Origin of the sequence: Xenorhabdus budapestensis, from assembly GCF_017743015.1 — a bacterium.
GTDB lineage: Bacteria > Pseudomonadota > Gammaproteobacteria > Enterobacterales > Enterobacteriaceae > Xenorhabdus > Xenorhabdus budapestensis.
Window position 1 is genome coordinate 412501 of the sequence record NZ_CP072455.1, and the last position, 115343, is coordinate 527843.

Consider the following 115343-nt stretch of genomic DNA (forward strand, 5'->3'; position numbering starts at 1 on the left):
GCGGGTAGGTGGGATAACCCGGCAAATCCGGTTATCCGCAACACTGAGGCGTGATGACGAGGCACTACGGTGCTGAAGTGACAGATGCCCTGCTTCCAGGAAAAGCCTCTAAGCACCAGGTAACACGGAATCGTACCCCAAACCGACACAGGTGGTCAGGTAGAGAATACTCAGGCGCTTGAGAGAACTCGGGTGAAGGAACTAGGCAAAATGGTGCCGTAACTTCGGGAGAAGGCACGCTGGCGCCAGGTGAAAAGACATGCTCTTGGAGCCGAGGCCAGCCGCAGATACCAGCTGGCTGCAACTGTTTAATAAAAACACAGCACTGTGCAAACACGAAAGTGGACGTATACGGTGTGACGCCTGCCCGGTGCTGGAAGGTTAATTGATGGGGTCATCCTCAGGGAGAAGCTCTTGATCGAAGCCCCAGTAAACGGCGGCCGTAACTATAACGGTCCTAAGGTAGCGAAATTCCTTGTCGGGTAAGTTCCGACCTGCACGAATGGCGTAATGATGGCCAGGCTGTCTCCACCCGAGACTCAGTGAAATTGAACTCGCTGTGAAGATGCAGTGTACCCGCGGCAAGACGGAAAGACCCCGTGAACCTTTACTATAGCTTGACACTGAACCTTGAGCCTTGATGTGTAGGATAGGTGGGAGGCTGTGAAGTGCGGACGCCAGTCTGCACGGAGCCATCCTTGAAATACCACCCTTGAATGTTTGATGTTCTAACGTAGGCCCGTTATCCGGGTTGCGGACAGTGTCTGGCGGGTAGTTTGACTGGGGCGGTCTCCTCCCAAAGCGTAACGGAGGAGCACGAAGGTCAGCTAATCACGGTCGGACATCGTGAGGTTAGTGCAAAGGCATAAGCTGGCTTGACTGCGAGCGTGACGGCGCGAGCAGGTACGAAAGTAGGTCTTAGTGATCCGGTGGTTCTGCATGGAAGGGCCATCGCTCAACGGATAAAAGGTACTCCGGGGATAACAGGCTGATACCGCCCAAGAGTTCATATCGACGGCGGTGTTTGGCACCTCGATGTCGGCTCATCACATCCTGGGGCTGAAGTAGGTCCCAAGGGTATGGCTGTTCGCCATTTAAAGTGGTACGCGAGCTGGGTTTAGAACGTCGTGAGACAGTTCGGTCCCTATCTGCCGTGGGCGCTGGAAGATTGAAAGGGGCTGCTCCTAGTACGAGAGGACCGGAGTGGACGCACCACTGGTGTACGGGTTGTCATGCCAATGGCACTGCCCGGTAGCTAAGTGCGGCAGAGATAACCGCTGAAAGCATCTAAGCGGGAAACTTGCCTTGAGATGAGTCTTCCCTGACTCCTGGAGAGTCCTGAAGGGCCGTCCGAGACGAGGACGTGGATAGGCTGGGTGTGTAAGCGTTGCGAGACGTTGAGCTGACCAGTACTAATGCCCCGTGCGGCTTAACCTGACAACACCGAAGGGGTTTTGTGGGTTTGAGAGACGAGAGAAAGACAGGGTTTCAGGTATATTTTCGATAGGCGCGGAAGCGGTGACGGACGAAAATAACAAGCAGCTTGTTCGGGATTGAATACAGGATTTGTCTGGCGGCAACAGCGCGGTGGTCCCACCTGACCCCATGCCGAACTCAGCAGTGAAACGCCGTAGCGCCGATGGTAGTGTGGGGTCTCCCCATGTGAGAGTAGGGCACTGCCAGACATCAATTCAGTCAGAGAAGCCATCCGTCCCCGGATGGCTTTTTTGCGTTTGGGGTAATAGTTTATTTTTTCAGTTGTTATCCGTTATTTTTGCGAGAATAAGCAGCCAGTACGGTTCTTTCTGATAAATCCAGATAATCTTCCATTTTCTGCGCCGCTAATTCTGTCTGATTAGAATCCAGAAGCTCTAGAATATAGGTATTCTTATCGACATAAGGGGCGTATAACAATTCAGGTTCATTCAAGAGGCCAAAAGCTAAACGGAGTTCTGCCGAAATATTGCGGTAGAATGTCATTAATCTTTCACTGTCAGTTAGTTCTACGATAGCAGCATGGAAACACATATTGGCTGTACCAACTCTGACCCAATCTTGCTGGTTCTGACATTGCTGGGCATTTGTTACTGCTTCACGCATTTTGGTAACAGCAGGGTGCATAGGGTATGCCTGCATAAGTGCTTGGCATTCAATCAGCTTTCTGACTCGATAGATATCAATAATTGACGCAATATCAGGTATTGCTACAAACACACCACGATTGGGTTGGTGTTTTAATAACCCTTCTTGAGTAAGAGTACGGAATACTTCCCGTAAAGTATTGCGGGAAATTTTAAGTTGCTCACTTAGGATTGCTTCTGATAAGCGTTGTCCGGGTAATAATTCCCCGATAACCAGTTTATTTCTTATGATTTCTGTAATTTTCTTACTCAAAATTTGAGGAGAACTCTCTCTTTTCATAGTTATCCATTGGGTGTAGCTGAGAAAAGTGCTTTTGGTGTTCAAAAGTTAATCTTCACATATTCTTGAATAACCAGCAAGTTACGATTATTTGCCTAACATAAAATGACATGATTCTTTTCATCCTAATCCTAACATTGTGTATTTCAATATTGTCTACCTCAATATTACGTGCTTGAGAATTTGGTTGGGAATATGAATAAAGTGATCTCTGTTGGATTTTTACACTATATATACTAATTTTATTTGATTATTTTCTCGTCAGAAATTATCTATTGTTCAACAATATGACAATGATGATTTAACAATATGATGAATGTAATTGATTTAAACAGCGATCTTGGTGAGAGTTTTGGACAGTGGAGGATGGGAAATGATGAGGAAATGCTGGGGATTGTTAGCAGTGCAAATGTTGCCTGTGGCTTTCACGCAGGTGATCCGGCAGGAATTTTGCAGACCCTGAAATTAGCGGAGGAAAATCAGATCGTTATTGGGGCTCATGTTTCTTATCCTGATTTAGTTGGTTTTGGCCGTCGTAATATGGATCTCGCCAGCCATGAACTTACTGCAGATGTGATTTATCAGATTGGTGCTTTGCAAGGACTAGCTACATCAATAGGAACAACAATCAGTTATGTAAAACCACACGGTGCGCTTTATAACACGATAGCTAATGATAAACAGCAGGCTTTGGCGGTTATTGAGGGCATATTGGCAATTAACTCAAATCTTGCATTGATGGGATTGGCTGGCTCAAATATCCTCCGGCTGGCGCAAGAAAAAGGTCTGAAAACTATCTCTGAGGCCTTTGCAGATCGTGCCTACACATCGAAAGGAGAATTGGTTTCCCGTCGTGAAGAAGGTGCTGTATTGCATGATGCTAACTATGTTGCACAGCGTATGTTGCAGTTAGTAACAGAGGGAGGAGTGGAATCTATTGATGGAAAATTCACCCCTATTGAAGCAGATTCTATTTGTGTACATGGTGATAGCTTAGGGGCGCTGGATATGGCCAGACAAATAAAAATTGTCCTGCAACAGGCAGGGATCACCATTCGATCATTTATCCATTCATAACCACATAGATTAATGATTTCAGGAGATAGCCTTGCGTTTTTTACCTGTTAATTTTAATTCCATTATGATTGAACTCAGTGGATTGACAGAAACACTGATGTTGTTTGATTCGCTGAATATGACACCGATCCCTGGGATTGAAGAGATTATTCCGGCGGCGAGAACTTTAATGATCCGTTTTCACCCGATGACAATTTCAGTTTATCAATTGGTAGATGAGATTCAGAATCGAAGTCTGCAAACATGCCGCTATGTGAGTGGAAAACAGATTGAGATCCCTGTGTGCTATAAGGGTGAAGACTTAGCTGCTGTTGCTGAAATACTGGGAACCTCAATACAGGACGTTATACGCCAACACACCGAAAATGAATATATGGTGGCTTTTACTGGATTTGCGCCTGGTTTTGCTTACATGATTTCGGATATTGCACAATGGAATATTCCTCGTCGCAAAACACCAAGAACACGTATTCCCGCGGGCACAGTTGCCTTGGCGGGGGAGTTCAGTGGTATTTATCCTCAGGCAAGTCCCGGAGGTTGGCAACTGATTGGTATTACGAATGAACGCATGTGGGATCTTTCGCGCCCTGAACCTGCTTTATTACAACCGGGTAATCGTGTCAGTTTCCGAAATGTTGAACGAGGTATTGTAACGGTAAGTTTGCCTGAAAAATCGTCTATTCCTGATGAAACTTTTGCTGAAATGTCTCCGGGGAAAAATTTTTGTTCTTTGGAAATATTATCTGTTGGGCTACAAACATTATTCCAAGATTTAGGGCGTTTTGGAAAATCAGGGCTGGGAATATCGGCATCTGGTGCAATGGATAAAAGTGCCTTACGTAGTGCAAACCGTATCGTTGGTAACCCTTCTGATCAAGCATGTTTAGAAATAGTGCAAGGAGGATTTAAAGCTGTCGCCCGAGGGAAAATAATTATTGGGGTTACCGGGGCTTTATGCCCAATTCGAATCAAAACCCCGCAAGGGGAAATTTTGCATGTAAACTCTTATCAACCTATTGATTTAAATGATGGAGATGAAATCACATTGGGAATGCCCAATGCGGGAATGCGTTCTTATCTGGCTGTCAGAGGTGGTTTTATTATTCCTGAAGTGCTGGCCAGTCGTTCATTTGACACGCTGTCTAATATTGGCCCTGTACCAATAAAACCTGACGATAGATTAGTCGTAGGGGAAACATCTCACTGTGCCGCGGTATCTGTTTCTGAAGCACCTGCATTCGTAATGCCAAATAAAGATGATGTTGTGGTATTGGATATATTCCTCGGCCCTCGTACTGACTGGTTTGAGCAGACATCAATTGATTTGTTACGAAACCAAATCTGGCAGGTAACTCCACAATCCAACAGGATTGGTTTGAGGTTAAATGGTGAGTACACACTATCACGTATTAAGCACGAAGAATTACCGAGTGAAGGAACTTGCAGTGGTGCGATACAAATTCCGGCCAGTGGGCAGCCAGTATTGTTTCTGGCAGATCATCCTGTGACTGGTGGATATCCTGTTATTGCTTCTGTGGCACATTACCACCTTGATCTTGCTGGTCAGATCCCGATCAATGGCAAAATTCAATTTAATCCCATCAATCAATTTTACGAAATCCAGGGGAGTAAATAGCGGCAATGAACACTACTGTTAACAATATAAAAAAGACTACAAATAAGGTATTGATTGCCAATCGTGGTGAAATTGCTGTTCGCATCATTCGTGCTTGTCGTGACTATGACATACAAACGATAGCTGTTTATGCAGATTCTGATATCGATGCACAACACGTGCAATTAGCAGATGAAGCGTATGCTTTAGTAGGAAGCAGTCCCGCAGAAACCTATCTTAATATTCCACGTTTACTGGAAATTGCAAAGCAAGCGCAGGCAACGATGATCCATCCCGGATACGGTTTTTTGTCTGAGCGAGCTGAATTTGCCCGTGCTGTTATTGATGCGGGGTTGATTTGGATTGGCCCTAACCCTGACACAATTGACGAATTGGGAAATAAAGTTAAGGCACGTAAAATTGCCCGGCAAGTTGGTGCTCCCTTGGTGGCAGGAACTGCAGAGCCTGTCAAAGATGTGCAGGAAGTTATTGCTTTTGCGGAGGAACATGGTTTACCGATTGCCATTAAAGCCGCATTTGGTGGTGGAGGTCGTGGTTTGAAAGTGGCCTGGCGACGGGATGAAGTTGAAGAACTTTACTATTCCGCAATACGTGAGGCGACAGCCGCTTTTGGGCGGGGGGAATGTTTTATTGAACAGTTCCTGAATAAACCGCGTCATATTGAAGCGCAGGTAATTGCAGATAAATACGGCAATATCGTTGTGCTTGGCACCCGAGACTGTTCCTTGCAGCGCCGGAATCAGAAACTGGTGGAAGAAGCTCCGGCTCCCTTTTTAACTCAGCAGCAACGGGAACGCATTCATCAAGCGGCAAAAGCGATTTGTGCGGCAGCCAATTATGTTGGAGCGGGGACGGTCGAGTTTTTACTCAGTGCTGATGGTTCGCTCTCTTTCTTAGAAGTGAATACTCGCTTACAAGTAGAGCATCCTGTTACGGAAGAAACAACAGGTATTGATTTGGTCATTGAACAGTTGAGGATTGCAGAAGGTTATCCGTTAAGCATCCAAGAGACACCTGAACCAAGAGGGCACTCATTTGAATTTCGCATCAATGCAGAAGATGCCGGAAAAGGTTTTTTGCCCACTTCCGGCGCTATTACAGAGTTTCTCCCGCCTTCTGGTCCCGGTATTCGTCTGGACTCCGGTGTAATGAGTGGTTCTACAATCCCCGCTGCTTTTGATTCATTGATGGCAAAACTGATTGTCACAGGAACAACGCGTGAGCAAGCTCTTGCCCGTGCACGTCGGGCATTACAAGAATTTAAAATCAGTGGAGTAGCCTCAGTTTTACCTTTCCACCGAGCTGTAATCGAACATCCTGATTTTGTCTCAGGAGATAATTTCAACGTTCATACCCGCTGGATTGAAACAGACTTTGCCGATGAACTGGAGGCTTCGCTTCGTCAGATCCCGGCTGAGGACAAGCATATCACCCGCACATATATTGAAATTGATGGTCGCAGGCATCAATTGGGCTTGTCATCAGATTTATTGGCAGGTTTAGCGAAATTAGCGTCTGCCAGTGAGAAGCAATTTTCTCAGCCAATAACAAAGCAAAAAAAGTCGCAAGATCCCCGTCAGGTAAAGGCACCTATTTCCGGCATTCTGCATTCTTGGTTAGTTCAGGAAGGGGAGCAAGTTAATGAAGGTGATGTGATTGCTGTGATGGAAGCCATGAAAATGGAGGTACAGATCCGTGCACATCGTTCAGGGAGAATCACATTCTGTGCTCAGGCAGGGAATTATCAGGATGCAGACCGAGTTTTGGCCAGAATAGAGTATTAATATTTTATCTAAAAAACCAACGGGTATAAATTTATACCCGTTTGAGCTTTGAGGTGAAGATCTCACTCAGGCTTTTTATCGTCATCAACTTCTTCATTCTATTCAATAAATAAACCTGCCTTTGTGGACTCAGATCGTCAACAAATCTTCGCTAAGAGCTAAGAGCTAAGAGCTAAGAGCTAAGAGCTAAGAGCTAAGAGCTAAGAATAGTGGGATTTGTTGGGACCTGATTTCGAATCTAAATAGTTAAAATAAACGATAGTCACTTAAGGTTATTTACATTTCCTATAGAAATGTAAATAATAATAATTCTCAATCATGTTTTAACTAAAAAATGTATGTCTAAAATTACCAAAATTTACGCAAGCTTGGCTAAAAGTGGTCTGTGTGTTCCTTTGATGTCTGCATCTATGCTGACAGTCGCTATCTCTACTAACGCATTAGCAAACACCGAAGGGTCAATCAAAAAATCAACGGCAACTGGCGATACACTCGTTGTTATTGCAGGTAACAATGCAGAACAAGAGAGTGGAAAAGTCAACCGTAACGAAATTAAAGTCAGACAGGCACAAAGTGTCGGTGAGATTTTAAAGAATGTACCGGGCGTTCAAGCGGGTCACCCTAGCGCTTTAGGGCAGCGCTTTAAAATCCGTGGCATGGATGATCAGTTCATCAACGTAACGGTTGATGGTGCACGGCAAGAGGGATATCACTTCCATCATGCGGGGAATTACGGTATAGACCCTGAAATGCTGAAGCAAATTGATATCAGCGTTGGTACTAATAGTATTACCTATGATACCGGAGCCCTTGGCGGTGCATTAAAATTTGAAACCGTTGATGCTGGTGATTTATTAGAGCCGGGCCAATTATTTGGTACAAAAGGCAAATTAAGTTATGTTAGTAATGGTTCTGAGTTCCAGCAATCTTTAGCAACTTATGGCAGAATGGGAGCAGTTGATTTATTAGGCTACTTTAACCATCGTAATATGAATGATGCTGAATCGGGCAGAGATAGCCGCGGAAGAGATTCAATTCCTACCGATGGGAAACTGGTCAATTATTTATTAAAAGCGAAATTCAATCTGACTGATGATCAGTACATCAGTGTATCAAGAGAACGTTATCAGAATGATGCGGATACTAATTTCAGATTGAATTTTGGTTCGGACATCAATAAAGGGAAAAAAGGAAAGTACGTTGTAGAGCGTGATGCTTATAATCTTACTTACAGATATGTACCAGTCGATAATGACTTCATTGATTTAAAAATTTCTGCCTATCACACAGAACAAAATTTCAATCATATGAGGGAAGTCGGTGGGCCTGGAAAGGGATTTGACAGTATTGTTGAAACTCAAGGCATTAGGGCGCGTAATGTCTCTAATTTTGATACCCAGAAATTATCCCATGTTTTAACTTATGGGTATGAATATTTTGATACCAGAATGGCATACACTGATGTATCAGAAAATGTACACAAAAAAGCAGTAGAAACAGGAAAGTCATCATCTGTTTATTTGGAAGATGATATTCAAATTGCTGATTTCCATTTCATACCAGGTGTCAGATGGGATCATTACAAATACAACACTATTAATAAAAACCATGAACCTTTTGAGAGAACTTATGCTCGTTTCTCAAAAGCACTTGGTTTGAAATACGAACTTGGAGCGTCAACCACATTATTTGCCAATTATACCGAACTTTTCAGAGGGCCATTGGGCAAAGAGATTGGTCTGGGGCCAAGCAATCACAATGCTAACTTGAAAACTACAACAGGGTACAACTTAGAAACTGGCGTAGCGGGAACATATCCTAGTATTTTTGCTGAAAACGACTCATTTACTGTAATTGGTAAAGTATTCCAGACCAATTTTAAAAACCTGTCTACGACTTTAGCTAAAAGAGAGCTACACAACATCCCAAAATCCAGATTGGAAGGGTTTGAATTAGCGACTAAATATAAACTGGATAACTGGTCCTTAAGAGCGACTTACGCCAAAGCGAATAATAAAATTATGCAAGGTAATGAGTTGTTTGACAGAAGATTAGAGTTCACACCAACTATTGGTGATTCTTTTACCATTGGGGGAAGTTACTTGTTTGATAAAACTGACATTGAACTCGGTTGGAATTCCCGATTTGTCAGGTCAGCAGACGCGAAAGGGACAGATAGTGGTCGGGTTGTAAATGTACATAAATCAGGCTATAGCGTCAGTGATATGTATATTTCCTGGGCTCCGAAAACGGGCTCATTTAAAAACACAGAAATCCAGCTTGGTATCGATAATATCTTCGATAAACGTTACAACGAACAGTCTTACTATCTGAATATTTATAAAGGGCAAGAAGAAAAAGGCCGCACATATAAAGCGACAATTTCTTATAAGTTCTAATGAACAGGTCTTAAAGGTTGCAAAAATACCTTTCGTAAAAAGTCTGCGGTTTATCCGCAGACTTTTTACAGGATAGCTTGCTAAAATTAGCGCTATTACAGCGTAAAAATCCCAATCAAGGCAACCACAGTCAGAATCGCGGCTGCACCATAAAACCCCCATTGACTGGCGGGAATATGAATTTTCAGATCGTGCATACCGTGATGAATACGGTGCAAACCACACCATAAAGGCAGGCTAATCATCAGCAGCAAAAAGATGCGGCCAATAAAACTCTGACAAAATGTCAGAATGCGTTCATAAGAAAGCGCTTCCGGTGCTAGTCCCAGTGGCAGCAAAATACCTAGTAGCAGGATAATTGCAGGCCCAACAATGGCACTCCACATACCACCTGCACCAAACAGGCTCCAGAAAATCGGTTCATTGGAACGTTTTGGTACTTGATTCATCAGATCCTCCTTGGGGTTAGAGCAGTGCTACACCGAGAATAACGGCACTAGCAATGATAGTGGTTGCCCACAGTAGTTTGACAACCGGTCCCGGTGGAATTTTTTCACTTTTGATAATGATATTGAGAGCCTTGGGAGCCAGCTCAAACCACGTTTTGGTATGCAATAATGAAGCCAGCAGGGTGATAACATTAATCAGCAATACCAGCGGATTTTGCAGGAAAGAGACAAACCCTGCCCAATTTTCGGGGCCGCCTTTCAAAGCGAACAGGCCATAGAGCACTAAAATACTGAACCAAACGGTAGGAATAGCTGTCCCTTCACGCAGCATATAGAATCGATAGAATCCCAATTTATGCCACCAATTAGGCTCCATGCCACGTACATAAGGTTTACGTTTTGTTGCCATTATTCTTTCCTCCCTTATTATGGTTTCAGCATAGAGATAATGAAATCTTTGGCACTTTCTGCTTTGCTTTGTTGAATTGCACCCGCTGGATCAACATGCTTCGGGCAAACCTCAGAGCAATAACCGACAAACGTACAAGACCAGACGCCATTATCGCTGTTGATCTGTGGCATCCGCTCTTTTTGGCCGTGATCTCGATTATCAAGATTATAGCGGTGCGCCAGTGTGACTGCGGCAGGGCCGATAAACTCAGGATTCAGGCCAAACTGAGGGCAAGCTGCGTAGCATAGGCCACAGTTGATACAGCCGGAGAATTGATGATACTTCGCCATCTGTGCCGGAGTTTGCACATTCGGGCCATCAGAGGGTTTGCGCTCATTGCCGATGATATAAGGCTTGATGGCTTCCAGGCTCTCAATAAAATGAGTCATATCCACCACTAAATCCCGTTCAATCGGGAAATTCCCTAATGCTTCAACCTTCAGACTTTGCGAATAATCACGCAGGAAAGTCTTACAGGCCAGTTTTGGTACGCGGTTCACCATCATGCCGCAGGAACCACAGATTGCCATACGGCAAGACCAGCGGTAAGACAGGTCAGGGGCCAGATTATCTTTAATATAGCCTAAGGCATCCAACAGAGAAGTCTGCTCATCGTAGGGCACTTCGTAAGTTGCAAAATATGGCTCATTATCGATTTCCGGGTTATAGCGCATGACTTCCATTTTCAGTTTTTTCATCTCAGTCATTCGCTTGCTCCTTCTGTTTTTTCTCTTGGGCTGTAGCTTCACCGCCATAGACCCGTTTTGCTGGTTGGGATTTAGTGATCTTCACATCACTGTATTCCAAATGTGGGGCACCTTCCGGGTTATAGAAGGCCAGTGTATGTTTCAGGAAGTTTTCATCATCACGTTCTGTGCAGCCTGTATCAAGGCGCTGGTGAGCGCCGCGGGACTCTTTACGGTTCATGGCCGAGTGAGCCATACATTCAGCGACATCCAGACTAAATCCCAGTTCAATGGTATAGAGCAGATCAGTATTGAATACACTGGAGCGGTCACTGATTTGGATGTGTTTAAAACGCTCTTTCAGTTCAGCAATCTTATCAATCGTCTTCTGCATTAACTCAGGAGTACGATAAATACCGCAACCTTCTTCCATTGAGGTTCCTAACTCATCGCGTATTTTCGCCCAGTTTTCATTACCTTGCTGATTCAGCAGCTTATTGAGTTTAGCTTCGATATCGCGGGCTTGCGCAGCCAGTGCATTTTCATTGGCAGATATAGCTTCCTGAGCGTGTTTAACAGCCTTTTCACCCGCCAGACGACCGAAGACCACCAGTTCTGCCAGTGAGTTAGAGCCAAGACGGTTTGCACCATGCAGGCCAACCGAAGAACACTCTCCAATGGCAAACAGCCCTTTGATACGGGTTTCACATTGTTGATTGGTTTCGATTCCACCCATCGTGTAATGCGCTGTAGGGCGAACGGGGATCGGTTCTTTGACCGGATCAACACCTACATAGGCTTTGGCTAATTCACAAATAAATGGTAAGCGCTCAAGTAATTTCTTCTCACCCAGATGGCGTAGATCCAGATGCACAACATCACCACGTGGTGTTGCAATGGTCCGGCCTGCTCGCCATTCATGCCAGAATGCCTGCGAAACTTTGTCGCGTGGCCCCAGTTCCATATATTTATTTTCCGGATGACCGAGTGGAGTTTCTGGCCCCAACCCGTAATCCTGTAGATAGCGGTAGCCATCTTTGTTAACCAGGATCCCACCCTCACCCCGGCAACCTTCGGTCATTAGGATCCCTGATCCCGGTAAACCGGTTGGGTGATACTGCACAAACTCCATATCACGCAATGGAATACCGTGGCGGTAAGCCATACCCATACCATCGCCTGTCACAATGCCACCATTGGTGTTGTAGCGATATACACGTCCGGCGCCGCCGGTAGCCATAATGACCGCATTTGCGCGAATTTGAACTTTGCTTCCTTCCATCATATTCAAGGCGACCAAACCGCGTGCTTGACCTTCATCAACCAGAATATCAAGGACAAAATGCTCATCAAAACGCTGGATTTGAGGATATTTGAGCGAGGTTTGAAATAGTGTATGCAGCATGTGAAAGCCGGTTTTATCGGCAGCAAACCATGTGCGTTCAATTTTCATGCCGCCAAAACGACGAACATTGATAGAACCATCTTCCTTACGGCTCCATGGGCAGCCCCATTGCTCCAATTGGATCATTTCCGTTGGACAATGTTTGACAAAATATTCAACCACATCCTGTTCACATAGCCAATCGCCACCAGACACCGTGTCATTGAAATGAAAATCATAGGAGTCATGAGATTGAGTGACAGCGGCTGATCCACCTTCTGCGGCGACGGTGTGGCTGCGCATAGGATACACTTTGGAAATCAGGGCAATTTTGAGTTGGGGATTAGCTTCAGCCGCAGCGATAGCTGCCCGTAGACCTGCGCCACCGGCTCCGATAATTACTAGATCAGCATTGAAGGTTTGCACTGTACTTCTCCGTTGTTTAAGTGTGGGTTCAAACTAAATAAATCAAAAATCAGTTAAAGGAACCGTTGTGTTATTACTCATTTGTTTCTTTATTTTTGCTATGCTGAAGTAATATTTATTATTATTTATCAATGCATTATTTGTAGTGATGTTATACTCTTCGTCTTTCAAGTCGCCTCTTTGTTGGCTGAGCTCACTCACTCCGGTCACCGTTTTTATAAACATCCGGTTATCTATGCTTCCGGTAATTAATGAGAGGCTCCTGCCTCTCATCGGAGGCCAGCCTTTGGCTGGGTAAATTCGTTTCCGACGAATTTGTCATTCCCTTGCCGCCGCGATACATCTTGAAATCCATTGGGTATATGAGTGATTTTCTATATTTTAACGAGAGAGGTTCACTATCTGTTATTTTTTGTATGGTTTAATTATAGCGAATAGTGTCGGGAGTAAATTTGATATAAATGCGTATTTTGTATGATTTTCCCTGCAAAACGTGATCTGAGACAGGTTTTTTACTTATTGGTATGATGCATGCGATGATGAAAAATAATTTATCAAATTTTTTGATAAAAGTAAGAGATAAACACATTTCTGTAATTAATGACGATTTCATTTTAAAAAAAATTATCAGTCAGAATATTAACTGAATAAAAAATACTTATTAAATAAGTCATTTAACAATAAGGTATGTCCGTATTATATTTTTAGAGTAATTTTTACATATGAGTTTTTTTAATGGAAATATGGAATTAAATATAAATGTTGTTTTATTTTGATAATGGGAATTGTGTGATTTTTTCATTAATCAGTAATTTAAAATATTTTCTTTGACATATCAATAATCATCATCTAACTTTTATATATAGTTTTTGATTAGAATTTATCTTCTTTGGGTCACATTTAATAAGTTTCCAGTTTTATATTTATTCGAAATTTAGATTGGTAAAAAGGAAATGTAATATATTTTCCTGAATAGGGGTGAGAAAACTCTTGCATAATCATAAATCAATATCTTATCCCTATTCTATATAGGGATTTAGCACCAATTAAAAATAGGGGGATTTTCTTCCACTTAATTGATGGTTATATTCTGATGATATTGTGGTTTTCAATTCAGAGTTAGATCTCTACTGAATTTTGTTTGTGTTTTTTATATAAATAATTATCTAAAGGAATAATCATATGAATATTAAAGATAAATCAATATCAGCCAATACATTAACAGCCAATACATTAACAGCTGGTGAGGTATATTACGACGTAAAAATTCTTAGGTTGCAGATTTTCGGTCTGGAAGACAGAAGCAGTGGTGTTAGGATCACAGTCCATCATGATCAGTATGGTGTTCTTTTTTATGCACTTGCAGCTCCTAATCAGGAAATAGGCGGAATTGCAATATATATGGGGTTATTGGAGTCTTTACTCAAAAGATCTATAGTAAGAATAAAAGCTACTGGATATCATGGTGAACCAGAAGTTGGTTTAATTTCAGGTGCTACATTTAGTACAGTGTAAAAATAATCTTGACTAATTCACTTTTAAGAAATTTATTAAAAATTAGTGAAAGGAGTAATCACATGAACAGCAATGATAAATCAGTATCAAATGAGATACGAGAAGATGATGAAACAACTATTTACAATGTAAAAATTGTTGGGGTAGAGGCTGATGTTTTATTTAGTAATATTGAAATAAAGTTTGTGGATTCACACGGATTTCATTTTGAAAAATTTTATTTAGCATACCCTGAACATCGTATAAGTGGAGAAGGAATATATATCACATTACTGTTAGCTTTAAACGATTCATTTCTTGTATCATTAAAACTCACCAAGATTACTTATCCAGAAAAACTTAGTTATATCTCAGGTGTTAGGGTTGAAATTCCGGGTGTAATACCTGATCCTCATGCTCCTTGGAATTAAGATGAGATACATTTTCCTACTTTCTACTTTCTTTGACTCCAATAGAATCTTCTGGCATTTGGACACGGATGTTCATATTATTCAATGGAATCACAATGAAAGTTTAAAATTTATGTTTTATTATCTTCCGTACAGAGATGAGAGAGATTCTGGTCACTTATATTGCCGAGAATAATTGCTTGCCAATTTCATATTGAAAATTTGTCTGGTGGCCCTGATATGAGTAAACTATGCCTTTTGTTTTATTTGGAGTCATAGCAACATGAATGAAGTCGCGGATTGGCAGCCAACTGCCTCTATCGCCAACCTATTGAAAAGAGCAGAGATTCTGACAGAAATACGGCGCTTTTTCGCAGATCGTGGGGTGTTGGAGGTTGAAACACCTGCCATGACTCAAGCGACCGTCACTGACGTCCATTTTGTTCCTTTCCAGACACGATTTGTCGGGCCTGGCGCGGCGGATGGCTTGCCTCTGTACCTGATAACCAGCCCTGAATATCACATGAAACGTTTGTTGGCAGCAGGTAGCGGTTCTATTTACCAGATGGGAAAAAGTTTCCGTAATGAAGAAGCGGGGCGTCACCATAATCCTGAATTCACCATGCTAGAATGGTATCGTCCGCATTACGATATGTATCGTTTGATGAATGAAGTGGATGATCTATTGCAGCAAATTCTGGATTGTGAAAGTGGCGAATCTCTTTCTTACCAGCAGGCATTTATTCGTTATTTGGATATTGACCCTCTGACTGCAAGCAAGGAAAAACTGCGTGAAGTAGCGGCAAAACTTGATCTCAGCAATATCGCTGATTGTGAAGAGGATCGGGATATCTTGCTGCAATTGCTTTTTACCATGGGGGTTGAAACGCACATTGGGATTGAAAAGCCGACGTTTATCTACCATTTCCCTGCATCCCAGGCGGCATTGGCAGAAATCAGTAATGAAGATCATTGTGTTGCCCAGCGCTTTGAAGTTTATTTCAAAGGCATGGAACTAGCGAACGGTTTCCGTGAACTGACAGACAGCAAAGAGCAGCGCCTGCGTTTCGAACAGGATAACCGGAAACGTGAAGCAATGGGGTTGCCTGTACAGCCGATTGATGAGTACCTGCTTGAAGCATTGGCTCATGGTATGCCGGAATGTGCCGGAGTTGCATTGGGGGTTGATCGCCTGATTATGCTGGCACTAGGTGCAGAGAGGATCAGCGAAGTGATCGCATTTCCAGTGGGAATCTCTTAACCTGAACTTCATTGAGTATAAAGGGGACATTAAAGTTGCCCCCTTTTTTCATGGTGATATTGATTACTTATGTTCGTGATGTTTTTCCAGGAATTTCACGGCTAAATCAGGGAAATCGGTGAATGCACCATCGACATTTGCTTTGTCAAAAACGATATTAAACAATTGATTTCCGCTGGTGGCGTATTTTGGCAGTTGGTCAATACGGATAGTGTATGGATGTACCACCAGATGACTGGCGTGAGCTTCTTTCACCATACCAGTCAATTTAATGTTGTTTGGTGTAGAATCACTGGCGATCAGCATATGGTAATCAGGGCCAATACCGTCAGCATATTTTGCCACTTCTTTCATTGCGCCCGGCTTAAACATCCAGTCGTAACTGTAGTTTCGCCACGTGCCATCTGTTTTTTGCTCGTAGGTTTCATTCCAGTCAGTGTAAGCAATAAGCTGAACAAGTTTCAGATCCATTCCCAATTTTGGTTCCAGCTCATTTTTGATGCGTTTCAGCTCATTGGCATCAAAACATTGCAGATAGACTTTATCGTTCTTTTTGGTATAGCCATATTGTTTTAGTATTTCCAATACTTTAGTTGTGATGTCTTTTCCTTCCTGACGATGGAACCATGGAGCTTTGATCTCAGGATAAATACCGATATCTTTTCCGGTAGATTTGTTCAGACCTTGAATAAATTCTAGTTCTTCCTGAAAAGTGTGAATACGAAAATCCGATTTTCCCATTGGAAAACGGCCAGGATAGTTTTGTACTTTTTTGCCATCCTTAATATCAAAACCTTCAGTAAATTTCAGTGATTTAATTTCTGGCAAAGTAAAGTCGATGGCATAATAGCGCCCGTCAGTACGAGCACGGTTCGGGAAACGTTCTGCGACATCGGTTACGCGATCAAGATAATGGTCGTGCAGTACAATAAGTTGATCATCCTTAGTCATAACCAAATCTTGCTCAAGGTAATCCGCTCCTTGCGCATAGGCCATTGCTTTGGCGGGTAATGTGTGTTCAGGTAAATAACCGCTGGCACCACGATGGGCGATAACAATTTTATCTGTTGCAGCATGTGTAATACCTGACATTGATGATGTTAACAGAAGACCGGTCATAATAGCTTTAATAGGGATCTGCATAGGAACTCTCCATTTATTCTAATAAAAATCTTGAATAAAGAATGATATTACTTACTACTGTACTGATTTTTCTTCAGATTATGTTTATATCTAATCCTGTCCTATCTGTTATTAAATGAACAGAAATAAAAAATGGAATTGGTCTTTTGTATTCAAATAATAATTTTAAATTATGAAAACAGACATTGTTTAGGTTGAAGGTTTAGGGCGTTTATCTCAGAAAATGAAAGATTCAGTATAGCTAATGAAATCGCAGTACAACTTTATTGTACTGCGAATGATATGGTTATTAATCAACGTATTTCAGTTATATTTTTAACCTTGGCGAGCCATTTCTTGCTTGTGTTTGTTTTCACTTATCATAACAAACAGCAATAGAATAACGGACAGGATGCTACCACCGACCATGATCATAAAGCCGCCATCCCAGCCTGCGAAGTCAACGGTGTAACCGACAATGGCGCTGGCTGCTACCGAGCCACCCAAATAGCCAAACAGGCCAGTAAAGCCAGCCGCAGTACCTGCTGCTTTTTTTGGTGCTAATTCAAGGGCATGTAGTCCTATCAGCATAACAGGGCCGTAAATCAGGAAGCCAATCACCAGCATACAGATCATATCAACAGTCGGATTACCTGCCGGGTTCATCCAGAAGACAATAGTGGCGATGGTAACAAGTGTCATAAAGAAGACACCAGTAGCACCACGGTTGCCTTTGAACACCTTGTCAGACATCCAGCCGCACAGCAACGTACCAGGGATACCTGCGTATTCATACAGGAAGTAAGCCCAGGAAGATTTATCCAGTGCGAAGTGCTTAACTTCTCTCAGGTAAGTTGGTGACCAGTCAAGAATACCGTAACGCAGCAAGTAAACGAATACGTTGGCAACCGCAATCATCCACAGTAGTTTGTTAGGCAGAACGTACTGCATGAAAATTTCTTTTGCAGTCAGTTCACTTTCATCTTTTTCTGTGTAATCAGGTGGATAGTCGTTTTTGTACTCTTCGATTGGTGGTAAACCACAGGATTGTGGGGTATCACGCATCAGAGCGAAGGTGATCATGGCAACTAGGATAGCCGCAAATGCAGGCATATAGAGAGCCGCTTTCCAGTCATTGAACCATGCCATACCTAGGAGGAATAGCAATGGTGGCAAACCACCGCCAACGTTATGGGCGCAGTTCCAGATAGAAACAATCCTGCCACGCTCTTTTTGTGACCACCAATGAACCATAGTACGGCCACAAGGAGGCCATCCCATACCCTGGAACCAGCCGCACAGGAACAGCAGAACAAACATGATAGCAATGCTTGAAGTTGCCCACGGCACAAAGCCCATAAATAACATTACGGCTGCTGCAAGTATCAAACCCGCTGGCAGAAAGATACGTGGGTTGGAACGGTCGGACACGGAACCCATAATGAACTTTGAGAATCCGTATGCGATTGAAATACCCGATAGAGCGAAACCAAGGTCACCTCTGGAAAAGCCTTGTTCTACCAAATACGGCATTGCCAGAGCAAAATTTTTCCTCACCAAATAATAGGCAGCATATCCAAAGAAAATCCCTATAAAAATTTGCCAGCGCAAGCGACGATAGAATGGATCTATTTCTTGCGCAGGCAACCGGGTTTTGTGGGACGCCGGCTTAAAAATACTTAACATGTTTGTCTCCACATGACTATTAATATGGATAGTATGGACTAGTATGAGCGAATCACCACAGCTTACTAGTGATAAGCAGTAAACGAAAATTCGAATTGATTTTTTCTATATCGAAGAAAATAATAGCTAAAACAGACTCATACATCTGTAAGGTATCGATAACATATAGATATAATTTCGTATTGTTCGTAATTTTGAGCGATTTATGGATTTTTTGAAATATATTTTATTTTTATTATCGTGATTTACGTCACAATTAAAGATGTTTGTTTGTTATTTTTGAGCGTTTTTAGTTCGTTTATGTTCTTTCGCACATAAAGGACTACTATTGTTGAGGGAATTCGGAAGGTGCTTTAATCATATATGTCATTTACACAAGTATAAAAATTCTTAAACATATAGAAATAAATTGGCAGTGATATTTTCGCTTGTATTATTTTTAGTTGATAACTATTTCTGTATCGTGTTTTTTTATTTAGCTATGGGAGCTATTTTTATTTACATGCTTGACGTTTTTTATAACACAGTTACAAATAAAATGTTTGAATTTCTATTCGGAAATAATGGATATTACCACAAATAGTTATTCATATTCATGAGATGGGTTTTCATGAAGACATGAATAGTTATTTATAAAATAAAACACAATAATATCAAAGCGATGAAGTGGTGTATAAGGCGTAATACACTCTATTCGTTAATAAGGATCCTATCCATTTATGGGTTGATTGTTTAATTAATAAAAAATTGTAAAAAATATTAATTAATTAGTTGTTAAGTTTTTATGATACTTTTTGAAGTTTATTTTTTTAATTCAGTTAAAGTCAACATAAGGTATTTGGAGTAGCCCGATGTGGACAATAGCTGAAATTTATTGACTAACAGCAAAAATATCTCCATTCGTCATAAAAAATGATGAAATAAAATGGAGAACAGAATGAGAACATCATTATGAATACTTACACACACAAGGCAATATTACACACAGCATTTACTGGGCAAAAATCTTCATTCTCCAATAATCCTGATATTAATGGCAATAATATCAGTTACATGGAAAAGAAACTTCAACCATGGTTTGATAATGTACCATCTCGATTAGCAAAACTGGCAAAAACCATGCCGAATGACACTGCTGTCTCGGATCAACATGGAACGTTGGCATTTGGTGAATTACAGAAACGGGTCATGAATGCAGCAAATGTTTTGCGTTGCAATGGTGTCACAATGGGAAGTAATGTTGCTATTGCAGCCGAGAGAGGTATTCCATGGTTTATCACTATGCTGGCGGCCTGGCAACTTGGAGCAGTGTACATTCCCCTCAATACCATGATGCCAGAAAAGCGTTTGAACGATATTCTCGCCAGTTTACCGGAAAGTATTTTGGTATCTGATGATACAGTATCAATGGGATTGAAAGCATCAACACATATTCCTTTGGAACTCCTTTCAAATACTGGCGGGAAAGTAACAGAACGTATTGATATTCCTGAGTTGGGTGATCATCCAGCCTACGTGATGTTCACCTCCGGCTCTACCGGGCTACCAAAAGCTGTACAGGTACAGCATGACAATCTAGCGGCCTGCTTGTGTGCATTTGGGAAATTACTGTCAGTCAATCAAAACGATCGCATGCTTGCACTGACAACTTTCTCTTTTGACATTTCATTGGTCGAGTTGCTGTTGACTGTTGTTCATGGCGGCAGTATCTACATTACATCAATCGATACCCAACGTGACGCGATGGCGTTGTCTCAGACACTGTCTGATCCTCAATTTACACTTGCTCAGGCAACACCAGTCACCTGGTCAATGGCTTTGAATGCAGGCTGGGAACCTCGCTCAGATATGAGTATGATTTGTGGAGGAGAGGCTCTGTCACAAGATCTGGCGGATCAACTGACCGCATCTGGTGGAACTTTATGGAATGCTTATGGCCCGACGGAAACTACAATCTGGTCGACAGCATTCTGTATGAGAAAAGGGGATAAGGTGCAATTAGGTGGGCCAATTCCCGGCACCAGTATCACAATTGTGGATAAGTATTTATGCCCTGTACCTAAAGGAACTGTAGGAGAAATCCTGATTGGTGGGTTGGGTGTGACAGCAGGATACCGCAACAATCCCACTGAAACCGCTAAACGATATGTTCCTGATGTAAAACAAAAAGGTAGAAGGGCGTATCTGACCGGTGATATGGCACGTATGCTTGAAGATGGTTCTCTCATTTATATGGGAAGACAGGATGATCAGGTAAAAGTACGTGGTTACCGTATTGAATTGGGTGAAGTAGAAATTGCGTTGAGAAAACAAAGTGGTGTCCAGGATGCCATCATCCGTGTGGCAGGAAGCGGTGATCTTGCCAGGATACAGGCATTCGTCTTATTTGACCCTAATATGGTTGTACCTGATGAGTGGGTTCGGGAGACTCAGGTAGCATTAAGGGAACGCCTGCATGAAGCCTGGATACCTACTGAATATTATCGTATCCCTTATATCCCTTTGACGAGCAGTGGCAAGCGAGATAGAAAGCGTCTGGAAGAAGTGGCAGAACGTCTGAATGCCAGCTACGACATTGTGCAGCCTCAGACAGAAACCGAAAAACGGGTTTATGCTATCTGGCGCGATCTGTTGGCAGTCGACACCTTTGGTATTACGGATGATTTCTTCCAGATTGGCGGGCATTCCATCTTGGTTGCCCGTATGGTGGAGCATCTTGAAAAAGCATTCTCACTCAGGATCCCTATTTCTGGTATCTATGTTGAACCCACTATCGCCAGAATTTCGGCCATTCTGGATGAAATGATCGAGGTACAGAAAAGTAATCCGGCTCAGCTTGCAGGAAATTATCACAGTGAAGCGCTTATCCAGCAACATGCAGAAACACTGAGAAAAGACGTTTACCTGAAAGAGAGTGTACGCCCGGATGGTTTACCTCATGCAAACTGGTATAAACCTGATACCGTATTGCTGACGGGAGCTACCGGATATCTTGGCCTGCATTTACTGGAACAATTGCTGAAACAGACTTCGGCTCAAGTTATCTGTTTGTGCCGTGCTGCTGATGAAAGACATGCGCGTGACAGGATCAAGGCTGGTTTTGTGAATTACCAGATTGATGTGGGTAATGAGCTTGATCGCGTAGATTTTGTGATAGGAGATTTAGGGCAGCCTCGTTTCGGTCTGTTGCCGGAAACCTGGGAGAAACTTGCGCAAGATGTTGACGTAATTTATCACAATGGTGCGTTGGTTAACTTCATTTATCCTTATAGTGCACTGAAAAGTATTAACGTTGATGGCACCAGAACCGCACTGGAATTTGCCTGTACTTCACGCTTGAAACACTTCCATTATGTTTCTTCCGTGAATGCCTTGTTTGCGACTGAATCACCTCGTCCATTTATGGAAGATGATCGTGCTATGAGTGAAACCGTACGTGATCCTTCCGGTTATTCCGGCAGCAAGTGGGTATCAGAAGGGATCATCAACATTGCCCGTAATCGGGGTGTGCCAGTGAGTATTTATCGTCCCGGTTTGATCCTTGGGCATACTCGTACAGGTGCTGCACAGGGGAATGATTATCTTATCGCATCCCTGAAAGGTTATCTGGCAATGGGATTCTACCCTGACCATGCGTTGCTGCTTGATATTATACCGGTTGATTATGTTGCTGAGTCATTGGTGCATATCTCTAAACAGCCTGAATCTGCCGGGAAATTTTTCAACTTGTTTAACCCTGTACAAGTCTCTATCCGGCAGTTCTTCGATTGGGTGCAGGAATTTGGTTATATCCTCAATCCAGTGCCATTCAACGAAGGGAAAGAGAAAATTCTTGCTTTGGATGACTCTCATCCGCTGTATCCACTGATTCCGTTGATTCGGGATATGGCAGAGAAACCTTATCGTGCATTGGATCCTGCTTATATTCATGAAATCCAGCCAGAGTTAGAGTTGAAACAGACAATGGCAGCATTGGAAGGAACAAATATTCAGTGTCCGGTAATTACATCTGAATATGTCCACCAGGTATTGCGTTATTTGATAGGTATTGGATTCCTGCCACGGGTACTGTCAGAAAGCTACAAACAGGAGGCTTTATCATGCAGCAACTAACAGGAAATGAAACTGAGGTTTGGATGGTTGTTATCAACATTAAAAAGCAGTACTCGATTTGGCCTGATGAATCTCTGATCCCAATTGGTTGGATGGCAACGGGTAAGAAAGGTTCTAAGGAAGAGTGTCTTAACCATATTGCGAGTATATGGCCAGAACCAACAAAACAAGTCGTTGATGTCCATTAAGAATGATGGATGAACGTGAATAGATAATATTATTTTATGGAGGGCATGGTCTTGAGAGGCCATGCCCATTTATTTTCCCGTCATTTTCTTTTACTTCCTTTCGGCTATGAAAAGACGTTCAAGAAGTAGTGACAGCTCTCACATAAAATCAGAGCGGAGAAACCCGCTCTGAAACTGATGGCACTGCCTCATCAATACAACCAATCTTTACCCATTCGATCTGCTGCCAGAATTGCAGCGTAGACTTGTTCTGGGGTTACGGTAAATGGCATATTGTGAATGGTTTCCCCTTCAGCACAACTAGTTATAGCAACCTGCATTATTTTTTTGTGTAGGTTCTCATTCTCTCGTAGGCCAAGTTGCTCTAGTGTAACCGGGAGGCCGACTTGTACACAGAAATCGAGTACTGTTTCTAACTCTTCACTTGGGCTATTTTCCAATATCAGTTGTGTTAACGTGCCGAATGCCACTTTTTCACCGTGATACAGATGGTGGCACTCTTCCAGCGTGGTAAAACCATTGTGAATGGCATGGGCTGCGGCAAGCCCCGCGCTTTCAAAACCAATTCCACTATGGTAAGTGTTGGCTTCAATAATATTTTCAACTGCGGGTGTCATGACTCCGGCCTCTACTGCCAGCTTCGCTTTAAAACCTTCTGCCAGCAAAGTGTCATAGCACAGTTTTGCCAGAGTCAGCCCGGTTAGAGAAGTTCCGCCACCAGCCATGGTCAGGTTATGGGCTGTACTGCTGGCACGTGCTTCAAAATAGGTCGAGAGAGCATCTCCCATACCAGATACAAATAGGCGAACAGGGGATTTGGCAATAATACTGGTGTCTACCAACACAATATCGGGGTTTTTGGGGTAGAGTAAATAACCATCAAATTTTCCCAATTCTGTGTATAAGACGGAAAGCGCACTGGTAGGGGCATCTGTTGAAGCAAGAGTCGGAGAAAGAACAGTCGGCAATTTCGCTTCGTGTGCCACTGCCTTAGCGGTATCAAGCGTTTTTCCACCACCAATCCCAATCACCGCCTGACACTGGTTATTTGATAAAATGGCTGACAGGCGTTGTATTTCACTACGGCTGCATTCACCGTTGAAAACTTCAAAATGGCTGGTTACCTGGTGTTCTTTCAGGCTTTTGCTGACGGTATCTCCAATGAGATTCATCACAAAATTATCAGCAATCACGAAAACATGGTCAGCAAGTATTTTAGTATATTGACCGATGTGGGATATCGCATCTGGTCCTTGGATATATTTGGATGGAGACTGGATCACTTTCAGCATAAGACATATTCCTTCTTCACTGGAAACCTGATACGGACTGTCACAACGTTGGTGTGTGGCAGGTTATTAGTGGTTTCGGATAAAAGTATTTGTTTGCCTGTCCGCCACCACTATACGACAAAATATACTGGTAGGTGATGTGCAAAAGCAGGAAATGAGGGATTTATGAGGAAAAACTGCAAGGAAATTTGCGCCCTGATTAACTTAGGACGCAATGCTGTTTTAATTGGTTTTAACCAATGTCTTATCTGTTGAATATGAGAAAAAGAACTTAAGAATAAGATTCAGCAAGATACCATAAGCGGGCAGGAAAAAGAGCATGCAAATAAACAGCTTAAATGCGTAATCTACTAATGCAATCTCTACCCAATGTGTCGCCATAAACGCATCGGTGCTGCGATAGAAAGCAATAAAGAAAAATGCCAGTGTATCAAGCATATTACCGAAAAACATGGCAGCAGCCGGTGCTATCCACCACCGCTGTTTTTGACGCAGACGGTTGAAAACCCCGACATCTAATATCTGACCAAGTACATAAGCCATAAAACTTGCTGCTGCGATGCGGGCAACAAACAAGTTAAACGTTCCTAAGGATGAAAATCCTTGCCATGTCCCCTGAAAAAACAGCGCAGAGATAAGGTAGGAGATCATCAAGGCCGGAAACATAACTGTCATGATAATCCGTCGTGCTAACGGAGCACCATAAATTCGCACTGTTAAATCTGTTGCCAGAAAGATAAAGGGAAATGTAAATGCTCCCCAAGTGGTATGAAAACCGAAAATAGAGACGGGCAACTGTACCAGATAATTACTGGAAGTAATGATCAGAATATGAAAAAGAGAAAGCCAGAATAACACAGATGCTTTCTGCTGCGTGGTTATTTGCTGCGTAGTTAATTGGAACATATTGTACCTTTTTACTGAATGGGGTGAGGGAACCCAGAAACCAATTTTCCCTAAATAATCAGGGGAAATGGATCATACGCAGGCTGAACAACAAAAGCAAAAAGCAGTGATTGGCGATATTATGTAATATAATTTGTCGCCATAGATTGTTTGAACTCACAGAGATTGTTATGTCCGATTTTTTTGCTAACCCTGATAAAACGCTTGATACGCAGGGATTGCGTTGCCCGGAGCCGGTGATGATGATACGTAAAACTGTCCGTCATATGGATGCAGGGCAGACGTTATTAATCATTGCTGATGATCCGGCGACGACTCGCGATATTCCCGGTTTCTGCCGTTTTATGGAACATACGCTGATTGCTCAGGAGACGGCGAAAGCGCCATATAGATATCTAATCCAAAAAAATGAAAATATTGCATGATGAACTGGTAGAAAAATAAACCCGTACTAAACTTATCAGTGTGGGGCTTGGAAATGTTTATCATCTCACTAAGTGCCATATTTCCTTTTGTCTTAATAGCAATCTTGAGTAACTGTAGTATTATTTTGAAAAGGTGCTTCCTTTGCACCTTTTCAATTTGTTTTCTTCATTTTTATGGGTTGTTAAATATTTTATAAACTATAAGACTTACCACTATTTCTGGGATTTAACCCGCAGCAACCGAATAGCATTTGCTGTCACCAATGCTGTAGCACCTGAATCCGCTAATACGGCCAGCCATAACCCCGTGATCCCCAATAGGCTGGTGACCAGGAATATCGCCTTCAAACCTAATGCGATAGTGATATTTTGACGGATATTGTAGTGTGTTGCCCGCGACAGAGTGATAATTTCTGTCAAACCCGTTAAACGATTGTGTGTCAGTGCAGCATCGGCTGTTTCCAGAGCGACGTCAGTACCACTGCCCATCGCTACCCCAATACTGGATGCTTTCATAGCAGGAGCATCGTTGATGCCATCACCGACCATCATTGTGTTGTGCTTTTCATTGAGCCGCATTACCGCTCTGACTTTGTCTTCCGGCAGCAGTCCTGCTCGATAATCAATACCTAATTGACCCGCAATCGCAGCTGCCGCACGAGGGTTATCACCGGTCAGCATCACAGCATTGACACCTTGTTGCTTCAGAGATTGAATAGCTTCAATAGCATCCTGACGTAAAGTATCCTGCATAGCAATCAGGCCAATAAATTGCTCACCTTGTACCACTGCAACCGCTGTTTTTCCGCTATCTTCCAGTTCAATAACCCGCTGTTTCCATTTTGAGGATAAAGTATTTTCAGGGAGTCGTTCTGGTGCTGCGACCAGTATTTTTTGCCCTGATAATTGTCCTTCAACCCCGATACCTGCCAGGGCTTTACGATTTTCCGCTTCAATAACAGTGACGCCTTTACTTTCTGCCTCATTAAGAATGGCTTTGGCCAATGGATGATGGGAACCACTTTCTACGGCACCTGCCATAGCCAGTAATGTTTTCACACTCATATTTTCTACAGGTTCAATATCAGTGACTTGAGGTTTCCCTTCGGTCAGCGTGCCTGTCTTATCCAGTGCAATAGTAGTGACTACACCGAGTTGTTCTAACGCAGCACCGCCTTTGATGAGTGCTCCACGTCGGGTTGCGGCTGCGAGTGCAGAAGTAATGGCTGCGGGAGTTGAGATAACCAGTGCACAGGGGCAACCAATTAACAACAGGGTAAGACCGCGATAGATCCAAGTATCCCATGGCTCAGAAAAAAATATAGGAGGTATTATCATGACCAGTGCAGCGAGCAAAATAATCAGCGGCATATAAATGCGGCTGAATTTATCAATGAAACGTTCAATCGGTGCCCGGCGTTCTTCTGCTTCTTCAATTAGTTGCAGAATACGGTCAATGGCATTGTGTCCGGGTTCGGACATGACTTTCATTTGCACCGCACTATCAACAGAAAGAGATCCTGCTGCGACTTTTTCTCCCTGCTTGCGTTCAACAGGGATAGATTCACCTGTCAGAGCACTTTCATCGAAACTGGCGAACGAGTTAAGAAGCTTAGCATCAGTGGGTAAACGGGCACCAGGAGCAATTTCGATGATATCGCCTGGACGTAACTCGGCAGCAGGAACCGTTTTCTTTCCGCTATTTGTTACGAGTAGTGCTTGTTCAGGCACTAATTCCATCAAGGCACTGACACCACGGCGGGCACGACCTGCGGCATAAGATTCTAGAATTTCTCCTAGTCTGAACAGCAAAATCACCATTGCAGCTTCTGAAGTAGCATTGATGAACAGCGCACCAATAGCCGCCACACTCATTAATGATTCAATAGCAAAAGGTGTTCCGGATCGAAACAATTTGATGGCTTTGGTTGCAATGGGATATAACCCAATCAACACCGTTATAATGAAAGCAATCTGTCCGGCAGGTGCGCTAATTTTCGCAATGCCTGCGCTGATAATCATTAATACAGCAAGAGTGAGGATTGGGGAGAATGTTTTCCAGAAGCTCGTCGTTGGTGGTGGGGAGAGCTTAGAAGTTGAGTCAGTTTCTTTGATTTCAAAACCAGCTTTTTTGACCGCTTGGACAACGGCAGCGCGAATATCGGAATCAGCATCTACGACCAGCTTTTCTGTTGTGAACAGCACTTTGACCTGTTTGGCTTCAGGAATTTTTTTCACGGCATTTTCAATTTTTCCTGCACAGCTTGGGCAGTCCATGCCATGAATAACCCAGTTGAAACGCTGGTTGGCAGTGAGCTCAGGAGGTGTTGTATCTTGTGTGACATGAGCGTGATCGAGTGAGCAAGAACCACCATGATGTGAATGTTTACTTACATTCTTAATGCTGGCAGAACCTTGAAGGACTCTCTTTGGGGAGGAGATAGAGCCACTTTGTAATTGTTTATGTTTTTTAAAAATAGAGAACATAATGGCCTCTCAATGATGTTAATTCAGGTTGATTACCATTAACTCTACACTTTGGAGTTGACTCCAGAGTCAAACCCTAAAAGAGAAATTTTTTGGGTGAATTGTGCTATCTGATGTTAGGAAGATTGGGAAGAATGGTTGGAATAGCCGGGAAAAATTATCCATTCTCTCCTTTTTCTGTGAACTTTTGTGAATGGTTGGGGCTAACATTTCGCTCACCAAAGGTGAGCGAAATAAATAATATCTCAGTACAGAATTAAACAATTAGTGAACGAATAATCAAAAAATGTCCAATAAAACGACAGGTTATCACGATTGCTTTTGATAATTTAAAAGGGAAACGATATTGGTCAATAATACTAATACTGTGTGCAAGGAGTAGTAAAATGGCTCCAGCCACGGCGGAGAAACGACTTGCATTGCTGAGTGCAAAATATTGTTCTCCTGCAACCCAAACCATGATGAGCACCATTATCCAGGTATCCAACACTCGCCAACGTAAGGTATCGAGACGTCTCCAGACAATAAACATGACCACGATGCCGACAACCAGCAAGATCAATGGCAATGGGAAGAAGAAACTGAACCCCATATGTAAGGCAAAGCTGATTGTATAAAGCAAGTAACTCAGGAACAACGCGATAAATGAGAATAGTAAATACTTACTGGGGAGTATTCGGAGTGAGTCAGAAAGCAAGGAAACAATAAGACCGGCAATAATGAGATAGCCTGTTGCTTCGAGATTTGGTGCCTGAAATGCCCATAATAGTAGAAGTAACATCGTAACAGGGTAAAACACCCATTGTTGCCATCTGATGCCACGATAGGCCGCATCAATGTATAACCATCCAGAGAAAAACACCGCAAGAAATGGCCAACTCATATTTTTCCTTTCCTTAAATGTTCAATGCCTGTTTTATCAGGCATTGCTGTTTATGATGGGGTGAAGTGAGAGTACCAATTTTAATTCGATATTAACGATACAACCTGAAATCTATAGGGCATAAAATATAATTTGTTATTTTTTCTTCAGACGTATTTTTTTCTGCCAGGTCAATAATTCAAATACGCCAAAAAAGAAGATTTTAGCCTGTAACAGGCCGGAAAGTTTTTGGTCTTTAGGCTGAGAATGTTTTAGCAATAGCAGTTGGAAAGCATGCATAACCACCGTAAAGACCATAGCGATATCCATAAAGTATTTCAATGGCTTAGGAAAAGGGTGAATCAGATTGAGGATCATGATACCCCAAACACAAACCATAATTGCTCTTCCTAATTGAATAAACATTATCAACTCCAGAATCGTATTTAAGTAGGCCAAGCCGCAGTTTACTGGCGGCGAATATACAATCGGTATGCAACTTGCCCGGCAATTTTTTCCCGGTGTAAGTGCCAGTTTGTAGGAACTTCTGTTGCGGCAGATTCAGATTCTGCTTCGACATAAACCCAACTCACCTCAGCCAGCCATCCGTTGGTTTCCAGTAAATTGATAGTTTCTGTCAGCATTCCTTTGCGGAAGGGAGGATCAAGGAATACTACATCAAAAGGCGTGCCAGGCTGATTGAGATATTGCAGCGTATTGCCTTGTACAACATTGCCGTTTTCTGCTTTCAATAAAGCTAAATTATTTGACAGTTGTTTTGCTACGTTGCGATCGTACTCAATCAAAGTAGTGTTGTTTGCATTGCGCGATAAAGCTTCAAATCCAAGGGCCCCACTGCCGGAAAAACAGTCCAGACAGCAAGCTCCTTGAATAACTGGCATTAACCAGTTAAACAATGTTTCGCGGACACGATCTGTAGTCGGACGTAATCCCTCACTATCTGGAACCGGTAATTTTCTTCCGCGCCATTTCCCGCCAATAATGCGGATTTGTCCTAAAGGTGTGCGCTGTGATTTTTTAGTCATAGTTTACATAACTTAAATATTTGTCATCGCTGTGGTGTGTAACTCCCCGTCTATTGGGTATAGGTGGCAGATACAAAAAGCGAAAATCAAGAAACCCATTGATTAATTTACCACGAAATCCTTAATAGAATATGTGTTGTGGTCTGATGAAAATGTTAGACTGGATTTTATCACCATTAGAACCTATCTCAGTAGGTGTAATTGTTAAAAATAAAGCGTCTATTGGGCTGGGTTCTTGGCTTATCCCTATATGAGTTAATCACCTGACAAAAGGTAAAGCAACCAGCTTAGTGGGATAGGTTGTTACAACGCCATAATTAACCGCGAGGAGTGTAGTGGCCGATGGCAAAAGAGAAAAAAAAAGGTTTCTTCTCTTGGTTCGGACTTGGTCGTCAGGAAAAGAAACAACTAGAAGAACAAATTGAAAAAGAAAAGTTAGTAGCGGAAGAAGCAAAGCAACAGCGTTTGGCAGAAGAAACGGCCCGTCGAGCAGCGGAAGAGGTGGAACAGCAGCGTTTGGCAGAAGAAGCGGCCCGTCGAGCAGTGGAAGAGGCGGAACAGCAGCGTTTGACAGAAGAAGCGGCCCGTCGAGTAGCGGAAGAGGCGGAACAGCAGCGTTTGGCAGAAGAAGCGGCCCGTCGAGCAGTGGAAGAGGCGGAACAGCAGCGTTTGGCAGAAGAAGCGGCCCGTCGAGCAGTGGAAGAGGCGGAACAGCAGCGTTTGGCAGAAGAAGCGGCCCGTCGAGCAGCGGAAGAGGCGGAGCAACAGCGTTTGGCAGAGGAAGCGGCCCGTCAAGTTGAAGAGCCAGCCGCTTTATCTAAAGAGCAGGAACGCCCGACCAAAGAAGGCTTCTTCGTCCGTCTGAAACGGAGTTTGGTAAAAACCCGCCAGAATTTGGGAGCCGGATTTTTCGGATTATTCCGTGGCAAAAAGATTGATGATGATTTGTTTGAAGAGCTGGAAGAACAGTTATTGATTGCGGATGTTGGTGTTGAAACAACTCGTAAGATTATCAATAGTTTGACTGCTCATGCCAGCCGTAAAGAATTGAAAGAGGCGGAAGCATTATACATAAAACTGAAAGAAGAAATGTCCGGTATTCTGGCAAAAGTTGATAGACCGTTGGAAATTGAAGACAAATCACCTTATGTCATCCTGATGGTCGGCGTGAATGGCGTTGGTAAAACCACCACGATTGGTAAATTGGCACGCCAATATCAATCTCAGGGGAAATCCGTCATGCTGGCTGCGGGGGATACTTTCCGCGCTGCGGCAGTAGAACAATTGCAGGTTTGGGGTGAACGTAACAAGATCCCAGTGATTGCGCAGCATACTGGCGCGGATCCAGCGTCTGTTATTTTTGATGCCATTCAATCAGCTAAGGCTAAAGGCGTTGATATTCTGATAGCGGATACCGCAGGACGCCTACAGAACAAATCTCACCTGATGGAAGAGCTGAAAAAAATCGTGCGGGTAATGAAAAAGCTGGACGAAGAAGCGCCACATGAAATTATGCTGACTTTGGATGCCAGCACAGGCCAAAATGCCGTCAGCCAAGCTAAACTATTCCATGAGGCAGTTGGATTGACCGGTATTTCACTAACCAAATTGGATGGTACAGCGAAAGGAGGTGTTATTTTCGCTATTGCTGATCAATTTGAAATTCCGATCCGTTATATCGGTGTTGGGGAAGGCATTGAAGATCTCCGTCCATTTAAGGCTGACGATTTTATAGAGGCTCTTTTTAGCCGGGAGGATTAACTATCAATGATTCGCTTTGAACAGGTCAGTAAAGCCTATCTGGGAGGACGGCAGGCGCTGCAAGGGGTGGATTTTCACCTGCTTCCAGGAGAAATGGCGTTTTTAACCGGTCATTCAGGAGCGGGTAAGAGTACGCTTTTGAAACTTATTTGTGGTATCGAGCGTCCGAGTGCAGGTTATATCTGGTTTGGGGGGCATGATATCAGCCGACTGAAATCTCGTGAGATCCCATTTTTGCGCCGTCAGATCGGTATGATTTTTCAGGATCACCATCTATTGCTGGATCGTACCGTATACGAAAATATTGCAATGCCACTGATTATCTCAGGAGCCAGTGCTGAAGATATTCGTCGGCGGGTATCGGCGGCGCTGGATAAGGTTGGCTTGTTGGACAAAGCGAAAAACTTTCCCATTCAACTCTCTGGAGGAGAACAACAGCGCGTTGGCATTGCCCGCGCTGTTGTAAATAAACCGACTGTCCTGCTGGCAGATGAACCGACGGGGAATTTGGATGGTGAACTATCTGAGGGCATTATGCGCCTGTTTGAAGAATTTAACCGAGTCGGTGTGACGGTTCTTATGGCAACGCATGATACAGCCCTTATTGAGCGAAGAAATTACCGCATCCTGACGTTGAATCAGGGACGTATGCAAGGAGGACATCATGGTTAAGCATGTCCGTCATTCTGCGAAAAAAACAACGACTTCCAAACCCCGTTCCAAGTCATTAAAAGGGGGCTGGCGTGTACAATCACGTTATGCGTGGAAAAGTACCCTGTCGGATATGTTGCGCCAGCCACTGGCAACGTTATTGACCATCATGGTTATTGCTATCTCCTTGACACTGCCAAGCGTGTTTTACATTGTCTGGAAAAATGTTAATCAGGCGGTGGAACAATGGTATCCCGTGCCACAGCTTACGGTCTACCTTGATAAATCGTTGAATGATGTCAATTCCAATCAGTTGATTGACGAACTGAAAGTAATGGACGGTGTGAAATCGGTAAATTATTTATCCCGTGAAGAAGCTGTGAATGAATTTCGTGCCTGGTCTGGATTTGCTGGCGCATTAGATATGCTGGAAGAAAATCCATTGCCCGCGGTAGCGATTGTATCCCCTAAACTGGACTTTCAAAACTCACAAGCATTAACAACACTGCGTGACCGTGTAGCACAGTTGAAAGGCATTGAAGAAGTCAGAATGGATGATAGTTGGTTTGACCGCCTTACGGCTCTGGCTAACCTTGTTGGCCGAATTGCTGCGGTGATAGGCATTCTGATGGTAGTTGCCTTGCTATTGGTAATTGGTAACAGTGTTCGTTTAAGCATCTTTAGCCGTCGTGAAACCATTAATGTGATGAAACTGATTGGGGCAACAGATGGATTTATTTTGCGCCCGTTCCTCAATGGTGGGGCATTGTTGGGAATTCTGGGTGCAATTTTTTCATTACTTCTTTCGTACTTGTTAGTTTGGAAACTTTCCAGCATTGTCGCAGAAGTGGCCAGCGTTTTTGGTACAACCTTCAGGCTGTATGGACTGAGTTGGGATGAATCACTATTACTGATACTGCTTTCAGGTATGATTGGTTGGATTGCTGCATGGCTTGCGACTATCCAGCATTTACGTCGTTTCAGGCCAGAATAGGGCTATTTTGTTGGACATTAGATGAACTTTTTGGCTTAATTATGGTCGAAGAAACTGTTACTGGTTTGTGTGCGTTTTCATACAATGCAGACAATTTGAATATGATTTCCACGATGGTAAAATAAGCGCATTTTTGGCTTGAACAAATTTTATTGATTGTTTCAGGTAAGTTCAAAAAACCATCAATTTGGTTCTTAGTTTGAGAGAATTTGAATGACAAAAGAAATGCAAACTTTAGCATTAGTTCCACAAGGTAGTTTGGAAGGGTACATCCGTGCTTCCAACGCTTATCCCATGCTCTCCGCAGAGGAAGAGAAGGAACTGGCGGAAAGGCTGCATTACCAGGGAGATCTGGATGCAGCAAAACAGCTGATTCTGTCTCATCTGCGCTTCGTTGTTCATGTCGCTCGCAGTTATGCTGGTTATGGTTTACCGCAAGCGGATTTAATTCAGGAAGGTAATATCGGCCTGATGAAAGCGGTTCGTCGATTTAATCCAGAAGTGGGCGTGCGTCTGGTGTCTTTTGCTGTTCACTGGATTAAGGCAGAAATCCATGAATATGTATTGCGTAATTGGCGTATTGTGAAAGTCGCAACAACAAAAGCGCAGCGTAAGTTATTCTTTAATTTGCGTAAGGCTAAACAACGTTTGGGCTGGTTCAATCAGGATGAAATTGAGTTAGTAGCCAAAGAGTTAGGAGTGACCAGTAAGGATGTTCTGGAGATGGAATCTCGCATGTCAGCGCAGGATATGGCATTTGACATGTCATCGGATGATGACAGCCATGATAACCAACCCGCTCCAGTGCTGTTTTTGCAGGATAAGGCTTCTGATTTTGCGGATGGTATTGAAGAAGATAATTGGGAAAACCATGCTGCGGATAAACTTTCTGTAGCAATGGAAAAGCTGGATGAGCGTAGTCAGGACATTATCCGTTCCCGTTGGTTGGATGATGACAATAAATCTACTTTGCAAGAACTGGCTGATAAATACGGTGTATCCGCTGAACGGGTACGTCAATTAGAAAAGAATGCCATGAAAAAATTACGAATGGCGATTGAAGCCTAATGTAATTGACGAATGGCTGAGCATGAAGATTTTTTCATGCTGAATACATACCCTAATGGATTAAAAGGCGATAATTTATTTATCGCTTTTTTTATTCCTGCTGTTTATGTGTGCAGTATGGCTTTCGTCAACTTCAGATTAAAGATGAAGACAATGGGGATAAGAACAAAATGACGACAGTTTCTGCGTTTTTTTCATGTGACAGGTGGCAGTGTATATATGCAGGTACATAATCGATTGAAATTACTGCTTTATGAAACACTGGTGGGTTTCACCATTGCTTTTATCTCAACCTTAATCTTTGGTGTATTTGATTTTACTGGCTAAATTTTTGTCGACCGGATACATAGGGGAGAGAGGAAATTGTTATGAAAATCGTGATTGCCCCAGATTCATTTAAAGAAAGCTTAAGTGCCTTACAAGTAGCAGAAGCGATAGAGCAGGGATTTCGGGAAATTCTTCCACAGGCTGATTACATCAAACTACCGATGGCCGATGGCGGAGAAGGTACAGTGGAATCGCTGGTGGCTGCGACAGGAGGGAAACGTATTACATGTGCAGTTACTGATCCTTTGGGGGGAACTATTGAAGCTTTTTGGGGACTGCTGGGCGATGGAAAAACCGCAGTCATAGAAATGGCAGCAGCTTCAGGTTTGCACTTAGTGCCGTTGGAACAACGCAATCCTTTGGTAACGACAACATATGGTACTGGAGAGCTGATCTTGGCTGCGTTGGAGCACGGAGTACAAAAGCTGATTTTAGGTATCGGTGGTAGTGCAACCAATGATGGTGGTGCAGGAATGATGCAAGCACTTGGGGCAAATTTACGGGATGGGGATAACCGCATTCTGCCATTTGGTGGAGCAGCATTAACACGGTTGGAAAGTATCGACCTTTCGGGTCTTGATCCCCGCCTCAAGCAACTGAGAATTACCATAGCTTGTGATGTAAATAATCCATTATGCGGTGAGTCCGGAGCATCTGCGGTGTTTGGCCCACAAAAAGGAGCGACACCAGAAATGGTTAAAATACTGGATTCAGCTTTATTCCATTACGGAATGAAAATTGAAGCGGCAACAGGCAGAAATGTGATCGATGCTGCGGGAGCAGGCGCTGCTGGAGGTCTGGGCGCTTCTTTACTGGGTTGTCTGGGCGCAAAATTACAATCAGGTATTGAGATTGTGATCGAGACTCTGAAGTTGGAAAAGATAATTCAGGGTGCAGATCTGGTTATTACTGGTGAAGGTCGTATGGATAGCCAGACCATATATGGCAAAACGCCTATTGGTGTTGCACGTATCGCCAAGAAGTTCGGTATTCCTGTTATCGCTTTAGTGGGAGGGATGAGCAAAGACTACCATATAGTACATCAACACGGTCTGGATGCTGTATTTTCTATTATTCCCGAAGTTTGCACGCTTGCTGATGCTCTGATTAATAGTGTTGATAATCTACAGGTATTGGCACGTAACATTGCGTCGGTTTGGAATATGGCTGCTATAGGTAAGAAAGCAGATGATAGCCATTGAAAGAATGGATAAATATTCGAGGGGAGTCAGAAGCCCCCATATTTTGGGGTTTGGCTCAAGCTTGATGGCAGGCTTCTGACGGGGGATTATTGTGACCCATTTAACAACCATTTTTCCCTATAATTGTTTCAGCCATGGGAATGTATTGAGTATCGAGTTTATTAACAAAATCTTCCTTGCTCTCCTCTCCAAAGCAGTCTTCAAAGAACCAAGAAATACGCGTCTCCAACTCCTTACTAATGGCAACCAAATGAGTGACATTAATTCGATTGGTTCCTCTTTCATAACGTGAAAGTTGTTGCTGACTAATGCCAATTTGTTTAGCTAATGCCGTTGCTGTGATACCCAACTCTTTCCTTTTATTTTGAATACGTTGTCCGATTAATAGGTTTGCATCTTCCATATCTTATCCTTTTGTTTTAAAATCAGTAAGTTATGGCGTTATCAAGGATAATTGCCCTAGAGCTTCAAAATGGCTCAACTTTACTTCGCCACTATGCGTAACATAAGGCATGCCTTGACGAGTTTAATACCGTTTACGGCATGTCCCATTGTTACACCTGATCCGCCGTTTTGTTTTCCGACGTGCGCCTTGTTTTTTTAATGGAGTAACCTTTCTTATTAACGTCTTGTAAAAAACAGAACCTTTACTGAGGCAAGGTGTACTCTTCCATGACGCAACCCACATTCTCTATTTTGTTGTTACCTTGCATCTTGCAACTACTTTCCCCCGCAATTGAGTAAAACAGCAGGCTATTTTCTTCATATGAGGAATAATGAATAGGTCATTAAACGTTAATTTTGTTATTTTTTTATTTCAATTCATTGATTTTAGAGGTGTTTTTTAAATTAACTTAATGAAATTATTGGCATATTATTTATTTTCAATCAAATAGCCATTATTTGGTATTTATCTATTTTGTTAAGATCTTTCATGAGGTTAGAAACTAAACAAAATATATCAAACTGTAAACATAATCCTATATAACATTACTTAAGTCAAATTTCATTACATATCAAATCTCATTCCTCTTAATTGATTATAATATATGAATTTTTTTTGTTATTCATACAGTTAATTTCTTTTAAATAGTATTAGTGATGAAAAATTGTTACTTACTAGAAATCAATAGCAGCCAAATAATCTAGAATTAATGCAAGTTATAACTTGAATTTTAAGATATTAACTCTATTTATAACATAAAATATAGATTATAAATCCAAACCAAACAGTTTGATATAAAATGTTTCGTTTTTGAGTAAAATTTTATTAATTTTGGTTAAGTAAATAGATTTTAATCTTTCATGGAATTATTATTTCTGTGCCATCTAATTTATATTAGAAAATATTACTTATAGAAACTTTTTCTACTGAATGGTCTTTGGCTTTCAGGAAAATAACAACTCACTCGTACTTTTGAAGATTGAAGGGTAGCTTGTTTTTTTGCCTGGAATTCTATAGCGTTTTTTTATTTTTTAGTATAAAAACAAAAAGATAACAATTGTTACATAAAAAGTATATTTTTTATCAAATTTTACGTGTTTATTTTATACTCTCTATTTTCAGAAAACTCGTTTACTTAGAGATTTTTCTATTGAACAGGTTAAAGTAAGTCAAAAAGTTCTGATTTTAATCTCGTTATTTAACAATTTAATATCGTTGTAAGCAGGTTTTTTGTGAAGTTATGTGATAATTATTAGGTTTTGCATATTATACAGAGTGATAAATAAACCTTATCTAATTTCGGTTTGTTTTTTCAGTTTGCAGTACATGACATGAGAAGTCAGGCATTACAGGTTGACACCAGTATAGCCTGTAAGTGATTTGGCATGACCGATATTATGAAGGAATTTAGGCGATTAGAGAAAAACATTCCAGAATAATAGGGTATTTTCGGTATTATTTTCAATCAATTAAAAACTGATAGCCGATACCGACTGTCACTGAACTAACCTAACCTCATCCAATCGGGATATTCGCATGAAAAATCAATCGTGACATTTTACATTGGATTTACTTTCAGTCCCGCACCAAAAGATGACCCAGTTGCGTTTGCTGTAGTGTTGCTTGTTGATCGACCGAAAGATTTTGTCAGAACGACTATGCTATGAGTATAGATATCTGCTAAAGGAGTATGAGTAAATGAACCGATAACACAAAAGATTTCCAAAATCTTATGGCGGTATTTCAGGTTAAATCCTTTGAGAGATTTATACCCGTCGTCTTTCAAGTTGCAGCTTTAAATCCATAGGGTATATCTGCCTTGTAATCATCCAGGCCATTAATATTGCTTATAGCGTACAGTACCCACCGCAATTGTATTTTCTCTACCAGAGTTTGTTGTCAATGAAATCATAGATAATCCAGCTAAATTAGTTGAGATTAATAGAGTTTTCCCATTTTTAATTATCCATAATATGAATATATAGGATTGGTCACTATTTAAGAATGTCTTTTTTGAAATTTTATATTCATGCTATTTTAAGGGGATATATTTGAGCTTTAAATCCGATAGGTTTTATTTATGAGCTATTCTCAGTATTAGGTTAAAAAAACATAAAGTTACTTGATCTTTATTTAATCATGAAATATTCAACAAAATGATCATATTGAGTATTATACTTGTGTCATGGGAATTGGCCTGAATACGGTTCTCCGCCACTTAAAAAACTCAGACCTCAATCGGTAACAGAAGCCATTGTCTCCGGCACCGAAGTCATTGTCTGCGGTGAAATGGATGAACAATGGTCATACGTGAAGTCAAAGAAGCAGCCCCGTTGGCTCTTTTATGCTTACGACAGACTCAGACGAAAAGTGATCGCTCACGTTTTTGGTCCAAGAACAAAAAAGACCTTGATGCGTTTGATGGCGTTACTGGCTCCTTTCAACATAGTGGTCTACATGACCGATGGCTGGAAAAGCGATGAAAAAACACTGATGGGGAAATTGCATGTGGTCAGCAAGCGTTATACACAACGCATAGAGAGACATAACCTGAATCTTCGTCAGCATTTGGCAAGACTGACTCGCAAAACCTTATCTTTTTCAAAATCCGTGGAAATGCATGACAGAGTCATGGGGGATTATTTAAATATTCATCACTATCAATAAATTAGAATCATGACCTATTTTTATATTATTTAAAATGCAATTTTTTATAGAGGGACATGAAATATTAAAAAATAGGTGCAAACCATTCATTAGAACCATAGCAATGACCATGACACTTGCCTTGATAAATTTTATGACTGTTCCATCTCTTCAAGCCAATATGACTGAAATACAGAGTACTATCACATATACCTATGACAGCCTTGGGCGTCTCATTTCAGATACAACAGATCAGGTAAGTACAAATAAATATGACTATGATCCTGCTGGAAATCGTCTCTCGACATCAACTAAACAGCAAAAATAGAAAAAATAGATACTGGTTACAGGACTTCACAAATGATTATTTTGCCTTAGTACTGTTTCAGTGAAAATAATACGAGCTGGGGGAAAACATTACTCTTACCATACCAGGGCGCGAGCATACTTTGATTGATATTCATCCAAAGAAAACTCGCGCTCGATATTCATCACTCCAACCTGCTTTTTTGAGCTTATTTCGTTGGCTTGGGGCACCGCAATCACATTGTTTGACCATGTTCAAAACGATACCCCGGAATAACGCCAAATTTTCAATCGCTCCATCCAGGACAATGCGTGAATCATCCTCTTTAAAAACCACATCAAGAGAGATAACAAAGATGCATTTCTTGTTCTCATGGCTTTTTCTTTGTTTTCAAGTTCTCCCATAACCTACTTGCTTATCTCCGGCGGATATAAACATTTTTCCGTGTATAAACATTTGCATAAACAAAAAAGAAAAAAGCACTTCCCCAAACGAGAAAGTGCTTCTTCAACAGCAAGTTACTAGACTAGAATTAGTTCATGCCGTATTTTTTCAGTTTCTTACGCAGAGTACCGCGGTTGATTCCCATCATTAGCGCTGCGCGGGTTTGGTTACCACGGGTGTATTGCATCACCATGTCCAACAGTGGCTGCTCTACTTCAGCCAGTACCAGCTCATACAGGTCATTAACGTCTTGACCGTTCAGTTGAGCAAAATAGTTCTTCAGTGCTTGTTTAACTGAATCACGCAGAGGTTTTTGAGTTACCTGATCTTGTGAATTAACAGTAGCAACGGTTAGTACATCAGAATTTACGCGTTGTTCGAACATAGTTCTGTCAGCTCTTTTCTTTATTTACGCAAAAATTTTCGAAGTATGCTTCCAACGCCTCCAGCTGTTCGCTGGCATCCTCAATGGCGTTGAATGAGCGCCGAAACTGGTCATCAGGAGCATGTTCCTTGAGATACCAAGATACATGTTTACGCGCAATACGAACTCCCTTGCCTTGACCGTAAAAGTCGTGCAACTCTCGTACATGCTCGTTCATCAAATGCTGCACGTCGCCGAGAGGCATCGGTGGCAGCAATTCTCCTGTTTCCAGATAATGCTGGATTTCCCGAAAGATCCAGGGTCTTCCCTGAGCAGCGCGGCCTATCATCAGGGCATCAGCCCTAGTGTATTCAAGCACTGCTCTGGCTTTTAGCGGGTCAGTAATGTCGCCATTAGCAATAATTGGAATGGCAACAGTCTGCTTAACTGTCCGAATGTTGTCGTACTCAGCTTCGCCATTAAACAGACAGGCTCGAGTCCTGCCATGAATTGTAAGAGCCTGAATACCACAACGTTCAGCCAATCGGGCAATTTCTACACAGTTCCGTTCTTCCGGTGACCAACCTGTACGGATCTTCAATGTAACAGGTACATCAACCGCATTGACTACCGCAGAAAGGATTTTTTGGACCAGTTCTGGATAACGCAGTAATGCAGAGCCTGCCAATTTACGATTTACCTTTTTGGCTGGGCACCCCATGTTGATATCAATGATCTGAGCACCATTGGCGACGTTGATTTTCGCCGCTGCTGCCATATCATCGGGATCACTACCGGCAATTTGTACAGAACGCACTCCGGGTTCGTCGCTATGAACCATACGTAGCCGGGATTTATCCGTCTTCCAAACCTGAGGATTGGAAGAAAGCATCTCTGAAACTGCCATACCCGCACCCATGGTGTAGCATAGTGATCGAAACGGGCGATCCGTTATGCCAGCCATAGGAGCTGCAATAAGACAGTTTTTCAACTGGTATTGTCCGATACGCATAGGCGAAGAAAGAGTGACCAACTGTGACTAAGGGCGCGTATATTACGCATTTTTCACGAGATATGAAAGGCCAAACTTTGAGCGAAACGACATTTATAGCGGAATTTTTCCAGTTGATTTTTTTAAACTTTGTTTATTACCCTTAAATAACATAAAGTTATGTGTTTTTAATGAAATTTATTGTTCCCTGCATTTCTCGTGATAAATAGAACGTATTAACACCAATTGATTCTCCAAAGAATTATTTTAGTGGATAATCTCGCTTTTCAATAGGGATTTATTGATTATTTTTTAACCCCGGTAATGCGACACCACTCTTCTTGTTCTGCAATCGGATCGATAATGAATTCATTACCATAGGCTTCGGCAACACTTTCTGCTTGACTTGCCAGTACCCCGGACAAGCCTAATAATCCACCTGATTTTGGTAGTGAGCCAATGATCGGTGCCAGTTCGCGCAGCGGGCCAGCCAGTATATTGGCAATGACAATGTCACATTCTAAGTTGTCAGGTTGATCTTTAGATAAATAGAGTGTCAGTTGCTCGGAAACACTGTTGCGTTCTGCATTATCCCGGCTTGCCTGAATTGCTTGAGGGTCGATATCAATGCCGATAGCATGTTTAGCGCCAAGTTTCAGGGCTGCGATGGCCAAAATGCCTGAACCGCACCCAAAATCGATCACTGTTTTACCTTCCAGATCAAGACCATCCAGCCATTGCAGGCAAAGAGATGTGGTTGGGTGTGTACCTGTTCCGAATGCTAATCCCGGATCTAGCATAACATTAACGGCATCGGGATCCGGAACTTCCCGCCAGCTTGGGCAGATCCACAGGCGATTACCAAAACGCATTGGGTGGAAGCTGTCCATCCATTCACGTTCCCAGTCTTTATCTTCTATCTGTTCAATTTTATGGATAAAACCTTTACCAAGCTGAGGAATCTGCTCTAGCTGGCTGATAATCGTTTTCATATCAGTTTCAGCGTCATACAAGCCGATAACATCGGTATCTCCCCATAAACGGGTTTCCCCCGGCAGAGGCTCAAAAATCGGTGTATCGTGGCTGTCCTGAAAAGTGATGGACACTGCGCCATTTTCTATTAGTTCATCACCAAGTGCTTCAGCTTGCTGTCCTGTAGTGTTTAATCTTAGTTGTATCCAAGGCATAAAAATTCTCTTTTAAATTGAATAAGTATGAAAAAATTATATCGCCGTCACTGAGATACGGCGGTTTTTTGTGGTTGTTCATTTCCAAAAACATTTCCGACCCCGAATGCCAGTAAACTCAGTAGTAATGATGGCACTATTGGATGGAATCCAAAGAGGTGGATATTGAAAGTCGCCAATAGGGTATAGCTTACTGCTCCAGTCAACATGGAGGTTATTGCACCATGTGCATTAGCTTTTTCCCAATACAGGCCCAATACCAGTGGCCAGAGGAAAACGGCTTGTAATCCGCCGAATGCCAGTAGGTTTAGCCAGATAATCATCTCAGGTGGTTGCCATGCTGCCAATAGCAGCAATATTCCCAGAAACAAAGTAGAAAAACTGGAAATGCGTGCCAGTTTTTTTTCCTGTTTGATCTGTTGTGGGAACAAATTTAAATAGAGGTCTTTGACGATTGTTGCCGAAGATTGCAGTAGTTGGGCATTAATCGTTGACATAATGGCTGCCATCGGAGCAGCCAGAAAAATCCCGGCTGCAATAGGAGGCAGAACGTTGATCATCAAAATAGGGATCACTTGATCAGGGATCGTCAGATCAGGAATGATCGCACGACCCAGCGCTCCTGCAAGGTGCATACCAAACATCAGGATTGCCATGACGACCGTGCCGATGATAATACCGCGGTGAACCGCTTTACTGTCACGATAGGAGATACAGCGCACGGCGGTATGCGGTAGGCCGATGACGCCAAAGCAAACCAGAACCCAGAAGGAGGCCATAAATGGCGTTGTAAGGATGTTATCAGCACCATGAGGTGAAACCAGATTAGGATCGATTGTGCGCAGTGTTGAAACAGCTTCTGACAGCCCTCCGGCTTTATAAATAGTAGCAGCCAGTAATAGCACTGTTCCTAGTAACATAACCAGCCCCTGTAATGCATCGTTGAGGACGCTGGCTCTGAATCCGCCAAATGCGGTATAGAGCGCGATAGAGACACCAAAAATCAGCAATCCAGTACCGTAGGGAATACCGGCAGCGGTTTCCAGCAAACGGGCACCGCCGATGAACTGTACTGTCATTGCACCGACAAAGGCAACTAACAGGCTCACGCTGGCAAACCAGACCAGAAAACGACTCTGATAGCGGGCATACAGCATATCGTTTAGTGTAACGGCGTTATAACGGCGGGCAAGAATGGCAAATTTTTTCCCCAATACACCGAGGGAAAGCCATATTGCTGGTAATTGGATCAGGGATAAGAGAACCCAACCGATACCATATTTGTAAGCAGCTCCAGGCCCACCAATGAATGAGCTGGCACTAATATAAGTCGCTGTAATCGTCATGGCCAGTACGAAACCACCCATTGAGCGGTTGCCGAGAAAATACTCATTCAGGAATGTACCTGTTTGACGGCGGCGATAAGCATAGAGGGATAGCAGAAAAACCAGCGTCAGATATCCCGCCAGAGGCAGAATTACTTCATTTTGCATTATCATCCACCAAATTGTCCTCTAATGGGACTTCCTTGAAGACAAATTTCACCATCATCCCGCAGAGGATGATAAATAGTATCGGTAGCATTAAACAGGCCAGTTCGAACCAGAGCGGTAATCCGGTGAATCCAGTTGTATTACCGGGTAAATAGGCACTCAGCAACCAACCCACAAGATAAGCTAACGTCAGAAATACTGCCCAGCGAGCTTCTTTATGGGATTGAACAAATCGTTTGTCCATTTGTTCTCCGGGGAATTTACATAAAACAGTTGATATAAAACAAGGGAAGGAATTGTACGGTAACATACAGATTTATTCAGAAGAAAATGTGCCATCACAATATCAAAAGAGTATGGAGCTACCTGAGAATAAAAAAATCCCATCTTTTAATAGATGGGATTTTATGCAGGATAATAATGAATGTCAGAAAGACACTTTACTTATCTTGTAAGCCGAGTTTTTTCTCTAGATAGTGGATATTGGTTCCACCTTTCTGGAAGTTTTCGTCATTCATAATGGACAGTTGCAGATCGATATTGGTTTTTATGCCATCAATAATCAACTCTGCCAATGCGTTCTTCATACGTGCAATCGCCACTTCACGGGTTTCTCCGTAAGTGATCAGTTTGCCGATCATGGAGTCATAATAAGGCGGTACGGTATATCCCGCATAGATATGGGATTCCCAACGTACGCCGAAACCACCCGGAGAATGGAAATGGGTGATCTTGCCCGGACTCGGCAGGAAAGTTTTTGGATCTTCAGCATTGATACGGCATTCGATCGCATGACCTTCGATCACAATATCTTCCTGTTTGATGGACAGAGGCAGACCAGAGGCTATGCGTAGCTGTTCTTTAATCAGGTCAACACCGGTAATCATCTCTGTAACCGGGTGTTCAACCTGAATACGGGTATTCATCTCAATAAAGTAGAATTCACCGTTTTCATACAGGAATTCAAATGTGCCCGCTCCGCGATAGCCGATTTCGATACAGGCGTTGGCACAGCGTTCACCAATGCTGCGACGCAGTTCTGCCGAAATACCCGGTGCTGGCGCTTCTTCCACGACTTTTTGGTGTCGGCGTTGCATGGAGCAGTCACGCTCAGCAAGGTAGAGAGCATTACCCTGACCATCGGCCAGTACCTGAATTTCAATGTGACGTGGGTTTTCAAGGAATTTTTCCATGTAAACCATGTCGTTGTTGAAAGCGGCTTTGGCTTCTGAACGGGTCATGGCAACGGATTGTTCCATATCTTTATCACCGCGAACAACACGCATACCACGGCCGCCACCGCCACCGGATGCTTTAATAATTACCGGATAGCCGATGCGCTGTGCGATCGATTTGTTCTTTTCTGTATCATCTCCTAATGGGCCGTCAGAGCCGGGAACACATGGAACACCCGCTTTTTTCATGGCACTGATAGCAGAAACTTTATCTCCCATCAGGCGGATCGTTTCTGCTTTCGGGCCGATAAATGTAAAGCCGGAACGTTCTACTTGCTCAGCAAAGTCTGCGTTTTCAGACAGGAATCCATAACCTGGATGGATGGCTTGTGCGCAGGTAATTTCAGCCGCAGAAATGATAGCCGGAATATTCAGGTAACTTTTTGCCGATGCGGCCGGGCCGATACAGACCGTTTCATCTGCCAGCAGGACGTGCTTCAGGTCACGGTCTGCCGCAGAGTGTACAGCAACAGTTTTGATGCCAAGTTCCTTACAGGCTCTCAGGATACGCAGTGCTATTTCACCGCGGTTAGCTATGACAATTTTCTCAAGCATGGAGCGCCTCGTTATTCGATGACGACCAGTGGCTCGTCAAATTCAACAGGTTGACCGTCTTGTACCAGAATCGCCTTAACTACGCCGGCTTTGTCGGCTTCGATCTGGTTCATCATTTTCATGGCTTCAACGATGCACAGGGTATCCCCCTGATTAACGTGTTGACCGATTTCAATGAAAGGTTTCGTATCTGGGCTTGGTGAACGGTAGAACGTACCAACCATTGGTGAACGGACTATATGGCCGCTGATCTCTGCTGCGGCCGGGACAGCCGGAGCTACTGTGGCAGCTTGTACAGGCTGTTGAATAGGAGCAGAAAGGTATTGTTGAGTGATTGGTATGCCCTGGGTTGCCGTAGTGCGACTGATGCGAACTGACTCTTCACCTTCAGAAATTTCCAGTTCAGAAATGCCAGATTCTTCAACCAGCTCGATTAATTTTTTTATCTTACGAATATCCATGAGTGTGATTCCGTACTCTATTTATGTAATTAGTTGAATGTTGACAAGCGGTTGACCGCTGCCTGTAATGCGAAACTATAACCATCGGCACCCAAGCCGCAGATCACGCCAACGGCAATATCTGAAAGATATGAGTGATGGCGGAACGGCTCGCGGGCGTGCACATTGGAGAGATGGATCTCAATAAATGGGATATCTACCGCCAGAAGTGCGTCGCGTAGTGCCACGCTGGTATGTGTAAATGCCGCAGGGTTAATCAGAATAAAATCAGTATTGCCCCGCGCTGCATGGATCCTCTCAATCAATTCGGATTCTGCATTGGATTGCAGATGGGATAATTCAACTCCCGATAGGTGAGCTTCTTTTGACAGTTTGCTGACGATGTCATCAAGCGTTAACTTACCGTAGGTCTCAGGCTCTCGTGTTCCCAACATGTTCAGGTTGGGGCCATTCAAGAGTAAAATGCGAAACTTGTCTGCCATTGTGCGGGTATCTCCGGCAATCTGTCAACAATCGTTCAAGATAACTCGATGTCAACGGTTTGTCATCTCTTTCTGCTATCAATATTTGTAAATTTGGCGATAAAGCCCGACATTATAAACATATCGTGACATTTAGCAGCTAAATACTGGTCTTATCAGCACGGTTTTATCCACTTTGGTTTTATAATTTTGGTGTTATAGGCCCGTTTTACCGTATCCTCACTAGTGTTCTGCCAGTTACTTGATTGTTTATCAGCTTATTGGAATATTCGATCGCCTGGTCCAATGAAATTTCATTGGCTGTTTGTTGGTAAAAGGAATCAGGTAACAGTTCCTGCAATCGTTTCCAAATCTCAGGCCGTTTCACGGAGGGTACTGCGGCTGATTCAACGCCTTGTAAACGAACATTACGCAGAATAAATGGCATAACAGTGGTAGGCAGATTAATGTCACTTGCCATACCACAGGCTGCTACCGTGCCGTTGTGAGAAACTTGTGCCAATAATTTGGCCAGAATTGTACCGCCGACAGTATCAATGACACCTGACCAACGTTGTTTTTCCAGTGGGCGGGAGGGTTGATTGAAATCGGAGACAGGCAGGATCGCTTTTGCTCCCAGTGAAAGTAAATACTCCTGATTTTCCAGTTTACTGCTGATGGCGATAGGGGAATATCCCAACAGAGACAATAAGGTAATCGCAGTACTACCGACGCCACCGCTGGCACCCGTAACGGCAATTTCCCCACTTTCAGGTGTTATTCCTCCTCCTTCCAGTGCTATAACACATAGCATGGCAGTAAAACCGGCTGTACCGATAATCATGGCTTGTCTGGTAGTTAACCCTTGTGGCAATGGTGTCAGCCATTCCCCTGAAACTCTGGCTTGTTGTGCCAAACCGCCCCAATGATTTTCTCCCACCCCCCAGCCAGTTAATAAGACCTGCTGACCAATATGAAAACGGGGATCTTCTGAATGGCGGACAACCCCGGAAAAGTCGATCCCTGGTATCATCGGAAATTGGCGGACAATCTTCCCTTTACCAGTGATAGCAAGGGCATCTTTATAATTAAGGGTTGACCAGTGAATATCGACGGTAACGTCACCGGGTGGAAGTTCAGCGGTATCAATGTTCTGAATAGATGCTGATAGTGTACCGTGTTGTTCAAGCAATAAAGCTTTCATAATTCCTCTCCATTGATGGGTTTTATGTCTGACACCATCACGATTCTTATGATTTCATCTCTTATGACATCATCAATATAGATAAAATTGAAAATGCGGAAATGGATAGGTTGCAATATTGTGATGGAAAGTCGCAAAACGGTGATTAGTTGCAGTGAATAATTTTTTCACAGATTTTTATGGGTTTTTGAGTGCCATTCTGACATTCAATAAATTACCTTTGTTGAAATTACTGGATAGCGATATCAGAGTAGATAAAAATTTTTGATAAAAAGTGAATTCTGGTTGAACTTGCTGAAATCATGATGGGTCAACACAGAAAAGGAAAAAGTGGGTTAGCAACATCGCGGGATACACCATATATACACTATACTGTTGGTTTTTAGAACATTTGGATATTTTGGGATTTAGTGATGGGGATATTGGTGGAATTAACCCATTTTTATGCAGTTTTTTTCTGCTCTGTCAGAAAAAAGTAACGTAGAATATCGTATTTCTGATGTGAATAACGTAGCCACTTTCGTTGAAGTAGTAAAAAGTAGTTAGTGATGCGCCTTGTCGCTGCTTCATGTGGTTGGTAGAGTAGACGGACAACATCCGTCCCCAGCTTGCAGGATTATCCTTTCGTTATGTTAAAGAAATTTCGTGGCATGTTTTCCAATGATTTGTCCATTGACTTGGGTACTGCCAATACCCTTATTTATGTCAAAGGTCAGGGAATTGTCTTGGATCAACCCTCTGTTGTTGCTATCCGACAAGACAGAGCTGGTTCACCAAAAAGCGTTGCAGCCGTGGGGCTGGAAGCAAAACAGATGTTGGGACGTACTCCGGGGAATATCGCAGCCATTCGCCCAATGAAGGATGGTGTGATTGCTGATTTTTATGTCACGGAAAAAATGTTGCAGCATTTTATTAAACAGGTGCATAACAACAGCTTTATGCGTCCGAGTCCACGTGTGCTGGTCTGTGTACCTGTGGGTGCTACACAAGTTGAGCGTCGCGCCATTCGTGAATCTGCCCAAAGTGCGGGTGCACGTGAAGTCTTTCTGATTGAAGAGCCGATGGCAGCCGCAATCGGTGCGGGTTTACCTGTTTCTGAAGCAACAGGCTCCATGGTCGTTGATATTGGTGGGGGAACAACTGAAGTTGCGGTGATCTCCCTCAATGGTGTGGTTTATTCTTCCTCTGTCCGCATTGGTGGAGATCGCTTTGATGAAGCGATTATCAATTATGTTCGTCGCAACTATGGTTCATTAATTGGTGAAGCGACAGCAGAGCGTATTAAACATGAAATCGGTTCTGCTTATCCGACAGATGAAGTTCGTGAAATCGAAGTGCGTGGTCGTAACCTTGCGGAGGGTGTGCCTCGTAGCTTCACGTTGAATTCTAATGAAATTCTGGAAGCCTTGCAGGAGCCGCTGACAGGTATCGTCAGTGCGGTCATGGTGGCATTGGAACAATGTCCACCAGAGTTGGCTTCTGATATTTCAGAACGTGGTATGGTGCTGACAGGTGGTGGTGCACTGTTGCGCAATCTTGACCGTTTGTTGATGGAAGAAACAGGAATTCCTGTCATTGTGGCTGAAGATCCTCTCACTTGTGTTGCCAGAGGTGGCGGCAAAGCGCTGGAAATGATCGACATGCACGGTGGCGATTTGTTCAGCGAAGATTGAAAATAACTCTGCGGGCTGGGGGGCGTTTTTATCAGTGCCTCCTTGCTGTTTATCCGAGAGTTTATTGTTTATGACTCTTTTATTGTTTATGACACAAAACAGCTCAACAATGCGCAACTTATGAAGCCGATTTTCAGCAGAGGACCTTCCCTACAATTACGACTCTTTTTTGCTGTTATTATTGCCATTATTCTGGTTGTGGTAGACAGCCGTTTTGGTTTTTTCAATAAAATCCGTAGCTATATGGATACGGCAGTGAGTCCTTTTTATTTTCTTGCCAATGGTCCCCGCCAATTTTTAGATGGTGTTTCCGATTCTTTGGCTACCCGTAAACAACTTGAACTGGAAAATAACACTCTGCGCAACGAGTTGAGGTTACAGAACAGTAATCTTTTACTGTTAGGACAATTAAAACAAGAAAATGCCCGTTTGCGTGAATTATTAGGATCACCTTTACGCAGTGATGAACATATGATGGTATCGCAGGTGATTTCCGGTGGTATGGATCCTTATCGTGATCAAGTCGTTATTGATAAGGGCGCGAAAGATGGCGTCTATGAAGGGCAACCTGTAATCAGTGATCGTGGCGTCGTTGGTCAAGTTATCTCAGTAAGTCAATTAAGCAGCCGGGTGTTGTTGATTTGCGATCCAACCCATGCATTGCCGGTTCAGGTACTGCGTAATGATATTCGTGTGATTGCCGGTGGTGCGGGATGTACGGACGATCTTCACCTTGAGCCGCTACCAAGTGATACAGACATCCGGGTTGGCGATGTGCTGGTGACATCCGGCCTTGGTGGGCGTTTCCCGGAAGGTTATCCTGTAGCGGTGGTTTCCTCTGTCAAGGTAGATAATCAGCGGGCCCATGCGGTTATTCATGCGCGCCCATTGGCAGAATTGCGGCGCTTGCGCTATCTATTATTGTTATGGGGGGCGGATAATAACCCATCTGAACCATTGCCGCCTTCCGAAGTGTATCGAGCAGCAAATGAACGTTTGATGCAGATGTTACCGCAGGTGCTGCCAAATCCCTCTGACGCTAAGCCCCAATTTCCGACAGAAGATTTAGGTAAAGACGAAACAGAGAAAGACGGGAGAGAGAGAAAGGGAAATCGAACGTTATCCCCCGTAACAAAACCGTCATCTTCGGCTGCATCATCAAGCAAGTTGCCAGCCGCGGAGAATCGTGGATGAGTCAGTATAAAGGGCGTGGCCGTTGGGTTGTCTGGTTATCTTTCTTGATTGCAATGGTGCTACAGAGTATGCCGTGGCCGGAGCAGTTTGATATGTTCCGGCCTACCTTACTCGTGTTGTGCCTGATCTATTGGCTCCTAGCTATTCCTCACCGTGTCAGTGTTGGTACTGGTTTTATTCTCGGTATCCTGATGGATTTATTACAGGGGAGTATTCTTGGGGCACATGCGCTGGCTTTCAGTCTGATTAGTTTTTTGGTCGCATTCAAATTTCAGCTCATTCGCAATATGGCACTCTGGCAACAGTCCCTGATTGTGATGGTACTTTCGACACTGATAAACTTCTGTGTTTTTCTGACTCATGCCTTGATACCAAAGATTATTTTCCATCCTGAAGTATTCTGGAATGGCCTTGTCAATGGTATTCTCTGGCCTTGGCTATTCTTATTAATGCGGAAAATCCGTCGTCAATTTTCAGTTCGTTAAAGGCGGGCTCTACTTTTTAATAAACGGCTTTTCAATGAACTCTTATCAATGAATTGGTCAATGAACTGATAGAAAGGATGACTCACTATGAAAACCCTTTACTTAGCTTCCGGCTCACCACGGCGGCGTGAGCTGGTGGAATTGTTGGACTTTAATTTTCAGATCCTGACACCACAGGTCGAAGAGAAGTGGCAAGAAGGGGAGTCTCCGCAGCACTATGTTAACCGGTTGGCCAGAGAAAAATCGCAAGCGGGAGTGAGGATTGCACCTGAGGACTTTCCAGTTCTGGGTGCGGACACAATTGTTGTACTGAATAATCGCATTCTGGAAAAACCTCGTAATGAGCAGCACGCTGCTGAAATGCTGCAAGAACTGTCAGGGCAGTGCCATCAAGTCATGACTGCTGTTGCTTTATCGAACAATCAGCATACCTTAAGTGAGTTAGTCATTACAGATGTGATGTTTCGCCATTTATCCCAGCGTGAAATACAGGAATATATTGCAACTGGGGAACCAATGGATAAAGCCGGTGCTTATGGCATTCAGGGTAAAGGCGGTTGCTTTGTCAGAAAGATTAATGGCAATTACCATGCGGTTGTCGGCTTACCATTGGTAGAAACGTATGAATTAATCACACGATTTTTAGCGTTAGCTGATGGGAAGGATCACTTATGACAGCAGAGTTATTAGTCAATGTAACACCATCCGAAACGCGAGTTGCTTATATAGATGGCGGTATTTTGCAAGAAGTTCATATTGAACGGGAAGCTAAACGAGGAATAGTTGGCAATATTTACAAAGGTCGTATCAGCCGTGTTTTGCCCGGTATGCAGGCAGCTTTTGTTGATATCGGGTTGGAAAAAGCGGCTTTCTTACACGCATCCGACATTATGCCTCATACGGAATGTATAGCCGGTGAGGAACGGAAAAACTTCAATGTCAGGGATATTGCTGAGTTGGTTTGTCAGGGGCAGGATCTGCTTGTTCAGGTAGTGAAAGATCCTCTTGGCACGAAAGGTGCCCGTTTGACAACGGACATTACCCTGCCATCACGTTATCTGGTATTTATGCCGGGTGCTTCTCATGTTGGTGTTTCTCAGCGAATTGAAAGTGAAGAAGAGCGTGAACGCCTGAAATCCATCGTGATGGATTATTGCGATGAGCATGGTGGGTTTATTATCCGCACTGCCGCAGAAGGAGTGAGAAAAGAAGAACTCGAACAGGATGCGGCTTTTTTGAAGCGTCTATGGCGTAAGGTTATTGAGCGTAAGAAACGCAATATCACTAAAACTAAAGTATATGGTGAGCTTGCATTAGCACAGCGTATTCTGCGTGATTTTGCTGGCGCTTCTCTTGATCGCATTCGGGTTGATTCCCGCCAGACCTATCTGCAATTGCAAGAATTCATTGAAGAATACATTCCTGAAATGAATGCCAAATTAGAGCATTATCAAGGAACTCAGCCGATATTCGATCTGTGCGGTGTAGAAAATGAAATTCAGCGCGCATTGGAGCGCAAGGTAGAATTAAAATCGGGTGGCTATCTGATTATCGATCAAACCGAAGCCATGACGACCATTGATATTAATACCGGTGCTTTTGTTGGGCATCGCAACTTAGAAGAGACTATCTTTAATACTAATATTGAGGCGACTCAGGCGATTGCCCGCCAGTTAAGGCTGCGTAATTTAGGCGGGATTATTATCATTGATTTTATCGATATGGGTAATGGGGAACATCGCCGTAGAGTATTGGCTTCTTTAGAGCAGGCATTAAGCAAAGATCGCGTGAAAACGACCATTAATGATTTTTCCCAGCTTGGACTGGTGGAAATGACACGCAAACGCACACGGGAAAGTCTCGAACATATTTTGTGTGATAACTGTCCGACTTGTCAGGGACGTGGCACCGTGAAATCTGTTGAAACAGTATGTTATGAAATTTTACGGGAAATTGTACGTGTTCACCGTGCCATTAATGCAGATCGTTTTCTGGTTTACGCATCTCATGCCGTGAGTGAAGCTCTTAAGGGGGAACACTCTCATGCTTTAGCAGAGGTAGAAATTTTTGTAGGCAAATCGGTGAAAGTGCAGGCAGAACAACTCTACAGTCAGGAACAATTTGACGTTGTTATGATGTAATTACGCGGAATTACAGTGATACCTCATATTTTTCAGGTTGCTCCTCTGTTTGGTTACAGTCATTCTGAAATGTGGTTTGAAATCTATTGGGTAGAAATATGCTGACAACCAAGGAGAAATGAGTGAGGCGACTGCTCGGGATATTATTAGCGACAGCCGCAATAGTCATTATCATTGTGGCTTTGCTTGTCAGCGGGTTACGTTTTTCCCTGCCACATATTAATGATTATCGTCAGCAATTGGCGCATAAGATTTCTGAATTGACGGACATTTCTGTCGATATTGGCTATATCAGCGGAAATTGGCAGTCATTCGGCCCTCAGTTGGAAGTGCGTGATCTTCGTGCTGTAACGGGGGAAACGAATATTAAAGCCAAAAAAGTGACGCTTTCTCTGGATATCTGGCGCTCACTGTTACAACGGCGCTGGCATTTTCGTGATCTCTCCTTTTACCAGCTTCAGGTTGATTATGATAAGCCATTATTGGATGGAGAAGGTGAAAGCCTTTTTCCAAAGCCAGATAGTTTATCCTTCCTCTTCCTTGAACGATTTAATCATTTTGATTTGCACGACAGCAGCCTGACCTTTCCGACTCCATCAGGAGAAAAGATCCGGCTGATATTGCCGCAGCTAACATGGCTGAATAAAGATAATCGTCATCGTGCGCAAGGCAATATTAATCTGTCTTCGATTAACGGACAGGAAGGTGTTGTGCAGGTTAAATTTGACCTGAAAGATATCAATAGTGTTTTAGATAGCGGCACAATTTATTTGCAGGCTGATGATATCGATATGCGATTGTGGCTCAGCCGCTGGTTAAAAGACAATACCGGTTTGGAAGATGCCCGGTTCAGTCTGGCGAGTTGGATTTCCCTGAAAAATGGGAGGATTGATAACGGACATCTGCAACTTAAGCAGGGGCATGCCAACTGGCATGTGGGTGATGAAAAGCATCAGCTTGCCGTCCATGATTTACTCCTGCAAATGCGTCGTCAGGGAGAAGGTTGGCTGTTTGATATCCCCAATCTGGCACGCCTGAAAATGAATGGTCAGCAATGGCCCGCAGGCCGTATTGCGGTATTGTATGTTACGCAGGCGCAGAAATATCAGAACAAAGATCATTGGCGGGTTCGCGCTGAAAATATTCAGCTTGAACGCCTGAGTGGAATGTTGCCGATGATTTCTTTTGCGACCCCCGATATTGTTAAAGACTGGCAATACCGGCAACCCAAAGGGTTAGTCAGCAGTCTTGCCCTTGATATCACCCCCGAATTACCTGATAGCGCGGAGATTGCCATCAAATGGCAGGATGTCAGTTGGTCTCGTTGGAAAAAGTTACCTTCAGTCAATCATTTCAGTGGTGCATTAGAAGGAAATAAACAGTGGGGAAATTTTAGATTTGAGCTGAAAAACAGCCTCATTGATTACCGGGCTATGTTCCAGGCACCATTTGATATTGCCAGCAGTGAAGGAAAAATCACGTGGAAAAATGGTCGGGATGGCTTGAAGATATGGAGTCAGGGGCTGGATTTGCAGGCCAGGTCATTATGGATAAACGGAAATTTTCATTACACAGAATCCCAAAATCAGCAACCAATGCTAGGGATACTGGCTGGAATTCGTCTGGATGATGCGGGTGATGCCTGGCGTTATTTTCCCAAGCCATTGATGGGCGAATCGCTAACAGAATATTTAACCGCGTCGTTGATCAAAGGAAAGGTAGACAATGCTACTTTGATCTTTCAGGGGAATCCTCATGATTTCCCATTCAAGCGTAATAATGGTCAGTTTCAGGTATGGGTTCCTCTGCGCCATGCGACATTTCAGTATCAGCCTGATTGGCCAGCCCTGTTTGACCTGGATCTTGATTTGAATTTCCAGAATAACGGCTTACAGATGCAAGCAGAGAAAGCGAGATTAGGAAAAGTTAATGCCTCCCGGATCTCGGCTGTTATCCCCGATTACAGTAAAGAGAAATTATTGATTGATGCTGAAATATCCGGAGATGGAAAAGATATCCACGATTATTTTCATCATAGTCCATTGACAGAAACGGTTGGTAATACGCTGGATAATTTGCAACTTAAAGGTCAGGTTGATGGAAAACTTCATCTGGATGTTCTTCTGGAAAATGGTACAACTGATGCGAGTGGAGAGGTTGTACTGAAAAATACCGATTTGTTTATCAAGTCATTAGATAGCAAGATGAAGCACCTTAGTGGTAAATTCCGCTTTGATAATGGTGCTTTGCAAAGTGATATACTTTCTGCTTATTGGCTTGGAAATCCTCTCTCTTTGCGATTTACCACTCAGGATTTACCGGGATATTATCGGGTTAATGTGGATTTGGATGCTCGCTGGCCTGCTGCAACATTACCGAAACTTCCGGTTAAAATTCGTCGTCAACTATCAGGACGATTGGACTGGCAGGGAAAAGTGAACATTATGATCCCTTTACAGGCCAAACCTTCACAAAGCAGGCCGTTACAACATGAGGCGAAATATCAGGTTGCAATCAACGCTGATTTGTCACATATCAACAGTACACTGGCTGGACTGGAAACAGAATCTTTACGGGCATCGAATGATATCAATCTTCAGGCTACAGGGGATACAAACCAACTTCAGGTTACCGGCTCATTGGGGAAAAGATATGCGTTCAATAGCCAATGGTTATTGGGGAAAAATTATGTCCGTTTACAGCGTGGCGCTCTGCATACGGATGGTAATGGCATACCTGATTTGCCGGAAAAGCCAATGCTGGCGTTAAACTTACCTGTGATTGAGGGTGAAAAATGGCTGGCACTGATTGAACCTTTGAGAGTTGAATCAGCAGCAGATAACAGCCTGCTATGGCCTGAATTATTTGAAATATCAACGCCTTATTTGGATGTCGGAGGACAGCGTTGGCATAATCTTATACTCAGTGCGACTAACCAACCTGATGGCCTGCGTATCAATGCAATTGGTGAAGAAATCAATGGTGATTTGCTGATTAATACTGGTGGAGTATGGCAGGCAACACTCAATTATCTCTATTATAACCCTATGTTTTCGGAGAGCCCTTCCAGCGATAAGGCGTCGTTAACTTCAAACACAGTAGAAATGCCAAAATATGCTCTGAATCATTGGCCTACACTCAACGTTAAATGTGACGAATGTTGGCTTGCCGGATTAAACGTAGGGAAAATCTCAGGGACGGTAACACCAGAAGGTGACGCCTTGAGTCTGACTAATGGACGGGTAGAAAACAGTGTCGGTGAATTGACATTATCTGGGCGTTGGAGTGAAAGTAATACAGAAAATTATACTTGGGCTAAAGGCCAGATATCCGGGAAAAGATTTGATGATATGGCAGCCTATCTCGGATTTATTGTTCCAATTACTGGCGCTTCGTTTAAGTTTGATTTTGACCTGAACTGGAAGGATACACCGTGGAACCCTGATGTTAAAACGCTCAATGGCGTTTTAACAGGAAAAGTGGGGAAAGGAGCAATAGCAAAACTAGGCGGTGGCAGAGCAGGACAGCTATTAAGGTTAGTGAGTTTTGATGCCTTGTTACGTAAATTACAGTTGGATTTCAGTGATACATTTAGTAATGATTTTAACTTTGATTCTATGAGTGGCGATACAGCGATAAAAAATGGTGTCATGTATACCGATAACTTCCGCATTGATGGGCTGGAAGCGGACATTTATGGAAAAGGCCAGATAAATTTTATCCGTCATCAGCTTAATATGGAGTTGGTGATTACCCCGGAGATATCAGCAACAGTTGGTGTGGCGACAGCTTTTGCGGTTAATCCTATGGTAGGTGCTGCTGTTTTTGCAGCGACAAAAGCGTTAGGCCCTCTGTGGAGTAAGATATCGGTCATTCGCTATCGGCTAACGGGTAGTCTGGAGCAACCTAAAATTGATGAAGTTTTACGTCAGCTTAAGGAGAATAAAGGGTCATGAAAAACGTCAATGTTGCACTCTTACAATTATGCAGTGGTACGAACATTAAACATAATTTAGCGCAAATTGAACAGCAGATTAAGCAGTTACCCAAAACGGTAAAACTGGTTCTGACTCCGGAGAATGCATTACTGTTTGCTGATGCTGATACTTACCGCGAACATGCAGAAGAGCAGGGAAAAGGCCCATTACAGCAAGCTGTAAGTGAAATTGCGCAACGTTATGGTATCTGGTTGTTGATTGGTTCAATGCCGATGGTCAGCCGGGAAGATCCGAGCCGCATAACCAGCAGTAGCTTATTGTTTGATGATCAGGGTGAGATCCGTGCCCGTTATGACAAAATCCACATGTTTGATGTCAATATCAAGGATGAACATGGCTCTTATAACGAATCTTCCATCTACCAACGTGGGGAACATATCACCGTTGTTGATACACCAGTTGGTCGTTTGGGTATGACTATTTGCTATGATCTGCGCTTCCCCGGGCTGTTTCAGGCACTACGGGAGCAGGGCGCTGAGCTGATTTCTGTACCTGCTGCTTTTACCAGACTGACGGGTAAGGCACACTGGGAACCACTTTTAAGAGCCCGCGCAATTGAGAACCAATGTATCATATTGGCACCCGCACAAGTTGGGGTGCACGGTACTCGCAGAACATGGGGGCATTCAATGGCGGTAAGTGGTTGGGGAGAAGTCATCAAGAAGAATCCTCTGACTGTCAGTGCACTACAGCTCAGTATCCGACGGGACAGTTTGACCCACATGCGTGAGCAGATCAAAGTGGTGAAACATAATCGCTTCCGTCCACAACTGACTTCTTTGATAAAAAAGAATACAAATTAAGGTAAAGAGTAATCACTATGAGTTTAACTTATGTCAGTGAACATTTACTGACTGCCAATGACCTGAGTCATAAAGATTTATTTTCTGTTTTGGGGCAATTAGCAGAACGCCGTCTGGATTATGCCGACCTCTATTTTCAATCCAGTTACCATGAAACATGGGTTTTGGAAGATCGCATCATTAAAGATGGCTCTTATAATATAGATCAAGGCGTGGGAGTCCGGGCAATTAGTGGCGAAAAAACGGGTTTTGCCTATGCTGATCAAATCACATTGAATGCCTTGCAGCAGAGTGCAAAGGCAGCACGCAGCATTGTAAGGGAAATGGGCAATGGCACTGCCCATACATTGGGTGCTGTGACACATAATATTTTGTACCCGGCTGTAGATCCTCTGCAAAGCATGAGCAGGGAAGAAAAAATTGCTCTGTTACATCATGTTGATCAAATTGCACGTGCAAAAGATCACAGAGTGCAGGAAGTGAATGCCAGCCTGAGTGGTGTTTATGAGCAGGTATTGGTTGCTGCGACGGATGGGACATTGGCTGCTGATATTCGCCCCCTGGTACGTCTTTCTGTCAGCGTATTGGTTGAAGAAGATGGTAAACGTGAACGAGGTTCCAGTGGTGGTGGTGCTCGATATGGTTATGAATACTTCCTGCAAACCGCAGATGGACAGACATTGGCAGAACAATTTGCCCGTGAAGCTGTTCGCATGGCGTTGGTGAATCTTTCTGCTGTTGCTGCTCCGGCGGGAACAATGCCGATTGTATTGGGAGCCGGTTGGCCGGGTGTTTTATTGCATGAAGCGGTGGGTCATGGTTTAGAAGGCGATTTCAACCGCCGTGGTACATCTGCTTTCTCTGGTCAGATTGGGCAAAAAGTCGCATCTGAACTGTGTACTGTGGTTGATGATGGTACGATTGAAGGCCGCCGTGGCTCATTGTCTATTGATGATGAAGGTGTTCCGGGGCAATACAATGTTCTGATTGAGAATGGTATCTTGAAGGGCTACATACAGGACAAACTGAATGCACGTTTGATGGGAGTCGCACCTACAGGTAACGGGCGTCGTGAATCTTATGCCCACTTACCGATGCCGCGTATGACTAATACATATATGCTGGCAGGAAGCTCCACACCGGAAGAAATTATTGCCAGTGTTAATCATGGGCTGTATGCACCGAACTTTGGTGGTGGTCAAGTGGATATCACTTCTGGTAAGTTTGTTTTCTCAACATCAGAAGCGTACTTGATTGAAAATGGCAAAATCACCAAGCCAGTAAAAGGCGCAACATTGATTGGCTCAGGCATTGAGGCCATGCAGCAGATTTCTATGGTTGGCAATGACTTAGCCCTTGATAAGGGTGTTGGTGTATGCGGTAAAGAAGGCCAGAGCGTTCCTGTGGGAGTTGGACAGCCCACATTAAAACTGGATAACCTGACTGTAGGCGGAACAGCTTAACATTTTTTGAGTATACCTTGTTTTTTTGAGTATATCTGTCGTCTTTCAAGTTGCAGCTTTGTTGGATGTGCTCGCTCACTCCCAGTCACATAGTCATCTATGTGACTGGGGATTTGTGTCCTTGCTGCCGCGATGCACCTTGAAATCCATTGGTATAGCCTGATCAATTCAGCGTGGAGGTCATTATGAGAAAAAGGGTGCTGGCAGGTGTATTACTGATCCTGGTTGTTATATCCATTATCTTTATTGGATTACCCGGCTCTGGTAAAGCTCAGCAAGCTAATGCGGTAGCAAGAAACGTTCCGTCTCAGCAGATTGATATTCTGACTGAACATCATCGAGTTGCGGATTATGTGCATCAGCATAACAGGTTGCCTGACTATTACATAACTAAGAAACAGGCCCGTCGCCTCGGCTGGGACGCTAGTAAGGGCAACTTGTGCGAAATATTACCGGGAAAAGCAATTGGTGGAGATCGGTTTTCCAATCGTGAAAATAAGTTGCCAAATCAAAGGGATCGTCAGTGGTTTGAAGCGGACGTGAATTATAATTGTGGGCGCCGGGGCAGTAACAGGTTACTCTATTCTAATGATGGTCTTATCTACTTGACACTTGATCACTACAAGACTTTCACAAAGCTGGAAGAATGATATGAAAAAAGTGGAATTTGATTTTGATTATATCCCTGATTTAGAAACCTTCTATAGTCAGTTCAAGGAGTGTTTCGATCTTGATGATCATTTTGGTGCTAACTTGGATGCTCTATGGGATGTAGTAACCAGTGAAATTGGGTTGCCAGCTGATATTAATTTTATCCGTCTGGATGTACAGAAACGACCGCGCTTTGCTGCACTGGTGCTCTTGTTTCAAGAGGCTGAAGAAGAGCTGGAAGGGGAATTACGTTTTAATGTGAAAAATTAAGCTGTTCCCTGTCTTATTACAACACCTCCGTATTCGCCGAAACGCGGAGGTGTCTTTAAATTTCCGTATAAAATTTTATCAGCTTCAAACTGACTTAAAATTAGGTTGCCTAGGTTACTGATTATTTATTAATAACATGGCTATCATCACCGGAAAAATATTTCTCAACATTCTTAAATGCACTGTCGAAATAAATGTTATAACAGCTTTTAGTAACATAACCGATATGCGGGCTGCATAGGACGTTATCTCGTTTTAATAAAGAGTGATTGGTATCCCAAATGGGTTCAATATCAAAAATATCTAGTGCTGCAAAACCCGGAGTACCCAGATCGAGGGCTTTCTCAAGTGCACCTGTTTCTATCAACCCGGCTCGTGTGGTATTGACCAGGACGGCACTATTTTTACCGCCAGTTCTCAACGAAATGGCGGTGGAGAGGATACTAAGCCGATTCTGATAGCTCTTTCAGATATTGGAAGATCTGACGGTAGGATTTCGGTGGCTTGTTCGCTGCTTTCTCTTTTTTAGCATTGCGTATCAGCGTCCGCAGTTGCTGACGATCTGTGTGTGGATATAGCGTTACGACTTCTTCAAGGGCGCTGTCGCTCTCAAGTAACTTATCCCGCAATTCTTCCAGCTTATGTAGCATCACAACCTGCTGGTTATGACGGTTTTTCAGTTTATCCAGCGCAGTGGTAATTGGCTCAGGATCACGGGCCCGCAACAATTTGCCAATCAGTTGTAATTGACGACGGCGACCTTCACGCTTGATTTTCTGTGCCAATTCAATAGCGGCCAGCAGATCTTCGTCCAACGGAATACGTTCCAGCTCGCCCTTGCTTAATTCAACCAGCTCTGTCCCTAGTTTTTTCAGTATTTCAGCATCCCGCTTGATTTCACTTTTACTGACCCAGATTATCTCTTCTTCTTCCTCTTCAGCAGGATAATTGTCGAGCCAATCTTCAGGCTGCTTTGCCATAATCGTTTTCCTTCTAAAAAGGCCGGATAAGGTACACTTTGGAACATGACCTATCGTCCGGTGGGTGTTAACATCCTAATATCGTGTATTGTAACTGGGAAAATTGCCTGATTACCACTCGGCATTGATATTGAAAGCCGAAACACGCATTTTTCCTGATAAATTTTCTCTTTAATTCATATGGTTAATTAATGATAGTTACCAAGCAACAAATTGCGGAGCAGCGCAAACAACTGGAAGATGCGGTTTCTCACGCTCTGGAATTAGCAAAAACAGGCAGTGATGCTGCGGAAGTCGCAGTCAATAAAACGATGGGGATTAGTGTCAGTACCCGTTTCAGTGAAGTCGAAAATGTTGAGTTTAACAGTGATGGTGCATTGGGGATCACCGTTTATCACCAGCAGCGCAAAGGTAGTGCCTCTTCTACCGATTTAAGCCCGGAAGCCATTGCACGTACTGTACAGGCTGCCATTGATATCGCCCGTTACACTTCACCTGATCCTTGTGCTGGTCCCGCAGACAAAGAGTTACTGACGTTTGAGGCACCGGAGCTGGATTTGTTCCATCCTGCGGATTTGGATGCTGATAAGGCGATTGAGTTGGCTGCCCGTGCCGAACAGGCTGCATTACAGGCAGATCAGCGTATTACCAATACCGAAGGTGGTAGTTTTAATGGTCATTATGGTATTCGGGTCTTTGGTAATAGTCACGGTATGCTACAGAGCTATTGTTCAAGTCGCTATTCCATGTCGAGCTGCGTGATTGCAGAGCAGAATGGCAATATGGAGCGTGATTATGCTTATACTGTGAACCGTCGTTTTGATGAGTTGCAATCGCCAGAATGGGTTGGGCAGGAAAGTGCGCATCGTACATTGTCTCGTTTAGGTGCACGTAAACTCTCGACGATGAAAGCGCCTGTGATTTTCTCTGCCGAAGTCGCTACCGGCCTGTTTGGTCATTTAGTTGGAGCGATCAGCGGCAGCAGCATCTATCGTAAATCATCTTTCTTGCTGGATAGTCTGGGTAAGCAGATCCTGCCTTCATGGTTGACCATTGAAGAACAACCACATTTGCTGAGAGGGTTGGCTTCTACACCGTTTGATAGTGAAGGTGTGCGCACATTGCCGCGTGAAATTATTAAAGAGGGTATTTTACAGTCATGGTTGTTGACGTCATATTCTGCCCGTAAACTGGGGCTGACGAGTACAGGCCATGCAGGTGGGATTCATAACTGGCGTATCGCGGGGCGAGGGTTAGATTTTGCAGGTCTGCTACAGGAAATGGGAACCGGCCTGGTAGTGACGGAACTGATGGGACAGGGCGTCAGTGCTGTGACTGGGGATTATTCTCGTGGGGCAGCCGGTTTTTGGGTCGAAAATGGCGAAATACAATATCCGGTCAGTGAGATCACTATTGCGGGCAATCTGAAAGATATGTGGGCAAATATGGTGACAATAGGTAATGATATTGAAACACGTAGTAACATTCAGTGTGGATCAGTATTGTTGCCGGAAATGAGTATCGCCGGTCAATAGGGATACTCAATCAACAACAGCCAGTTTGGTTCTACTGAGCTGGCTGCGAGTTAACGGTGATATTCACCTGCCGCTTCGGGTTGGTAAAGTATCTCTAATACTTTTATCCGGGTTTTTTCACCATTCGGCAATTCCCAGGTTATTTCATCATTTACTCGCAATCCTAAAAGTGCAGCGCCTAAAGGTGCCATCACGGATAGTTGTTTTGTGCTGTCTTGCAGAGAAGACGGGTAAACGAGGGTTCGGACTCGCTCTTCATTGTTACTGAAATCAATAAATTTAATTTCACTGTTCATTGTAACAACATCTGCGGGTATTTCTACTGGTGGCACAATTTCAGCTCTATCCAGCTCTTCATTTAGTGCATCTGCGATACTGCTATTGGCAAATACAGCTTGTTCCAACAGAGAATCTAAACGTTCTGCATCTAATTCATTGATAATAATTTTAGGTTTTGTCATACCACGCTCCAAATTAGGCTCAATACAAAATAACACCCCGCAACGCAAGGAGGGGGGTGTTATTTGCAAATGTGATTAAAGTGATATTAGGCTGTTCTGTCGTGAAAATAAAGAGATCATGATCACGAACTGTTTTGTGTTGTTAATGAAATAAGGTTTAGCCAGACCTATATTATTGGATTACAAATTATCAACCTGTAACAACGATCTTTGGATTGGTTTCTCCCCAGATAGAAGATAGCTCAACAATATGCATTCCACTCCATTGCTGAATTTCAGACTGGGTAATTTCTTCATTACCTTGTTTACCGAAAATCACCACTTCGTCGCCACTTTTCACATCAGGCAGATCAGTCACATCCACCATTACGGTATTCATGGAAACGAGGCCAACAACCGGAGCACGGTGACCGTTAATCAAAACAAATGCCTTGTTTGACATAGCAGAGCTGAAGCCATCAGAGAAACCAACTGGCAGGTTAGCGAGCATAGAATCACGTTTTAGGATGTGAGTGTTGTCGTAGCTGACACCATTACCTTTAGGATAGGGTTTAACAGATGCAACCCGGGTTTTTACCTGCATCAGATGATTGTATTCTGGGTAGCTGTCAGACAGCATGCCATACAGTGCACTACCAACACGTACCATATCAAACTGAGCTTCCGGAATGCTCAGTGATGCAAAAGAGCTGGATGCATGTAAGGTGATCTCGTCTCTTTTCAGATTTGCTTCTTTGATCAACCAGGCTGTTTGTTCATTGAAGTTCTTAATACTATTGCGGATGGCGTTCAGGTCGGTGAGAGCATGGTGGCTCATTATACCGACCAATTTCAGGTTAGGCAGTTGAACAATTTGCAGAGCCTCTTGTTTACCCTGCTCAGTTTTCATTTCCAGCCCGTTACGGCTCATGAGGCCAGTGTTCAGCACTAAATGGACACGAATTTCTTTGCCATGTTTTTTAGCCAGAGCATCAATAGCTTTGGCGCTTGCCAGATCACCGACTATTTCTTCCATGTCATAGCCTAGGGTGCTCTCAATTTCATTCACAGTAGCTGCGCGAACACGCATGAGCTGGCTTTTGAAGCCGTTGTCACGTACGATGCGGGCTTCTTCGTTACTGGTGATACCTACACAAGGTACTCCAGTTTTAATGATGGATGGCATCAGCAGACCGATACCATGACCATAAGCATCGCCTTTCAGAATCGCACACACTTTGGTGTCTTTGTTCAGATTTTTTTCCAGTGTATTGATATTGTTTTCGAAAGCGGTAGTGTTGATTTCTACCCAAGCATTGTTGTTAGCTGCAACACGTTTTGCCTGAGTATTATCTAAAGAAAGTACTGGTGCCGCTTGAGCAGCACTTTGGCATAAAGTCAGTCCAAGAAAGATAGCCAATGTGGTCTTATTAAAACGCATGAAGTAAACCTCCAATGTAGGAACTGTACATATAATGCTTTGTGTATAAATTCCTTTTAATGATAAGTTTTTTTCAAACTGATTTAATAGCGTTAATTTATTGATAGATAACATTTATTATTTAATGAATATTATTTGTAAATAGTCGGGGTGTTTTACTTACTTAATAAGTAAGGCTTCTTGATTTATCCTTTTGGAAGGATCTTATAATGGAATTTATGAAGGTTTTTTTATCTTTTTTTGTTTTCAAATACTGTGTTTGTTGCCGTTCTTGCTGGATAGAAGTGAAGTATTAAGGGAAAAGTAAGGGGGGTTATACGTAAGTGAATGCAAGAGAAATAGAGAGAAAACAGAGATGGTGGTCTGTGCTGCAATCCCGCAAAATCGTGTAAGTTTATTCTTCATCAAAGCCGGAATTAAATAGCTCCACAATAGCCGCCAGCGCCTGTTGTTCATCCGGCCCGGTTGCTTCAACTTCAATGTAACTACCTTGTTCGGAGTCCAACATCAGCATAGTGATAACACTATGAGCCTCCGCCTGAACATTGCTTCCGTTGCGCAGGATGACTTGAGATTGAAACTGCTGCACAAGGTCATGCAGTTTCATGGCAGGGCGGGCATGCATACCGAGTCGGTTTTTAATCTCAAGTCTCTGCTTGACTGTCATGGCCTGTTTTATTTTGATTGGTTACGTTCGGTTACTTACGTTTTTCCAGTGTGCGGTGACGTGATTGCACGTTTTTACCACGGGAACGGAAATAATCAGCCAACTGTTCCGCCACATAAACCGAACGGTGTTTACCGCCGGTACAACCTATGGCAACTGTCAGGTAGCTGCGGTTATTGGTTTCCAGCATCGGCAGCCAGAGTTCAAGATAACTGCGGGTCTGGTAAATAAAGTTATGCACTTCTGTATGGCGATCCAAAAATGCGGCAACAGGGCGATCCAACCCCGTCATCGGGCGCAGTTTCGGATCCCAGTGTGGGTTTGGCAGGAAGCGCACATCGAAAACGTAATCTGCATCAATTGGAATACCGTGTTTGAAGCCGAAAGATTCAAATACCATTGTCAATTCACGTTCGCGTTTGCCCAATAAACGCGTTCTTAGCATTTCAGCCAGTTCATGGACTGACATCTCAGACGTGTCAATGATCAGATCTGCCCGTGAACGCAGCGGCTCCAGTAGATCGCTCTCTTTGTCGATGGCGCTTTCCAGTGACAGATTTTTACTTGAGAGCGGATGCAAGCGCCGGGTGTCACTGTAACGGCGGATCAATGTGTTACGATCTGCATCAAGAAACAGAAGCTGCGGTGAAAAGCTGTCCGGTAATTTTTTCAGTGCTTCTTCGAAAATTTCGGGTGATTCCGGCATATTTCGCACGTCGATACTGACTGCTGCTGAAATATCACGCTCAGCCAATGTATTAGCCAGCTCCGGAAGTAACACTACCGGCAGGTTATCCACACAATAGAACCCCATATCTTCCAGCGCGCGCAGGGCTACGGATTTACCAGAACCAGAACGACCGCTGACTATCATCAGCACCATGAGATGACTCCCCTTAATGTCTCAGCGGTTCATTAGAACCGCTGCTGTTTTTATTGCTTTTCAGCAATCAATTGTAACCGCAATTGTAATCGTTATTTATTCAGTAATGATTTTGTATAGTTCTTCATCACTTTGTGCTGAACGCAGACGACGACAGAGATTTTTATCTGACAGCCGCTTTGCAATCAATGAGAGTGAATGTAAATGGATCTGGCACTGGTTAGATGGAACCAATAAAGCAAATAGCAAGTCAACAGGCTGATTATCAATAGCATCAAAGGTAATCGGTTGTTCCAGATGCAAAAATACACCAACGGCATTATTTGCGCATTCTGTTTCCAGCTTGCCGTGAGGAATGGCAATTCCGTTGCCAATACCTGTTGTCCCCACTTTCTCACGGGAAAGAATGGCTTCAAATACGGCATTTTCTGGTAAATTAAGCTGTTTTGATGCCAGCTCGCTGATAATCTCTAAGGCACGCTTTTTACTCGAACAAAGTACGTTGTTACGCGTACATTCGGATGAAAGCACTGAACTTAGTGGTAAATCTGTTTCGTTGTTCATTTCTTTATTCACTTAGAGACTGTAATACCAGATGCCTGAGTGTAGACATCTGGTATCAGAGCACTATTTATGCTTATGCCATTGAGCCTTCAGGTTGTTTCTTTTGTTGGCTGTGTTCATTTATTGCCTACTTTGATGCAACCGGAAGTCTATTGGTATAGATAGAATAGTGCTAATCTTATGACAGTCCTGTTGTCTGAAAGCTATTAATGTTGTCTCAATTTACTTTTATGTTTGGTCAATTGACGAGCCAGTTTGTCTGCCAGCGCATCAATTGCCGCATACATATCTTCATGCTCTGAACTCGCATGCAACTCTCCTCCGTTGACATACACCGTGGCTTCAGCGATCTTCTGCACCTTTTCCACTCGGAGGATGACCTGAATAAGGTTAATCTTATCGAAATATTGATCCAATTTGCCGCATTTTGTGTTCACAACGTTGCGTAGTGCATCAGTGATTTCAAGATTGTGGCCTGTAACATTGAGTTGCATAGTGTTTTCCTTCTCTGGGTTGTTCAAACCAATTTTTTACGTTGGTTTGAAGGCGGGATGGATAACGACTCTCTATATTTTGCGACAGTTCGACGTGCTACCTGAATGCCTTGCTCGGCAAGTAAGTTTGTCAATTTACTGTCACTCAGTGGCTTGGCCGGGTTTTCTGCCGCGACCAATTTTTTCACCAGTGCCCGTATCGCCGTAGAAGAGGCTTCGCCTCCGCTATCGGTATTAACGTGACTGGAGAAAAAATATTTCAATTCAAAAATCCCGCGTGGACTATGCAGATACTTCTGGGTTGTCACACGGGAAATGGTGGATTCATGCATGTCAACTTGATAGGCAATATCAGCCAGTACCAGTGGTTTCATGTATTCCGCACCATATTCAAAGAAATCTTGCTGTCGCTCCACAATGCAGTTACTGACTTTCAATAACGTTTCATTGCGACTTGCGAGGCTTTTTATCAGCCACTTGGCTTCTTGCAGGTTATTACGGATAAACAGGCTGTCACTCTCATTATGAGATTGTTGCCCTAGTGCAGCATAATGCTGATTAATGCGCAGACGAGGGATGTTGTCGGTATTCAGCCTGACCTGCCAGCGTTCATTCTCTTTCTGGACTAATACATCGGGAATAACGTATTCGGATTCTCCGGTATTCACCATTAATCCGGGCCTCGGCTCCAGTGACTGAATGATATCAATTGCTTCTTTTAATGCACTTTCTTTTAATTTGCTCTGTCGCAACAAATTTCGAAAGTCCCGGTTGCCCAATAGTTCAAGGTACTTGCTGGTAACCAGTTTTGCTTCGTTCAGGTAAGGTGTTTCTGCTGGCAGCATTGCAAGCTGGATCAGCAGGCACTCACGTAAATTACGTGCCGCAACACCAATGGGATCAAAGTGTTGTACACGCTTGAGTACGGTTTCGACTTCTTCTAATGTCAGTTCATCATCACCAATGCTGGCAAGAATCTCCTCGACAGGGGCTGTCAGGTAGCCTGTTTCGTCAATGGCATCAATGATCGATGTGGCGATGGCTGAGTCTGTTTCAGTAAAGGGAGTCAGCGTAGCCTGCCACATTAAATAATCTTGTAATGTCTGGGTTGTTTCACCTTGATAGACGGGGAAATCATCTGCGCTGTAGTCACTTTTTGTTCCCAGGGATGTACCTGCGGTGTAAATTTCATCCCAACTGGTATCAAGGGGAAGCTCTTCAGGCATATCTCGTTGCTCAAGGGCTTCAAGAGTATCCATGACTTTTGTTTCGGTATCAGGATATGTCTCTGCATCAGGTGCTGTTTCCGTATCAGAATAACCTTGGGTATCAATTTCCTGGTGCAGTTCTTCTTGCTCAAGCATAGGGTTGGCTTCCAAAGCCAGTTGGATCTCCTGCTGAAGTTCAAGCGTAGAAAGTTGCAACAAACGGATAGCTTGCTGAAGTTGCGGCGTCATCGTCAATTGCTGACTGAGCTTGAGTTGCAAACTTTGCTTCATAACGTTCTCACTTCCTCCTGCACTGATCCTTAATACTCCTGAACTGAATGCCCTCGAATTTTGCCTGACGATGAGCCTTAAAGCCGGAAACCCTCGCCCAGATAAACTCGCTTAACTTGCTCATTGCTAAGGATATCTTCTGGTGTACCATGGGCTATCAAATGCCCCTGACTGACAATGTAAGCACGTTCACAAACATCCAGTGTTTCACGGACGTTATGATCAGTAATTAGAACACCCAGACCACAGTCACGTAGGTGTTGAATGATCTTTTTAATATCAAGAACAGAAATAGGGTCAACACCTGCAAAAGGTTCATCCAACAGAATAAATTTAGGATTAGCGGCCAGTGCGCGGGCGATTTCCACACGGCGGCGTTCACCACCGGACAATGATTGACCAAGATTGTTACGCAAATGAGAAATATGAAACTCTTCCATTAATTCTTCGGCGCGTGCTTTGCGCTGTTCCTGATTGATATCCTTACGGATTTCAAGAACCGCCATTAAATTATCGTACACGCTCAGCCGGCGGAAGATTGAGGCTTCCTGTGGTAAGTAACCGATGCCCCGGCGGGCACGTTCATGCAGAGGTAGCAGGCTGATATCCTCATGGTCTATTGTGATAGTACCTGCATCACGTGGCACAATGCCAACGACCATATAGAAAGTTGTGGTTTTACCTGCACCGTTTGGCCCAAGCAGGCCCACAATTTCACCTGATTTTACTTTCAGGCTGACATCTTCAACAACCTTACGTCCCTTATAAGCTTTTGCCAGATTGTCCGCGTTTAATATTGCCATACGTCGTTATTTACTCTTTTTATGAACATCAGTGTTGTTAACATCAGCGTTGTTAACACTAGGGCCTTTTTCCTGCAACTGAGAAGGTAACAGGACGGTGGTGACATGTTTACCTTTATCACTAAAGGCTTCCATTTGCTGTGTTGGCACTAAATAGGTGATTTTATCGCCTTTGATGTTACTGTCGAGCTGTTCAAGATAAGCATTGCCTGTCAGTGTGACTAGCTCGCTACCCATTTCATAGCGCATCTTCGAAGCATGGCCTTTGATGGGTTTACCATCATCCTGTAATTGATAAAACGTTGCAGGATTGCCATAGGCTTCGATAACGGTTTTTTTCGAATCACCGTCAGGGCGGGTAACAACAACCTTATCAGCCCGAATATCGATAGAACCTTGCTTTACGATAACATTATCCGTAAATGTGGTAACGTTCCTCGTTACATCCAAAGATTGTCTGGCTGAATCAATGGTAATGGGTTTTTGCGTGTCATCTTTCAATGCCAGCGCAGGCTGGCTAACTGCAACCAGTGTACTGGTAATCAGGGTATTACGGATTAGGTTCTTCATGTGGAATCTCATAGCGAGTGCTCACCTTTTCAATCAATTCAGCAGTTTTGTCTCGTAGATTGCCGCGCATTCTCATACCAACAGATTGCAGTCCGACTCCCTCTAAAGTGACTTTATCGTCAGATACGACGTCCTGAGTCACGAGATTGACTGTTGCATTATCTGTTGTGATCTTTTGCAATTGTGATGCGTCATTCAAGCTGTCCACTTGGACATCCCCATGTAAGTAGAGCATATCATCATGGGTAAGTTTTGCTTTATTGGCGCGTATTGTCCATGTCGGTTTCGGGGGTGTGGATGAGCTGTTAGCATCAAAAGTAGTCAAAACTGGCTTGGTAAACCAAGTCAGTTTTGTTTCCGTATAATTTTTAACATCATCTGCCACGAGTTTATAAGCCAATTTACCCCCTGGATCATAAACAAATGTGATGGCTTCCTCTGTTTGGTAAGTAGGATAACTATCATCTAAAATTGGTGATGAAGTGTCTTGATTTGAATTGGATAAATTCCAGCCAATCAATGCAAGCACAATCAAAGTCAGTATTGCGATCAGCCAGGATTGAGTTCTGCTCATTCTTTTTTCAGTTCATATTTTATATTGATAACCCTTTGGCATCTTCAAGCTTATTCTGAGCGAAAAGCACCAAATCACAAAGTTCTCTGACTGCCCCACGACCACCAGCAATCTGAGTTACATAATTCGCCTTCGGCAGCAATAGTGGGTGAGCATCGGCCACCGCAGCTGATAACCCGACCTGAGCCATTACAGGCCAATCAATCAGATCATCGCCGATATAGGCAACCTGTTCAGGTTGTAGCGCTAGTTTATCCAACAGTTCCTGATACGCCAAAATCTTATCGTTCTGACCTTGGTAAAGATATGTAATACCAAGGGTTTTTGCACGATTTTCCAGCAACTTGGCTTGGCGGCCAGTTATGATTGCAACTTCGATACCGGAGGTAATTAAACAACGGATACCGTAACCATCACGAACATTGAAGGCTTTCAGCTCTTCACCCTCATTGCCCATGTATATCAGGCCATCTGACATCACACCATCAACATCGCAGATCAATAAGCGGATCTTTTTGGCTTTCTCGATAATTTCTTTATTAACTGGGCCATAACAGGTATCCAGATATTCGTTTTGCTTCATTCAGGAATTCTCTACTACATTATTTCACTAGTGTTGTAACTAGTATTAAATTGTGACAGGCCTTTGGTTGCAGGCCTGTTCAGTACTATTTTACCAGACTTATATGACGGGTTTTTATACAACTCCTGCTTGCAATAGATCGTGCATATGTAATACACCAAGCAAGGTGTTGCCTTCTGTAACCAGTAGGGAGGTAATATGGCGTGATTGCATCAGATTCAGGGCATCAACAGCTAACGCATTCGGTTTGATGCGGACCCCTCCCGTGGTCATGACGTCAGAAATTTTGGCGTTGTTTAAATCGATACCCATATCGAAAACGCGGCGTAGATCCCCGTCAGTAAAGATACCATCGATCTGCATATCACCACCACAGATGACCGTCATGCCCAGTTTTTTTCGTGTGATTTCTATCAATGCTTCACGCAGGGTGGCAGTGCGGGGTACTCGAGGAATATTATCACCAGTGGTCATTAGGTCACTGGTCAGTAGCAAAAGTTTGCGTCCAAGTGCACCACCGGGATGGGAAAGGGCGAAATCTTCTGTGGTAAAACCACGGGCTTCCAGTAGTGCAAGGGCCAGGGCATCGCCCATGACCAACGTTGCGGTTGTGCTGGTTGTGGGAGCCAATCCCAATGGGCAGGCTTCTTGTGGTGTTTTGATGCACAAATGGACATCAGAGGCTTTACCCATACTACTGTTACAGTTATTTGTCATACAGATGAGTGGGACTTTTTGCCGCTTAAGTATTGGAATTAAGGCGAGGATCTCATTGGATTCACCGGAATTGGAAATGGCTATTACAATGTCTTTTGGGGTTACCATGCCGAGATCACCGTGACTGGCTTCTCCCGGGTGGACAAAGAACGACGGAGTTCCGGTGCTGGCAAATGTTGCTGCCATTTTCCTTCCTATGTGGCCGGATTTTCCCATCCCCATGACAATGACTTTGCCCTCGCAGCCAAACATTAATTCACAGGCTTTGCTGAAATCATCATTGATGTATTGTTCCAACCTCGCTAATCCGTCGAGTTCGATATGTAATACTCTCTTACCTGCTTGCTGAAAATCAATCTTAGGCATTTTTACTCCCACTTCTTCCCATTCAATCGGTAATTATTCAGTACATTAATCACCGGATATTAATCACCAGACATCACAAAAAGTACGACAAAATAAGCGATAAAACAGCCGAGTAATAACCCGCCGTTCAATCGGTTCAACCGATGTTTTCTCCTTACACAGAATATCGTGAATAGTACACTTGCTGCCATCATGATCCAAAAATCCCGGGAAAAGGCATAGGATGAAATAACGCTGGGTGAAAATATGCTGGAAATACCTAATACAAAAGTCATGTTGAAAACATTAGAACCAATGATATTTCCTATTGCCATATCATTTTCGCCTTTAATGGCCGCAGCAATAGAAGTAGCAAGTTCAGGCAGGCTTGTTCCCACAGCTAAAATTGTCAGTCCAATAACCAGATCACTGATACCATAAATATGCGCAATCACGGTGGCATTATCAATTACCATGCGGGTAGATATCGGCAGGATAATTAACCCTAAAACAACCCAAAGCAGCGCGATCCCTTTGTTGCCTTCGACGGGCAGTTCTGAGTCCCGCTCCCGTGTGTAGTTGTCGATATCATTACATTGGGAGTTGGCTGTCATTTTTATCATTATTGATATAAAAAATAGGGCGGTAAACAACAGAACAATGCCATCCAAACGACTCAGGTAGTTATTAGACAACAAGTAGCCTGCAAATCCCATAATCAGCAACATCAGGGGCAATTCTCGCCGCAGAATTTCTGATTGCACTGTTATTGGACGAATAAGTGCGACGGCGCCGGTAATCAACAGTAAATTTGTAATATTAGAACCGATTGCATTACCCACAGCCATGTTTGGTAGCCCATTCAGACTTGCGGTGACAGATACCATCAATTCTGGCAAACAGGTGCCGATTCCCATGACCACCAGGCCGATAATAAAAGGCGGTATTTTTAGTGCGCGGGCAAACACCGCAGCACCATATACTAATCTATCAGAACCATACACCAGTAAAATCAACCCAGTAATGAGCAGTACAATAGTCAGAAACATGATGTGTTCCTTAGATAAAGATTTATTTGAGCACAATGCCAGTGTTGATTGATTTGTAAATAAAAATATTTATTTAGTCAGAGTTATATATTCTGAAGGTCGAATGATAAAAAGTAAAATTTGCTATCACTTTGCTAACGCAAATTTGGCAATTTTTTTGTAGTATGCATCACTGATTATTTGGAAACAGTAAGCAATTAGTTTATTAACGATTAAGGGCTATCAATAATGAGTCAACAAACAAAAAATCTTATTGAGATCAACGGTATGTATTTCACTCGTGGTCAACGCCCAATTTTTGCTGATATTAATCTGACCGTCCCAAAAGGAAAAATAACCGCTATCATGGGCCCTTCCGGTATTGGAAAAACGACTCTACTGCGTTTGATTGGTGGGCAAATCCGTCCTGAACGTGGTGAAATTTGGTTTGATGGCGATAATATCCCAGCATTATCCCGCTCACGCCTTTATGCTGTCCGTAAGAAAATGAGCATGTTATTTCAGTCAGGTGCATTGTTTACGGATCTGAATGTTTTTGACAACGTTGCTTTTCCCTTACGTGAGCATACTGAGCTGCCCGAGGAGTTAATTTATACTACGGTAATGATGAAACTGGAAGCCGTAGGATTGCGTGGTGCCGCTCAATTGATGCCATCGGAGTTGTCTGGAGGTATGGCAAGGCGGGCAGCTTTGGCGAGGGCGATTGCACTGGATCCTAATTTAATCATGTTTGATGAGCCATTTGTTGGTCAGGATCCGATTACAATGGGTGTTCTGGTGAAGTTGATCGATGAACTCAATCATGCTCTTGGTGTCACCTGTGTTGTGGTTTCTCATGATGTTCCTGAAGTATTGAGCATTGCTGATTATGCTTACATTGTGGCTGAACAAAAGGTTATTGCAGAAGGTACACCGGAGCAGTTGAAAATGAATCAGGATCAACGGGTACGACAGTTCCTTGATGGCATTGCTGATGGGCCAGTGCCTTTCCGTTTCCCTGCGGGGGATTATAAAACCGAGTTATTAGCTAATAAAATTAGTTAATAACAAAATAGTTATTAGGATAATGGAATGTTGATGTTAACACGGGCATTGGCAACATTGGGCAGGCGTGCGATTGAAGTTGTCGCTTCATTCGGTCGTGCGGGGTTCATGCTGTTCAGCGCAATTATTGGTAAACCGGAACCTGCCAGACAGTGGTTATTATTGCGTCAGCAGCTTTATAGCGTAGGTGTTCAGTCACTGCTGATTATTGTCGTTTCAGGTTTATTTATTGGCATGGTTTTGGCGTTACAGGGCTATTTGGTGCTGAGAACTTTCAGTGCTGAAGGTAGCCTTGGCATGATGGTAGCTTTATCGCTGTTGCGGGAATTAGGCCCGGTAGTGACGGCACTCTTGTTTGCTGGTCGCGCAGGATCTGCATTGACCGCAGAAATTGGTCTGATGAAAGCTACAGAACAAATTTCCAGTTTGGAAATGATGGCAGTTGACCCATTGCGTCGGGTAGTTGCCCCACGTTTCTGGGCTGGCTTTATCAGTATGCCTTTGTTATCACTTATTTTTGTTGCAGTTGGCATTCTGGGCGGCGTGATGGTTGGTGTGGATTGGAAAGGCATTGATGGTGGTTTTTTCTGGTCTTCCATGCAGTCAGCGGTGGAATGGCAGAAAGATATACTTAATTGTTTTCTAAAGAGCGTAGTTTTTGCCATCACGGTTACATGGATCGCGCTGTTCAATGGTTATGATGCTATCCCAACATCGGAAGGGATCAGCAGGGCAACGACGCGCACAGTGGTTCATGCGTCGTTGGCAGTATTGGGCTTGGATTTTGTGCTGACGGCACTGATGTTTGGGAACTAATTCGATGCAAAGTAAGAAAAATGAAATTTGGGTTGGGGGTTTTGTCTTAATTGCACTGGCAGCAATCATTTTTTTATGTCTGAAAGTCGCTGATATTCGGTCTTTCGGTAGCCAGACCACTTATCGTGTCACTGCTGCATTTGACAATATTGGTGGATTGAAAGAACGTTCCCCTGTCAAAATCGGGGGCGTTGTTATTGGTCGGGTAGGGAAAATCTGGCTGGATAAGAAAACCTATACTCCACAGGTCGATCTGGATATTTTCACGCAGTACGACAATATTCCAAGTTCCAGTTCTCTTTCTATTCGGACCTCAGGTCTGTTAGGTGAACAATATGTCGCGTTGAATGTAGGGTTTGATGATCCTGATTTGGGCGTCACCATGCTGAAAGATGGAGATCGGATTGAGGACACCAAACCTGCAATGGTTCTTGAAGACTTAATTGGTCAGTTCCTGTACAAGAGTGGGGGTGGAGATCATCGTCAATCTTCTGCTGTTCCCGCACAGGCACACTAACCAATAATCCACTGCTTAGGAGAAATGCCAATGATGTTTAAGCGATTACTTATGGCTGCCTTACTGGTGGTTGCACCATTCGCCAGTGCTGTTGATCAAACCAACCCTTATGCATTAATGAAAGATGCAGCAGAAAAAACGTTCTCTCGTCTAAAGAATGAACAGCCGCAGATTCAGGCGAATCCTGAAATACTGCGTCAGATTGTGCATCAGGAATTAATGCCTTATGTACAGGCAAAATATGCAGGAGCATTGGTATTGGGGCCTTACTATAAGCAAGCGACACCAGAGCAGCGTGACGTTTATTTCAAGGCATTTGAGTCTTATCTGGAGCAAGCTTATGGTCAGGCTCTGGCAATGTATCATGGACAAAATTACCAAATTGCTCCTGAGCAACCACTGGATGATAAGACCATCGTAGCTATCCGTGTCACCATCACAGATCCTAATGGTCAACCACCTGTTCGTCTCGATTTTCAGTGGCGCAAAAACAGTAAAACCGGGTACTGGCAGGCTTACGACATGATAGCAGAAGGGGTGAGCATGATTACGACGAAACAGAATGAGTGGTCGGAAATTCTGCGCCAGAAAGGTATCAGTGGGTTAACTGAGCAATTGAAAATCAGTGCACAAGTTCCAATCACTTTGGAAAAGAAAAAGTGATATGAAAAACCGGGAAAAGGATAAAGTGCTTGATAGAATGCAGTTAAGTTGGGAACAAGAAGGAAACACACTGTTTCTGAAAGGTACGTTGGATCGCGATAGCCTGTTATCCTTTTGGCAGGAAAGAGACAGCGTATTGGCTCAGATAGATAATATTGATGTTTCCCAACTTGAACATGTGGATTCCACGGGGCTGGCCTTATTTGTTCGCGTAAAAGGTGACAGGCAGCAACAAGGCAAAGCGCTGACATTTTCTGGTATAGGAGAGCGCCTGAAAACGCTGATTACGCTTTATGGTCTGCAAAGATACTTTGCAGACCATTTATAACCTGAGAATAATTCACCAGAAAGACGGTGGGTATAATTATCGCCCTTATGAGTGCTTGTCTTATAAGGGCGTTTTTCTTGGTTTAAGAGTCGTCTGGATTCCATTACGATAGGCGTCTACTATTATTTTAACAGCGAATGTGAGCAACCTATGGATATTAATGAAATTAAAAAAGTACTGATGGAAAAGTTGGTGCTTGATGAAGTTATCGTTAGCGGTGATGGCAGCCATTTTCAGGTAATTGCAGTGGGTGAAATTTTTGGTGAGCTAAGCCGTGTCAAACAACAGCAGGCAGTTTATGCACCTCTGATGGAATATATCGCTGATAACCGTATTCACGCCTTGTCAATTAAAACTTATACACCAGCACAATGGCAACGTGACCGCAAGCTCCAGGGATTTTGAGGTTGTTTGCTTCGCCGCAAACAGCACACTTTGAATTAAATAAGAGAATCATGACTGATGGATAAATTTCGAGTGAAAGGGCCTACCTGCTTGTCAGGAGAGGTGACTATTTCCGGGGCAAAAAATGCCGCATTACCAATCCTGTTCGCAGCGTTGCTGGCGGAAGAGCCAGTTGAATTACAGAATGTTCCTGAATTAAAAGACATTGATACCACAATCAAACTGCTGAACCGTTTGGGAACGAAAGTGGAACGTAAAGGTTCGGTATTTGTTGATGCCAGAAGAGTCAATGAATATTGTGCGCCTTATGAACTGGTTAAAACCATGCGTGCTTCCATTTGGGCATTGGGACCACTGGTAGCCCGTTTTGGGCAGGGACAGGTTTCTTTGCCCGGTGGTTGCGCGATCGGAGCCCGCCCTGTCGATCTTCATATTTCCGGACTGGAACAGCTTGGTGCGAAGATTGTACTGGAAGAAGGGTATGTTAAGGCATCTGTGGACGGTCGTTTAAAAGGTGCCAGCATCGTCATGGATAAAGTGAGTGTCGGTGCGACGGTAACTATTATGACAGCAGCAACGCTGGCGGAAGGCAAGACCATCATTGAAAATGCAGCACGTGAACCTGAAATCGAAGATACGGCCAATTTCCTGAATACATTGGGCGCAAAAATTACGGGAGCAGGAACTGATCGCATTCTGATTGAAGGTGTCGAGCGTTTAGGTGGTGGTGTTTATCGTGTATTGCCTGATCGCATCGAAACAGGAACTTTTCTTGTTGCAGCGGCTATTTCCCGTGGAAAGGTTATCTGTCGCAAGGCTAAGCCGGATACATTGGATGCCGTTTTGGCTAAGTTACGTGAAGCCGGAGCTGATATTCAGGTAGGTGATGACTGGATTAGTTTGGATATGCATGGTAAACGACCAAAAGCGGTAACATTCCGTACCGCACCGCATCCGGGCTTTCCGACTGATATGCAGGCACAATTTAGTTTACTGAATATTGTCGCTGAAGGTGCAGGCATGATCACCGAAACTATTTTTGAAAATCGTTTTATGCATATCCCTGAATTGATTCGTATGGGCGCACATGCAGAAATTGAGAGTAACACGGTACTTTGCCGCGGCGTAGAAAAATTATCTGGTGCTCAGGTGATGGCAACGGATTTACGCGCTTCTGCCAGTTTGGTATTAGCTGGCTGTATTGCGGAAGGAACGACCACCGTTGACCGGATTTATCATATTGACCGGGGCTACGAACATATTGAAGATAAGTTGCGTGGTCTGGGTGCCAATATCGAACGCATTAAGTAAGATAAATATACTCTCTCCCCCAATTTATGAGGGGAGAGAATTCGCGGGGAGAATTTGGGAAAGAGTTGAACTGAAAGCCTGAGCGTTTCCCATCTAATGATGGATCTCAGTGTTCATCAAATTCCTCAATCGTAATGTTGAAAGTGAGAGTTTGGCCATCGCGTAAGACGGTAACAGGAACGACGCTACCGGGACGGATTTCAGCAACCTGATCCATTATTTCGGGAGGTGAAATTGCAGGCTTGTGGTTGAAGCTAATGATGATATCCCCCACTTGAATACCTGCCTTTTTCGCGGGGCTGCCCGGTAAAAGTTGGAAAACCCGAACTCCCTGAATTTGATGAATATTGGTTCCTGAAGAACGAATATTAGGCAATTCTTTTGTTGAAATACCAATATATCCTCTGATAACTCGTCCATCACGGATTAATTTCTGCATGATTTTTGTTGCAAGCTCTGTGGGAATAGCAAATCCTAATCCTTCAGGAGTAGAACCAAATTCAGACTTATCAAATGACAGTGTATTGATGCCCACCAGCTCCCCCAATGTATTGACCAGTGCGCCGCCGGAACTACCCTGATTAATTGACGCGTCTGTTTGCAGAAAATTCTGTCGCCGTGTCGGGCTGAGTCCGACACGCCCGGTCGCACTGATAATGCCTTGAGTAATCGTCTGCCCTAAGTTGTAAGGGTTGCCGATTGCCAGCACGATATCGCCCACATAGGGAGTGTGTTTGAGATTGATCGGGATCACTGGGAGATTTTCGGCGTTTATCTTGAGGACAGCTAGATCGGTCGGGCCATCAGAGCCTACCAACAGCGCCTCATAAAAACGCCCATCTTGCAACGCCACAATAATAGATCCCACTTTATTGATGACGTGTTTGTTGGTGAGTATGTAACCCTGTTCACTCATGATGACACCGGAACCCAGTGGGATAAGCTCCCGTGGTTCATGGGAAAAGCTACCTATGCTGGTGCTGTAGATGTTAACGACAGCAGGAGCTGCCCGGCGAACGCCCTGACTGTAACTGGAAGGTTTTTCTGTGTCGTTGCTGTATAGGAAATTATTTAACTTATTGGGACGCAGTGATGGTATGGCAACCAGTAAAATCGCTGCAATAAGTAATCCTACCAATATGGAGCGCAGTAATTTGATCAGCATGGCATTATTCAATAATCAATAAGTTAAAAAAGCATAGCACAGAAGCGAGCAGACACAGCTTATGCTGTGTCTGCCTTTTCTATACCTTTTATCTTTCAGATTGTTTGTTGTCACACTGTTTGTTGTCACACTACAACCTGAAATTCATAGAGGTATATATTGATTAATTATGCAGCAACAGGTAAATGTTATCGCTACCACGCAGAATATTCAGGGCAATAACGGATGGTTTTTCTTCCAGTATCTTTTGCAGTTCGTTGATGTTTTTAACACGAACATTATTAGCACCGATAATCAAATCATTCTTCTGCAAACCGACCATTGCCGCTGATGAATTTTTGGCAACTGCATCGACTTTTACGCCAGGAGTGTTATTGACTATGCTAGTGCTGAGAGTTGCACCTTGCAGAGCAATACTCAGTTTTTCCGCTTTAGTTGCCTGATTTTCACTGTTTTCCAGTATGACAGTTACTTCCATTGGCTTCCCTTTACGCAGTAAACCAACTTTGACCTCTTTACCTGGAAGGGTAGTGCCAATCTTCGCCCTTAACTCAGCAAAGCTATTAATTTTTTTGCCATCAATGGAGACCAGCACATCTCCTGGCTTAATACCGGCTTTAGCCGCAGCAGATTTAGGCGTGACTTCACTGACAAATGCACCTTGTTGTGCATCAATATTCAGTGCTTTGGCGATATCTGCTGACATTTCGGTGCCTCTGATACCGAGCAGGCCACGTTTTACTTCACCATGAGCAATCAGCTGATCTGCTAAGTTCTTGGCCATATTACTTGGGATTGCAAAACCAATACCAACATTGCCACCGCTTGGTGCGACGATAGCGGTATTAATGCCGATAAGCTCCCCTTTCAGGTTAATCAGAGCACCACCAGAGTTACCTCGGTTAATGGAAGCATCGGTCTGAATAAAGTTTTCCAGACCTTCCAGATTCAGGCCACTACGGCCAAGGGCGGAAATGATCCCTGAGGTAACGGTTTGCCCTAGCCCAAATGGGTTGCCGATGGCAACAGCATAGTCACCGACACGTAGCTGATCTGAGTTAGCAAATTTGATGGCAGTCAGATTTTTGGCATCTTTTAACTGTAAAAGAGCAATGTCAGTTTGTGGGTCACGCCCGATGAGTTTGGCCGAATATTCACGCCCGTCGTTTAGCTGGACTTTAATTTTATCTGCATTGTTGATGACGTGATTGTTAGTAAGTACGTACCCTTTATCGACATTGATAATGACACCAGAACCTAATCCCTGGAATGGACGGCTTCTTTTTTCCATTGGCGGAAAACCTGGCCCAAAGAAGAATTGGAAGTCTTCTGGTAGCTGGAGCTGTTGGGTTTGCACCTCAGTACCAGCAACATGTACGGAAACGACGGAAGGAAGAACTTTTTCCAGCATTGGAGCTAGGCTCGGCAATTCTTGAGAGGCCATGGCAGCAGGTAAAGCTGCATTACTTACTATTGGAACCGAAGCCAAAGATAATCCAATACTGATCGCGAGTGCGCTGAGCAATGTGTTTTTACTTTTCATTGAATACGTTCTCTTACATACCTAAGCCAGAAAAGGAAAATCGTACTTAAAATTCCCATCTCATAAGGAAATTCTGTTTTCTGAGAAATTACACTGATTGAGACAGGTCTCAAGCATAATTGTTTCGTTGCAGTTATGACTACCAAGTATTCAGCAAAGTTCACTAATAATGTAGTTTTGTTGAATGTCTTTACAGGGATTTACCTGAGTAAAAAATAAAAAACAAACATATACAACAGGATAAAGTAACTTGCCGTGGCACCGATTGTTACCACGGCAAGAGGATTTATTGTTTTTGGTCTTGAATTGGACGAAACAGGCCGGATGCACCTTCAGAATAGTCTCGCGGAGGCATATCGGTGACGATTTGATTAGTATCGGTCTTGGATTCGTTAAGACGGTAATTAAAGGGATTATCCTGTACAGGCATGTTTGGCATCAGTTCATTGGAGCTTTTGGCCATATGCTGATACAACTGGCGATAATCGCGAGCCATATTATCTAGCAATTCAGCGCTGCGGGCAAAATGACTGACCAGCTCTTTGCGATACTCTTCAAGTTCTGCCCGATTTTTCTCCAGTTCTGCTTGTACAGCATTTTGCTGCCGCAATTTTGTGCTGCCAAAGCGGACAGCCAGTGCTCCGATGATAAAACCAATAATTAATCCGATCAGTGCGTATTCCCAAGTCATGGCAACTCCTTTATTAACATCACAGCTATCACTATAACCGCTAATTCAGTCAGAGTGGAATATTGATTATTATTTAATTAATTTATATATCACCTGAGATGTTAATTTTATACGAATTTGTCATGATAGGTTGTGAGTTATACCCAAGGTATGTAGACCGGGAATAAAAAATTTTTAAGGATTGCCACGTTAATGTCACCGATTACACCTTCGTCTCTTTACCAAACTGCGCTGTCTGATGGTCAGTATCAACCTGATGAAGTGCAACACAATACAGTTGTCCGCCTGGATATGATCTATCATGATCTTGTGCAGTTTTCTGCCAGTAATACCTTACATTCAGGTGGCGTGAAAGCAAACGGATTGAAGGGTCTATTGAGTAAATTATTGAAGCGTTCATCAACAGAACAGATTCGTCCGGTTCAGGGGCTTTATATGTGGGGAGGCGTGGGACGAGGGAAAACATGGTTGATGGATATGTTTTTCCAGAGCTTACCTACTGAACGGAAATTACGCCTTCATTTCCACCGTTTTATGCTGCGAGTACATGAAGAATTAACTGAACTACAGGGGCACGAAAACCCTCTGGAAGTTGTGGCGGATGGTTTCAAAACACAAACGGATGTACTCTGCTTTGATGAATTTTTTGTTTCTGACATTACGGATGCCATGATCCTCGGCACATTGTTAGAAGCTCTGTTCAGGCGGGGAATTGCACTGGTGGCAACATCAAATATCCCACCAGATGAACTGTATCGGAACGGGTTACAACGCGCGCGTTTCCTGCCAGCGATTGAACAAATCAAAAAATATTGTGACGTGATGAATGTGGATGCCGGAATTGATTATCGATTGCGGACGCTCACTCAGGCACATCTTTATTTGACGCCACTGTCGGAAAGTACTCACCAGGAGATGCATCAGGTTTTCCTGCGTCTAGCCGGTCGGGAAGGTGAGCCAGCTCCGATGCTGGAGATTAACCATCGTAAGATGCCTGCGATTAACAGTGTTGATGGTGTGTTGGCAATCAATTTCAAGACGTTGTGTGAGGATCCCCGGAGTCAGTTGGACTATATTGCTTTGTCTAAAATCTACCACTCTGTTTTGCTGCACGACGTACCGGTGATGACGGTGTTGAATGAGAGTGCTGCGCGGCGTTTCATTGCATTGGTCGATGAATTCTATGAACGTCACGTGAAATTGATCATCAATGCTGAAGCGCCAATGGAAGAGATTTATCAGGGAGAATTACTCCGTTTTGAGTTCCAGCGTTGCCTGTCCCGTTTACAGGAAATGCAGAGTGAGGAATATTTGCAGCGCCCGCACCTGCCTTGATATTCGGTGAAATTATAGAGAGATTTCGCCCGGATTACTGTTATCTGGCGGGATAATTATTGAATTTGGGGTCGATTTTTTATAGCGACTTCTCTATAATCTCGCGACCCCACGTTACAGCAGGATTTTTTATTTCCCGAAAAACTTGCATTAGTGCCGGCATAGGCTATTCGAAGGGGTAGGTTTGCTGGACATGAGTCGTGTGAACCTCAAAAAAGTTTCTGAACCTCGAGCGTTCACCAACATGTAACTTATAATTGGGTAAGCTTTAATGAAAACTTTTACAGCTAAACCAGAAACCGTAAAACGCGACTGGTATGTTGTTGACGCAGACGGCAAAACTCTGGGCCGTCTTGCAACTGAAATAGCTCGTCGCCTGCGCGGCAAGCACAAAGCGGAATACACTCCGCACGTTGATACTGGTGATTACATCATTATTGTTAACGCAGAGAAAGTTGCTGTAACTGGCAACAAACGTGCTGACAAAATCTATTATCACCACACTGGTCACATCGGTGGTATCAAGCAAGCGACCTTTGAAGAGATGATTGCCCGCCGTCCTGAGCGTGTCATTGAAATCGCGGTTAAAGGCATGCTGCCAAAAGGGCCACTGGGTCGTGCAATGTACCGTAAACTGAAAGTTTACGCGGGCAGTGAGCACAACCACGCGGCACAGCAACCACAAGTTCTGGACATTTAATCGGGATTATAGGCAATGGCTGAAAATCAATACTACGGCACTGGTCGCCGCAAAAGCTCTTCCGCTCGTGTCTTCATTAAGCCAGGTAGCGGTAACATCGTAATCAACCAACGCAGCCTCGAAGTTTACTTCGGTCGTGAAACTGCGCGCATGGTTGTTCGTCAGCCACTTGAGCTGGTTGACATGTTGGACAAACTGGATCTGTACATCACTGTTAAAGGTGGTGGTATCTCTGGTCAGGCAGGCGCAATCCGTCACGGTATCACCCGTGCACTGATGGCTTATGACGAGACTCTGCGTTCTGATCTTCGCAAAGCTGGCTTCGTTACTCGCGATGCTCGTGAGGTTGAACGTAAGAAAGTGGGTCTGCGTAAAGCACGTCGTCGTCCACAGTTCTCCAAGCGTTAATTTTTTGCCACAATGGTGGCATTGGATTAATGTTGAAACCCGCCATAAAAATGGCGGGTTTTTTATCTTCGGGTTTTCTTACCTTTGTGAATACTCTTTTTTTTCCAGAAAAAAAGCATATTGCAGAGATAAATCTCTGAACTCTGATATATCATCATTAATTCTTATTCTACTTCCCCACAAAATGTTCAAAATCTGGTAGACTAGTGACAATTTTTTGCCTTATCCATGCGTTTGCCTGACTTGTCTATAATCCTCAGATAATAAGCGCGAAGCCGGATGAGAATATGAGCGAGAATAGCCATTGTTCATTGAAGGGCTGTTCGTTCCTTTTTTAGATAAACTTGGAGGTTTTCATGGCTGTCGCTGCCAACAAACGTTCGGTAATGACTCTGTTTTCCGGCCCGACCGACATTTTTAGCCATCAAGTGCGCATTGTACTGGCGGAAAAAGGGGTCAGCGTTGAAATAGAACACGTTGAAGCAGGCAATTTGCCGCAGGATCTTATTGATCTGAACCCGTATCAGACGGTTCCTACCCTCGTTGATCGTGAGCTGACTCTTTATGATTCTCGCATCATAATGGAATATTTGGATGAGCGTTTCCCGCATCCGCCGCTCATGCCTGTATACCCTGTTGCACGTGGCTCCAGCCGTTTGATGATGCACAGAATTGAAAAGGATTGGTATTCCCTGATGTATAAAATTCAGGAAGGGAATATACAGGAAGCCAATGCTGCACGGAAACAGCTTGCTGAAGAGTTGCTGGCAATAGCACCTATTTTCAGAGAGATGTCTTTCTTCATGAGCGATGAATTCAGTCTGGTAGATTGTTATCTCTCTCCTCTGTTGTGGCGGTTACCTGTACTGGGTGTTGAGTTGTCTGGCCCGGGAGCCAAAGATCTTCAAGTCTATATGCAACGTGTATTTGAACGTGATGCGTTTCTGGCTTCATTGACAGAAGCGGAGCGTGAAATACGTTTACAGTCACGGAGTTAATGTATGGGTATGACTCAAATATCTCCCCGCCGCCCTTATTTACTGCGGGCACACTATGAGTGGCTGCTGGATAATGACTTGACTCCGCATATCGTTGTGGATGTTACTCAATATGGAGTAAGCGTTCCGATAGAATATGCGCAGAACGGGCAGATCATCCTGAATATTTCCCCACGGGCGGTTGGTAATTTGGAATTAGCCAATGACGAAGTTCGCTTCAATGCTCGTTTTGGTGGGGTAGCACGTCAGGTTTCTGTTCCTATGTCTGCTGTGATCGCGGTTTATGCCCGTGAAAATGGGGCCGGAATGATGTTTGAGCCAGAAGTAGCCTATGAAGCGGGGTCTGGGCAGGAAGATTCCGATTCTCCGGTAGCTGATAATCTGGTGCTGATTCGTGACACGAAAACACTGCGTGATGATAATTCTCCGGATGATGAACCACCTCAACCACCAAAAGGCCGCCCGACATTACGTGTGGTAAAATAGGCACATAAACCATGCAGTACCAATAAACCGATAAAATAAAGGAGATAAATATCTCCTTTATTTTATCGGTTTATTGGTATTGTATTACAAATATTCAGTGTAAGATTGGTTCAGCTCCCACTGACATATCTCTATATTTTCTTTATCCTTTCTGCTTGCTAATTTTTTGGCTGCGTTTAAACTTTTAGCTACATTTCGAACAAATTGCTCTTTATTTTTCAAACCTATTAATATTGGTGGAATATTACAGATATCACTTGATAAGGAAGGTTTGCGTTTGTTTGCCAGCGTTAGAACTTCAACAGGATTATTAATCAGGGCAAAAGATAAGGAATTAAAAATCTGTTTGGAAAAGTCTTGATGTATGTTGGGAGTTAATTCAAAAGCTATTTTTACCCATTCAGGATTTCCGGTCGTAATATAGTGGGCGATTTCATTCCTTTTACCTTGTTCACCTATTTCAGCAACGATGGAATTCACTCCCCTCTCTTTTACTTGCTGTCTGATTTCTGTAGGGGTGGATAAACCAGCGACCGAAGGGGAGCTAATCAAGAATATGAAAGAGAGTAAAGATATTTTAGTTAGTAAACGCATTTAGTTCTCGGGGTTACTATTATGTAATTAATTTTAAATTGTTTATTATTTAATTAGTTTACTTGAAAGAGCGGGCTTCAAATCTGTAATTTACGTATAAATCATCATTTTATTTCATTAATCCCTCATATCTTCTTTATATCCTGGAATCTTTCTTTAAAAAGCAATCAAACCTATTTTTAAGATTAGCCAAGATATTAAATTCAAATATTTACTTTTGGGATATAAGAATAGTCGCATAACTCAAAAAATACAATAATCATGGTAGTAAAAGGAAAACTACCACTACCTCCATAGGAGGTGGTGGTTTTAGAGCACAATTTTCTGTGCACACAAAAAATGTATCAGGCGAATCAAAAAAGATCAATGAAATGATCGATAATAACGATTGATTTGTTATATATTGATAGAGTTCATCAATAAAATGAAAATGATCACTAAATCCAACAAGAGGTGGTTTTAGAATGACAATAAAAGAGAAGTGAGAGTCTATTTTGTAAGATTTTCTCCGATCAAAAGACCGGAGAAAAACTCAGGATAAGATTAAATTAAACCTCAAGGTAATCAAGAATACCGGCGGCGGCTCTTCTGCCTTCAGCAATGGCGGTGACTACTAAATCAGAACCTCTGACAGCATCTCCACCAGCAAAGATTTTAGGGTTACTGGTTTGGAAAGGGAAATCACTGGATTCGGGAGCGATAATGCGCCCTTGTTGATCAAGATTGACCTGATACTTATCCAGCCATTGCATAGTGTGTGGTTTGAAACCAAACGCCATAATCACAGCATCGGCTTCAATGATAAACTCTGAATCTGGAATGATTTCAGCCTGGCGACGGCCTTTTTCATCCATTTCACTTAATTGTGTTTTAGCTACTCTGACACCTCGAACATGACCTCTATCATTGACTTCAATGTTGACTGGTTGGAGGTTGAATTGGAATTCAGCACCTTCTTCCCGGGCATTTTTCACTTCACGGCGAGAACCCGGCATGTTGTCTTCATCTCGCCGATAGGCACAGACCACATTGGTTGCACCCTGACGAATAGAAGTACGTACGCAGTCCATTGCCGTGTCACCACCACCCAGAACCAGAACTCGTTTACCTTTCATATCAATATAGGGCTGTTCCGGTAATTCTTCATAGCCCATTAAATGACGGGTATTGGCAATTAAAAAAGGCAGAGCATCATATACCCCGTCGGCATTTTCATTTTCCAGGCCACCATGTATGGACTGATAAGTTCCAACACCCAAAAAGACGGCATCAAATTGCTTTGTGAGTTCAGCAAGTGTGACATCTTTCCCTATCTCTGTATTCAGACAGAATTCGATACCCATTTCGGTAAAAATTTCTCTGCGCCGGATCATGACTTCTTTTTCCAGTTTGAATGCAGGAATACCAAATGTGAGTAATCCGCCGATTTCAGGATGTCGATCGTAAACGATAACCTGTACTCCATTGCGTGTCAGAACATCGGCACAGGCCAATCCAGCAGGGCCTGCTCCAATGACAGCGACTCGTTTGTCTGTCGTATTCACGTGTGACATATCGGGTTTCCAACCCATCGCAATAGCAGTATCGTTAATATAACGCTCAATATTACCGATAGTGACGGCACCAAAGTCGTCATTCAGTGTACAGGCACCTTCACACAGACGATCCTGCGGACAAACCCGTCCACAAACTTCCGGCAGGCTATTTGTTTGATGGGATAGCTCTGCTGCTTCAATAATGCGGCCTTCATTGGCTAATTTTAGCCAGTTCGGGATATAGTTGTGCACCGGGCACTTCCACTCACAATACGGATTTCCGCATGCGAGGCAGCGATCTGCCTGCGCTTGTGCCTGAATTTCAGAAAAAGGCTCATAAATTTCCACAAATTCTATTTTGCGGATTTTCAGTGCTTTTTTTGGGGGATCGACACGCTGTAGGTCGATAAATTGATAAACATTTTGACTCATTTTTAACTCCTACTGCGCCTGAACCCGTAATTCTGCGGAGGAGCGGCTGCGGTGCCCCAGTAGTGCACTGACATCACTGGACTTAGGTTTAACCAGTGCGAATTTATTGACCCATAGTGACCAGTTTTCCAGAATACTTTCACCGTGCTGGGAGCCGGTCAGGCGAACGTGTTCGGTGATTAATCCGCGCAGATGCTCTTTATGAATAGAGAGGGTATCAATTAAGAGAACTTCGACTAATTCAGAGTTAACCCGTTTGCGGAAATCATCAGATTCATCAAGAACATACGCGAATCCCCCTGTCATACCTGCACCAAAGTTGACTCCTGTGTTACCCAGAACACAGACTATTCCACCAGTCATATATTCACAGCCATTATCTCCGATACCCTCAACCACGGTGATGGCACCTGAATTTCTTACTGCAAAGCGTTCACCTGCACATCCGGCGGCAAACAGTTTTCCGCCAGTTGCACCATAAAGGCAGGTATTGCCAATAATCGTTGCTTCGTGACTTTTGAATGCAGAGCCAACCGGAGGCAAAATAACAATCTGTCCGCCTGCCATGCCCTTACCGACGTAATCATTGGCATCACCGGTTAATGTCAATTCAACTCCGCCTGCATTCCAGACCCCAAAACTTTGTCCGGCTGTTCCTGTAAAATGTAATTTTATTGGGTTACCCGCCAGCCCCTGATCACCATGTATTGCGGCAATTGCGCCAGACAGTGATGCGCCGACAGAGCGGTCAGTATTCTGGATATCAAAGTAGAATTTTTTACTCTGCGCATTTTTTACAAAAGGCAGGGCCTGATTGATAATAGCTTTATTGAGCACACCCTGATCAAAGGAAGGGTTATCTTCAGTGCAATGCTGGGCTTTGCCTTCGTGGGGCTGTGCTGTTTCCAGTAAAGGTTTAAGATTGAGTTTGCTTTGTTTGGCCGAGATACCTTCCAGTATTTTAAGCAAATCTGTGCGGCCAATCAAATCTGTTAATTTGCGTACACCCAGTTGAGCCAGAATTTCTCGTGTTTCCTGTGCGATAAAGCGGAAATAATTAATTACTCGTTCAGGCAGTCCGTGATAATGAAACTGACGCAATTTCTCGTCTTGTGTTGCTACTCCGGTTGCACAGTTATTGAGATGACAAATTCTCAGGTACTTACAGCCAAGTGCAACCATTGGCCCCGTACCAAAACCAAAACTTTCCGCACCTAAAATAGCGGCTTTGATAATGTCTACACCTGTTTTTAACCCACCGTCAACCTGAAGACGGATTTTATGGCGCAGGCCATTAGCGACCAGCGCTTGCTGGGTTTCTACCAAGCCGAGTTCCCACGGGCAACCGGCATATTTCACAGAGGACAGAGGACTTGCTCCTGTTCCTCCGTCATAGCCGGCGATGGTAATTAAATCGGCATAGGCTTTTGCTACTCCGGTAGCGATGGTTCCTACACCCGGTTCTGAAACCAATTTCACAGAAATCAGGGCGTTAGGATTGACCTGTTTCAGATCAAAAATTAACTGGGCCAAATCTTCGATAGAATAAATATCGTGATGCGGTGGTGGCGAAATCAGAGTCACTCCGGGAATCGAATAACGCAGTCTGGCGATATAAGGTGTCACCTTATCTCCCGGTAATTGTCCGCCTTCACCGGGTTTTGCTCCCTGGGCAACTTTGATTTGAATGACATCGGCACTGATTAAATAAGCGGGAGTGACGCCAAAACGCCCGGAGGCAACTTGCTTAATTCGGGAAACTTTTTTCGTACCATAGCGAGCGGGATCTTCTCCACCTTCGCCGGAATTGGAGAAACCACCCAGTGTATTCATTGCTTCAGCCAGTGCTTCATGTGCTTCGGGGCTTAGCGCACCAATTGACATCGCTGCGGTGTCAAAACGTTTGAACAGCGCTTCGGCGGGTTCGACTTCTTCAATGGAAATCGGCTCTCCTTTTGGAGATATTGCCAGCAGGTCGCGTAGTGTTGTGATAGGACGGCCGTTGACCAATTGTGAGTACTTCTGGTAATCACTGTACTTGCCGCTATGTACTGCTGCTTGTAAGGTACTCACGACTTCAGGGTTATAAGCGTGATACTCCCCATTGTGGACATATTTCAATAATCCACCCTGATCGATCGTATGGCGGTGTAGCCACGCCCGTCTGGAAAGGTTACGCAAATCTTGTTCGAAATCGTTGAAATCAGCCCCTTCAATCCGGCTGACAACCCCATTGAAGCAGAGATCTGTTATTTCAGAATGTAAACCGACGGCCTCAAACAACTTAGAACAGCGATAGGACGAAATCGTGGAGATGCCCATTTTGGACATAATTTTATATAACCCTTTATTAATGCCATTACGATAATTCAGCATTACACGGGCATATGGGGTATTGATTGTGCCATCATCGATCATTTTGCCCAATGATTCATACGCCAAATAAGGGTAAACAGCGGTAGCACCAAAGCCGAGCAATACCGCGAAATGGTGTGGATCGCGGGCACTGGCGGTTTCGACTATCAGGTTGGCATCACAACGCAAACTTTTTTCCACCAAACAGTGCTGGATAGCACCAACTGCCATTGGGGCAGGGATCGGTAATCTTTCCGGAGAAATATTACGATCGGACAAGACCAATAATACTGCACCATTACGGACACGTTTTTCTGCTTGTTCGCACAGGGTTGAAACTGCGGTTTTGAGATTAGTTTCTTGTGGGTTAAACGTTAAATCCAATGTTTCTGCACGATAGTAGGAGCCTTGCTGTGTTGTCAGTTGCACAAAATCGGGATAGAGCAGTACCGGGGATTCGAAACTCAGGCGGTGGGCCTGTCCTTCCGCTTCACAAAAGACATTCATCTCCCGGCCTATGCGGGTGGACAGTGACATAACATGTGCTTCACGCAGCGGATCGATGGGAGGATTGGTAACTTGAGCAAATTGCTGGCGGAAATAGTCGTAGATTATGCGTGGGCGGCTGGAAAGTACGGCAAATGGTGTATCATCCCCCATTGAACCTGTTGCCTCCTGACCATTCTCGCCGAGTACGCGGATAATTTGATCCAGCTCTTCATTACTGTAGGCAAACTGTTTGTGATAGGTTACCAGCATGCGATCGCCAAAATCCCGTGTGCCGACTTGTTCTTCTGGTAATTTTTCAAATGGAATCAGGTGATTGACATTCTTTTCCAGCCACTCTTTATAAGGATGGCGGCTTTTCAAATCGTTATCGGTTTCGGCAGAATGAAGAATTCGGCCTTTCCGGGTATCGATTACCATTAATTCACCGGGGCCGATACGCCCTTTTTCTACGACTTCATCGGGTTGGTACTCCCAGATCCCCACTTCTGAAGCACAGGTGATTAATTTATCCTTCGTAATGACATAACGTGCCGGACGTAAGCCGTTGCGGTCGAGATTACAGGCTGCATAGCGCCCGTCAGAAATAACGATACCAGCCGGCCCATCCCACGGCTCCATATGCATGGAATTGAAATCGAAGAAAGCACGCAGATCGTCATCCATATCCGGGTTATTCTGCCAGGCGGGGGGAACCAGTAAGCGCATTGCACGGATCAAATCCATACCGCCATTGAGAAACAGTTCCAGCATATTATCCAGTGAACTGGAGTCTGAACCCGTTTCGTTGACAAAAGGAGCCGCGGTTTGTAAGTCAGGGATCAAAGGCGTACGGAATTTATAGGCTCTCGCTTTGGCCCACTCGCGGTTTCCAGTGATCGTATTGATTTCACCATTATGAGCCAGATAACGAAACGGCTGTGCTAATGGCCAGCGAGGGATGGTATTAGTTGAAAACCGCTGATGGAACAGGCAGATCGCTGATTCCATACGTAGATCTGCCAAATCCGAGTAGAATCGAGGTAGATCCGCTGCCATACACAGCCCTTTGTAAATCGTGACTAGATTGGAGAGGCTGCAAATATAAAAATCATCATCGGTAATGCGTTTCTCTATACGGCGACGGGCAATGAATAGCCGACGTTCCAAATCCTGTGATCGCCATCCGGCAGGCGCATTAACAAAAATTTGTTCAATGCGGGGGAGGCTTGACAGTGCGATGTTACCTAAAATATCGCGATTGATAGGGACTTCTCGCCATCCGGCAATGGACAGCGTTTCATTTTCTAATTCTTGTTCGATAATAGCGCGGCATGATTGGGCTATCTGGCTATCCTGGCTTAAAAACAGCATACCGACAGCGTAGTTCTTTGCCAGTCTCCATGATTGTTCATTGGCAATCATCTGGAAAAACCGATCAGGTTTTTGCATTAGTAAGCCACAGCCGTCACCAGTTTTTCCATCTGCCAGAATTGCTCCCCGATGTTGCATTCTGGCAAGTGCATGTATTGCTGTGCGCACAACCTTGTGGCTTGGCTCCCCTTCAATATGTGCGATTAATCCAAAGCCACAGTTATCTTTTTCCTGTAATTTGTCATACAACATGGTAAAGCTCCCAAGTTTTGTCCGACTCTTACATCACTCACTAGATGATATAGATTATTATTGCTACAGACGTCTGAATTGCGTCCTCAGTCAAATACCATTTGGTTTTATTGGTAATAACTATTTATCAGTCATAACCGTTAATAAAAACAGCAGAGCGAAATGATATTTTGTTTCTGTATAAGGTCACTGCATAAATATGAGTTGGAGAAAGAACCAACAGATAATTTTCAGTGAATTTCCAACTTAGCGAGAAAAATAAAACAGGTCAAATAATGTTAGATCGTGTTTTATGTAATTGAAAAACACATATCCGTATGAATTAAAATAAAAATATTGTTATTGCCTTATTATGTGACTCAGATCATGACTTGGAAATGATGTGAGTTATATCACTAATTTATCCATAATATGTGTTTTAAATATGCTTATAAAATGACTTTTTTTAGAATATTAGTCTTTGTTTATGAATTTTATTGGCATGTAATCGTATATTTTGTGTTCGTTAAGAGTAAATGATTGATTGATTTTTGTTCTTTTATAAGTAACTAAAATCAGGATTGATTTATTATTCTATTTTTTTGATTTTTTATTCTTTTAAGGGATTAAGGACAATATCCCTTAACGAAGTTGGGCTTTATTTAAGTTATGATTCAATCTGGTGATTTTACTTGGAGTTGTTATGAATCTGATCAGGGGGCTTGCCCAATATTACGTTGATTTAATGATGAAACTGGGATTAGTACGCTTTTCGTTACTACTGGCATCTGTTCTGGTGATCCTGGCAATGGCGATGCAAATGGCAGTGACATTCGTCTTGCATGGGGAAGTACAACGTATCGATTTAATCCGTTCCATCTTTTTTGGTTTATTAATTACACCGTGGGCGGTTTATTTTCTCTCTATTGTCGTGGAGCAACTTGAAGAGTCCCGTCAACGTTTATCCAGTTTGGTGGCAAAGCTGGAGGAAATGCGTCAGCGTGATGCAATATTGAATCAGCAGTTAAAAGACAATATTACTCAATTAAATCAAGAAATCAGTGAAAGGGAAAAAGCAGAACAAGCTCATCTGGTGTTGCTGGACAAATTGAAATTAGAAATGGAGCACCGTGAAAAAACACAGATTGAACTTGAACAGCAATCGGTTTTGTTGCGTTCATTCCTTGATGCTTCACCTGATCTGGTTTATTACCGCAATGAAGATAATGAATTTTCTGGCTGTAACCGTGCGATGGAACTGCTGACAGGCAAAAGCGAAAAACAACTGATTGGTCTGACTCCGATAGAAGTTTACGATAAAGAGATCGCCAGTAAAGTGATGGAAACGGATGAAAAAGTCTTTCGTCATAACGTCTCGCTGACTTATGAACAATGGCTGGTTTATCCTGATGGGCGTAAGGCCTGTTTTGAGCTGAGAAAAGTTCCTTTTTATGACCGTATCGGTAAACGTCATGGTCTGATGGGATTCGGACGCGATATAACGGAGCGTAAACGCTATCAGGACGCGTTGGAGAATGCCAGCAGGGATAAGACTACCTTTATCTCTACGATTAGCCATGAGCTTCGTACGCCTTTAAATGGCATTGTCGGCTTAAGCCGTATCCTGATGGATACTACTCTGACATCAGAACAATGTAACTATCTGAAAACAATCCACGTCAGCGCAATCACTCTGGGTAATATCTTCAATGATATTATTGAGTTAGATAAAATTGAGCGCCGTAAGATCCAACTTGACACTCAGCCGATTGATTTTACTGGTTTTATGGCTGACTTAGAAAATTTGTCTGGATTGCTGGCACAACCGAAAGGAATTCGGTTTGTTTTAGAGCCAGAATTGCCATTACCCGCCAAAGTATTAGCTGATGGTACTCGCCTGCGTCAAATTCTGTGGAATTTAATTGGTAATGCCGTGAAGTTTAGCCAAAAAGGTGAAATCAGAGTGCGTATCTGGTGTGAAAAAGAAGATCGTCTGCTGTTTGAAGTCACTGATTCCGGTATTGGTATCCCTTCTGATGAATTAGAAAAAATCTTCGCTATGTATTATCAGGTGAGAGACAGTGCTGGTGGATGTCCGGCAACAGGAACAGGGATCGGTCTCGCTGTATCCAAACGGCTTGCACAAGCTATGGGAGGTGATATTACGGTTAAGAGTACAGTAGGGGAGGGATCATGTTTTACCTTGTCTGTGATTGCCCCTGCGATTGATGAAAACGCTGTAGGAGGGGAAGAAGAAGATTCACTGCCATTACCTGCACTGAATATCCTGTTGGTTGAGGATATTGAGCTGAATGTCATTGTTGCCCGTTCTGTTCTGGAGAAACTCGGTAATAGTGTAGATGTCGCTATGAATGGTCGTGATGCTCTGAATATGTTTGATCCTGATGAGTATGACTTGGTGCTGCTTGATATCCAATTACCGGATATGACTGGATTGGATATTGCTCGTAAATTGCATAAACGTTACCAGAATCACACTCTCCCTCCACTTATCGCTCTGACTGCCAATGTTTTGAAAGGCAAAAAAGAATATCTTGAGGCAGGCATGGATGAAGTTCTCAATAAGCCTCTTTCTGTTAAGGAATTGACTACCGTAATGGAAAAATTCTGGGGTAAGCAGGCTGAATCTGAACCGCTGTTACCGGAGACAATTACCTTGAAAAAGGGTGAAGAATTCCTTGATGAACTACTTGATATAGAGATGCTCAATCAGTATATCGACTTGGTCGGTTCGAAGATGATAGCTGATAATTTGACCATCTTTGAAAATATGATGCCAAACTACCTTGCCTTACTGGAATCGAATATGACAGCAAGGGATCAAAAAGGAATTACGGAAGAGGCTCATAAAATCAAGGGTGCTGCCAGTTCTGTTGGATTACGTCATTTACAACAATTAGCACAGCAGATCCAATCACCAGATTTACCAGCGTGGTGGGATAATGTGCAGGAGTGGGTAGATGAGCTGAGTCAGGAATGGAAAAGTGATACGGAAACATTGAGAAACTGGTTGGCGAACGCTACAAAAAAATAACCCCAACCGAAGTTGGGGTGCGCGAATACTGCGCCAACACCAGGGAAACTTGTTTGCCCGCTTATCTAAGATTTATTTTAGGCGCGAGCAATTAAAGAATTCTTCCACACAGAATACAAGTACCAACATAGCAAAGATAAGATTTTTTGTTACAAGATTCATTAAAATCTGTGATGAAGATTGGTGTTTAACCCTCTAAGGGGTTAAGCATTAATCTACTACAAATGGAGAGAAATATGAAATCTGTTGCAGTTATATTAAGTGGATGTGGGGTCTATGACGGTAGTGAAATCCACGAATCAGTTTTAACTATGCTCTCTTTGAGCCGTTTGGGCGCTAAAGTGTCTTTTTTTTCGCCTGATGAGTCACAACATCATGTAATTAATCACCTTAATGGAGAGGAGAAACAAGAAATACGTCACATAATGGAAGAATCAGCCCGTATAACAAGAGGTAATATTCAACCATTATCTGAGGTTGATGTTAATACTTTGGATGCACTGATTGTTCCCGGTGGTTTTGGCGCAGCTAAAAATTTATGTAATTTCGCATTTAAAGGATCTGATTGTGAAATAAATAAAGAGTTTTTAAGTGTTGTGCAAAATATGCACCAAAAAGGCAAGCCAATGGGTTTTATGTGCATTGCCCCTGTTATGGTTCCCAAAATATTAGGTAAACCGATAAAAGTCACTGTGGGTAATGATCCCGAAACGGTAGCACAGATAGAAAAAATGGGAGGGGTTCATATAGCGTGTCCGGTTGATGGCATTGTTATTGATTTTAAAAATAAAATTGTAACAACGCCAGCTTATATGCTTGCTCAATCTTTATCTGAGGCTGAAATTGGGATAGACAAATTGGTCAGAAAAATATTGGAAATGATTGAGTAATTAGGATGAGAAATCCTTTTTCAAAATTATGGCACTGGTTGAAAAAAATTGTGGGCATGATCACTCTTTTGTGGTTTGTTGCTGTAATCACATTTTCATTTCTGCCGGTGCCGTTTTCTATGGTGATGTTGGAGAAACAAATCAGTGCGTTAATGTCAATTAATTTATCTTATGTTTCTCGCTCTACCTGGGTAGATCAAGATCAAATTTCACCTTATATGGCATTAGCCGTGATTGCTGCCGAGGATCAACGGTTTCCGGAACACTGGGGGTTTGATTTTCCAGCGATAGCAATGGCAGTGGAACATAACAAAAAGTATCGGAAGCGAATACGTGGTGCTTCCACCATAACTCAGCAAACAGCTAAAAACCTCTTTCTGTGGGAAGGGCGTAGTTGGGTGAGGAAAGGGCTGGAGACGGGAATGACGGTTGTGCTGGAGCTACTGTGGTCGAAGAAACGCATTTTAACAGTCTATCTCAATATTGCTGAATTTGGTGATGGTATTTTTGGTGTGGAAGAAGCTACTCAACATTATTTCGGCAAACCGGCCAGTCGATTGACAGCCTCCGAGGCCGCTCTTTTGGCAGCAGTGTTACCTAATCCTCTTCGCTATAGGGTTGATGTGCCTTCTACTTATGTGTTGCAGCGTCAGCGATGGGTCTTACGGCAAATGCAGTTATTAGGGGGACAGAGTTATTTAAGAACAAATAAATTGAGTAAATAATTTGAAATGCAGTGCTCAGGAAACAGTAGAAAAACCCAAACAAAGCAGCACTTTTTGGTGCTGCTTTGTTTGGCAGAGTTTGTTAAAAAAACTAATTGTGACGTTTTACTGTTGATACCGTGATTTGTATCGTGTTAATCGCTACTTTCAATATTGAAATCTAATCAAGATAAATGAACGCGGTGGTTACACGTTTAACCCCGTCAGTTTCACTGGCAATCTTCGCGGCATCAGCCCCTTCCTGCTTGGTAACAATGCCGAACAAAAAAACTTCGCCATTCTCAGTCACAATTTTAATATTTGATGACTTCACCGCATCACTGGTCAGAATTTTCGAACGTACTTTTGTCGTCAGCCAGGTATCTAAAGATGCAGTACTGAGTGCAACAGGATTACCTTGCCTGATTTCGTTATAAACTACACTAACCCCTTCGACTTTTGATGCTATCTGTTTGGCCCGATCTGCCAGCTGCATGTCTGGGCTCTGGCCGGTTAATAGCACTTTGCCCTCATAAACTGTCGTAACGATACGAGCCCGGGACTTAATTTGTGGGTCTTTGCTGATGTCATTACTGATACGAGCTTCTAAAGTGGTATCATCAACTTGTTGCCCGACTGTACGGGGATCGGTGCCTGCTTTGGTTGCAATAGCAGCAGAGCCGATGATGGCAGCACCAATACATCCCTGCAATAACATTGCACTACAAAATACCAATAATAGAGAAAATAACCGCATTTTTTGGCTCCTTAGTCATCCTGATGAGGGAATAACGTATTGTCGATTAAGTCGCACAGACAGTTAATTGTCAGCATGTGCACTTCCTGAATTCTGACACTGTGATGGGAAGGGATACGGATTTCCACATCTTGTGGCCCCAACAATCCTGCCAGTTCACCGCCATCAAAACCCGTCAATGCAACAATAGTCATATCACGGGTAACAGCGGCTTCGACTGCTTTGATAATCGCCCGGCTGTTTCCATGTGTAGAGATAGCCAGCAGAACATCTCCGGTCTGCCCCAGTGCTCTGACTTGTTTAGCGTAGATCTCTTCTGGCTGTTTACTGCCGGCAATGGCAGTGATCACCACATTATCAGCATTCAGCGACAACGCTGGCAGACTTGGTCGCTCTGTCTCAAATCGGTTTATCATACTGGAGGCAAAACGTTGTGCTGTTGCGGCTGAGCCTCCATTGCCACAGCACAGGATCTTGTTACCATTCAGTAGTGACTGAACCATCATCATTGCGGCGCGGGATATCGCGTCGGGTAATGCCTCTGCTGCTGCGATTTGTGTTTGAATACTTTCGGTAAAGCAGACTTTAATTCTATCCAGCACGTTATGACCTATTTTATTGATCGAGTAAATTCAGAACCTATCAGATAGGTTTTCATTTAAATTGAAAGCATCTTTCAGCCATTCAAATTTTTGACCGGTAATTGCACAAACATCAAAGCGGCAGGCCGCAGTCTCAAAACATTCATCACGCTGGTAAAGCCAGAACGAAGCAGTGCGCAATATCTTTCTGCGCTTGCTTCGGGTAATTGTAGCAACGGCATCACCATATTGTGCATTTTGGCGGAAACGAACTTCGACAAAGACCCATGTTTGTTTATCACGCATGATCAGATCAATCTCCCCGCCACGAATTTTCACATTCTCTGCGACAAAGACAAGACCTTGTTGCTGCAAAAACTGTTTAACTTGCTGTTCATAATGGCATCCCTGCGCATAGCGATTATTTGGTTTTTTTTTCATCCTGAAATTACCGATCAAAAGAAAAAAGTAATTTATTGTACCGACGGTATGGCAATATTTTTGTTTGTATTCTGAACAGAAATATTGTCAATGGCAGAAGTACTGTCAGCGGAGTTATTTTCTGTCATGTGGCTCTCTACCATAACGCGTCCATTATTAAATTGCATCCATGGTAGCTGACGGGATATTGTACAACCCTCTGTGATGGAAAGCTCTCCGGATGCTCCATTCATATTGAACCCGATACCTTGTTGTAACTGAGCAAAATGATTGGCTAATGACCAGGCATCAATTCCCATCGCGTAAAGGCGCATAAGAGAATAATCATTACCAAATTTATTTGCGGCCTGTTTCATTAAGGGAATATTCGTTCCCGTCAATAACGGAACATCGCTGAATTGCATACCATCCATTTCCAGACGAAAATCTGGCCCCGCATCTGCTTTATTGCTACGTGAATTGGCATAAAGAGCGGGTTTTTCACGAGAGCTGATTGCCATATCAATCATTGGCTTGATCAGTGCTAATTCATCCGTTGTCGCAACAATGTAAACTGCATCAATTTGCTCACGGGAAGTGCTGGTAACAGCAACGGATAAGTTCTTATCAGCTTGTGGCTCGTCAATATCAGGAGTGGAAGTATTGACGGAAGCAGTACTGACAGAAATTGGTGTGCCAGATAAATGAATCCCAACACCACGGTTCATGGATTGTCTCATCTCTGTTATTGTTCCGAAGGATTGCTGTAAAGCGTTGGAGCCGCCTAATTTCTGCCATTCGGCTGCAAAGGCTTTTGCCACTCGATCACCCAATGCAGTACGCGGTACTAACACCAATGGATTATGTTTCTGTTGATACCAGATATGCAGAGCAGCACTTTTAGCCTCATCTTCCGGTGACAGGGAGAAATAGCAGATATTGGGATTGAGTTGTGATGCATCTGGTTTATTAAGAGCCAGAATATTTAATGGTGTATTGATCTGGGCCAATTGCTCAACCTGAGGTTTCAGCAATGGGCCGACTACCAGTGTAACGCCATCCTGTTCAGCTTGTGCCAACAGATTAGCCAGAGGTTGGCTGCTGGTATCATAGATTTTCACAGGATGATCATTGACAGGAACCGGACTGATCGTAAATTGTGCTGCTGTACTGGTATTGCCGGAATTATTTTCAGGATTTTCGGTATCAGCATTTGCCATATCTGTTCCTGCTACATCTCTGATAGTATCACCCGTTGTTGTATTATTGGTGTCTCCGATATCGGAAGCACTGGTATTAACGGAATTAACATTGGCAGAATCAGTTGCATTCACAGGCATTTCGGGTTGTGGCAAGCCTTTTTGTGCATCAAGGAAGCCTTGGCGGATCGCCTCACCAAATGCTTTTGCCTGGCCACTCAGAGGCAGAAATAGCCCTATGCTGGCCTGACGATTTGTGGGGGTAAATAGCATTTGGTGCAGGGCAGCAGGTAAACTCCGAGTAGCGGGGTTATCCGGGTAGCGAATTTGCCAGTCACGAATGGCAGAACGTAGTTTATCCTGATCCTGTTTATTGGTCTGGTAAGCATTTAGCAGATCTAACCATCCCTGAAGCGTATATTCATTGGCATTAATTACCAGTTCGCTCAGTTGTTGTGAAGTCAGATGCGTCAGTACCTGCCATGTATCATCAATGTTTTTCTGGCGTGCGGCTTCATTTGCTGCATGTGGCTCCAGCGCAATATAAGCACGGATGACATCCAGAGAAGGCTGGTTATCAGCAGCATCAATAATAGCTTGATAGCGGTTAATCTCTGCGCTGATCTTGTCTTGTGGCTCAGAAGGTGGTTGCCCTTGTGGTTTAGGCGTGGTACACCCTGCAATAATCATAGTCGTCAGCAGTGCTGAGCAGACTAAACCAGTTTTGAAACGCACAAAAATTGAGGGAAGCATACTGTATCCAGTGATGTTTTTTTCAAAGATGCTCAATTTTAAATCGGTCATTCGGATGAAATAATGAATCAACCTAATCGAGCAGTGGTTACGACATCTACGCTGTATGTTGTGCCAACCCCTATTGGAAATCTGGGGGATATCACTCAGCGTGCACTTGAAGTTCTTAAACATGTCGATCTGATTGCAGCCGAAGATACGCGACACACTGGCTTATTGCTTCAGCATTTTGCCATTAATGCGCGCATGTTCGCACTTCATGATCATAATGAACAGCAGAAAGCAGATCAATTAATTGAGAAATTGCAGCAAGGTCTGAGTATTGCTCTTGTCTCTGATGCCGGAACACCGTTGATCAACGATCCGGGGTATCACGTTGTCCGTCGCTGCCGTGAAGCTGGTATTAATGTTGTCCCATTGCCGGGGCCTTGTGCAGCAATTACGGCATTGTCTGCTGCAGGGCTGCCTTCTGATCGTTTTTGTTACGAAGGTTTTTTGCCGGCAAAAAGTAAAGGACGCCGGGATGTATTACGCGATTTGGCGCAGGAACCACGGACATTGATCTTCTATGAGTCCACACATCGCTTGTTGGACAGTTTAGAAGATATTGTCGCAGTATGGGGCGCAGATCGTTATGTGGTATTGGCGCGAGAGTTGACAAAAACGTGGGAATCTATTCAGGGAATGCCTGCTGGAGAGTTGCTGGCATGGATCAGAGAAGATGAAACCCGCCGGCGGGGAGAAATGGTGCTGATTGTTGAAGGATATCGCAAACCAGCAGATAATAGTCTCCCTCCAGAAGCGTTGCGGACATTGGCATTACTACAAAAAGAGTTACCGCTGAAAAAGGCTGCGGCACTGGCGGCAGACATTCATGGCGTGAAGAAAAATGCCTTATACCGTTATGCTCTTGAACAAACCGAGGAAAGCACATGAGAATAGCGGGAACATGAAAACCCCTATACATCAGGTGATAAACCCCTTATAATCCGCGCCGGAGTTGGCTAGACAGTCGCTGCTTTACTGTTTCTTTCGGGAGTCTCTTTCGGAAGAAAGTTGTAAAGGGGAGGAAAGTCCGGGCTCCACAGGGCAGGGTGCCAGATAACGTCTGGGAGGTGAAAGCCTACGACCAGTGCAACAGAGAGCAAACCGCCGATGGCTCAGTTTTGTAAGAAACTGAGATCAGGTAAGGGTGAAAGGGTGCGGTAAGAGCGCACCGTGCGGCTGGTAACAGTCCGTGGCATGGTAAACTCCACCCGGAGCAAGACCAAATAGGGGTTCATATGGTACGGCCCGTACCGAACCCGGGTAGGTTGCTTGAGCCAGCGCGTAAGTTCTGGCCTAGATGAATGATTGTCCACGACAGAACCCGGCTTATCGGCCGACTCCACAGATTCAGCCCTATAGAGCATCTGCTTTATAGGGCTTATTCATTTCAGCAGATAATTCAGGCAGAAATATTAACTTCCCAAATCGATTAGCAAGCCCTGAAATGAAGAGATTGCCCGCAGACGCAGTCGTGGCTCGTCTTGAATAAATATCCCATCCCCACATTTGATATTCACATTAGACTGGTTATTGGTCTGGCTCTGAGCATGAATCTCAACATTACCACTGATAGATTGCAGATAAGCATGTCTCCCTTGCAAAGACATTGTCCGGGTGTCATTAGTTCGCAGCATAAGAGAACTTATCCAGACTGATTGGCGCAGGCACATACTGTTTTTTTCGGCTGTGGGTGAGGCTAACAGAGTTAGAGGATGCTTAGATAACACTCTACGCTGCACGGATTGTGGTGCCTGATGTGGATTGGCATTAAGCCAGAGTTGCAGGCGGTTCAGCGGTACTTTATCACTGATATTGTGCTCACTGTAGCGCAGATCCTGACGGGTAGAGAATAACAGGCACTCTCCTTGACGGGCCTGAATATAGTTTCCGGCACTGTCACGGTACTCGGCTTCTCCTTGCAGGATAAGATTCAGAATATCGACATGAGGATAAGCCTTTGGCTTGAATTCTGCTTTTGGGGCAAGGATCTCCTGATTAAGTACCCGAAGTGCTCCATAGTTCAAAAAATTTGGGTCAAAATAGTGGCCGAATGAAAAAGTATAACGGGCTTTCAACCAACCATAATCGGCTTTCCCGCATTGATTTGCTGTTCTGGTTATTATCATGACGACTATCTCTTTGCTATACGTCTGCCATATATTTATTTGTTATATACCTATTGCATTTGATCTTAATTATCTGGACGTTGAAATGTTAGCCAGTTAATCTGTTCTCTATATTCAAATTTATTGATTGAGAGCTATATGGGTAAAGAACATGGGGAAAGAACGAGCGCTTACACTGGAATCTTTGCGGGTGATGGATGCGATAGACCGGAGAGGAAGTTTTGCCGCAGCAGCGGATGAATTGGGGCGGGTGCCTTCTGCATTAAGTTATACCATGCAGAAACTGGAAGAAGAGCTGGATGTGGTGTTGTTTGACCGCTCCGGGCATCGTACAAAGTTTACTAATGTCGGCAGAATGTTGCTTGATCGGGGCAGGCTATTGCTTGAAGTGGCGGACAAACTTACGGCAGATGCACAAGCGCTTGCCCGTGGTTGGGAAACTCATCTGATTGTTGTCTGTGAAGCGTTGTTTCCCGTTGAGTCATTATTTCCTCTTGTGGACAGGCTGGCAAATAAAGCGAATACTCAGCTTTCATTAATAACTGAGGTGTTGGCTGGTGCCTGGGAACGGCTGGAATCTGGTCATGCAGATATTGTGATTGCACCAGATATTCATTTCAGGGCATCTGCGGAAACCAATTCACGAACACTTTATTCCATCAAAAACGTCTATGTTGCCAGTGTGGATCATCCTATTCACCTTGAACCGGAACCTTTATCTGATGCCACACGGGTTAAGTACCGTGGGATAGCAGTGGCTGATACAGCAAGGGAGCGCCCGGTACTGACAATTCAACTTTTGGATAAGCAACCACGCCTAACGGTCAGTTCACTGGAAGATAAAAGACGGGCTTTGTTGGCGGGGCTGGGAGTTGCAACGATGCCATATCCGATGGTGGAGAACGATATTGCAGAAGGGCGTCTGCGGGTTATTGGTTCGGAATATATCCATGAAACCAACATTATTATGGCATGGAGGCGTGACAGGATGGGGGAAGCTAAAGCCTGGTGTCTGCGGGAAATCCCCAAATTATTTGTGAAATAAATAACCAGAAAGCCCCTTGCCTGCAAGGGGCTTTTTGTAATAGCAGGCAATTACCAGTTCTTATTCAGTACACGGTCAATACTGAATTTGCCTGGCCCCATCATTGCCAGCATGAGATAACCAGCACCGATAGCGAAATTCTTCAGGAACATAGTCTGGTTCATGCCATCTGAAAAATCATAGTGGAACAGAATTGCAGTCAGAATACAGAAAATAAAAGTAAACGCTGCTGTAGTGCGGGTCAGCAGTCCTAACAACACCGCAATTCCGCCCCCGAGTTCAAGTAAGATAGTGAGTGGCAGTAGAATTCCAGGAACCTTCATTGCCTCCATGAATTCCTGCGTCCCTGCGTAAGCACTCCCTAATTTTCCATAACCTGCAATAATAAACAGAACTGACATTAAAATACGCGCCACTAATAAGCCGCTATCTTCAAATTTTTTCATGAACATCTCCAGATATGTGTTCTAAGGAGCACAATTAGCTAATATTTTCTTGATGGAGAGTATTCTAAGGAGAGGTATTACGGGTTGATAGTAAGGAATATTAACAGTTTAGTGCAATTTTTTTGAAGAAATAACCTAATGTACGTAAAGGGATTTGAAGAAGAATAAGAACAATAGAAATAATTAACGTCCATTCAATATATTGCGTAGAGTGTTAATGTACGTCCAAAAACCAACCAGGCGGCGTGACCAGCGATAAAGTTTTCTGGGATGACGAATACCATAGAGCAGTAATATACCGCTACCAATAGCAAAATAAGGTTTGAAAGACAGTATTATCTGCCAGCCATGATCGTAAGAGCGGGTGATGGTAAGCCAGTGCTGGCCATAAGCTGAGAGAGATTGTCGTTGCTGCTGAATTTTTTGTAATAATGCCTGCTTTCGCCGTTCTCGCTGCTGACGCTGTGATTTATTCATGGTCATTCTCCAACATTTTGCGATCTATCCTGAGTTGCTCACGAGTTGCATTAAGAAAAGTCAGCTGGCGGGATTTCCTAATAGTCCAAATTGTGCCAAGCACGGCGAGAAGCAGCAGAGTTCCTGCGGCAATGGCTATGACTGTAGCCTGGTAGGCCGGATCGACAGTCAGAAAGACCAGTATCAACAGACATATTATGCCAAGGGTTGCAAATAGCAGCGTGAACCCTACCAGCAACAAGAATTGTACCAGTGTGGCTGCACCCTCTTCCAACTCAACGGCTGCAAGCTGAATACGAGTCTCAACCATACCGACAACCAGAGTTACCACCCGCTGTAAGGTATTAACTATTCCTTTCCTTGAGCCTTGTGAATGGGATGATTGGGTCATTTCAGCGTTTTGCCAGTAACACGCCCAATACGATACCCACGGCGGCACCGATACCTACGCTAGTCCAGGGGTTGTCACGGACATAACTGTCTGCACAGCCTGCTATTTCTTTTGTCTGATCTGCCAGTTTATCACTGGCATCACTAAGGGCTGTGCGGGCATCTTTCACCATTTTTTCTGCTTTGCTACGTAATTTTTCTAACTCAGCTTTGGACTTATCCTCGGAGCTGTTTAGAACTTCTTCCAATGTATCCGCAAGGGATTGCAATTCAGCACGTAATTCTTCAGAGTTTTTCATCTGTGGCATAGAACTCTCCTCATATATACGGTGGATGAATTTCTACCATAGACGTTTTTATGCGGAGTTTAAAGTCTGAATGGTGAAAAATTGTCATCTAATATGGCAGATTAATCCTAAATGATTATCAAGAATAGCTGGAGAAAACCCCTGTAACAAGTTACTTGCTGCAATGCTACAGGGAAATGTGAAGGTTAGAATTATTGAATTTGGAATTATTGAATAGAGTTATTTGTGCGTTTCTTACGCCAGATAAACGTCAGGCTGCCAATTAAGCCAATAAGTAACAGAGCTACGGGTAATAACACCAGAAAATTCATAAAATATTGTTCGTACTGGCGGAATAAAGGGCTTTTACCGAGAGCATAGCCCAGCGTTGTCAGGATAGTTACCCATAAGAAACTACTTAGCCAGTTGAATACCTGAAAACGTGCGTTGTTCAATCCTGCAAGACCTGCCAATGTAGGCAGCAATGTCCTGACAAACGCAAGAAAACGACCAATTAGCAGGGCTGATAGCCCATGACGGTGGAACAGGTTATGTGCGCGTTGATGATAATGTGAAGGAAGATGTGACAGCCAGCCCCGGACTAATTTGGTATTACCAAGCCACCTTCCCTGAAGGTAACCTACCCAACAGCCAAGGCTTGCACCAGCAGTAAGGATGACTAACGTGGTGGGAAACGACATTGCATCTTGGGCTATCAGGACGCCAACCAGTATGAGCAAGCTGTCACCTGGCAAAAATGCTGCGGGTAACACGCCATTTTCCAGAAACAGGATTATGAAGAGCAGGAGGTAGATCGCCCATACCAAAGACGGGTTAGCGAGTGTTTCATAATCTTGGTGCCAAAGTGCATAAATGAGGTTTGTTACAATTTCCATCAAATGTTCCTAAAACGCGGGTTAAGGATTACATCTTACTTTTATGGTGTATTTATGGTGTATTTCTATTGGATAGCAAGTAAATACAAATCATTATATTAAGATTATCAATAAAGTGCCTTTAAACTCCTTTCAAAAGGCATTAATAAGTGACAGCGATACTCTAACAAAATCGTCAGTAGTGAAACAGAAAATTTTGGTGATCAATTGAACATTCATACGGGGGTGGAAATAAAATCATCCAGATATATCAATTGATTAATTGTTTTATCAGGTTTTCACAAAACCGCACTATTTACTTATTTACTCTCCCATCTGCCTGAATTTCCTATTTTTCCAGATACAAAATCCATCGTTTATTGGCTGATCGCGATATTAATCCATCAATAATATTGGAGATAATACATATCACAGTTATTGTCTCAAAAACTAATTATTAATTTAACTATTTGAATTAAAATAAAAAATTTAGTTTTTTGTTTTTCTTTTTATTTCGTCAATGTCTGATCAAACAGTGAATCTGTCGTTTTGATCACACAAATGTGACTATTTTGTTATCAATTGTTGAGCTGATTGTATATTTTTATTAATTATTCTTTTTAGTTCTCTGTACTTTTCTATACTGGAAAAGCAAACACAAAAACAACAGGCTTATTAAGCCTAAATATCAAATGGATAGATTATGGAAAAACAACAAAAAGGCTTTGTGCAATATATTGTACAAGGAAGCCTCGTCACACAAATTATTATCGGATTAGTTGCAGGGGTATTATTGGCATGGGCAATGCCTTCTGCCGCGCAATCAGTCAGTCTATTAGGAACACTCTTTATTGGTGCTTTAAAAGCTGTCGCACCAGTCCTGGTGTGGGTTCTGGTTATGTCTTCTATTGCGAACCATAAAAAAGGCCAGAAAACCAATATCCGACCGATTTTGATTCTCTATATTGCCGGAACTTTCTTCTCAGCAGTGGTAGCTGTTATCGGCAGCATACTATTTCCATCGACATTAATCCTGGCGACTAATGATGCTCAGATGTCACCACCAGAAAATATTGTTGAAGTGCTAAGAGGAGTGTTGCTCAACGTCGTTGCTAACCCGATTGACGCGATATTGAAAGGTAATTATGTTGGTATCCTGGCATGGTCGATTGGTCTGGGTATCGCGTTACGCCATGCAAAGGAATCAACTAAATCAATGGTGCAGGATCTGGCCGAAGCCGTGACTCAGGTTGTTCGTGTTGTTATTCGTCTGGCTCCCCTTGGTATTTTCGGTCTGGTTGCCTCTACTATTGCCACAACAGGATTTGAAGCGTTGCTTGGCTATGCACAACTGTTGGTTGTACTACTGGGTTGTATGATTGTTGTTGCACTGGTTATTAACCCATTGATTGTCTATTGTAAAATACGCCGTAACCCTTATCCTTTAGTTTTTGCTTGCTTACGTGAAAGTGGAGTAACTGCGTTCTTTACCCGTAGCTCAGCAGCCAATATTCCGGTTAACATGGCAATGTGCCGTCGTATGAATCTGGATGAGGATACTTATTCTGTCTCAATTCCTTTGGGGGCAACGATCAATATGGGTGGTGGTGCTGTAACCATTACCGTATTGACGCTGGCAGCGGTAAATACCCTGGGCATAGCTGTTGATATCCCAATGGCAATACTGTTAAGTGTAGTCTCAGCAATTGCAGCATGTGGCGCATCAGGTGTGGCGGGTGGATCATTATTGTTGATCCCGTTGGCATGTAGCATGTTCGGTATCTCCAATGAGATTGCTATGCAGGTTGTGGCAGTAGGTTTGATTATTGGTGTATTGCAGGATTCGGCTGAAACGGGACTGAATTCCTCAACAGATGTACTCTTTACGGCTGCGGTGTGTCAGGCAGAAGATGCAAGACAAGCATCGGAACAGTTAGCACGGCGCTAATGAGTCGCAGAAATAAAACGGTGATAATGAACCGCCCGTTTGTTATCACCGTTCCTCTATTAGCTTTTTATTTTTTACTAAATCTTAATTGCCAGTCGGGTTCCCTGATCAATTGCCCTGCGGGCATCCAATTCGGCGGCGACATCGGCTCCGCCAATCAAATGTACGTTTTTACCCATTGCTTGCAGAGGTTGATAAAGTTCTTTCAATGGTTCTTGACCTGCACAGATAATTACATTATCCACCTCAAGGCATTGTTGCTCACCATTGCGCAGGATATGCAGCCCGTGATCATCAATTTTCAGGTATTGCACACTGTTTAACATAGTGACCCCCCGCATCAGCAAGCTAGCCCGGTGAACCCAACCAGTAGTTTTACCCAAACCTTCCCCAACTTTGGAGTCCTTGCGCTGTAACAGATAGATTTTTCGTGGTGAGAGTTCCATGTGTGCACCTTCTGGCTGTAATCCACCACGATGGGAAAGAGTCTGATCGATTCCCCATTCTTGACTGAATGCGTGGCTGCTCAGGCTGCTGCTTTGTCCGCTTTGGCTCAGATATTCCGCCGTATCAAAGCCAATACCGCCAGCACCGATAATGGCGACACATGGGCCAACATCGCGTTTATGCTTTAATACATCCAGATAAGTCAGCACTTTTTCATGATCAATACCATCAATATTCGGTGTCCGTGGCGTGATGCCGGTGGCAATGACCACTTCTTCAAACGAAGCAAGCTGGTCTGTTGTTGCGGTATGATTCAGTCTTACATCAACACCATTCAGTGCCAATTGACGCTCAAAGTAGCGCAGTGTTTCATGGAATTCTTCTTTGCCGGGAATTTGTTTAGCAATATTAAACTGCCCGCCAATTTTATTTTCTCGTTCAAATAACGTGACATGGTGCCCACGACTGGCGGCAGTGACCGCGAAGGATAAGCCAGCCGGTCCGGCACCAATCACTGCGATAGTTTTTGGTTGTTTTACAGGCTCGACAATAAATTCTGTTTCATGGCAGGCGCGTGGATTCACCAGACATGAAGTCAGTTTCCCGACAAATATTCTGTCCAGACACGCCTGATTGCAGCCAATACAAGTGTTGATTTCATCTGCGCGGTTCTGTTCGGCTTTTAAAATAAACTCAGCATCTGCCAGGAAAGGGCGAGCCATAGAAACCATATCTGCGCAGCCCTCACTTAGGATTTGCTCCGTAACATGGGGATCATTGATGCGATTCGTTGTGATCAAGGGAATACTGACTTTCCCCATCAGCTTTTTGGTTACCCAACTAAATCCGGCTCTGGGCACCATTGTGGCGATTGTTGGAATACGGGCTTCATGCCAGCCGATACCAGTATTGATGATGGAAGCACCGGCTTGTTCAATCTCCAGTGCTAATTGTTCGATTTCTTGCCAACTGGAGCCATCTTCCACTAAATCCAGCATGGAAAGGCGATAGATAATAATGAACTGTTTTCCGACAATAGCGTGTACTGCTTTGACAATTTCCACGGCAAAACGCATACGATTTTCAAAACTGCCTCCCCATTTGTCCTGACGATGATTAGTACGGGCAACCAGAAACTGATTGATGAGATAGCCTTCTGAACCCATGATTTCAACGCCATCATAACCGGCCTGTTGTGCGAGCTGAGCGCAACGAGCAAAGTCCCTGATAGTCTGTTGGATATCCTCTTCGGACATTTCTTTAGGCATAAAGGGGTTAATTGGTGCCTGAAGGGCTGAAGGAGCAACGAGGTTTTTCTGGTAGCTATAACGCCCGGTATGCAAGATTTGCAGGGCAATCTTACCGCCAGCCTGATGCACTGAATCTGTAATGATCCTATGATGGGGCAAAGCATCTTCACTATTTAGAATGCTTGCTCCTGCTGCAACAACGCCCTGCGGATTGGGGGAGATACCGCCTGTGACAATCAATGCCACACCAGCAGCAGCCCGCTCTGCATAGAATTGAGCCAATCGTCTGGCTCCATTAGGATGTTCTTCAAGTCCTGTGTGCATGGAGCCCATCAAGACACGGTTTTTTAAGGTAGTAAAGCCTAAATCCAGCGGGGTAAACAGATGAGGGTAATTGCTCATTACATTCTCCATCGAATAATTTGGCGACTCACACAGTATTATTGTTTTCAATATGACTTAGCTGTTAGCTAAGTGGTCGGATGAGATTGGTATCAAATTTAGAGGGTTCCAGCCCGATTGGAATCACTTTGTTAATTGATTGTGACAGGTATCATGAAATCAGCTATACCCAACAGATTTCAAGATACAATCAACAAAGTAGTAACTTGAAAAACGAAGGTTATATCAACAAAAAATATTTCGTTGTAATTTAATGGTTATTTAAGATAATGATAATTTTCTTAGTTATTCTGCATTGAATGGAAAGTAGTTTTTCTATAGAGATCAGTAATACAAAGGTAGTCGCAGATAAGAAATAAATAAGGACAGTAACATGATGCAAAACATAACCGAATGGATCACTCTGACCGGAAAGTATGTCACTTTAATACCTTTAACGCAGGAACGATATGATGAATTCGCGCGTGCCATTGAAGATGGGCAATTACATCAATTGTGGTATACCAATGTACCAGCTCCGGATGGGGTACAAGCAGAAATTGAGCGTCGTTTAGCTCTCCATGCGCAGGGAAAGATGTTGCCTTTTACCGTTATTGATAATCAAAGGAATGTGGCAATTGGAATGACGACCTATATGAATATCGATGCCAATCTTCCCAGGCTGGAGATTGGCTCGACATGGTATGCAAAATCAGTCCAGCGTACGCCTGTTAATACGGAAGCAAAATTCCTGTTACTGGAGTATGCGTTTGAAACAATGGATTGTGTTGCTGTAGAATTCAGAACCCACTTCCTGAATCATCAGAGTCGCAGGGCAATTGAGCGTTTGGGCGCAAAATTGGATGGTATTCTGCGTTGCCATTTACGAACAAGGGATGGTTCAATGCGGGACACTTGCGTATATAGCATTCTTCGTAGCGAGTGGCCTGCCATAAAAAACCATCTTATCTGGCTAATGGCGAAGCCCCGCTAAGCATCACATCAGGAACGACTTCCTAATGATGGCTAATTAGTGAGAGAAGCTTTGATATGGCTATCTAAATCATCCAGTAGTTGATAACGGCGACGGTATTCTGCGCGTTTCTTACTGGGGATTTCATCCAGTGATTTTCTTTCGATATTAGATGGCAGATGGAAATCATTATTTTCTTTCCTGATGCCATTCAGAGACTCCCAAAAAGCATTATAATCCGCTACCATCAGGTGCTTTTTCTTATGCCAGTAGCGGATACTACGATAGATATGTGTTTCATTGCTGACAGCTAAGATTTGTTCGCAATTCGCATGTTCAGCAAAACGACAAATAGATTCGATTAATAAACGCTTAGGAAACAGGCCGTAACACTCTTTAGTTGCATTACGGATAACATCCAGAGAATTATCCCTTTTGGCTGGGCCTTGTAAGACACCGATAAACAATGTTTGTTTACCATTAACAGTTAATAAAGTGAATGCACATTTTGCCAAAGTGACATTTTTTTCTGTAGTCATATATAGAGCAAGTTCACCTTCTTTATTCAGGTTGTCTAAAGAATCTATATATACATTAAATGATTCATTTTTCCCCTGGATAGTTGCCAGTAAATAAGCATTAGTATTAAATATTTTATTAATAACAGTGGGTGCTAACTGTTGAAATAAAATTCTATAATGCTCACTGAGTGCACCGACAATCTGATTACGCTTGAAATTAATACTCAGATATGGGCGATGTAATTTACAAGGTAAGCTAGGCTGTTTCTTTAAAATGTCCAGATAAATTGGAGTATTAGCAATTCTGTCCAGTAGTTTAAGTGTGGAGATAGGTGTAAAAATGCTACGTAAAGCGAACTTTGCGCGATAACTGGATGAGTCCCAATATACTCCGGGAGAGACACGCTTTCCGATAAGATCAGTAAACAGCTTCACGCCTGAATATGTTGTAGTTTTAGATTGTTGTAGACATTTCATTGATTGTAAAATCCAAAATAATAGACAGCGCCTTATTTTACCATTTTTCTATTGGATATATCAAAATGTATTAAAAACAGATTAATTTAACTTTACTATTTTGGTTTTTATGTGAATTTTAATCTTTCTATTTTGTCAGTATTGCCTTGTTTTGTTTTTTGTTTTTTGTTTAATGAATATTGAATAAGTTAATTCGTTAGCTACAACATTATATTTTTATTTTTTCCTTATTTGCTGGTGATATATAGTGTTATATTCATAATCAAATCTATTTTGATAAACGATTACCTGTGAAATACCTATTAAATATCATTTCAAGTAATAGTTTATTTGGAAGAAACTTTTTTATGAGAATATATACTCTTGGGATTTCAAGATGCAGAGCAATGACAAGGGGAGAAATCCCCAGAAACATAGAAACTATGTAATTGGGGAATTATGTAATTGGGGGAAATAGTGTCAGAAAAGACACAACTTAAAGAACAGGGTATAGGTGTTAAGCGAGTTTCATATGTAGCAACGGGAATGGATTTCCTTGCCCATCAATCTCTGAGCGGGAAACAGTTTTAAACCCCATATGCTGGTAGAAGCCGATACCTTGTTGATTTTGTTCGTTCACATCCAGTTCATCAATCTGTAATTCGCTGATTGCAAACGTTAACAACATTTTGCCAATCCCTTTGCCGCGTGTTTGCGGTGACACAAATAGCATTTCAACTCGATTTTGATCAACACCGATAAAACCTACAGTGACGTGTTGTTCATTCACCGCCTTATATACGACCAGATTGGGTAAGTAATTGTTTTGGATTGATGGACGTAATTCGTCGATCATACCCTGAGGCAGAAAATTATGAGTCGCCCGTACAGAGGCTTCCCAAATCTGGATAAGTGTCGCGAAATCGTCTTCGGTGGCTTTTTGTATCTGCATTAAATACTTCTACATTAATTTAACTTGCTAATACACGGTTTTTGCGGCAAAGACCTGCCAGCAGCATATAAACCGCAGTGGTCAGTAAAACAAGGAAGAAGAAGTTCATTAATCCATTGTTTTGCATAGTTCCACTGTGTTGAATTGCATTGTGTTGGAACATAAAACTTCCTGCTCCTAATGGGCCGATCGCAGAGCCGATGCTATAACTTAACAGCATAACTTGGGTTGCTGCGACAATATAGGATGAATCAATTTTGTCACAAGCAAGTGTGATGGCAAGTGGGTAGAGGGCAAAAGAAGACATCCCTAAAAGTGCTAGTGCCACGATCATGATAAGGTAACTTTCAGAAAGATAAGTCATACCTATAGCGAATACGCCGAGTAGTGAAGCCATTGCTAATAATAGTGTTTTACTCATTATGATAGACAGTTTGCTGATGATCGGCTGAATTATCATTCCACCCAGAATAATTGCTGCCATTAATACCCCAACCTGTTCAGTATTAAATTTACTTTGGCTTAATGATAGCGGCATCAGACCGTAGATAGTTCCCATCACAATCCCAGATGTCATACAGCCGACAATTGCAGGCTTACTGAACCGGGTGATTTTTTTCAGCGATAAGCGTTGGTGATTAAGTATTGGTGGCTGTCCATGACGTACAAATAACGGGGGCAGAGTGGCAATCAATAGCAGAGCCAGAATAGCTGCAAAAGGTATTATTCCCTGCGTACCAATAAAACCGATGCCCAGCTGACCGAGTGTTGTACCACCATAGAGTGATGTCATATAAAGACCCAGACGCCTGGCGCGCTCTTTGGGGCTATCGCCAATCAATAACCAAGATTCAACCACCACAAAAATACCGGCAACGGCAATTCCCGCTATACAACGAACAAGCAGCCAGATCTCTTTATTGGGAAAAAAAGGTAATACCATAACCGTTGCAGCTAAAAGCAATAAAAAACTTACAAATGAAAAACGGTGTCCTATTTTGGCAATAACAGGTTCAATCATTATTGAGCCTATTAATAAACCTACGTAATAAGCACTGGCTAACCAGCTAGCATAGCCCGTATCAATGCTGAAACCTGCCATTGATAATGGGATTAAGCTCATCAAGTAACCAGAAGCAATCGCAAATACAGTCAAGCCCGCGACAGGTACAAATGCACTGTTATTTTTGCGCAGCAGTTTCACTACTGTCGTCTCCACATAAAAAATCAGCCAGATATGCGCTGCTTCTCATCAAGATCTTGCCGAATGGCAGTAAAGATATATGCCAAGGACTGGAATATATCTTGGTGATTTAAGCAGT

Annotated in this window: 105 protein-coding genes, 2 rRNA genes, 1 other RNA gene and 3 pseudogenes (1 of these 111 running past the window's edge); 51 read left to right on the top strand and 60 right to left on the bottom strand. The window is 43.3% G+C overall.

Annotated elements, in window-relative coordinates; translation table 11 throughout:
• Window positions 1–1437: ribosomal RNA gene (locus tag HGO23_RS01680) — 23S ribosomal RNA — on the top strand (it extends 1472 nt beyond the left edge of the window).
• Window positions 1438–1569: 132 nt separating this feature from the next.
• Window positions 1570–1685, top strand: a 5S ribosomal RNA gene (rrf, locus tag HGO23_RS01685).
• Between the two features lie 76 nt (window positions 1686–1761).
• On the opposite strand, the gene HGO23_RS01690 is transcribed toward rrf, so the two are convergent.
• Window positions 1762–2421, bottom strand: a complete 660-nt coding sequence (locus tag HGO23_RS01690) for a GntR family transcriptional regulator (RefSeq protein WP_209027745.1) — start codon at window positions 2419–2421, stop codon at window positions 1762–1764.
• A gap of 309 nt (window positions 2422–2730) precedes the next feature.
• Here HGO23_RS01690 and HGO23_RS01695 point away from each other — a divergent pair, with 309 nt between their 5' ends.
• The 4 genes from HGO23_RS01695 to HGO23_RS01710 all read left to right on the top strand — a co-directional run bounded on the left by HGO23_RS01695 (window position 2731) and on the right by HGO23_RS01710 (window position 9317).
• A complete protein-coding gene (locus HGO23_RS01695) occupies window positions 2731–3498 on the top strand; it encodes a LamB/YcsF family protein (RefSeq protein WP_209027747.1) in 768 nt (255 codons plus the stop codon).
• Between the two features lie 31 nt (window positions 3499–3529).
• Window positions 3530–5134, top strand: a complete 1605-nt coding sequence (locus tag HGO23_RS01700) for a 5-oxoprolinase subunit B/C family protein (RefSeq protein WP_099137099.1) — start codon at window positions 3530–3532, stop codon at window positions 5132–5134.
• 5 nt (window positions 5135–5139) lie between these two features.
• Complete coding sequence (locus tag HGO23_RS01705; protein WP_099137100.1) at window positions 5140–6918, top strand: acetyl/propionyl/methylcrotonyl-CoA carboxylase subunit alpha; 1779 nt, start codon at window positions 5140–5142, stop codon at window positions 6916–6918.
• 338 nt (window positions 6919–7256) lie between these two features.
• Window positions 7257–9317: a TonB-dependent receptor domain-containing protein gene (locus tag HGO23_RS01710; RefSeq protein WP_209027749.1), complete on the top strand. Its 2061-nt coding sequence runs from the start codon at window positions 7257–7259 to the stop codon at window positions 9315–9317.
• Between the two features lie 95 nt (window positions 9318–9412).
• On the opposite strand, the gene frdD is transcribed toward HGO23_RS01710, so the two are convergent.
• Genes frdD through HGO23_RS01735 form a run of 5 tightly spaced genes read right to left on the bottom strand, consistent with a single transcriptional unit; the run spans window position 9413 to window position 12914 of the window.
• On the bottom strand, window positions 9413–9766 hold the full coding sequence (gene frdD, locus HGO23_RS01715; protein WP_209027750.1) for a fumarate reductase subunit FrdD: 354 nt from the start codon (window positions 9764–9766) through the stop codon (window positions 9413–9415).
• A 16-nt stretch (window positions 9767–9782) separates the two neighbouring features.
• The gene (gene frdC, locus HGO23_RS01720) at window positions 9783–10175 is read right to left on the bottom strand and encodes a fumarate reductase subunit FrdC (protein ID WP_099137104.1); all 393 of its coding nucleotides are present in this window, start codon (window positions 10173–10175) and stop codon (window positions 9783–9785) included.
• A gap of 17 nt (window positions 10176–10192) precedes the next feature.
• Window positions 10193–10924, bottom strand: coding sequence for a succinate dehydrogenase/fumarate reductase iron-sulfur subunit (locus tag HGO23_RS01725; RefSeq protein ID WP_099137106.1), 732 nt, complete (start codon window positions 10922–10924; stop codon window positions 10193–10195).
• Window positions 10917–12713 carry a fumarate reductase (quinol) flavoprotein subunit gene (gene frdA, locus HGO23_RS01730; protein WP_209027752.1) on the bottom strand — a complete coding sequence of 599 codons (1797 nt, stop codon included), beginning with the start codon at window positions 12711–12713 and terminating at the stop codon, window positions 10917–10919. The genes HGO23_RS01725 and frdA overlap by 8 nt, the downstream gene beginning before the upstream one ends.
• Window positions 12714–12755: 42 nt before the next feature.
• Window positions 12756–12914: a hypothetical protein gene (locus HGO23_RS01735; protein ID WP_209027754.1), complete on the bottom strand. Its 159-nt coding sequence runs from the start codon at window positions 12912–12914 to the stop codon at window positions 12756–12758.
• A gap of 981 nt (window positions 12915–13895) precedes the next feature.
• Between HGO23_RS01735 and HGO23_RS01740 the strand changes: the two genes are divergently transcribed.
• From HGO23_RS01740 to epmA, 3 genes are all read left to right on the top strand, one after another.
• The gene (locus HGO23_RS01740; RefSeq protein WP_209027756.1) at window positions 13896–14228 is read left to right on the top strand and encodes a hypothetical protein; all 333 of its coding nucleotides are present in this window, start codon (window positions 13896–13898) and stop codon (window positions 14226–14228) included.
• A 62-nt stretch (window positions 14229–14290) separates the two neighbouring features.
• Complete coding sequence (locus HGO23_RS01745) at window positions 14291–14638, top strand: hypothetical protein (protein WP_099137110.1); 348 nt, start codon at window positions 14291–14293, stop codon at window positions 14636–14638.
• Between the two features lie 262 nt (window positions 14639–14900).
• Window positions 14901–15878: an elongation factor P--(R)-beta-lysine ligase gene (gene epmA, locus HGO23_RS01750; RefSeq protein WP_209027757.1), complete on the top strand. Its 978-nt coding sequence runs from the start codon at window positions 14901–14903 to the stop codon at window positions 15876–15878.
• 63 nt (window positions 15879–15941) lie between these two features.
• Here the strand turns inward: epmA and glpQ are convergent, their stop codons facing one another.
• A complete protein-coding gene (gene glpQ / locus HGO23_RS01755; protein ID WP_209027759.1) occupies window positions 15942–17021 on the bottom strand; it encodes a glycerophosphodiester phosphodiesterase in 1080 nt (359 codons plus the stop codon).
• Window positions 17022–17336: 315 nt separating this feature from the next.
• Window positions 17337–18686 (bottom strand): glycerol-3-phosphate transporter, encoded by a 1350-nt coding sequence (gene glpT, locus HGO23_RS01760; RefSeq protein ID WP_099137115.1) that lies wholly within the window; start codon window positions 18684–18686, stop codon window positions 17337–17339.
• Window positions 18687–19637: 951 nt separating this feature from the next.
• On the opposite strand from glpT, the gene HGO23_RS01765 reads away from it, so the two are divergent.
• Complete coding sequence (locus HGO23_RS01765; protein WP_209027761.1) at window positions 19638–22799, top strand: thioester reductase domain-containing protein; 3162 nt, start codon at window positions 19638–19640, stop codon at window positions 22797–22799.
• Complete coding sequence (locus tag HGO23_RS01770) at window positions 22787–22987, top strand: MbtH family NRPS accessory protein (protein ID WP_047679202.1); 201 nt, start codon at window positions 22787–22789, stop codon at window positions 22985–22987. Before HGO23_RS01765 ends, HGO23_RS01770 begins: the two co-directional genes overlap by 13 nt.
• 191 nt (window positions 22988–23178) lie before the next feature.
• Here HGO23_RS01770 and HGO23_RS01775 read toward each other — a convergent pair whose 3' ends face one another.
• Both HGO23_RS01775 and HGO23_RS01780 read right to left on the bottom strand, forming a co-directional pair.
• A complete protein-coding gene (locus tag HGO23_RS01775; RefSeq protein ID WP_099137118.1) occupies window positions 23179–24279 on the bottom strand; it encodes a glycerol dehydrogenase in 1101 nt (366 codons plus the stop codon).
• Between the two features lie 222 nt (window positions 24280–24501).
• Window positions 24502–25185: a 7-cyano-7-deazaguanine/7-aminomethyl-7-deazaguanine transporter gene (locus HGO23_RS01780; RefSeq protein ID WP_209027763.1), complete on the bottom strand. Its 684-nt coding sequence runs from the start codon at window positions 25183–25185 to the stop codon at window positions 24502–24504.
• 170 nt (window positions 25186–25355) lie between these two features.
• Between HGO23_RS01780 and tusA the strand changes: the two genes are divergently transcribed.
• Window positions 25356–25610 (top strand): sulfurtransferase TusA, encoded by a 255-nt coding sequence (tusA, locus tag HGO23_RS01785; RefSeq protein ID WP_099137121.1) that lies wholly within the window; start codon window positions 25356–25358, stop codon window positions 25608–25610.
• Window positions 25611–25823: 213 nt separating this feature from the next.
• Here the strand turns inward: tusA and HGO23_RS01790 are convergent, their stop codons facing one another.
• From HGO23_RS01790 to rsmD, 4 genes are all read right to left on the bottom strand, one after another.
• Window positions 25824–28097 carry a zinc/cadmium/mercury/lead-transporting ATPase gene (locus tag HGO23_RS01790; RefSeq protein WP_209027765.1) on the bottom strand — a complete coding sequence of 758 codons (2274 nt, stop codon included), beginning with the start codon at window positions 28095–28097 and terminating at the stop codon, window positions 25824–25826.
• Between the two features lie 256 nt (window positions 28098–28353).
• Window positions 28354–28980 (bottom strand): lysoplasmalogenase, encoded by a 627-nt coding sequence (locus HGO23_RS01795; RefSeq protein WP_099137124.1) that lies wholly within the window; start codon window positions 28978–28980, stop codon window positions 28354–28356.
• Window positions 28981–29115: 135 nt separating this feature from the next.
• Complete coding sequence (locus HGO23_RS01800; protein WP_099137126.1) at window positions 29116–29385, bottom strand: DUF1145 family protein; 270 nt, start codon at window positions 29383–29385, stop codon at window positions 29116–29118.
• 41 nt (window positions 29386–29426) lie between these two features.
• Window positions 29427–30005 (bottom strand): 16S rRNA (guanine(966)-N(2))-methyltransferase, encoded by a 579-nt coding sequence (gene rsmD / locus HGO23_RS01805; RefSeq protein WP_099137128.1) that lies wholly within the window; start codon window positions 30003–30005, stop codon window positions 29427–29429.
• Between the two features lie 342 nt (window positions 30006–30347).
• Between rsmD and ftsY the strand changes: the two genes are divergently transcribed.
• The 6 genes and pseudogenes from ftsY (at window position 30348) to HGO23_RS01835 (ending at window position 36008) form a co-directional block, all read left to right on the top strand.
• Entirely contained in the window at window positions 30348–31766 is a 1419-nt protein-coding gene (ftsY, locus tag HGO23_RS01810) for a signal recognition particle-docking protein FtsY (RefSeq protein ID WP_209027767.1), read from the top strand.
• A gap of 6 nt (window positions 31767–31772) precedes the next feature.
• Complete coding sequence (gene ftsE, locus HGO23_RS01815; RefSeq protein ID WP_099137131.1) at window positions 31773–32438, top strand: cell division ATP-binding protein FtsE; 666 nt, start codon at window positions 31773–31775, stop codon at window positions 32436–32438.
• Complete coding sequence (ftsX, locus tag HGO23_RS01820) at window positions 32431–33411, top strand: permease-like cell division protein FtsX (RefSeq protein WP_099137132.1); 981 nt, start codon at window positions 32431–32433, stop codon at window positions 33409–33411. The genes ftsE and ftsX overlap by 8 nt, the downstream gene beginning before the upstream one ends.
• A 213-nt stretch (window positions 33412–33624) precedes the next feature.
• Window positions 33625–34479, top strand: coding sequence for an RNA polymerase sigma factor RpoH (gene rpoH, locus HGO23_RS01825; RefSeq protein WP_209027769.1), 855 nt, complete (start codon window positions 33625–33627; stop codon window positions 34477–34479).
• A gap of 189 nt (window positions 34480–34668) precedes the next feature.
• Window positions 34669–34806 (top strand): annotated as a pseudogene (locus HGO23_RS01830) (GntP family permease); the annotation flags it as partial.
• Window positions 34807–34847: 41 nt separating this feature from the next.
• A complete protein-coding gene (locus HGO23_RS01835) occupies window positions 34848–36008 on the top strand; it encodes a glycerate kinase (protein ID WP_209027771.1) in 1161 nt (386 codons plus the stop codon).
• Window positions 36009–36108: 100 nt separating this feature from the next.
• Here HGO23_RS01835 and HGO23_RS01840 read toward each other — a convergent pair whose 3' ends face one another.
• The gene (locus tag HGO23_RS01840; RefSeq protein WP_099137136.1) at window positions 36109–36411 is read right to left on the bottom strand and encodes a helix-turn-helix domain-containing protein; all 303 of its coding nucleotides are present in this window, start codon (window positions 36409–36411) and stop codon (window positions 36109–36111) included.
• Between the two features lie 2224 nt (window positions 36412–38635).
• On the opposite strand from HGO23_RS01840, the pseudogene HGO23_RS01845 reads away from it, so the two are divergent.
• Window positions 38636–39120 (top strand): annotated as a pseudogene (locus HGO23_RS01845) (IS1 family transposase); the annotation flags it as partial.
• Between the two features lie 133 nt (window positions 39121–39253).
• Window positions 39254–39427 (top strand): hypothetical protein, encoded by a 174-nt coding sequence (locus HGO23_RS20125; protein ID WP_483409872.1) that lies wholly within the window; start codon window positions 39254–39256, stop codon window positions 39425–39427.
• Window positions 39428–39559: 132 nt separating this feature from the next.
• Here the strand turns inward: HGO23_RS20125 and HGO23_RS01855 are convergent.
• From HGO23_RS01855 to HGO23_RS01900, 10 genes and pseudogenes are all read right to left on the bottom strand, one after another.
• Window positions 39560–39748: pseudogene (locus tag HGO23_RS01855) on the bottom strand (transposase); the annotation flags it as partial.
• Window positions 39749–39938: 190 nt separating this feature from the next.
• Window positions 39939–40235 (bottom strand): DNA-binding transcriptional regulator Fis, encoded by a 297-nt coding sequence (fis, locus tag HGO23_RS01860; protein ID WP_010847912.1) that lies wholly within the window; start codon window positions 40233–40235, stop codon window positions 39939–39941.
• 7 nt (window positions 40236–40242) lie between these two features.
• Entirely contained in the window at window positions 40243–41226 is a 984-nt protein-coding gene (gene dusB / locus HGO23_RS01865) for a tRNA dihydrouridine synthase DusB (RefSeq protein WP_209027773.1), read from the bottom strand.
• A gap of 284 nt (window positions 41227–41510) precedes the next feature.
• Window positions 41511–42392 (bottom strand): 50S ribosomal protein L11 methyltransferase, encoded by an 882-nt coding sequence (prmA, locus tag HGO23_RS01870; RefSeq protein ID WP_209027775.1) that lies wholly within the window; start codon window positions 42390–42392, stop codon window positions 41511–41513.
• 47 nt (window positions 42393–42439) lie between these two features.
• On the bottom strand, window positions 42440–43885 hold the full coding sequence (gene panF, locus HGO23_RS01875; RefSeq protein WP_209027777.1) for a sodium/pantothenate symporter: 1446 nt from the start codon (window positions 43883–43885) through the stop codon (window positions 42440–42442).
• Window positions 43875–44129 carry a YhdT family protein gene (locus HGO23_RS01880; protein ID WP_099136131.1) on the bottom strand — a complete coding sequence of 85 codons (255 nt, stop codon included), beginning with the start codon at window positions 44127–44129 and terminating at the stop codon, window positions 43875–43877. The genes panF and HGO23_RS01880 overlap by 11 nt, the downstream gene beginning before the upstream one ends.
• A 196-nt stretch (window positions 44130–44325) precedes the next feature.
• Window positions 44326–45675, bottom strand: a complete 1350-nt coding sequence (gene accC, locus HGO23_RS01885) for an acetyl-CoA carboxylase biotin carboxylase subunit (RefSeq protein WP_099136132.1) — start codon at window positions 45673–45675, stop codon at window positions 44326–44328.
• 11 nt (window positions 45676–45686) lie between these two features.
• On the bottom strand, window positions 45687–46136 hold the full coding sequence (accB, locus tag HGO23_RS01890) for an acetyl-CoA carboxylase biotin carboxyl carrier protein (protein WP_099136133.1): 450 nt from the start codon (window positions 46134–46136) through the stop codon (window positions 45687–45689).
• A gap of 29 nt (window positions 46137–46165) precedes the next feature.
• Window positions 46166–46618, bottom strand: a complete 453-nt coding sequence (gene aroQ / locus HGO23_RS01895) for a type II 3-dehydroquinate dehydratase (RefSeq protein ID WP_099136134.1) — start codon at window positions 46616–46618, stop codon at window positions 46166–46168.
• A gap of 208 nt (window positions 46619–46826) precedes the next feature.
• Window positions 46827–47801, bottom strand: a complete 975-nt coding sequence (locus HGO23_RS01900) for an oxidoreductase (protein ID WP_209027779.1) — start codon at window positions 47799–47801, stop codon at window positions 46827–46829.
• A 629-nt stretch (window positions 47802–48430) separates the two neighbouring features.
• On the opposite strand from HGO23_RS01900, the gene mreB reads away from it, so the two are divergent.
• From mreB to HGO23_RS01950, 10 genes are all read left to right on the top strand, one after another.
• Complete coding sequence (gene mreB, locus HGO23_RS01905; protein ID WP_010847922.1) at window positions 48431–49474, top strand: rod shape-determining protein MreB; 1044 nt, start codon at window positions 48431–48433, stop codon at window positions 49472–49474.
• Between the two features lie 120 nt (window positions 49475–49594).
• A complete protein-coding gene (gene mreC / locus HGO23_RS01910) occupies window positions 49595–50668 on the top strand; it encodes a rod shape-determining protein MreC (protein WP_209027781.1) in 1074 nt (357 codons plus the stop codon).
• Window positions 50665–51153, top strand: coding sequence for a rod shape-determining protein MreD (mreD, locus tag HGO23_RS01915; protein WP_209027783.1), 489 nt, complete (start codon window positions 50665–50667; stop codon window positions 51151–51153). The genes mreC and mreD overlap by 4 nt, the downstream gene beginning before the upstream one ends.
• Before the next feature lie 87 nt (window positions 51154–51240).
• Entirely contained in the window at window positions 51241–51828 is a 588-nt protein-coding gene (locus tag HGO23_RS01920) for a Maf family protein (protein WP_099136136.1), read from the top strand.
• Window positions 51825–53294, top strand: a complete 1470-nt coding sequence (rng, locus tag HGO23_RS01925) for a ribonuclease G (protein ID WP_209027784.1) — start codon at window positions 51825–51827, stop codon at window positions 53292–53294. Before HGO23_RS01920 ends, rng begins: the two co-directional genes overlap by 4 nt.
• 122 nt (window positions 53295–53416) lie before the next feature.
• Window positions 53417–57250 (top strand): AsmA2 domain-containing protein YhdP, encoded by a 3834-nt coding sequence (yhdP, locus tag HGO23_RS01930; protein WP_209027786.1) that lies wholly within the window; start codon window positions 53417–53419, stop codon window positions 57248–57250.
• Complete coding sequence (gene nit1, locus HGO23_RS01935) at window positions 57247–58095, top strand: deaminated glutathione amidase (protein WP_099136139.1); 849 nt, start codon at window positions 57247–57249, stop codon at window positions 58093–58095. Before yhdP ends, nit1 begins: the two co-directional genes overlap by 4 nt.
• 17 nt (window positions 58096–58112) lie before the next feature.
• Window positions 58113–59558, top strand: coding sequence for a metalloprotease TldD (gene tldD / locus HGO23_RS01940; protein ID WP_209027788.1), 1446 nt, complete (start codon window positions 58113–58115; stop codon window positions 59556–59558).
• A 185-nt stretch (window positions 59559–59743) separates the two neighbouring features.
• Window positions 59744–60208: a ribonuclease gene (locus tag HGO23_RS01945; protein WP_099136141.1), complete on the top strand. Its 465-nt coding sequence runs from the start codon at window positions 59744–59746 to the stop codon at window positions 60206–60208.
• Window position 60209: 1 nt separating this feature from the next.
• Window positions 60210–60479, top strand: a complete 270-nt coding sequence (locus tag HGO23_RS01950; protein WP_099136142.1) for a barstar family protein — start codon at window positions 60210–60212, stop codon at window positions 60477–60479.
• 121 nt (window positions 60480–60600) lie between these two features.
• On the opposite strand, the gene HGO23_RS01955 is transcribed toward HGO23_RS01950, so the two are convergent.
• Together HGO23_RS01955 and yjgA are read right to left on the bottom strand one after the other, a co-directional pair.
• The gene (locus HGO23_RS01955; RefSeq protein ID WP_209027790.1) at window positions 60601–60900 is read right to left on the bottom strand and encodes an NAD(P)-dependent oxidoreductase; all 300 of its coding nucleotides are present in this window, start codon (window positions 60898–60900) and stop codon (window positions 60601–60603) included.
• A gap of 22 nt (window positions 60901–60922) precedes the next feature.
• Window positions 60923–61459, bottom strand: coding sequence for a ribosome biogenesis factor YjgA (gene yjgA, locus HGO23_RS01960; protein WP_099136144.1), 537 nt, complete (start codon window positions 61457–61459; stop codon window positions 60923–60925).
• Window positions 61460–61650: 191 nt separating this feature from the next.
• On the opposite strand from yjgA, the gene pmbA reads away from it, so the two are divergent.
• Window positions 61651–62994 carry a metalloprotease PmbA gene (pmbA, locus tag HGO23_RS01965; RefSeq protein ID WP_209027792.1) on the top strand — a complete coding sequence of 448 codons (1344 nt, stop codon included), beginning with the start codon at window positions 61651–61653 and terminating at the stop codon, window positions 62992–62994.
• A 50-nt stretch (window positions 62995–63044) separates the two neighbouring features.
• Here the strand turns inward: pmbA and rnk are convergent, their stop codons facing one another.
• From rnk to HGO23_RS02030, 13 genes are all read right to left on the bottom strand, one after another.
• A complete protein-coding gene (rnk, locus tag HGO23_RS01970) occupies window positions 63045–63455 on the bottom strand; it encodes a nucleoside diphosphate kinase regulator (RefSeq protein WP_099136146.1) in 411 nt (136 codons plus the stop codon).
• Window positions 63456–63645: 190 nt separating this feature from the next.
• A complete protein-coding gene (gene alr, locus HGO23_RS01975) occupies window positions 63646–64875 on the bottom strand; it encodes an alanine racemase (RefSeq protein WP_099136147.1) in 1230 nt (409 codons plus the stop codon).
• A gap of 394 nt (window positions 64876–65269) precedes the next feature.
• Window positions 65270–65542 carry a PTS phosphocarrier protein NPr gene (gene npr, locus HGO23_RS01980; RefSeq protein WP_099136148.1) on the bottom strand — a complete coding sequence of 91 codons (273 nt, stop codon included), beginning with the start codon at window positions 65540–65542 and terminating at the stop codon, window positions 65270–65272.
• Window positions 65543–65573: 31 nt separating this feature from the next.
• A complete protein-coding gene (gene rapZ / locus HGO23_RS01985; RefSeq protein ID WP_209027795.1) occupies window positions 65574–66425 on the bottom strand; it encodes an RNase adapter RapZ in 852 nt (283 codons plus the stop codon).
• Between the two features lie 96 nt (window positions 66426–66521).
• The gene (ptsN, locus tag HGO23_RS01990; protein WP_099136149.1) at window positions 66522–66989 is read right to left on the bottom strand and encodes a PTS IIA-like nitrogen regulatory protein PtsN; all 468 of its coding nucleotides are present in this window, start codon (window positions 66987–66989) and stop codon (window positions 66522–66524) included.
• A 206-nt stretch (window positions 66990–67195) separates the two neighbouring features.
• Complete coding sequence (gene hpf / locus HGO23_RS01995; RefSeq protein WP_038259564.1) at window positions 67196–67483, bottom strand: ribosome hibernation promoting factor; 288 nt, start codon at window positions 67481–67483, stop codon at window positions 67196–67198.
• A 23-nt stretch (window positions 67484–67506) separates the two neighbouring features.
• A complete protein-coding gene (rpoN, locus tag HGO23_RS02000) occupies window positions 67507–68982 on the bottom strand; it encodes an RNA polymerase factor sigma-54 (protein ID WP_209027796.1) in 1476 nt (491 codons plus the stop codon).
• 77 nt (window positions 68983–69059) lie between these two features.
• Window positions 69060–69785 carry an LPS export ABC transporter ATP-binding protein gene (gene lptB / locus HGO23_RS02005; RefSeq protein WP_209027798.1) on the bottom strand — a complete coding sequence of 242 codons (726 nt, stop codon included), beginning with the start codon at window positions 69783–69785 and terminating at the stop codon, window positions 69060–69062.
• A gap of 6 nt (window positions 69786–69791) precedes the next feature.
• Window positions 69792–70355, bottom strand: a complete 564-nt coding sequence (gene lptA, locus HGO23_RS02010) for a lipopolysaccharide ABC transporter substrate-binding protein LptA (protein WP_099136152.1) — start codon at window positions 70353–70355, stop codon at window positions 69792–69794.
• On the bottom strand, window positions 70336–70929 hold the full coding sequence (gene lptC / locus HGO23_RS02015; RefSeq protein WP_099136153.1) for an LPS export ABC transporter periplasmic protein LptC: 594 nt from the start codon (window positions 70927–70929) through the stop codon (window positions 70336–70338). Before lptC ends, lptA begins: the two co-directional genes overlap by 20 nt.
• Before the next feature lie 19 nt (window positions 70930–70948).
• Window positions 70949–71512 (bottom strand): 3-deoxy-manno-octulosonate-8-phosphatase KdsC, encoded by a 564-nt coding sequence (gene kdsC / locus HGO23_RS02020; protein WP_099136154.1) that lies wholly within the window; start codon window positions 71510–71512, stop codon window positions 70949–70951.
• A 114-nt stretch (window positions 71513–71626) separates the two neighbouring features.
• The gene (gene kdsD, locus HGO23_RS02025; RefSeq protein ID WP_099136155.1) at window positions 71627–72595 is read right to left on the bottom strand and encodes an arabinose-5-phosphate isomerase KdsD; all 969 of its coding nucleotides are present in this window, start codon (window positions 72593–72595) and stop codon (window positions 71627–71629) included.
• A gap of 59 nt (window positions 72596–72654) precedes the next feature.
• Window positions 72655–73623 carry a calcium/sodium antiporter gene (locus tag HGO23_RS02030; RefSeq protein WP_209027800.1) on the bottom strand — a complete coding sequence of 323 codons (969 nt, stop codon included), beginning with the start codon at window positions 73621–73623 and terminating at the stop codon, window positions 72655–72657.
• A 228-nt stretch (window positions 73624–73851) separates the two neighbouring features.
• Here HGO23_RS02030 and mlaF point away from each other — a divergent pair, with 228 nt between their 5' ends.
• From mlaF to murA, 7 genes are all read left to right on the top strand, one after another.
• The gene (gene mlaF / locus HGO23_RS02035) at window positions 73852–74667 is read left to right on the top strand and encodes a phospholipid ABC transporter ATP-binding protein MlaF (RefSeq protein ID WP_099136157.1); all 816 of its coding nucleotides are present in this window, start codon (window positions 73852–73854) and stop codon (window positions 74665–74667) included.
• 33 nt (window positions 74668–74700) lie between these two features.
• Window positions 74701–75483 (top strand): lipid asymmetry maintenance ABC transporter permease subunit MlaE, encoded by a 783-nt coding sequence (mlaE, locus tag HGO23_RS02040; RefSeq protein WP_209028674.1) that lies wholly within the window; start codon window positions 74701–74703, stop codon window positions 75481–75483.
• 4 nt (window positions 75484–75487) lie between these two features.
• Window positions 75488–76000, top strand: coding sequence for an outer membrane lipid asymmetry maintenance protein MlaD (gene mlaD / locus HGO23_RS02045; RefSeq protein WP_099136159.1), 513 nt, complete (start codon window positions 75488–75490; stop codon window positions 75998–76000).
• 33 nt (window positions 76001–76033) lie between these two features.
• On the top strand, window positions 76034–76663 hold the full coding sequence (mlaC, locus tag HGO23_RS02050; RefSeq protein WP_209028675.1) for a phospholipid-binding protein MlaC: 630 nt from the start codon (window positions 76034–76036) through the stop codon (window positions 76661–76663).
• A 1-nt stretch (window position 76664) separates the two neighbouring features.
• Window positions 76665–76991 carry a lipid asymmetry maintenance protein MlaB gene (mlaB, locus tag HGO23_RS02055; RefSeq protein ID WP_099136160.1) on the top strand — a complete coding sequence of 109 codons (327 nt, stop codon included), beginning with the start codon at window positions 76665–76667 and terminating at the stop codon, window positions 76989–76991.
• Window positions 76992–77141: 150 nt separating this feature from the next.
• A complete protein-coding gene (gene ibaG, locus HGO23_RS02060; protein ID WP_099136161.1) occupies window positions 77142–77396 on the top strand; it encodes a BolA family iron metabolism protein IbaG in 255 nt (84 codons plus the stop codon).
• 57 nt (window positions 77397–77453) lie between these two features.
• A complete protein-coding gene (gene murA / locus HGO23_RS02065; protein ID WP_209027802.1) occupies window positions 77454–78707 on the top strand; it encodes a UDP-N-acetylglucosamine 1-carboxyvinyltransferase in 1254 nt (417 codons plus the stop codon).
• A gap of 106 nt (window positions 78708–78813) precedes the next feature.
• On the opposite strand, the gene degS is transcribed toward murA, so the two are convergent.
• The 3 genes from degS to zapG all read right to left on the bottom strand — a co-directional run bounded on the left by degS (window position 78814) and on the right by zapG (window position 82106).
• A complete protein-coding gene (degS, locus tag HGO23_RS02070; RefSeq protein ID WP_209027804.1) occupies window positions 78814–79872 on the bottom strand; it encodes an outer membrane-stress sensor serine endopeptidase DegS in 1059 nt (352 codons plus the stop codon).
• A 163-nt stretch (window positions 79873–80035) separates the two neighbouring features.
• On the bottom strand, window positions 80036–81415 hold the full coding sequence (gene degQ, locus HGO23_RS02075) for a serine endoprotease DegQ (RefSeq protein ID WP_099136164.1): 1380 nt from the start codon (window positions 81413–81415) through the stop codon (window positions 80036–80038).
• Window positions 81416–81701: 286 nt separating this feature from the next.
• On the bottom strand, window positions 81702–82106 hold the full coding sequence (gene zapG, locus HGO23_RS02080) for a Z-ring associated protein ZapG (protein ID WP_099136165.1): 405 nt from the start codon (window positions 82104–82106) through the stop codon (window positions 81702–81704).
• Between the two features lie 192 nt (window positions 82107–82298).
• On the opposite strand from zapG, the gene zapE reads away from it, so the two are divergent.
• From zapE to sspB, 5 genes are all read left to right on the top strand, one after another.
• A complete protein-coding gene (zapE, locus tag HGO23_RS02085) occupies window positions 82299–83441 on the top strand; it encodes a cell division protein ZapE (RefSeq protein ID WP_099136166.1) in 1143 nt (380 codons plus the stop codon).
• Window positions 83442–83712: 271 nt separating this feature from the next.
• Window positions 83713–84141, top strand: coding sequence for a 50S ribosomal protein L13 (gene rplM, locus HGO23_RS02090; RefSeq protein WP_038259580.1), 429 nt, complete (start codon window positions 83713–83715; stop codon window positions 84139–84141).
• Window positions 84142–84156: 15 nt separating this feature from the next.
• Window positions 84157–84549: a 30S ribosomal protein S9 gene (gene rpsI / locus HGO23_RS02095; protein ID WP_021323578.1), complete on the top strand. Its 393-nt coding sequence runs from the start codon at window positions 84157–84159 to the stop codon at window positions 84547–84549.
• A 356-nt stretch (window positions 84550–84905) separates the two neighbouring features.
• Window positions 84906–85547: a stringent starvation protein SspA gene (sspA, locus tag HGO23_RS02100; protein WP_209027806.1), complete on the top strand. Its 642-nt coding sequence runs from the start codon at window positions 84906–84908 to the stop codon at window positions 85545–85547.
• Between the two features lie 3 nt (window positions 85548–85550).
• Window positions 85551–86033 (top strand): ClpXP protease specificity-enhancing factor, encoded by a 483-nt coding sequence (sspB, locus tag HGO23_RS02105; protein ID WP_209027808.1) that lies wholly within the window; start codon window positions 85551–85553, stop codon window positions 86031–86033.
• Window positions 86034–86117: 84 nt separating this feature from the next.
• Here the strand turns inward: sspB and HGO23_RS02110 are convergent, their stop codons facing one another.
• The 3 genes from HGO23_RS02110 to gltB form a co-directional block, all read right to left on the bottom strand.
• Window positions 86118–86627 carry a hypothetical protein gene (locus tag HGO23_RS02110; protein WP_209027809.1) on the bottom strand — a complete coding sequence of 170 codons (510 nt, stop codon included), beginning with the start codon at window positions 86625–86627 and terminating at the stop codon, window positions 86118–86120.
• A 548-nt stretch (window positions 86628–87175) separates the two neighbouring features.
• On the bottom strand, window positions 87176–88594 hold the full coding sequence (locus tag HGO23_RS02115; RefSeq protein WP_099136171.1) for an FAD-dependent oxidoreductase: 1419 nt from the start codon (window positions 88592–88594) through the stop codon (window positions 87176–87178).
• Between the two features lie 9 nt (window positions 88595–88603).
• Window positions 88604–93061, bottom strand: a complete 4458-nt coding sequence (gene gltB, locus HGO23_RS02120) for a glutamate synthase large subunit (RefSeq protein WP_209027811.1) — start codon at window positions 93059–93061, stop codon at window positions 88604–88606.
• A gap of 727 nt (window positions 93062–93788) precedes the next feature.
• On the opposite strand from gltB, the gene arcB reads away from it, so the two are divergent.
• The 3 genes from arcB (at window position 93789) to mtgA (ending at window position 97710) form a co-directional block, all read left to right on the top strand.
• Window positions 93789–96095 (top strand): aerobic respiration two-component sensor histidine kinase ArcB, encoded by a 2307-nt coding sequence (gene arcB / locus HGO23_RS02125; RefSeq protein WP_422645746.1) that lies wholly within the window; start codon window positions 93789–93791, stop codon window positions 96093–96095.
• Window positions 96096–96331: 236 nt separating this feature from the next.
• The gene (gene elbB / locus HGO23_RS02130) at window positions 96332–96985 is read left to right on the top strand and encodes an isoprenoid biosynthesis glyoxalase ElbB (protein WP_209027813.1); all 654 of its coding nucleotides are present in this window, start codon (window positions 96332–96334) and stop codon (window positions 96983–96985) included.
• A gap of 5 nt (window positions 96986–96990) precedes the next feature.
• Window positions 96991–97710: a monofunctional biosynthetic peptidoglycan transglycosylase gene (gene mtgA, locus HGO23_RS02135; RefSeq protein ID WP_099136175.1), complete on the top strand. Its 720-nt coding sequence runs from the start codon at window positions 96991–96993 to the stop codon at window positions 97708–97710.
• 160 nt (window positions 97711–97870) lie between these two features.
• Here mtgA and dolP read toward each other — a convergent pair whose 3' ends face one another.
• From dolP to HGO23_RS02155, 4 genes are read right to left on the bottom strand one after another with little or no spacing between them, the layout of a single operon-like run.
• Complete coding sequence (gene dolP, locus HGO23_RS02140) at window positions 97871–98446, bottom strand: division/outer membrane stress-associated lipid-binding lipoprotein (RefSeq protein WP_209027815.1); 576 nt, start codon at window positions 98444–98446, stop codon at window positions 97871–97873.
• A gap of 11 nt (window positions 98447–98457) precedes the next feature.
• On the bottom strand, window positions 98458–99048 hold the full coding sequence (gene diaA / locus HGO23_RS02145; RefSeq protein ID WP_209027816.1) for a DnaA initiator-associating protein DiaA: 591 nt from the start codon (window positions 99046–99048) through the stop codon (window positions 98458–98460).
• A 30-nt stretch (window positions 99049–99078) separates the two neighbouring features.
• Window positions 99079–99468 (bottom strand): YraN family protein, encoded by a 390-nt coding sequence (locus tag HGO23_RS02150; RefSeq protein WP_099136178.1) that lies wholly within the window; start codon window positions 99466–99468, stop codon window positions 99079–99081.
• A 32-nt stretch (window positions 99469–99500) separates the two neighbouring features.
• Window positions 99501–101399, bottom strand: a complete 1899-nt coding sequence (locus tag HGO23_RS02155; protein WP_209027818.1) for a penicillin-binding protein activator — start codon at window positions 101397–101399, stop codon at window positions 99501–99503.
• Between the two features lie 63 nt (window positions 101400–101462).
• Between HGO23_RS02155 and rsmI the strand changes: the two genes are divergently transcribed.
• Window positions 101463–102335, top strand: coding sequence for a 16S rRNA (cytidine(1402)-2'-O)-methyltransferase (gene rsmI / locus HGO23_RS02160; RefSeq protein WP_099136179.1), 873 nt, complete (start codon window positions 101463–101465; stop codon window positions 102333–102335).
• Window positions 102336–102395: 60 nt separating this feature from the next.
• Window positions 102396–102792: RNase P RNA component class A (gene rnpB, locus HGO23_RS02165), an RNA gene on the top strand.
• A gap of 67 nt (window positions 102793–102859) precedes the next feature.
• Here the strand turns inward: rnpB and HGO23_RS02170 are convergent.
• Window positions 102860–103573: a pirin family protein gene (locus tag HGO23_RS02170; RefSeq protein ID WP_099136180.1), complete on the bottom strand. Its 714-nt coding sequence runs from the start codon at window positions 103571–103573 to the stop codon at window positions 102860–102862.
• 151 nt (window positions 103574–103724) lie between these two features.
• Between HGO23_RS02170 and HGO23_RS02175 the strand changes: the two genes are divergently transcribed.
• Window positions 103725–104618 (top strand): LysR family transcriptional regulator, encoded by an 894-nt coding sequence (locus HGO23_RS02175; protein WP_099136181.1) that lies wholly within the window; start codon window positions 103725–103727, stop codon window positions 104616–104618.
• 50 nt (window positions 104619–104668) lie between these two features.
• On the opposite strand, the gene HGO23_RS02180 is transcribed toward HGO23_RS02175, so the two are convergent.
• The 5 genes from HGO23_RS02180 to HGO23_RS02200 all read right to left on the bottom strand — a co-directional run bounded on the left by HGO23_RS02180 (window position 104669) and on the right by HGO23_RS02200 (window position 107114).
• On the bottom strand, window positions 104669–105064 hold the full coding sequence (locus HGO23_RS02180) for a DoxX family protein (RefSeq protein ID WP_099136182.1): 396 nt from the start codon (window positions 105062–105064) through the stop codon (window positions 104669–104671).
• A gap of 183 nt (window positions 105065–105247) precedes the next feature.
• On the bottom strand, window positions 105248–105541 hold the full coding sequence (locus HGO23_RS02185; protein WP_209027820.1) for a YqjK-like family protein: 294 nt from the start codon (window positions 105539–105541) through the stop codon (window positions 105248–105250).
• A complete protein-coding gene (locus HGO23_RS02190) occupies window positions 105534–105932 on the bottom strand; it encodes a phage holin family protein (protein ID WP_099136184.1) in 399 nt (132 codons plus the stop codon). The genes HGO23_RS02185 and HGO23_RS02190 overlap by 8 nt, the downstream gene beginning before the upstream one ends.
• Before the next feature lies 1 nt (window position 105933).
• Window positions 105934–106239 carry an ElaB/YgaM/YqjD family protein gene (locus HGO23_RS02195; protein WP_099136185.1) on the bottom strand — a complete coding sequence of 102 codons (306 nt, stop codon included), beginning with the start codon at window positions 106237–106239 and terminating at the stop codon, window positions 105934–105936.
• Window positions 106240–106445: 206 nt separating this feature from the next.
• On the bottom strand, window positions 106446–107114 hold the full coding sequence (locus HGO23_RS02200; RefSeq protein ID WP_209027822.1) for a DedA family protein: 669 nt from the start codon (window positions 107112–107114) through the stop codon (window positions 106446–106448).
• A gap of 682 nt (window positions 107115–107796) precedes the next feature.
• On the opposite strand from HGO23_RS02200, the gene sstT reads away from it, so the two are divergent.
• Entirely contained in the window at window positions 107797–109041 is a 1245-nt protein-coding gene (gene sstT, locus HGO23_RS02205; RefSeq protein WP_209027824.1) for a serine/threonine transporter SstT, read from the top strand.
• Window positions 109042–109118: 77 nt separating this feature from the next.
• Here the strand turns inward: sstT and HGO23_RS02210 are convergent, their stop codons facing one another.
• Complete coding sequence (locus tag HGO23_RS02210; protein ID WP_209027826.1) at window positions 109119–111140, bottom strand: oxidoreductase; 2022 nt, start codon at window positions 111138–111140, stop codon at window positions 109119–109121.
• 376 nt (window positions 111141–111516) lie between these two features.
• Here HGO23_RS02210 and HGO23_RS02215 point away from each other — a divergent pair, with 376 nt between their 5' ends.
• Window positions 111517–112113, top strand: coding sequence for a GNAT family N-acetyltransferase (locus HGO23_RS02215; protein ID WP_099136234.1), 597 nt, complete (start codon window positions 111517–111519; stop codon window positions 112111–112113).
• A gap of 32 nt (window positions 112114–112145) precedes the next feature.
• Here the strand turns inward: HGO23_RS02215 and HGO23_RS02220 are convergent, their stop codons facing one another.
• The 3 genes from HGO23_RS02220 to HGO23_RS02230 form a co-directional block, all read right to left on the bottom strand.
• Entirely contained in the window at window positions 112146–113090 is a 945-nt protein-coding gene (locus HGO23_RS02220) for a VirK/YbjX family protein (RefSeq protein WP_099136189.1), read from the bottom strand.
• Window positions 113091–113586: 496 nt separating this feature from the next.
• On the bottom strand, window positions 113587–114021 hold the full coding sequence (locus HGO23_RS02225) for an acetyltransferase (protein ID WP_099136190.1): 435 nt from the start codon (window positions 114019–114021) through the stop codon (window positions 113587–113589).
• A 19-nt stretch (window positions 114022–114040) separates the two neighbouring features.
• Window positions 114041–115225, bottom strand: a complete 1185-nt coding sequence (locus tag HGO23_RS02230) for an MFS transporter (RefSeq protein WP_244967864.1) — start codon at window positions 115223–115225, stop codon at window positions 114041–114043.
• Window positions 115226–115343: the final 118 nt, after the last annotated feature.

Excerpts from the sequence above, each read along its gene's own strand:
- ftsY (WP_209027767.1), top strand. The coding sequence starts at position 30,348 with ATGGCAAAAGAGAAAAAAAAAGGTTTCTTCTCTTGGTTCGGACTTGGT.
- HGO23_RS01880 (WP_099136131.1), bottom strand. The coding sequence starts at position 44,129 with ATGGACAAACGATTTGTTCAATCCCATAAAGAAGCTCGCTGGGCAGTA.
- yjgA (WP_099136144.1), bottom strand. The coding sequence starts at position 61,459 with ATGGCAAAGCAGCCTGAAGATTGGCTCGACAATTATCCTGCTGAAGAG.
- accC (WP_099136132.1), bottom strand. The coding sequence starts at position 45,675 with ATGCTTGAGAAAATTGTCATAGCTAACCGCGGTGAAATAGCACTGCGT.
- sspB (WP_209027808.1), top strand. The coding sequence starts at position 85,551 with ATGGGTATGACTCAAATATCTCCCCGCCGCCCTTATTTACTGCGGGCA.
- gltB (WP_209027811.1), bottom strand. The coding sequence starts at position 93,061 with ATGTTGTATGACAAATTACAGGAAAAAGATAACTGTGGCTTTGGATTA.
- fis (WP_010847912.1), bottom strand. The coding sequence starts at position 40,235 with ATGTTCGAACAACGCGTAAATTCTGATGTACTAACCGTTGCTACTGTT.
- HGO23_RS02200 (WP_209027822.1), bottom strand. The coding sequence starts at position 107,114 with ATGGAAATTGTAACAAACCTCATTTATGCACTTTGGCACCAAGATTAT.
- HGO23_RS02220 (WP_099136189.1), bottom strand. The coding sequence starts at position 113,090 with ATGAAATGTCTACAACAATCTAAAACTACAACATATTCAGGCGTGAAG.
- npr (WP_099136148.1), bottom strand. The coding sequence starts at position 65,542 with ATGACAGTCAAGCAGAGACTTGAGATTAAAAACCGACTCGGTATGCAT.
- HGO23_RS02210 (WP_209027826.1), bottom strand. The coding sequence starts at position 111,140 with ATGAGCAATTACCCTCATCTGTTTACCCCGCTGGATTTAGGCTTTACT.
- HGO23_RS01690 (WP_209027745.1), bottom strand. The coding sequence starts at position 2,421 with ATGAAAAGAGAGAGTTCTCCTCAAATTTTGAGTAAGAAAATTACAGAA.
- ptsN (WP_099136149.1), bottom strand. The coding sequence starts at position 66,989 with ATGAACAACGAAACAGATTTACCACTAAGTTCAGTGCTTTCATCCGAA.
- HGO23_RS02175 (WP_099136181.1), top strand. The coding sequence starts at position 103,725 with ATGGGGAAAGAACGAGCGCTTACACTGGAATCTTTGCGGGTGATGGAT.
- nit1 (WP_099136139.1), top strand. The coding sequence starts at position 57,247 with ATGAAAAACGTCAATGTTGCACTCTTACAATTATGCAGTGGTACGAAC.
- HGO23_RS01725 (WP_099137106.1), bottom strand. The coding sequence starts at position 10,924 with ATGACTGAGATGAAAAAACTGAAAATGGAAGTCATGCGCTATAACCCG.
- HGO23_RS01920 (WP_099136136.1), top strand. The coding sequence starts at position 51,241 with ATGAAAACCCTTTACTTAGCTTCCGGCTCACCACGGCGGCGTGAGCTG.
- rplM (WP_038259580.1), top strand. The coding sequence starts at position 83,713 with ATGAAAACTTTTACAGCTAAACCAGAAACCGTAAAACGCGACTGGTAT.
- mlaC (WP_209028675.1), top strand. The coding sequence starts at position 76,034 with ATGTTTAAGCGATTACTTATGGCTGCCTTACTGGTGGTTGCACCATTC.
- mlaD (WP_099136159.1), top strand. The coding sequence starts at position 75,488 with ATGCAAAGTAAGAAAAATGAAATTTGGGTTGGGGGTTTTGTCTTAATT.
- HGO23_RS01765 (WP_209027761.1), top strand. The coding sequence starts at position 19,638 with ATGAATACTTACACACACAAGGCAATATTACACACAGCATTTACTGGG.
- glpT (WP_099137115.1), bottom strand. The coding sequence starts at position 18,686 with ATGTTAAGTATTTTTAAGCCGGCGTCCCACAAAACCCGGTTGCCTGCG.
- ibaG (WP_099136161.1), top strand. The coding sequence starts at position 77,142 with ATGGATATTAATGAAATTAAAAAAGTACTGATGGAAAAGTTGGTGCTT.
- HGO23_RS02225 (WP_099136190.1), bottom strand. The coding sequence starts at position 114,021 with ATGCAGATACAAAAAGCCACCGAAGACGATTTCGCGACACTTATCCAG.
- rsmD (WP_099137128.1), bottom strand. The coding sequence starts at position 30,005 with ATGACTAAAAAATCACAGCGCACACCTTTAGGACAAATCCGCATTATT.
- HGO23_RS02030 (WP_209027800.1), bottom strand. The coding sequence starts at position 73,623 with ATGTTTCTGACTATTGTACTGCTCATTACTGGGTTGATTTTACTGGTG.
- HGO23_RS01780 (WP_209027763.1), bottom strand. The coding sequence starts at position 25,185 with ATGTTCCAATTAACTACGCAGCAAATAACCACGCAGCAGAAAGCATCT.
- tldD (WP_209027788.1), top strand. The coding sequence starts at position 58,113 with ATGAGTTTAACTTATGTCAGTGAACATTTACTGACTGCCAATGACCTG.
- zapE (WP_099136166.1), top strand. The coding sequence starts at position 82,299 with ATGTCACCGATTACACCTTCGTCTCTTTACCAAACTGCGCTGTCTGAT.
- rng (WP_209027784.1), top strand. The coding sequence starts at position 51,825 with ATGACAGCAGAGTTATTAGTCAATGTAACACCATCCGAAACGCGAGTT.
- dolP (WP_209027815.1), bottom strand. The coding sequence starts at position 98,446 with ATGCGGTTATTTTCTCTATTATTGGTATTTTGTAGTGCAATGTTATTG.
- HGO23_RS01705 (WP_099137100.1), top strand. The coding sequence starts at position 5,140 with ATGAACACTACTGTTAACAATATAAAAAAGACTACAAATAAGGTATTG.
- HGO23_RS01710 (WP_209027749.1), top strand. The coding sequence starts at position 7,257 with ATGTCTAAAATTACCAAAATTTACGCAAGCTTGGCTAAAAGTGGTCTG.
- HGO23_RS02155 (WP_209027818.1), bottom strand. The coding sequence starts at position 101,399 with ATGCTTCCCTCAATTTTTGTGCGTTTCAAAACTGGTTTAGTCTGCTCA.
- elbB (WP_209027813.1), top strand. The coding sequence starts at position 96,332 with ATGAAATCTGTTGCAGTTATATTAAGTGGATGTGGGGTCTATGACGGT.
- tusA (WP_099137121.1), top strand. The coding sequence starts at position 25,356 with ATGTCCGATTTTTTTGCTAACCCTGATAAAACGCTTGATACGCAGGGA.
- aroQ (WP_099136134.1), bottom strand. The coding sequence starts at position 46,618 with ATGGCAGACAAGTTTCGCATTTTACTCTTGAATGGCCCCAACCTGAAC.
- rnk (WP_099136146.1), bottom strand. The coding sequence starts at position 63,455 with ATGACAAAACCTAAAATTATTATCAATGAATTAGATGCAGAACGTTTA.
- mreC (WP_209027781.1), top strand. The coding sequence starts at position 49,595 with ATGAAGCCGATTTTCAGCAGAGGACCTTCCCTACAATTACGACTCTTT.
- HGO23_RS01795 (WP_099137124.1), bottom strand. The coding sequence starts at position 28,980 with ATGAGTTGGCCATTTCTTGCGGTGTTTTTCTCTGGATGGTTATACATT.
- HGO23_RS01900 (WP_209027779.1), bottom strand. The coding sequence starts at position 47,801 with ATGAAAGCTTTATTGCTTGAACAACACGGTACACTATCAGCATCTATT.
- ftsX (WP_099137132.1), top strand. The coding sequence starts at position 32,431 with ATGGTTAAGCATGTCCGTCATTCTGCGAAAAAAACAACGACTTCCAAA.
- HGO23_RS01945 (WP_099136141.1), top strand. The coding sequence starts at position 59,744 with ATGAGAAAAAGGGTGCTGGCAGGTGTATTACTGATCCTGGTTGTTATA.
- epmA (WP_209027757.1), top strand. The coding sequence starts at position 14,901 with ATGAATGAAGTCGCGGATTGGCAGCCAACTGCCTCTATCGCCAACCTA.
- HGO23_RS02150 (WP_099136178.1), bottom strand. The coding sequence starts at position 99,468 with ATGAAAAAAAAACCAAATAATCGCTATGCGCAGGGATGCCATTATGAA.
- dusB (WP_209027773.1), bottom strand. The coding sequence starts at position 41,226 with ATGCGTATCGGACAATACCAGTTGAAAAACTGTCTTATTGCAGCTCCT.
- HGO23_RS02110 (WP_209027809.1), bottom strand. The coding sequence starts at position 86,627 with ATGCGTTTACTAACTAAAATATCTTTACTCTCTTTCATATTCTTGATT.
- HGO23_RS01840 (WP_099137136.1), bottom strand. The coding sequence starts at position 36,411 with ATGGAAGATGCAAACCTATTAATCGGACAACGTATTCAAAATAAAAGG.
- HGO23_RS01835 (WP_209027771.1), top strand. The coding sequence starts at position 34,848 with ATGAAAATCGTGATTGCCCCAGATTCATTTAAAGAAAGCTTAAGTGCC.
- arcB (WP_422645746.1), top strand. The coding sequence starts at position 93,789 with ATGAAACTGGGATTAGTACGCTTTTCGTTACTACTGGCATCTGTTCTG.
- lptC (WP_099136153.1), bottom strand. The coding sequence starts at position 70,929 with ATGAGCAGAACTCAATCCTGGCTGATCGCAATACTGACTTTGATTGTG.
- kdsD (WP_099136155.1), bottom strand. The coding sequence starts at position 72,595 with ATGCCTAAGATTGATTTTCAGCAAGCAGGTAAGAGAGTATTACATATC.
- HGO23_RS02195 (WP_099136185.1), bottom strand. The coding sequence starts at position 106,239 with ATGCCACAGATGAAAAACTCTGAAGAATTACGTGCTGAATTGCAATCC.
- rpsI (WP_021323578.1), top strand. The coding sequence starts at position 84,157 with ATGGCTGAAAATCAATACTACGGCACTGGTCGCCGCAAAAGCTCTTCC.
- mreB (WP_010847922.1), top strand. The coding sequence starts at position 48,431 with ATGTTAAAGAAATTTCGTGGCATGTTTTCCAATGATTTGTCCATTGAC.
- mlaF (WP_099136157.1), top strand. The coding sequence starts at position 73,852 with ATGAGTCAACAAACAAAAAATCTTATTGAGATCAACGGTATGTATTTC.
- HGO23_RS01800 (WP_099137126.1), bottom strand. The coding sequence starts at position 29,385 with ATGTTTATTCAATTAGGAAGAGCAATTATGGTTTGTGTTTGGGGTATC.
- HGO23_RS01740 (WP_209027756.1), top strand. The coding sequence starts at position 13,896 with ATGAATATTAAAGATAAATCAATATCAGCCAATACATTAACAGCCAAT.
- mreD (WP_209027783.1), top strand. The coding sequence starts at position 50,665 with ATGAGTCAGTATAAAGGGCGTGGCCGTTGGGTTGTCTGGTTATCTTTC.
- degS (WP_209027804.1), bottom strand. The coding sequence starts at position 79,872 with ATGCTGATCAAATTACTGCGCTCCATATTGGTAGGATTACTTATTGCA.
- rsmI (WP_099136179.1), top strand. The coding sequence starts at position 101,463 with ATGAATCAACCTAATCGAGCAGTGGTTACGACATCTACGCTGTATGTT.
- HGO23_RS01695 (WP_209027747.1), top strand. The coding sequence starts at position 2,731 with ATGATGAATGTAATTGATTTAAACAGCGATCTTGGTGAGAGTTTTGGA.
- HGO23_RS01950 (WP_099136142.1), top strand. The coding sequence starts at position 60,210 with ATGAAAAAAGTGGAATTTGATTTTGATTATATCCCTGATTTAGAAACC.
- pmbA (WP_209027792.1), top strand. The coding sequence starts at position 61,651 with ATGATAGTTACCAAGCAACAAATTGCGGAGCAGCGCAAACAACTGGAA.
- mtgA (WP_099136175.1), top strand. The coding sequence starts at position 96,991 with ATGAGAAATCCTTTTTCAAAATTATGGCACTGGTTGAAAAAAATTGTG.
- HGO23_RS02115 (WP_099136171.1), bottom strand. The coding sequence starts at position 88,594 with ATGAGTCAAAATGTTTATCAATTTATCGACCTACAGCGTGTCGATCCC.
- HGO23_RS02190 (WP_099136184.1), bottom strand. The coding sequence starts at position 105,932 with ATGACCCAATCATCCCATTCACAAGGCTCAAGGAAAGGAATAGTTAAT.
- lptA (WP_099136152.1), bottom strand. The coding sequence starts at position 70,355 with ATGAAGAACCTAATCCGTAATACCCTGATTACCAGTACACTGGTTGCA.
- sspA (WP_209027806.1), top strand. The coding sequence starts at position 84,906 with ATGGCTGTCGCTGCCAACAAACGTTCGGTAATGACTCTGTTTTCCGGC.
- lptB (WP_209027798.1), bottom strand. The coding sequence starts at position 69,785 with ATGGCAATATTAAACGCGGACAATCTGGCAAAAGCTTATAAGGGACGT.
- frdC (WP_099137104.1), bottom strand. The coding sequence starts at position 10,175 with ATGGCAACAAAACGTAAACCTTATGTACGTGGCATGGAGCCTAATTGG.
- HGO23_RS20125 (WP_483409872.1), top strand. The coding sequence starts at position 39,254 with ATGACTGTTCCATCTCTTCAAGCCAATATGACTGAAATACAGAGTACT.
- mlaE (WP_209028674.1), top strand. The coding sequence starts at position 74,701 with ATGTTAACACGGGCATTGGCAACATTGGGCAGGCGTGCGATTGAAGTT.
- mlaB (WP_099136160.1), top strand. The coding sequence starts at position 76,665 with ATGAAAAACCGGGAAAAGGATAAAGTGCTTGATAGAATGCAGTTAAGT.
- HGO23_RS02170 (WP_099136180.1), bottom strand. The coding sequence starts at position 103,573 with ATGATAATAACCAGAACAGCAAATCAATGCGGGAAAGCCGATTATGGT.
- panF (WP_209027777.1), bottom strand. The coding sequence starts at position 43,885 with ATGCAAAATGAAGTAATTCTGCCTCTGGCGGGATATCTGACGCTGGTT.
- HGO23_RS02180 (WP_099136182.1), bottom strand. The coding sequence starts at position 105,064 with ATGAAAAAATTTGAAGATAGCGGCTTATTAGTGGCGCGTATTTTAATG.
- sstT (WP_209027824.1), top strand. The coding sequence starts at position 107,797 with ATGGAAAAACAACAAAAAGGCTTTGTGCAATATATTGTACAAGGAAGC.
- rpoN (WP_209027796.1), bottom strand. The coding sequence starts at position 68,982 with ATGAAGCAAAGTTTGCAACTCAAGCTCAGTCAGCAATTGACGATGACG.
- degQ (WP_099136164.1), bottom strand. The coding sequence starts at position 81,415 with ATGAAAAGTAAAAACACATTGCTCAGCGCACTCGCGATCAGTATTGGA.
- alr (WP_099136147.1), bottom strand. The coding sequence starts at position 64,875 with ATGCGTTTTAATAAGACCACATTGGCTATCTTTCTTGGACTGACTTTA.
- rpoH (WP_209027769.1), top strand. The coding sequence starts at position 33,625 with ATGACAAAAGAAATGCAAACTTTAGCATTAGTTCCACAAGGTAGTTTG.
- HGO23_RS01745 (WP_099137110.1), top strand. The coding sequence starts at position 14,291 with ATGAACAGCAATGATAAATCAGTATCAAATGAGATACGAGAAGATGAT.
- zapG (WP_099136165.1), bottom strand. The coding sequence starts at position 82,106 with ATGACTTGGGAATACGCACTGATCGGATTAATTATTGGTTTTATCATC.
- ftsE (WP_099137131.1), top strand. The coding sequence starts at position 31,773 with ATGATTCGCTTTGAACAGGTCAGTAAAGCCTATCTGGGAGGACGGCAG.
- glpQ (WP_209027759.1), bottom strand. The coding sequence starts at position 17,021 with ATGCAGATCCCTATTAAAGCTATTATGACCGGTCTTCTGTTAACATCA.
- HGO23_RS01770 (WP_047679202.1), top strand. The coding sequence starts at position 22,787 with ATGCAGCAACTAACAGGAAATGAAACTGAGGTTTGGATGGTTGTTATC.
- HGO23_RS02185 (WP_209027820.1), bottom strand. The coding sequence starts at position 105,541 with ATGAATAAATCACAGCGTCAGCAGCGAGAACGGCGAAAGCAGGCATTA.
- accB (WP_099136133.1), bottom strand. The coding sequence starts at position 46,136 with ATGGATATTCGTAAGATAAAAAAATTAATCGAGCTGGTTGAAGAATCT.
- murA (WP_209027802.1), top strand. The coding sequence starts at position 77,454 with ATGGATAAATTTCGAGTGAAAGGGCCTACCTGCTTGTCAGGAGAGGTG.
- prmA (WP_209027775.1), bottom strand. The coding sequence starts at position 42,392 with ATGCCTTGGATACAACTAAGATTAAACACTACAGGACAGCAAGCTGAA.
- rapZ (WP_209027795.1), bottom strand. The coding sequence starts at position 66,425 with ATGGTGCTGATGATAGTCAGCGGTCGTTCTGGTTCTGGTAAATCCGTA.
- HGO23_RS02215 (WP_099136234.1), top strand. The coding sequence starts at position 111,517 with ATGCAAAACATAACCGAATGGATCACTCTGACCGGAAAGTATGTCACT.
- hpf (WP_038259564.1), bottom strand. The coding sequence starts at position 67,483 with ATGCAACTCAATGTTACAGGCCACAATCTTGAAATCACTGATGCACTA.
- HGO23_RS01775 (WP_099137118.1), bottom strand. The coding sequence starts at position 24,279 with ATGCTGAAAGTGATCCAGTCTCCATCCAAATATATCCAAGGACCAGAT.
- HGO23_RS01790 (WP_209027765.1), bottom strand. The coding sequence starts at position 28,097 with ATGTTCTCTATTTTTAAAAAACATAAACAATTACAAAGTGGCTCTATC.
- frdD (WP_209027750.1), bottom strand. The coding sequence starts at position 9,766 with ATGAATCAAGTACCAAAACGTTCCAATGAACCGATTTTCTGGAGCCTG.
- kdsC (WP_099136154.1), bottom strand. The coding sequence starts at position 71,512 with ATGAAGCAAAACGAATATCTGGATACCTGTTATGGCCCAGTTAATAAA.